Here is a 115,343-nt window from a genome sequence, read left to right on the forward strand (position 1 = left end):
AATTATTCTTCCGAAGGAGATCCATGAGCACCCGGTGATCATCCGTTTACAGACACTGGCCTGTCATCTGGTTACCTTTTTCAATGAAGTACAGTCTGTATTGAAAGATGAAGCAACCGACAGTATTTATTACAATATTGTAAAGGTAATCCAGCATGAACGTCAGATGTCTTTGAAAGAAGCCTGTCTTGAAGATTTGCGCCTTCATAATGAAGATCTGAAAGAATTCATAGAACTACAGGCTTCTTTGCCTGATTTTGGAATATGGCAGGATGCTGTTGTAAACTGGGTACACTATATGAGTATGGTGCTCAGTGGATGGAAAAATATATCTACAAAACTGGACCGTTACAATGCAATGGAGTTTCCAGAAGCGAGAGAACTGAAGGAAAAGCTCAACCATGTTAAATTTAGTAAATAGCAAAGTAGTATAAAATGTACTACAGCAATCTTTAATTGAAATTAAATTAAGTTTATTGTTTACTAAAAATGCTTTCATTTTGACTACTTAACCATCCTATTAAAATAGATTTTAAATATTATGAATAGAGCTCATGTAAACTTTTATTTTAACCACAAATCGAAGATTCAACATAGCCGCAAAGTTTCTTGAACACTTAAGTTTAATAAAGCTCACATAAATTTTAAAAAAATCAAAGATTTTTTGCTTACGTGTATTTTTTATTTTTAATCAGCTTAAACTTAGAATAAACTAAAGTGTTTATAGCGTTTCACCCAGCTTTGTACCTACATTTTTAATTAGTTTAAACAGGCTTATATAGAAGAATTTGACGAAGCAAATTATTCCCAGGAAGTAATTATCTCTGGTCCGACATTATCAATCTACATGCAGAACAGATTAATTATTTTCATAAAAATTTAATATAATAAAAACAACTATGAAAACAGTATATGTCCCTATTCCCAGTTATCCATGGCCGAGAGTTTTCAGCCCTTTTACAGAGTTTCCCGAAGAGGAGAAATGGCTTAAAGAAGATTATGGTTTTTTGGAGGAAAAAACAAGAAACAGATACGGAAAGCAGCAGTTATATGATTTTGTCTTTAACATGTGGCCTGTTACAAGTAATCCTGAAATCATGCGCCCCATATTACGTTGTGGTTACTATCATACCATAATGGATGATTATGTAGGTATTATGCCGCTGGATGAGCTGAAAGCCTTCGCTGATCGCACTTATGAAATCATGCTGGAAAAAGACCCTCAACCAGATGAAATCGGTATTTTCCGTCAAATGGCAGCTGCCCGGAAAGAATGGATTGCAAATGGAATGCCGTTATTCTGGATAGAACGTATGGCAAGGGAGTTTCAAGAATATTTTACCTATGGTGTGATGGAAGAAACCCCATTTAAATTAAGCAATACCTATCCCTCGATTGGCCGTTATTTATTGATCCGAATGTACTCTATCGGACAGAAGGTCTTTGTTAACCTAACAGAGGCTGCAATGGGGCAAGCCCTACCCGTACACATTCACGAGCATCCTGCCATGAACCGGCTAAGAGAGCTTCAATCAATGATCATTGCTATTCAGAATGATTTTGCATCGATAAGAAAAGAACTGGCTACAGATAATGAAACACTGAATATTATTCTGGTTGTAATGCATGAGTATAAAGTTCCATTGGAAGAAGCCATCGTAGAATCGCTCAAAATACATGATGAGATGGTTAGGGAAATTGATTCTATAACGACCTGTTTACCTGATTTTGGATTTTATCAGGAAATGGTAGAAGATTATATATATCATGTAAAGATAATGATCCATGGCCTCAATGCCTTCTATTATGAGTCGGGAACTAAACGCTATACTCAAGAAGGTTTTGCCATTGCCAAATATGGTACTGATGAACAGTCTCTTGATTTAGAGATAAAACATGTTGACCGTGAATATTGGATTAAAAATTTGAAAAACAACAATAAGCTTGTCTGATCTTAATTACCATCTTAAATAAACACGGAGTTCAGGATGTCAAATCAGAAAAACTGAAGACAAAACATAAGATTATCAACTTACTTTATAAAAATAAACCATGAGAGAAGAATTAATAGTTCCCCAATGTCATTATCCCTGGCCAACAGTCAACAGCCCTATTGCCAATGCCTTTGATGAGGAAGAAAAAACCTGGTATGATGAGGATTACACTTTTATTTCTGAAGAAGGAATAAAAAGATGTAAACCTCAATTTCTGTCCCGGGTTGCTACTTATATGAATCCGACTTGTGATTCTATAGAACGTATGCGTCCTTGTGCCAGGTTGATGATCTATATCACACTTTTTGATGACTATTTCGGATTAACACCGGCAAAAGAACTTAAAGCAATGGCCGATAGAGTCTATGAAGTCATGATGGGGGATGAGCCGCATCCGGATGAAATTGGAATTCTGCGGCAGATGGCACAGGCAAGAAAAGAATGGGTGGCGAATGGAATGCCCCAATTCTGGATAGATCGTGTATCTATCAATTTTTATGAATTTATCATGTATGGCATGGCGGAGGAAATACCTTTCAAACAAGCTGAAATCAGAACCTATCCCCTGCTTGCTCATTACCTCAGTTTCCGGAAATATTCAATCGGTATGTGGCCTTATGGTGACCTTATAGATCCTGCCACTAATTTTGCACTGCCAGTTCATATTTATAATCATCCCGTTGTACAGCGCTGCAGAGAGCTCCTTTCCCTGATTATTGTCATCCAGAATGATTTTGCCTCTCTGAAAAAAGAGCTTGAAATAGAAACTGAAAGTCTCAATATCATCTTTATTCTAAGTCATCAGTACAAGCTCTCTTATCAGGAAGCCTGTACAGAGGCTATGAGGCTGCATGATGCGTACGGCCAGGAGCTGGATGATCTTCACCAGTCGCTTCCCGATTTTGGGGAATTTCAGGAAGCAGCATATGATCATATCTATCACATAAAACTACAGATAAGTGGCTGTGCCAACTGGTATTATAATTCCGGTACAAACAGATATGAACCAAAAGGATTTATTGTACCTCAATATGGCAGAGAAGGAGATGATATTCTTATTCCGCACAGTATTTTTGTACAAAAATAAATCTGAATTAACGGATATATCTTTAGAGCTCAAAAACCTGTAAACTACCTTAAAAAGGTAGTTTTTTTATAAATATTATTCATCATATGCATAAGGCTGGCAATCGAACTGAAGTCCGGAAATGCTGATAGCGATAAGAAAATCGCCAATCAACCAATCTTGAAAAATCATCAATAATAAAATGTATCTACCCTCAATAGGAATAAAATTATTTTATATATTTATCAAACCTCTTAAACAAATTTCAGGAAACGAAAACAATGATTGGAGATGAAGAAGAGTTCCATACACTTTGCCCTCATAATTTTTAATACATGAAAAATTTACTTCTTTTTTGTTTTTTTCTACCTTCTATATATTTTTCTCAGAATATTAGATTGACCTATAACTATAAATTTGTGACAGATACTTTAAAAAGAGACATCATCACTGATGAAATTGTAGTTTTAGACTTTAATAACAAAGAAAAGCAGTCTATTTTCACCGGGCTAAAGCATATTATATCTGACTCCACTATGGCAGTAATGTCTAAAAAAGGAGTTATGCTGTTTCCAGACGCCTCAATGAAAATAAAATATGTAGTTGAAAAAAATAACGATGGCATAATATACTTTTATACTCCTAACCATATGGCCAATCCGGTTTTAAAAGTTAAAGATGACAGGAAAATAGATTGGAAGATTTCAAATGAAAAAGAAAAAATATTAGAGTACACAACTCAAAAAGCAACAGCTAATTTTGCCGGAAGAGAATGGACCGCCTGGTTTACTACAGAACTTCCAGTTTCCGATGGACCTTATAAATTTTGTGGTTTACCTGGGCTAATTCTAAAAGTATATGATAAAACAAACACTCATTCATTTGAAATTATATCTTTAGAAAAACAAAAGTCTAATTACGTTGTTTTAAATGATGACACTTATAAAGATGTAAAACCGATTACTTTAAATGAGTATAAAGAAATATCTAAAAAGAGTCCTTTGGAAAGATATAGGGATGAAGCTTTTACTGGCGATATTATTTTTAAAAGCAATGAAGAAAAGCAAAATTTTCTAAAAAATTTAGATGTTAAAATAAAAGAAAGTAAAATACATGATAATAATCCAATTGAATTAAATTAAAAAATAAACATCTCAATTTATTTTTATTTGGATATTGAACTTGTTTACATTTTTTATTTTGACCACAAATCGAAGATTATCTCCTTTCAGTCGATGAATGTTATTTCGACGCAGTCAAAAGTCACAAAGTTTTTTGAACACTTAAGTTTAATAAAATTTTGAAAATAAGCTCACTGAAGTCCACGTAAGCTTTAAAAAAATCAAAGATTTTTTGCTTAAGTGTACTTTTTATTCCAATCAGTTTAAACTTAAAATAAACTAAAGTGTTTATAAACGTTTCACTCAGCTTTTGTTACTAAATTTTTGATAACCTGACCCCCAACTTTTGAGACTAATCCCTGATCCTCCGATCCTCCGTCTTTCAGAGTAACCATTCATTTTCACACATAAAAAAAGAGAAGCAATACGTATTGCTTCTCTCATTGAGTAGCGGGAACCGGACTCGAACCGATGACCTTCGGGTTATGAGCCCGACGAGCTACCTACTGCTCCATCCCGCGGTGTATTTTTAGAGTGCTTACCGAAAGCACTTAACTTAGTAGCGGGAACCGGACTCGAACCGATGACCTTCGGGTTATGAGCCCGACGAGCTACCTACTGCTCCATCCCGCGGTGTATTTTTAGAGTGCCTACCGAAAGCACTTACTTAGTAGCGGGAACCGGACTCGAACCGATGACCTTCGGGTTATGAGCCCGACGAGCTACCTACTGCTCCATCCCGCGGTGTATTTTTAGAGTGCCTACCGAAAGCACTTACTTAGTAGCGGGAACCGGACTCGAACCGATGACCTTCGGGTTATGAGCCCGACGAGCTACCTACTGCTCCATCCCGCGGTGTATTTTTAGAGTGCTTACCGAAAGCACTTAACTTAGTAGCGGGAACCGGACTCGAACCGATGACCTTCGGGTTATGAGCCCGACGAGCTACCTACTGCTCCATCCCGCGATATTGGATTGCAAATGTACGACTTTTTTTTAAAAATCCTAATTTTTCTTTTAAATAAGGGACTTTTATGAAAACTATTTTATTATTTGTATCTTTGTTTTATGGCAAAAATACTAAAAATATACCCGGACAATCCTCAGGAAAATCTTGTAAACGAGGTTATTAAAACACTCAATAACGGAGGGCTTATTATATACCCTTCGGATACAATTTATGCGTTAGGCTGTAACATTTTTGATATAAAAGCCATGGAAAAACTGGCTCAATTGAAAAAAATAAAGCTGGAAAAAGCAAAATTTTCAATTATATGTAACGATCTCAGCCATCTTTCTGACTTTACGAGACCTATCGACACCTCGATATTCAGATTTCTGAAAAGTCATCTGCCGGGACCTTTTACATTTATCCTTGAAGCTAATAAAAGTTTGCCGTTAGCTTATAAAGGACACAAAACAATTGGTATCCGTGTTCCGGATCATCCTATTCCGCAGCTTATCGTTGAAAAACTGGGACATCCAATTGCGTCAACATCCATAAGAGATGATGATGAAATTATTGAGTATTCTACAGATCCTGAACTGATTGCTGAGAAATATGACCATCTTGTAGACATTGTCATTGATTCGGGATATGGTGATAATGTAGCTTCTACCATTGTAGATCTTACTTCGGGAGAACCGGAAATCATCCGCCAGGGAAAAGGAATAATATAATCAGGTTCACCTGAGATATAGCGTTTCAACAGCATAGCCTATAAGCATCCGGCTACATTTGCATTTTTTGCCTTCCAGTTGCTTATGATTTACCTATTCTTTCTCTGCCACTATTGAAAATTTTTGCCCTATTGTAAAAAATAACATTCAAAACTTTAACATCCTGTTCAATGCCATTGCATGCTTACCTTTATTTCTGTGATGGTTCTGAATTTTATGGATTCAAAAAACTTATCTGTATTTTAACATTATGAAAATTGTAACATCGCCTGCCAAATTAATGAATATAGAAAATTCAACAGACCTGTTGAGATCTTCTACTCCAAGATTCATTGAAGATGCAGCACTTATACAGTCTTATTTAAAAGAAAAATCACCAAAATATCTTTCTGAATTAATGGAAATATCAACCAAGCTGGCTGATGAAAACTGGGAAAGAAATCAAAAATGGAAATCAAAGCCTACCGCCAAAGAGTCTGCACCTGCCCTGTTTGCTTTCACAGGTGAAGTATACAGAGGTTTAGATGCTAAAACCCTTGATAAGGCTTCTATAGAGTATCTGCAAAAAAATCACAGAATGCTTTCCGGATTATATGGTCTTTTGAAACCTTCTGATAAGGTAATGCTTTACAGGCTTGAAATGGGGCGCCCTTTTGCGTTCGAAGAGTATAAAAACCTGTATGAATTCTGGAGAGAGAAAATTACAGCGCAGCTGAATTCTGAAATGAAAAAAGGAGAAGTTCTGCTTCATCTTGCCAGCAATGAATATGGAAAGGTGATTGACAGAAAAAAATTAAATCACACCGTGATTGATTTTGATTTCTATGAATTGAAAGACGGTAAGCTCAAAACAATAGTAGTATACACCAAGCATGCAAGAGGTCTTGTTGTGAGGTTCTGCGCAGAAACGAATGCCAAAACGCTCAATGATGTAAAGGCTTTCAATTATGAAGGTTACAGAATTGACGAAGATAAATCTACAGATACAAAACTGGTTTTTACAAGATAGATGACAATTTCAGCTTTTAAAAAATATTTCAAAGAAACACTTTCCAACCTTTATACTGAGTCGGAAAGTGCTTTTTTATCCTCGTTATTTATTCATAAAATTGTAGGCTTTGATCATTTTCAGCAAAGAAGATTTTCTGAACAGGAGCTTTTAATGGAAGATGAAAACCAACTTTCCAGCTTAGTATCTGAGCTGAAGACCGGACGGCCTTATCAGCAGATTTTAGGGGAAACAGAGTTTTACGGAATGAAATTCTTTGTAGACGAAAATGTACTGATTCCCCGCCCTGAAACAGAGGAAATGCTCGAAATTGCTATTCCTGAGATTCAACAATACATTTCCAATGTAAGGTATAGAGATATAAGGTCTGAAGGGTTGGACAGTAAATGGACTGAAGAAACCCGGCATGCCTCCAGTGCTGAAAAAAAGGAAACTACAGCATTAAAAATTCTGGATATCGGAACAGGAAGTGGCGTCATTCCTCTGGTATTAAAAAAGCACTTTCCTGATGCTGAAGTTTCATCGGTAGATTTTTCTGAAAAAGCATTGTCTACTGCTCAAAAAAACGCAGAGTACCATCAGCTGAATATCAATTTTATACACGCTGATTATCTTGGTTTTGAGCCTAATGAATGTTATGATATTATCATCTCCAATCCTCCTTATATAGGAATAGAGGAAGAGGTTGAAATTGCAGATTCAGTAAAAGAATTTGAACCTAAAATGGCCCTTTTCTCTCCTACTTCTGATGCGCTGGTCTTTTACAGAAAAATTGCAGCAGACTGTAAAAAACATTTGAATGATCACGGTCTTTTATTTTTAGAAATCAATCAGAAGCTGGGTCCGGAAACCCTGGCATTATATAGTGACTTTTCCAAGGCAGAGCTATTGAAGGATTTGTCTGACAATGACAGGTTTATCTATGGAAGGAAATAGGTACATTTACTTCCATAAAGTATAACTCATGAAAATTTCCTTATTCATTATCTTTGATATTATAAAGAATAGCTATGTTAATCAAATCCCATACGGTCAACAATATAAAAATAGCGGAAATAATTTCTGATGACATGCTCATTCAATCTGCAGAGGATGGATTGGATCTCATGGGCAATATTTATTATCAGGGATTCGATAAAGTAATTCTGTATGAAAAAAACATTACTCCTGATTTTTTTGATCTGAAAACAAAAATGGCAGGTGAAATACTGCAGAAATTCTCAAACTATCGTATCGGACTGGCCATAATTGGAGATTTCAACCAATACCAAAGCCAGAGTATGAAAGATTTTATTTTTGAAAGCAATAAGACAAAACATATCAATTTTGTTGTCATGCTGGAAGAGGCATTAGAAAATCTCAGCAGATAATATTTTCAAAATTCTCATGAGAGTTCAAATATTCAAAAACAAGGAACTTTATAAAACAGGCTCGATTCCCAAACAATACTCTAATAATCAACCACTTATTTATCTAATATCTAGTATTACATCATCAATAGTCTCCTTTGTGATTAATACCTGCTTTTTTATATTGCAAGAGCAGAGGCTTGTTTTATCTTCAAATTTCCGGATCATTTTGCAAGATGTTTAAGTTTATATTTCCGGAGTGAAATTCCAACCGATAATTTAAAGAAATACTTTGGTTTATTAATTTCTTATAGCAATAAAGACAAAATACAAACAATTGCATAATAATTAAAAAATTAATTAAAAAATAATATTTAAACCAAAAAAATAATTTAATATAATTTTAATCACAATAATTTACTGATGTAAATGAATTATTCGTACTTTTGTAGAAACACAAGCATTATGAATATTATTATTTTACATACCATTAAAAGTCCGACATAGTAGACTTATTGCTAATCCTATTTTCAATTCTCTTAGCAAAATCAACAATAGCAAAAAAAATACATTTAACAATGAAGACTGTAGGTCATTATTGTGGTTAATATCTGTGTTTACATGCTTAACCTTTGACTATAATATATTCTAAGGAATTGTTATACATATTGTCTGCGGAACAATACGTTATCCGAAAACTAAAAAAAACGAAAACCATTTTTAATTTAAAAGTACAGTGATGCTTTTAACAATCCATGTTGTTAACTTAAATATTATTAACATAAATAAATTTACTAATGATGAAACGTTTTTTCTTACAAAGTTCATTTTTTTTACTAAGCTCTTTTACATTCGCCCAGGTAGGGATTAATACTTCTAATCCTGATCAAAGTGCCATTTTAGATGTCTATAGCCAAAATAAAGGAATGTTGATTCCGAGGCTTACTACTGCAAAAAGGGATGCCATTTCCAATCCGGCGAATTCTCTTTTAATTTATGATACCGATAAAAAATGTTTAAGCCAAAATATAGGCACACCTTCCAGTCCTGATTGGTTATGTATCAGCAATAATGCTGTAAAAATGTTTTACATGCCTAGTGTTTCTTTTGATACTTCTACCACAGCAGCTGGTAGAACTAAAGACCTATATACATTATATAAAACTCAGTTCGGATCTCCAAAGGCAAAGAGCACCAGCGCTCCGGTATCTATTCCTTTTTTCCCATCCAGCAAGGATCTTTACTATTATGTAACGGATGCTGATCCTAATGTATTCAGTAATATTAGTATTTCTGATGACGGTGTCATGAAATATGATGTAAAAGCAGCGGCTACAGACTGTTCTTTTATTAATATTGTTTTTGTTGTCAAATAATTGAGCTATGATAAAAAGGACCTCAATTGTACGATACAAAAGATTTTTGCTCACTTTTTCATTGTTCATTTTCTTCCAAAATACTAAGGCGCAGAATGAACAGGGAACCGGATATCCGTATTTTGTTAACTTTACGCAGGGACTACAGCCTCAGGAAGCTTATAAAGTAGCAACAAGCGGTGTCCAGAATGACGCTACTTTTACTACAGACGGATTACGGCTGACACGAAGTGTAAATAATATTTCAGGAGGGGTAATCCTGGCTGATAAAATATTCAAAAGTGATCAGGGAATCAAGTTCGAATTTGAATTTGCCATTTATGGAGGAAATACCAACGGAGGGGATGGCATCTCTATATTCTTAGTAGACGGATCTATCCCTAAAACCCAACTTAATCTCGGATACTTTGGTGGAGGATTGGGATATAGTTTTGTACGTGGAGGTGAGTCTACGGAAGGGCTTAGAGGAGCTTATTTAGGGATAGGCCTGGATGAATACGGAAATTTTAAAACCAGCTTTAATCAGAGAGAAAGAGTTAGAAATGGAATTTTTGGAGTGGGACTGGCGGATGGGCGAAGCAATATTTCTTTAAGAGGTAAACGTGGAAACCAATATCTGTCGTCGGCTGAGCCTGCGGGATATAATGGCTATCCATTACTTTACAGTACAGCTACCAACGCCTCCCCTTCCAGCAGCAACAGATCTGCTTATCTGGATACTACAACAGGAAAGTTTATTGGTATTAAAAACACGGGTCTTCAGCAATTCAGCATTGAAAGTGGTGGAACTTCCTTTCCTCTCAATGAAAATGATGGAAGATTCCGTAAAGCTTATGTCACATTAGTACCCAACCCTTCCGGTGGTTACAATATAACCCTGGAAATACAGCATGGAACTGTGAAAGAAAAAGTGATTGATAATTATTATTATCCAACTTCTCTGAAATATACTGAGACTACCATATCCAACAATACGGTAAGAACGCTGGATACATCACCTCCTTCTACCTTTAGAATTGGTTTTGCCGCTTCTACAGGAGCTGCTAAAAACATCCATTTATTGAGAAACTTAGGGGTTACCAGGCCTTATGCTGCTGAAGTAACAGATGATCTGTTCGCGGGATGTCCTGGGATAAAATCAACGTATTATCCTTTGCTTAATGATGCGGCTTATTCTTCAGCAAATGGGCAAAATCCACCAACCCTTTCATACAACAACCTTGATTTTAATTCATTCCGTTTTTTGGATAGCAATGGCGCTGTAATTCCTAATATAACAGGCGGCGTCCATACTAACAGTCAAGGGACATGGACCTATTCATCCATTACCGGAGCCCTTTCTTTCAGGCCTGCAATTGGATTTACAGGGGTTGCCCAAATACAATATGATATTAAAGGAGGTGGAAGCAATGGTACTGAAGCTCCTTACAATACGGAAGAATACAGATCATTACCGGCACTCGTACAGGTTAATATTTCAAGTGCAAATAACTGCAGCAAAGCCTGTGTTATTTCCAACAAAAATGTAACTCAGAAAATAACAAGATAATTTGATAAAAACCAGCTTTTGAGAGCTGGTTTTTTTATTTTTTACGGAATGAAGGTCAATACGTATTGTTTTTAATAAAATACTGAACAGCATCTTCGATTGCCTTATCAATAGATTGGTATTTGATTCCCAGCTCCTTTACCGATTTTTGGTTAGAATAATAATTACAAATCTGCAGGGCTTTCATATTGGAAGTGCTGATGCTTGTTTTTATGTTTAATTTTCTCAAACCGTCACCAATCAATCCAAGGAGACTCAAAATTCTATTGGGAATGGCTATCATAATTGGGTTTTGATCAGTAATTCGGTTTACTTTCTTAAAAAATTCACTGTAGCTTAGGTTTTCATTGGCTAAAAGGTATTTTTCGCCAGTTCTTCCATTTTCGATAGCATTTAATATGCCGTTGGCTGCATCTTCCACATGTACAAAGTTCTTCCCTCCTTTCGGATAAAAGACCAGTTTCTTTTTCCAGGTCCAGAAGATGATTTTTCCGGAACTAGGCTTGCTATCATAAGCTCCGATCATAAAGGTTGGATTAACAATGATAACCTCTGTATTTTTACGGTTCTGTAAAAGATACTCTTCCGCTGCCAGCTTACTTTGAGCATAGAAAGAATAAGTAAAAGGATAAAGCTGGGGGGCTTTTTCACTTCCCCAGAAGCCTGTATTTCCAAATCCTAATGTATTTGCTGTACTCACAAACAAAAACTTTTTTATCCCCATTACCTCTGCATGGGTAAACAGGTTCACAACGGTGTCATAATTCACGTTCTTATACTCCTCATAGCTGAGGAGGTTCTGCCGTGTTTCTGCCGCAATATGAATGATACAGTCAGTATTGCTGAGATGTGATGAGATATCGGATGAAAGATCTGCTTCCACCAATTTCAGATTTTCGTTTTCTTCGCCCAGCCAGCTGCTTTTCTTGCGCACCAGAGCAGTAACAGAATAACCATTTTGTAATAATTTAATGATAACATTAGTTCCCAGAAGCCCTGTTGCTCCGGTTACACAAATTTTTTTCATGCTTCGATTTCTCTTTTTATTGCCTGGGTCATCAGCGGAAGTTTTATCCATATCGGTAAAATTCTCATGATCAGCCAGCTGATTGGGTTCACCATAATTACGGAATCTTTTTTAAATAACTGGTGAATACAGTAAGAAGCTACTTTATCAGGGTTTAAAAGGGTCAGCCTTCCTAAAAAGCCTTGTTTCTCAATCCGTTTACATACATCCGTATTGGTTTTCATGGCTCCGGGATTCACTACGCTTACAAAAACATTGGTATCTTTCAGCTCTTCATGTAAGCCTCTGGAAAAGGAATGGATAAAGGTTTTAGAAGCCGGATATACTGTTTTAAACCCTATAGGGGAAAAAGCGGCCATGCTTGAAACATTTAAAATATAGGCTTTCGGCTGCCTTAAAAGATTAGGAAGAAGCTGATGGGTAATAAGTGAAGTGGCAGCCACATTCACCTGAAGGATAGTATTGATGTAGTCTGAGCTGGCTTCTGTAAATTTTTTGGTTCCCCCAAGACCTGCATTATTGATCAGGATATGAATTTCAAAGGATTGATTAAGCCATGCTGTAAGTTTCATCACATTATCATGTACGGAAAGGTCTACTTCATAATAATGGGCTTTTATAGGATAGTTTTTTTCGAGTTCTTCTGTAAGCTCTTTTAAATTCTGATTGGGAAGGCTTACCAGAATAACATTGATATTTTTCCTGGCCAGATTTTCGGCAAATGCTTTTCCCAGTCCCTGGCTGGCTCCTGTAATAACTGCGTATGATTCTTTGGTTTCCATAAAACAAAATTTATGGTACAAAGCTAGTATAGATGTAAAATTTTAATGTTCCGACTTATCTTAATGAACTCATTTTATGACAATACTCAAAAAATATTAAAATATTGAATTACAATGGATTACCAATATTAAAAAGGTAAACTTTATAAATCGGAACTTATTTTTTTAAATTCTGAAGGGGTCTGACCGGTGAGTTTTTTGAACGTAGTATTAAAAGAAGTCTTGGAATTGAATCCCGACTCATAGGCAATTCCTAAAATTGAAAATTTACTGTCCGTATCTTTGAGAAGTACTTTTGCATATTCTACTCTGTATCCGTTAACATACTGGAAAAAGTTCTTTCCAAAACCGGTATTGATGGCATAAGACAGCTGATGACTGGAAACTTCAAGTATTTCTGCTAATTTAATCAGGTTCAGCTCACTATCCAAATAAGGCTTACCGGTCTCCATCATGTTTTCCAGCTGAATTTTAATCTTACTTAATTCTTCATCTGAGATCAGCTTTCTTTTCACTTCTTCTTCATCAGCATCTTCATCAATAGAGATCAGCTCCTGGCGCTGTTTTTCTTCTACAGGATAAATCTCCTTTTGCTTCAGAGAATAATAAGCGACCCAGTAAATAACCAGCAAAAAAACCGCATTAATGAAGAAATTTAAAGAGGTGGGATCATAAAACAGGTTGTAGATCACATAAATAATATTGACAATAAAAAGTACAACGATAATATACTCCAGCCAGTTTAGGTTAATTCCTTCTGTATTGGAGGAAAACTGCTGAATTTTTCTTTGATGTTTTCTGATGATAATATAAGAAAGTCCGGTGTAAAACAGGGCCTGAATGAGGATCAAAATAACACTCAGATATTCAAATGGATTACTGAGTCCGGATTTTATCAGGAAAAGGCATACCAGGAAAGCTGCCGGAAGCAGTAGAAATTTAAGATCCGTAATTTTAAAAGTAAAAGAAGGATTGGTATAGAACAATACGCTGAAATAAAAAACAATGGGCGTTAGAAACTGGATAAAACGCACTAAATACAGAGAATGGAACTCAATTACTGATCCGGTAATTAAAAACAGAACCTCATCCATCCAAAAGGTAGACCACAGAAACAGAAAAACCCCGAACCAGAAATTTGCTTTTCTGTTAACTTGTAAAGGGTTGGTGAGTTTCAGCAGAGAAAGCAAAACCAATGAACCATAGATAAGTATCACGATGAAACTGTTTAATTCTGATGTGTTCATTGGTTTTGATATTTTTAGTAAAAATAGTATTTTATCCTATTCTTTTCCTCACAAAGATCTGATATCCCAGATAAATCAACGGCAGTGACATCACCCCCAAGAAAAGCATATTACTCATTGCCAGCTGTGGGTGCATTACAATAGAATAAATAAGCCCAAAAAATGCACCTCCCAAATGAGCGGCATGTCCCAGGTTATCCCATTGTTTAGGATTCAGCATCATGTATACTGAATATCCAAAGTATAATGTTCCGAACAACCATCCCGGAAGGAAGTTAACACTGATTTCATTCGGTGCCATTGCAATAGATGCAAAAATAATTCCTGACACAGCACCAGAGGCACCAATAGCAGAATACCACGGTTGTTTTTTATAGATCTGCAGACTGAATAAATTCCCAAGAATCATTGATCCGAAATACACGATCAAAAATCCTATTTCTCCAAAGAAATGAATAACCACTCCCTGAAAAAAGTAGAGAGAAAGCATATTAAAAAATAAATGCATAAAATCTGCATGCAAAAATGCAGAACTGATAAGCCTGATATATTCTTTCCGATTGGCAATAGCCCCAACATTAAATTTATATTTTTCAAATAAACTTGTATTGTTAAGTCCCATGTAACTAAAAATACATGTAACAGCCATTATAATTAAAACAACTATATTCATCTGATGTCTTTTTTATCTATTTTTTTGATCTGAAATTCTTTATTTATTCAGATTCATTATTCTCTCCATCCTGAAACAGATCACCGATGATCCCTCCATCTTCATCCATATCTCCTGTCTGTTCCGGCTCTTCGTAAACTTCGGGTTCTTCTTCCACAGGTTCTGGAATCGTGATGTTGATTGCTTTCACTTTAAATTTCGTGAACTGATTTCCAATTGCTTTTATTCCTTTTACAGTAATAAACTCATCAATATTGATAGTCTCAGGCTCACGGTCTTTTCCTTTATCTTTTGCAAAAATAATCTCAGCTGTTGCTTCGTTGGCCACGATTACATTTTCAATGAAGGATTTTGGATGTTCTGAAGGCATAAAAGTCTGTACATTAACGGTATTTTCCAATAAGAATCTCTTGATAAAGTACATATCTTTTTCTCCGTCATAGTAAATACAGGTAATAGGCTGTCCGGGCCTCCATTTTTCAAGCACCAGGTATTCATCATCAAAACGGTTGCCCAAGTCGAAAGAAACCAGCTTTACTTCGCCATTGGTATTAATGGTCAGAATCTTGTCATCGCCTTTGAAGCTGCCTAATAAAGTTCCTCTTGCATCCGCATTCAGTCTTCTTACCGTATCGTCGAACCATATCTTTCTCGGGGCCAGTGTAGAAACACCCTCTTCCTTCATATCAACTTTCTTCACTGCATATTTGGTCACAAGATTTCCTTTGGAATCTCTCCCTTTAATAGCAAGTTCGGAGAAGTTGATCTCCATTTTATTTTTCCTGATCCTTGGATTCGGTTTTAAAAGGACGGTCACGGTCTCCGCTTCCCCGTTAGGGTTAGCTGAAAAATACAGCATTTCTGAACCTTTTTTATCTGAAGCCAAAGGATAATCCGTATTTCTTGTTACTCCGGTTACAGAAAAACGTTTCATATAATAAGGACCATCTCTACCTTCGCGGTAAATCATATTATATACAGTCCTTTTATCATTTTTCTTCCAGACTGCCACGTGGAGAAGATCCTTTCCTATAAAAGTTTTAGCTTCCACTTTTACCACTTTCATGCTTCCATCTTTTCTGAAAGTAATGATATCATCAATATCAGAACAATCGAACATATACTGATCTTTTCTCAGGGATGTTCCGATGAATCCTTCTTCAAAATTGGCATAGAATTTTTCGTTTGCTACGGCTACTTTTGTTGCATCAATAGTATCGAAGATTCTAAGTTCTGTTTTTCTCTGCTTATCTTTTCCGTATTTCTTCTGAATATTTAAATAATACTCAATAGCATAAGGAATCAGATTAGCCAGGTTGTGTTTTACCTGTTCTATTTTACCTTCAAGGGAGGCAATATTTTCTTTAAATTTATCTAAATCGAATCTTGAAATTCTCTTGATCCTGATCTCTGTTAATCTTAAAATATCCTCTTCCGTTACTGCTCTTAAAAGATGTTTGGTATGAGGCTTTAATCCTTTATCTATTGTCTTTAGTACATCATCCCAGGTTTTTACCTCTTCAATATCGTGATAGATCCTGTTTTCGATGAATATCCTTTCTAATGAAGAAAAATGCCAGCTTTCCTGAAGTTCGTGAAGCTCAATTTCGAGTTCTTTTTTCAGCAAAGAAACCGTATGATCCGTATTCATCTTCAGGATTTCCGAAACATTCATAAACATAGGCTTATCTCCCACAATTACACAGGCATTGGGAGAAATAGTCACCTGACAGTCTGTAAATGCATAGAGAGCATCAATCGTCTTGTCCGGTGAAACATCATGATGAATATGGATCAGAATTTCCACTTTATCTGAGGTATTGTCCTCAATTTTCTTGATTTTGATCTTCCCTTTCTCGTTGGCTTTTAAGATAGAGTCTATCAGATCACTCGTAGTCTTGGAGTAAGGAAGTTCAGAAATAACCAGAAGATGTTTATCTGTCTGGGTAATTTTTGCTCTCGCTCTTACTTTTCCTCCTCTGTGACCGTCATTATATTCGGAAACATCCAGATAACCGGCCGTCAGGAAGTCAGGAAATATTTCAAATCTTTTTCCTTTTAAATAAGCTACGGAAGCATTGATCAGCTCATTAAAATTGTGCGGAAGTATTTTGGTGGAAAGCCCTACCCCAATTCCTTCCACTCCCTGAGCCAACAGCAAAGGGAATTTTACAGGAAGATCAATAGGTTCATTATTTCTGCCGTCATAGGATTTTGCCCATTCTGTTGTTTTGGGATTAAATACCACTTCCAGAGCAAAAGGAGTCAGCCTGGCTTCAATATACCTTGCAGCAGCTGCAGAATCTCCCGTATAGATATTTCCCCAGTTTCCCTGGGTATCTATCAGGATTTCTTTTTGCCCGATCTGCACCATGGCATCCGTAATGGAAGCATCACCGTGAGGGTGATATTTCATGGTATTTCCTACAATATTAGCTACTTTATTATATCGGCCATCTTCCAGTTCTCTCATAGAGTGCATAATCCTACGCTGAACAGGTTTCAGCCCGTCATACACCGAAGGGATAGCTCTATCAAGAATTACATAGGAAGCATAATCCAGAAACCAGTCTTTATAAAGCCCGGAAACTTTCTTTAAGCTTTCACCCTCATGCGAATATTCTTCTGTCATTTTTATTATTAATCTTTTTTCTCTTTATTAGCTTTCACTACTTTGTTCAGAGAGAGTTTTAAATCATTTACTTCTTTTCCGTTCAGATAAGAGATCTGGTACTTCAGTACTGTAGAGCCGTTATTCTTACTTGAAATGGTAATATATAGTCTTTTGATAAAGAGGATAGTTATTACATCATATTTTATCAGTTTATATTTTGGAAACTCATCATACAGAGGAGTATTCAAAAAAGGAATAATATTTCTGTTTTTAAAATTCAGGGCTTCTCCATCACTGTCATATTCAAAAATCTGTCGTCCGTTAAGATGGAAGGCGATTAACATCAGCACCGGGACGATAATCAGTAAATAGCTTTCATTTCCCAATGCATTAAGCCTATATTCATTAGCTAAAAACCCGACTATTCCCAATACAACCATCATAAGGAGCAACGTATTGATAAAATTGTACAACGATGCTTTGTTACGGTTACTTAGTCTCATTAATTGTCATGTTTATTGTAAGTTTTAAGAGGTGCTTATTTCATCCAAAGCTTCTTTCTTATCAATATCCGTTTCCTCCACCACCAGATTTTCCAGGATAAATGTCTGCCTGTCCGGTGTATTTTTCCCCATATAAAATTCCAGAAGCTGTTCTATGGTCTGATCTTTTCCGATGACCACAGGCTCTAAGCGGATATCTTTTCCGATGAAATGTTTAAATTCATCCGGAGAGATTTCTCCAAGTCCTTTAAATCGGGTAATTTCCGGGTTTTTCCCAAGTTCATTTAAAGCTTTTATTCTTTCTGCTTCGGTATAGCAGTATCTTGTTTCTTTTTTATTCCTCACTCTGAATAACGGGGTCTGAAGAATATAAAGGTGATTGTTCTTGATCAAATCGGGGAAGAACTGCAGGAAGAATGTGATCATCAGTAAACGGATATGCATCCCATCAACATCGGCATCCGTGGCAATGATTACCTGATTATACCTAAGGTCTTCAAGGCTTTCCTCAATATTTAAAGCAGCCTGAAGCAGGTTAAATTCTTCATTTTCATATACTACTTTCTTCGTAAGACCATAGCAGTTCAAGGGTTTTCCTTTCAGTGAAAATACAGCCTGCGTTTCTACATCTCTGGATTTTGTGATAGATCCTGATGCAGAGTCACCCTCGGTAATGAATATTTGGCTATCGCCTTTTCTTTCTGCTTTCTGATCGTTATAATGCTGTCGGCAGTCGCGAAGCTTTTTATTGTGAAGAGACACTTTTTTGGCTCTTTCTCTTGCCAGCTTCTGTATTCCTGAGAGTTCTTTTCTTTCTCTTTCGGAAATCAATATTTTCCTTTGGATCGCTTCTGCAATTTCAGGATTTCTGTGCAGGAAATTATCCAGCTTGCTTTTAAGAAAATCAATGATAAAGGTTCTTACGGTAGGCCCGTTTGGTCCTATATCATTAGACCCTAATTTTGTTTTGGTCTGGGACTCAAAAACAGGTTCTTCTACATTGATGGAGATGGCAGCAATAATAGATTTCCGGATATCGGAAGCATCGAAATTCTTATTGAAAAATTCACGGATAGTCTTCACATATGCTTCACGGAATGCATTGAGGTGCGTTCCTCCCTGAGTTGTATTCTGTCCGTTTACGAATGAAAAATAGGTTTCCGTCTGGGATTTATCTGTATGAGTGATCGCCACTTCAATATCCTCATCTTTCAGATGAACGATAGGATAAAGGGTATCGCTTTCAAGTTCTTCTTCCAATAGGTCTTTCAGACCATTTTCAGAAAAATAGGTTTCTCCGTTGAAAAGGATTTTCAGTCCTGGGTTCAGGTAAGCATAGTTGCGGAGCATTCTTTCGATATACTCTTTTCGGTATTTAAAATGCAGGAATATCTCACCATCAGGAATGAAGGAAATCTCCGTACCGTTTCTGTCTGAAGTTTCTTTTTCCTCAAAGTTTTCCGTGATCATTCCCCGAGAAAATTCAGCTACCTTCATTTTTCCATCACGGAAAGACCGTACTCTGAAATAGTCTGAAAGGGCATTAACGGCTTTGGTACCTACCCCATTCAGTCCGACTGATTTTTTGAACGCCTTACTGTCGTATTTACCCCCGGTATTCATTTTGGAGACGGCATCTACCACTTTCCCCAATGGAATTCCACGGCCAAAGTCACGGATCGTAACTTTACCGTCATCCACTTTTATTTCAATTCTTTTACCGGACCTCATCCTGAACTCGTCTATAGAGTTATCCAGAATTTCTTTAAGTAAAATGTAAATACCATCATCAGCGGAAGAGCCATCGCCGAGCTTCCCGATGTACATGCCGGGGCGCAGACGGATATGTTCCTGCCAATCGAGGGTTCTGATATTATCTTCTGAGTAGGTTGGATTTATTTCTTGTGACATATATGATTTCAGCAAACATACAAAAGTACGAAATTGTACAAAATTATCCGAATTTTTTCAATCTGTTTTTTAGTATTTTCTCTCATATTTTGCATTATTATCCTTCAAACTATATCTTTACATTATTATTCATATCCACGTGAAAAATTTATTTATTTTTCTGGTAATTTCTTATATTTTTCTTTTATCATCAATATTTTTTGCTCAAATCCCCGGATTGGTAAATTATAGTGAAGAGGAAGGACTGAACAGTTCATATACCTATACCTTAAGCCAGGACCTCAATGGTTTTATCTGGATAGGAAGTGATAATGGACTATTTCGCTTTGATGGAAAAGAATTTAAGCAGTATAATAAAGCAGACGGATTAAAAAACATTGAAGTACTGTCCTGCCATCAGTTATCGAATGGAGAAATTTTCATTTTATCTTTTCTTAATGATTTTGCGTATTTGAAAGACGGCAGAATTATTAATTCAGACTCGAATAAGGAGCTCAAAAAAATGCATTTTGAACATAATCCCAGCATTTATATTCATCAAGATGCAATCTATATGTATGCACCCGGTAATCCTAAGAATATGTATATTTACAGGAACGGAAAGGTTAATACAATCCCGTTATTCATTAATGGAGACGGCTCTTCTCATGCAATTTCTTTCGATCTTTCTAACCACCTCCTCTATTTGGCTGATAAAAGTGGAAAAAAGAATATTGAAGCTTATGACATTGTCACCAGAAAGAAAACATCCTGTAATATTCCATTAGGAAAAAAAACAATGGTATACAGGAAGGATAGCTTTTACATTTTTAAAAGCCAGGGAAAGATTGAAATTTATAAACTATACGATAAGTTCACTTTTAAAAAGATCCAGACCTACTTCACGAATGAGAATATCCAGCATGTATTTATAGATAAAAATTACGGAATATGGCTAAGCCTGGAAAATGGAGGTGCACTGCATTTCAAACAGACCTTACTGGACAGCAGGAAGCTTTCTGATCCGGTGAAATTTTTAGACCAATATGTCATCAACAGTATCCTGGCAGATCATGATAATAACATCTGGTTTTCTACCCAAAACAATGGGATTTATTTTATTACTGACAAGTTCCTTAAGAGTTATATGCATCTGCCCATCAAAAATAATTCGGCTTATATAACGGCTATTGCAGGAAATGACAGCGGTATTTTTTTAGGATACAACGAGGCAAAAAGCGGTATATACCGCTCCCATACCATAAAGGATATTGTTTTTGAAAAAAACAGGAAGATAGAGCATAAAGCTATATTTTCAGAAGGCAATACAGTAATATTTGGTTTAAGCAGAAGTCTTATCCAATACAACACAGCCACTAAAAAGAAATATATTTTAAATGCATCGGATTATAATCCTAAAAATGTTCTGCCATATATCCGAGGGTCTGTATTAATCTGTTCGAATGACGGCCTGACTGCTTATAATTACAATGCGCATACATATTCTAAAATTCTGCAGCAGGAAAGGATTTATACAGCGCTGCTCTATGATACGGACAGTCTGTTTGTGGGAAATTTTAAAGACCTCTATAAAATGAACACCCGGACAAAAAAGAAAAGTCTCTTCCTGGAGGGCTATTATTTTACAGATATAAAAAAGCTAAGTCATAATCTATATGTGGGAGCCACCAATTTAAATGGTATTATCCTCTTCAGCAACAGTAAAATTCTAAAAAGGATAACACAAGGCAGCGGTCTTCTGACCAGCCAGATCAAAAAAATAGAAGTAGAAAATGAAAATGTTTTCTGGGCAAGTACCAATTCAGGCTTAAGCAGAGTTGAGATCCGAGGTACTGCTATAAAGATCAATAATTTCACACAGACTGACGGCTTGCCTTCAAATGTTGTAGCGGGATGTGTCATAAAAGGAGATACCCTCTTTGCCGGCACTTCAAAAGGTTTAGGAATACTTTCAATCAGAAATTTATTATCGCAGAAGAAGTTCATTCATAAAAAGGTGATCATGAATTCTATTACGATTGGCAGTCAGGAATTCTTCAATCTGCAACAAAAACTTACAAGCCAGACTCCCAACAATAACATTGTATTTAACCTGAGTTTCCCGGATTATGCTTCACAGGGAAAAATAAGTTATAAGTATAAAATTGAAGGCCTGAATGATACCTGGGAAACCAGCAGTTCTTCTAAGATTATATTAAATTCCCTACCACCAGGAACTTACACTTTTAGGGTATTGGGATTAGGCTATAACGGAAAACAGTCATATACCTCTACAAATGTTAATTTTAAAATTGAACCTAAATTCTGGCAGACCTGGTGGTTTAAGTTCCTGATGATTATTTTGGGAGCTACTGCATTGTTTATACTTATCACATTATATTTTCAGAAAAAAAGAAACAAGAAACTGGAAAACCTTTATTACGAGAAGAAGATTGCAGAACTCGAGCTGCAGGCGATAAAGGCACAGATCAACCCTCATTTTATTTACAACTGCCTCAATTCTATACAGTTTCTGCTGTATAAAAAAGATTATGCAGAAACAGAGAACTATTTGGATATTTTCTCACAAATGATCAGAAAAACACTTCATTATTCTGAAAAAACATTCATGCCTATACAGGAAGAAGTGGAATACCTTTCCCTGTATCTGAACATGGAGAAACTTCGTTTAAAAGAGCAATTTGATTATTCAATACATATATCGGAAACCGTGGACAAAAGCTGGACTATTCCTTCCCTTCTGATACAGCCTTTTGTTGAAAATGCAATAAAACACGGTGTTTCAGCATTAGCAGACCGGAAAGGAAAAATAGATATCAGGTTTGATTACAGCGGTTTGTCACTTTGTATAACAGTTGAGGATAACGGAAACGGAATAAGCAGTAAAGATCAGACGATTATAAAATCCGGTTCTTTTGGGGTAAAATTATCTCAAAAGAGAATTGAAACATTTAAGCAGCTTTTTGAGACTAATATTATTTTAGTTATTAAAAATCTTTCTGAGCAAGGACAGGAACACGAACAAGGAACTCAAATTAAAATTTATATCACCCCCCATGAAAACCAAAATACAAGCCTGCATCATTGATGACGAACAAGACGGAAGAGATTATATTGCTCTCTTGCTGCAAAACGAATTTCCGGAAATTCAGACTGTATTTCAGGCATCAAGCATAGAGGAAGCTTATATTTATCTTTCCAGAAATTCACCGGACATTCTTTTTTTGGATATCCAGCTGAAAGATGGGACGGCCTTTGATCTGCTGTCTCAATTCAAATCGATAGATTCCCAGATTATTTTCATTACAGCATTTGAAAATTTTGCGATCCAGGCCATTAAAAATGGTGCTGCAGATTATCTTTTGAAGCCGATAAAAAAAATGGACTTCATCATTGCGGTTAATAAGACCCTAGAAAATATCAAAAAAAAAAAAATAATTCCTGCAGGTTCTTCGAAGAAAAATAAAATCAGTCTACCTACTCTGCAAGGCTTTAAATTAACAGATATTAATGACATCATACGATGTGAAGCAGATTCAAGCTATACCACATTTTACCTCGCAGACAAAACCAAAATTATTGTTTCCAAAACCTTACACGAGTTTGAAGAATTCCTTTCGGAGTATAATTTTTTCAGAATCCATCATAAGCACCTCATTAATCTTTCTCACCTTAAAGAGTACATCAAAGGAAAAGGAGGCCAGGTAATCATGACAGACAACTCTGTACTGGATGTTTCTGTTCGCAAAAAAAATGATTTTTTGTCGAAAATAGAACATATGGAGTAAAAACAGATCCGCCCGTTTCTATTTTATTCTTTTACTGCTCAAGATGCAGTTCAATGAAACCTTCCAATACACTTATCGTATGACACTTCGGTATGCTTTAGGAACATAATACCCAACCTTCAGCCTGAAGTCAATTCAGTATTTTAAACATCCATGCTTAATTCAACAGACCCTCAAACCAGAGCAGTCAGCATTATTCTGTTAAAGATATCTGTCTCTATTTTCATTTAATCCGTCTTTATATACACTTATTGAAAAACCAATTACACTTACAAAGTGAAGATTGATTTCCATTAAAAATATATTTAATCTTGTATAGACAACAACAGCTCATTATCAATAAGATACGGCGGGGTAAAAACAAAATGAAACTCAAAAAAAAATTAAAAAACGCTGAAGATTACTCCATGGCGGAAAGACAGGAGTAAAAACTAAATTTCAATATCATGAAACTAGAAAGTTTAAAATCAGAAAAATTTAAAAAATTAGACAGTCACGCGATGCATGAAATTAAAGGAGGTCTTGTGGAAAGAACAGGGTCCGGCTCTCTTATTGGAACCCCGGGAGGAGGTATACGGACTGCCAGCTCTGATACATTAATCTGGGATGACAACGGTGGAGGCTTACAGCATGTAAGTTTCGTGGATGCAAAAACAGGGTTGGAAATATCCTATTTTATGTAATACAACCATAATTCTAATTCTTACAGGAACTATCAGGATAACAGTTGAACCTGAAGAATACTGTACGCTGAACAACAGTCTCAAGGCGAAAGACAGAGATAACTAAAAAATTTAATAATGAAACTAGAAAAATTAACATCAGAAAAATTCAGAGCATTACATAATGACCTGATGGGTAAAATTAGAGGCGGTCAGAATGTGGCAACCAACGCCGGGGCATTTATGAATGGCGGTGTTCCCGATATTTCGACTCATGACATCAACGTTTATAATGACAGAGGTACTCTCCTCACTCAAATCTTCTATGCTACCGATGGCAGTAAGCATGTTATATCTGTGTAAAAAAAATACGCTGAACAATTACTTCATGGCGGAAAGACAGAAGTAAAACTAAATCCAAAATTTATGAAAAAATTAGAAAGTTTGACGTCTTTGAAATTCAAAGAAATGACTACAAGCCAAATGAGCACATTCAAAGGAGGAGCTATTATTGCAACACAGGGTGCTTATTCTCCAGACCATGGAACATCATGGGTCCGATGCCCTGATAGAGAAGATACTGTTCTTAAATGCAAGGAATATCTTATTAATGATGTATGGTATGGAGGTACTTACTAGTGATTAGCATAATTGTCATTAGTAATATCTAAGTTATTGCGGGATGCGATAAGTATCCCGCATTTTAATTATAACTGATTGTCATAGAAGTAAATAAATATATGATGCACCTGATCCAAAGTAACAAAAATGACCGATCCACTAATGATGTGCTGGACTGGATTTTTTATCTGGAAAGTAAAAATAAAATCTGCCGTATCAATAATGAAACAGTTATTCAAAGTATCAGTTTTAAAATATCAAATACAGAAGGCCTTTCAGTAGAGTTATCTACCGACCAGGGGAATATTAACAGCAAGGAAATTAAAAAATTCTGGTATAGAAGAGGAAACTTTAAAAGCAATAAGGGATTTACATTATCCATGCACGACACTAAGTTGAAACAAATGATTTTCCGGATTCAGGATAATTTTCAAAGAGAAAATGAAAGAATGATTGACAATGTCTACTCAGCTTTCGAAAAAGGAGGAAGGATAAACAGATTTCAGGAAAATGTTACCAATAAAGTGCATAATCTTAGCCTGGCCAATGATGCAGGATTAAAAATACCGGAAACATTAGTGACCAGCAATATAGATGAATTATTAAGCTTTTCTGCCAGATATGATTCAATTATTACAAAAGATATTGAATTTAATTCATTTCAGTTTACCTATACAGAAGGTTCAGAGGTATATATCCATCAACCCGTTCTCAAACTTTCCAAAAGCGATATTCAAAATCTGAGCATACAAAACAATGGAAAAGAGTTCAGCCATTTTTCCATGTACCAGGAGTATACCGAAAAGAAGTATGAACTACGCATCTTTTATCTGAAAGGTAAGTTTTATACTATGGCCATTTTCTCACAAGCCAACGAAAAAACAAAAACTGATTTCAGAAACTATGATAATGAAAGACCAAATCGGTGTGTCCCTTATCAATTACCTAAAGAAATAGAAAAAAAATTAGTCTCATTCATGCAAAGCATTGATATGAATTCCGGTTCTATTGATATGATCTATACTCCTGAAAAAGAATATGTCTTTCTGGAAGTAAATCCTATAGGGCAGTTTCAATGGTTGTCTAAATGCTGTAATTATGATATTGAGCGACAGATTGCTTTTGATCTATTAAAAGAAGAAATATGAAAAAAGAAGAGCAAGAAAAAATAAAAGAAGAAATACAAACCTGGATGGCAGAAAACAAAAGCCAGCTATCTTTACATTCACACACCTGGAATATAGATGTATTTGAAAGTAAAAAAAATAGTGATTTCCAGGAATCTTTAAAGCTGGGTAAGTACAATGCAGAGCCGGCAGAGGCTGACCCTTTTTACAAACCTTATTCTAAAATGCATATACTATAACTATGGATCACTTGCTGCTTTTATACAGTCACTGTATCATCGTAAATGGAGCTTTCCGCTCGGTAATCTGCGATCTTCAGAGAAGGAAAATTTATCCTGTACCTCATTCTCTGGTGTCATTATTTACAGATGAAAGGTATATTAATGTACCTGAAATCCTGATACAGCTCGATGATGATGAAAAAGAAATATTTCATGAGTATCTGGAGTTCATAGAAGAACATGAATTTGCATTCTACTGTTCTTCTGAAGAAATAGAATTATTCCCTAAAATGGCTGAAGAATGGCTGTTTCCGGCTCATATCTCTCACTGTATTCTGGATGCGGAGTATGAACTTCCATATTTCGACACCCAATTTCTTGAGCAGCTGGAAGCACTCTGCTGTAATTTTATTCAGTTCAGATTTTTTAAGGAAGCATCCTGGAATGAATTAGAAAGAATAATGAGTATGATAACTCCTTCACAAATAAAATCCGTGGAGATTATACTTCCCTGTAAAAATGAAGATCTTTTTTATCAAAGCACCGAATTATTTGTCAGGAAACATAAAAAAATAAGCAGTCTTACCATTACCGGAACCAATGTAACAAAAATTTATAAGGAAGGCAGTCACGGAACTGGTTATATATTGCAGACTGACAGGATTATTGACAGCGAAATTCACTGTGGGGTTATCGATAGCAGTTTATTCTCCATTAATATTACAACCTTTACCGAATCTTTGGCTTTCAACAGTTGTCTTAACCGGAAAATTGGTATCGACACTAAGGGTCATATTAAAAACTGCCCCAGCATGAAAAAAAGTTTTGGCCATATAAAGGATACCTCTTTGGAAGATGCTATAACCCAGCCGGATTTCAAAAAATACTGGACTCTCAGTAAAGATAAAATCTCAAAGTGTAAAGACTGCGAATTCCGTCATGTATGTACCGATTGCCGGGCCTATCTGGATGAACCTGGCAATATATACTCAGCACCACTTAAATGTGGGTATGATCCTTACACATGTACCTGGGAAGAATGGAGTAATAATCCTTTAAAAGAAAAAGCAATACAATATCACCAGATGCAGGAACTGATGATCAATAGATGATACTTCCCAATTTCTATCTGGCTTCCAGCTTGCCGATTACATTTTTCAGCATGGCCGGAACAATCAGTCTGTGAAAAGGGCGAACCGGTAAAAAATATAAGATTCCCAGCCAGTTATGAAATTTTACAGTCGTAGAAATGGTCAGTGCTTTTTCAGTCTTATCATCCTGGATTTTATCAAGCAGCAGGGAAACTCTGAAGTCGAGATGTTTATCATCCTCTCCCAGTATAATTTCATTTTCTGTTTTTTCAAATACTGTAAAAATTCCCATACGTTCCCCTACTTCACACTGAAAGTGATCAGCAGCCTGAGTCTTATCAGGATCTGCTCCTGTTTTTAATCCAAATAATCCAACCACTTTATTCCTGAAGGCAAACATTTTCTTTCCCCATTGCGGACCACTGATAAAAAAAGCTTTCCCAACTTCTGAGATGTCAATATCTGACTTGCTGTTCATTACCTCACCGGCAAAGCTGTCAACATAATCAAAATCCTTTTGGTCTTTAGCTAACACCGATTTTTGCGGAAAGTCAATCTTCTTAATCTTCATTTTCATGGGTTTAATGGGTTATTGGTCTACCAAATGTAGGCATCTTCCAACGAAGTAAAAAGAAAAAAGCATCTTTTTTTAAACAAATGTTTATTTAATTTCTAACCTACAAATCTATCGCCATAAGCTGAGTTTCTATGAGAACAGCGCTTCTTATTAACCCAAATCAAATTCAGATTCAGAGAGAATTCTTGATTTAATTCTCGATCACTTCAAACTGTTTTAAATATTTCATTAAATTCGATACTGAAAAAATCGTTTTATGATACAACTTCCTTTATCAAAACTTTCCAATGTGGGAACTACCATTTTCAGCCAGATGACACAGCTGGCCAATGAGAATGAAGCTATCAACCTCTCTCAGGGATTTCCTGATTTCATGCCTGATATGGAACTCTTAAACCATGTAGACCATTTCATAAAAAAAGGGTTCAACCAGTATGCTCCCTTGGGAGGAATGATTGGATTAAAGGAAGAAATTGCCCGGAAAATTGAAAACAGCCATCAGGCAACCTATCATCCGGACACAGAAATAACCATTACCGCAGGAGGTACTCAGGCCATTTTCACAGCTATTGCCGCTTTTATAAAAAAAGAAGATGAAGTTATTATTTTTGAACCTGCCTATGACTGTTATGAGCCTACGGTAGAACTTTTCGGAGGTGTCGTAAAGCGTTTTGAGATGAAAGCTCCGGACTATGAGATCAACTGGAATGATGTAAAAAAGCTGATCAGCGGGAAAACGAAAATGATCATTCTTAACAACCCTAATAACCCTTCCGGAAAGATCCTGAAAGAAAATGATATTCAGGAACTTATCAACATTGTAAAAGATACTTCCATTCTTATTTTAAGCGATGAAGTCTATGAAAATATTGTTTTCGACGGGAAACAGCACTTAAGCATCTGCCAGCATCCCGAACTTAAGGAAAGAAGCCTGCTGGTAGCCTCATTTGGAAAACTTTTCCATGTTACAGGCTGGAAGGTAGGCTATTGTGCAGCACCCAAAAACTTATCCGATGAGTTCCGAAAAGTTCATCAGTTTAATGTTTTCTGTGTCAACACTCCTATTCAGCTTGCCCTGGCAGAATATATGAAAAATGATGAACATTATACTCACCTTAATCAGTTCTTTCAGGAAAAAAGAGATTTTCTGAGAAAAGGTCTTTCCGGGACTTCTTTTGAATTACTGGATTGTGAAGGAACTTACTTCCAGGCCGTCAAATACAATAAGATTTCTGATAAAAATGATTTTGACTTCGCAACCCTGCTAACGGTGGAACACAAAGTGGCTAGTGTTCCTTTTTCTTCCTTTTACAAAAACAAAATCAATGAAAATGTCATCAGATTATGTTTTGCCAAAAAACAGGAAACACTGGAAAAAGCTATTGAAAACCTTTCAAAAGTCTAGCTGCTTATCCTTTATATTTACCTTATTTTGAACCGCCTGAACACAGTCGGTTCTTTTGTTTTCTCTTATTTTCATTAAGCAGAAAATAACATATAAAAGTAGACAACCTCTCGATTTTATCCACACAATGTGATATATTTCAATTATTTTACATATCTTAGTGAAAATCAAACAAATAAATATACTATGGAAACGAAAATCTTATCGAAAGGAAAAAAACTGAACAAAAAAGAGCTGAAAACGATTGCCGGAGGTATGCTGAACTGTATGCCTGCTCAGGAAATCTGTCCTCCGCATCTTGAACCGTGTGAATCTCATGTTGATGAGAATGGCTGTTCACTGATTTCTCCTTTTTGCGGCCAAAAAATATGCAGACCCCAATAATATTCAGCATACTCATTTAAAATTAAAACCATGAAAAAACAAACAGTAAACAAAGGAAAGAAGTTAAATAAGAAAGAATTGAAAATGATCACCGGAGGGCTTGTAAGATGTATCATTTCCGGTACACGCTGCCAGTACTACGGACCGGGTTGCAAAGAACCCCAGTGCCAGCCACCTACCCCCGTTGATCCAATCGAAATAGTGGATCCTGTATTTCCAATAAACTAGATTCAAACGTTATTACAAATAATAAAGAACCAGCCCTCTCAGGGTTGGTTCTTTATTTATATCATTTCAGAGTGCTTATAAAAACATTCCTCCCGAAGCTTCAATTCTCTGCCCATTGATCCATCCTGCGTCTTCGGTACATAAAAATGCCACTACTCCACCTATATCGTCAGGAAGTCCAACTCTTCCTAAGGCTGTAGCCCCTGCAACTACGGCGTTTATATCTTTATCATCTCTTACTCTTCCTCCTCCAAAATCTGTTTCAATCGCGCCTGGAGCCACTACGTTAGCTTTAATTTTTCTACTTCCCAACTCTTTGGCCATGTACTTTGTCAGCATTTCTACCCCTGCTTTTATAGAACCGTAAACAGATGATCCCGGCGTAGCAAATCTTGCCAGCCCTGAAGAAATATTTACAATTCCTCCTCCATCATTGATAAACGGTAAAAATTTCTGAGTTAGGAAAAATACACCTTTGAAATGAATATCCACAATATCATCAAGCTGTTCTTCAGTAACTTCGGTAATAGGTGAATATAAAGCTGTCCCTGCATTATTGATCAGGTAATCAATAGTTGGACTTCCTGTATTTTGCTGTAAATAATCCGTAACTTCTTTCACGAATCCGTCAAAGCTCCTGATATCTTTTGTATCCAGCTGAAAAGCGGCTGCCTTTCTTCCCAACGCTTTAATTTCCTCTACTACAGCTTCTGCTTCTTCTTTATTGCTTCTATAGGTAATAATGACATCCAATCCTTTTTGAGCAATCTTAAGTGCAGAATTCTTACCCAATCCCCGGCTTCCTCCGGTTACCAGTGCAATATTTGTTTTTGTGTCCATTTTATTTTGATTATTTTGATATTACAAAGTTGGGGTATTTTCAGCGTCAACGGTTTGCTTGAATCAATCTGAAATTTGCAAAATTCAAATCATGAACGAAATTCTAATGGAGCAAATGTTGTTTTTCTTTTAAAAAAGTTTGAAAAGTGGGCAATTTCTTCAAAACCCAAAGCATAAGAAATCTCAGAAACATTCCATTTAGTTTGTTTTAAAAGGATTTTAGCCTCCTGGATAATGCGGTCTGCAATAAATTCGGTAGTTGTTTTCCCTGTATTTTCTTTCAGTTTTTTATTTAAGTAATTAACATGAACAGCCAATCGGTCTGCATAATCTTTGGCCGTCTTCAACTGCAGTCTCTGTTCTGTAGATTCAATAGGAAACTGTCTTTCCAGTAATTCTATAAATAAAGAAACCACCCTCATGGAAGCATCGTTTGAAGTTGAAATATTGGATGCCGGCTGCAGTTTCTGTCCATAATGAATCAGTTCCAGTACATAATTTCTGATCAGGTCATATTTATAGATATAATCTGAAGCGATCTCTTTTTTTATTTTTTTAAAAAGAATTTCAATTTCTTCAGCCATCTCATCATCAATTTCAAAGACAGGCACTCCTCCCGGCTGAAAGATAGGAAGATCTTCCAGACTGTTATAGGATTTATCTTTTATAAAGAAATCTTCGGTAAACACACAAAAGCTTCCTGACTGTTCAGGAGATTCGGGAACCCAGTGGTAAGGAAGTTTAGGGGTTGCAAATAATAAAGCATTCTGGTGTATTGAAATGACTTTATCGGCATATTCAGCCCTGTTTTTGCCTCTTATAAAGCTTATTTTATAATACTTCCTTCTATTGTAAGGCATTTCTGAGGTTGTTTTTATCCTTTCAATAGTTTGGGCAATATCAAAAACATTAAAATGTCCGATGTCTTTATGGAGACCTTTTGGGAAAACACTTTCAAGGTCCTGTCCCAGCTTGGCTGCCATTTCTTTATAAAAATCTTCCAGTGAAGTATGAGCTATCTTTTCCATAGCAGATGATTTGTAAAATTCAAATATACAAAGTTGGATGTATATAAAAGTAAAATAATTATTTCATTCTTTTCTATATAAAGTGATATACTATAATAATTTTTACTACTTTAGTCTTCAGTAACTTACTAAAAATCAAAACTATGAAAAACCAAATTTCACAAGCCGGGAAAAAATTAAACAAGAAAGAGCTAAAAATGATTACCGGTGGTATGCTTGATTGCATGCAGCCTGTATTATGTCCTGAGTGGCCATGTGAGACATATCCACCGGATGATCCCAGAAACTGTACAACGATTTCCGTAGGCTGTGCTCAAAAAATATGCAGACCACAACCTATAGAATAATATATAACAGTTTATTGTGTGAAGTTCATACAACTTCTGAGAATACATTCAACCTATCAACTAAAATTAAATGCTATGAAAAACAGAAACTTAGACAAAGGAAAAAAATTAAACAAAAAAGAGCTGAGAACCATTACTGGCGGTTTACTGCAATGTGTTGATCTTATGACAGGTTTATGCAGAATCGTTGGAGCAAGCTGTGCAGAGAGACAGTGCAGATTTGTTCCAGGTCCAACATTACCATAATACCAATCGTATTTGCAAAAATATACATATCAAGTAACCTATAAAAATCAAGACAATGAAAAATCAAAATTTAAACAACGGTAAAAAATTAAACAAAAGAGAATTAAGAGTTATTACCGGGGGAAAAGAAATGTGCCTGCTTGCCAATCTACAATGTAAGAGAATCTCTCTAAGCTGTGCAGAGCCGCAGTGTCAGCCGGGACCTATAGAACTTGAATAATATAATGATGACGAAACGCTTCCCTATCGGAAGCGTTTTTTAGTAAATAAGTAATCAAAACAATATATCCATGTTTATATTTCCGGTGTTGCAAAAAACGCTCCCAAATTCATGGAAGCGTTTTTTTATTACAAACTAACTTTAATATTTTTTCTCTTATACGTTGAATCTGAAGTGCATGATGTCACCATCCTGAACGATATATTCTTTACCTTCCACAGAAAGCTTTCCGGCTTCTTTAATCTTTACTTCAGAACCATAAGTCATATAATCCTCATACTTGATTACTTCGGCACGGATAAATCCTTTTTCAAAATCTGTATGGATCACTCCTGCTGCCTGAGGAGCTGTCCATCCCTGTCCGATAGTCCAGGCTCTTACTTCTTTTACTCCTGCTGTGAAATACGTTTGAAGTTTTAATAAGTCATAAGCCTTTCTGATCAAACGGTTTACGCCCGGTTCTGTAAGACCTAATTCTTCAAGGAAGATCTCTCTTTCTTCGAAAGTTTCCAATTCGTTAATATCAGCTTCAATCTGAGCCGCTAAAACAACAACTTCAGCACCTTCATTTTTAGCCATTTCTTCAATCTTACCAATCCAGTCGTTTCCGTTCTTAATGGAATTTTCATCAACATTACAAACGTAAAGTACAGGTTTGTTGGTCAAAAGCTGTACTTCTGAAATCACTGATTTTGCGAAATCATCCATAGCAAATTCTCTTGCATTTTTACCGTCTTCAAGGAATTTCTGAAGATTTTGAAGTGTTTCATACGTCAATAAATCTTCTTTCTTTCCGGACTTGATGAATTTTTTTGCTTTTTCAACTGCCTTTCCTACTGTTTCAAGGTCTTTCAGCTGTAATTCGATATCAATAATTTCTTTATCTCTTAGCGGATCTACAGAACCTTCAACATGAATAATGTTTCCGTTATCAAAACATCTTAAAACGTGGATGATTGCTTCACACTCACGGATATTGGCCAGGAACTGGTTTCCCAATCCTTCTCCTTTGCTGGCTCCTTTTACAAGACCCGCAATATCAACGATTTCAACTACAGCCGGTAAAACTCTCTCAGGTTTTACGATTTTCTCCAGTTCAAACAATCTCTGATCCGGTACAGAAACCGTTCCAAGGTTCGGCTCAATAGTACAGAAAGGATAGTTTGCTGATTGAGCTTTTGCATTGCTCAGACAGTTAAAAAGAGTTGATTTACCTACATTCGGCAGGCCTACGATTCCACATTTCATATTGTAAAATTCAAAGTTTAAGGTTCAATTGTAATTCAAGTTTTCTCCAACTTTTACTGTTGAATACCGGACCTTGAATTATGAGTGTGCAAAGATAGTGATTTTAAAGGGAGATTCATAATAAAAAAATCTGCCAGCATTCTGACAGATTTTCAGGTAATTTTATTTTAATAAACAGGGTTCAGGGATTATCTCCCGTGGCATTCTGCGCCAATGGCACATCATTCGGGGTTTCCTGTAACGTTTTATCTAAAGTAAATAAAGATTCGTCGGTTGCTCTGTCACCCCCTGCAATTTTCAATTTATCAATTAAGTTCTGAGCCAGTGTTTCTTCTTCAATCTGTTCCTGTACAAACCACTGCATAAAATTCCATGTCGCCCAGTCCTTTTCTTCCATGGAAAGGTCTACAATCCTGTAGATAGCCGTTGTATTATCCACTTCATGTTTAAAGACTCCGTCAAAGCACGCTGTGAGTGTTTCAGGATCCGCCGGAGGAGCAGGAATGGCATCTACTTTTGGCTTACCTCCTCTGTTTAGAATATATTCCATGAATTTTATTGAATGATTCCGTTCTTCCTGAGCATGTCTGTACAGAAAGTTGGCAATCCCCTGATATCCTTTGTCATCAGCCCAAATTCCATAAGATAAAAAAACGTGTGATGCATGAATTTCTTTATTCATTTGGTCACTAAGTGCTTTTTCCATGTTTGCGGAAAGTCTGTTCGTATTCATAATGCTATATTTTGGTGATTATGGGATTTATAATGCAAAAATGGTTCCGACAATATCTTAAGTTTTTATATATAAAATCAAAATATATTTATATTTAACTGATTTTCATTATTTTAAATTAATAATTTATAGTTATTCTAAAATAAAACCCGGTTTATTTCAGAACCGGGTTTAATATTGTGAGTGAGCACAAAAACGCTGAGATTTTATACATTTTTATTGTTACGGTAGAGTAAAATCAAAAATTTCCGAAAGATAGACCGGCATCAATTGATATAACGATCCTTTATATTTCTCAGCTTCTCACAGCTCTTTTGTATCAAAAAATTTACTTGATTTTTTTTGCAATATAATCACTTTCATTTCCAAGTCTGCCAATAGCTTTGATGGCTAGAGCATTTAATTTTTTTCCATCCTTAAACTTTGGGATATCTTTGGAAAGGGTATCCAGTGTTACAATTTCCGTTTCCCACAGTCCGTTATACTGTGTAAAAAGTACCCATTGAAAAACCTCACCGATATTTTTGGTGCTCCAGTTTACCCGTGCAGAACTTCCATTATCTGTAATGAACAGTGTAGGAGCCTGTAGTGGGGCAGCTTTTATCCATGGTGTTTTAGGGACTAAAGCTTTTTCACTGTAAGGTCCGTTTTTAAGGACCGGAAGCATATTTGGATTTTTTGTGAGCCCGGCAATACTCCAGTGGATTTCTCCGGCATCTTTTTTCAGGATGTTTCTGGAAATTTCAATCTGGTTTTTAATCTCCGCAGGGCGGTCAGAAACTTTGATCTCCACAGTATTTAATCCCGGCCATACATGGCGGTTCATGGTATTTTCTGCCTGCCACCAGCTTAACAGCGCTTCAAAGCCCTGGCCTTTTGAATCTATCGGCCAGTACAGCTGTGGTGAGAAATAATCTACCCATCCTTTATTCAACCATAATTTGGCGTCTGCATACAGTTCATCATATTGTGAAGACCCCACGATTCCTGCCGGATATCCCGGTTTCCAGATTCCAAACGGGCTGATTCCAAATCTTACATAGCTCTTTTCAGCGTGAATTTCTTTATAGATACGTTCTACAAATTTATTTACGTTATCTCTTCTCCAGTCTGCTCTTGACAATATTCCTCCGCTGCTTATATAAGCATTCCAGCTTGCATTATCGGGAAAGTCTGCCCCTCTATTGTAGGTAGCGTAAGGATAAAAATAGTCATCAAAGTGCACTGCATCAATATCATATCTTTTCACAATATCTTTTACAACATTGGAAACGTGGCCCTGTGTTTTAGGATTAGCCGGATCAAACCAATACATTCCATTCTTTAATCTTACTACAATATCGGAAAGTTTATTGGCCATGGACAAGCTGTTTACCGAGCCTCCGTTGGAATGATGGGCACGGTAAGGGTTTAACCAGACATGAAGTTCCAATCCCCTTTTATGAGCTTCTTCAATCCAAAACTGAAGCGGATCGTAGTTTGGATAAGGAGCTGCTCCTGTTTCACCGGTTAAAAAATACGACCAGGGTTCAATATTACTGGTATAAAGAGCATCTGCAGAAGGTCTGATCTGGAAGATCGCGGCATTAAAATTATTATCTTTCAGCATATCAAGCATACTGATGGCTTCTGCTTTCTGCTGATCTACGGTCAGGTTATTTCTTGAAGGCCAGTTGATATTTGCAACACTGGCAATCCATGCTCCCCGGAATTCTCTTTTAATTTCCGGAAGAGTGGTTCTGAACGTTTCTTCTGCTGGAACTCCTGTTTTGGGCTTGGTTACCACTACAGGTTCTTTTGGCTGGGTTGTATTAATGTTCGGTTTTGTTGTGCTGTTTTTAGTGGGAGGTGTCTTTACAACATTGTTTTGAACGGAACATGAGGTGCTGTAAGACGCAAAAATTCCTAGTAAAACGATAAGCTTTAATTTATTTATTCTCATATATTGATCTGAAGAAAGATTCTAAGATATTAAAAATGCAAAACTAATGATATAAAGATGATTATCCGAATTTGAAATATCTTTTTTAATGTTCCAAATAATTTCTGCATTGTTTTAGCTATCAAGCCTGTTTAACCCATTAAAAATTGAGCCCACAAAAGCTGAGTGAAACGTTATAAACAATTTAGTTTATTTTATAAAAAGTACACTAAAGCAAAAAATTTTGATTTTTTTAAACTTACGTGGGCTTTAATAAGCTTATTTTCACAACTTTATTAAACTTAAGTATTCAAGAAATTTGTAACTTTTGACTACGTTGAATCTTCGATTGTAGTTAAAATAAAAAGTGTGAACAAGTTCATCCACAAAAGAATTTAAATCACCGTCAGCAATACCTGTATCGCTTTATTCTTCCACTTTCGTAAGATCAGTCTTATAGGTTTCCGGAATGAATACTATATTAACTATTATGGCTAAAACCACAAGAAATAACGGGTAAACTAATCCTATAAATGGCGAAAGAAATGCGCTTACTACAAAGCTGGTCTTGATAAATTCTGTTACGAATGCTGTAGCACCTCCAATAAAACCGTTTCCCATATTCTGGGCAAACCCCATACTTGTATATCGTATTTTTGTAGGAAAAATTTCCAGCATAAAAGCTCCCAAAGGGCCATAAGTAGCTGCTGCAGCCACTGAAAGCAGAAAGCTCAATCCTACGATTTTCAATGTGGCTTCGGTGCTGACTGAGTGTACTTCATTAATACCCTGAGGATTTCCTATCTTCATAAAAAGATAAAAAGACAGCGGAATCAGAATAAGACTGGAAACCAGGCCTCCGATAAGCACTTTTTTACGTCCAATTTTATCACTCAATGCACCAAAGTACTGATAAAAATATACACTTAAAAACATGGCTATTCCGGTAATCAGTAAAACGGTAGTATTTTCCAGCTTCACCGTATTCTGCAAAAAGAAAAATACAACAAACTGATTGGTCTGCATCACTGAACTTTGTGCGGCATTGCCTCCGAAAATAGCTTTCAGCATTGTTTTCACATTCCCTTTCGTTGTAAACGCTTCTTTAACCGGTGATTTGCTTGTTTTCCCGGATTTTTTAAGCTCTTCAAAAACAGGGCTTTCATGAAGTCTTTTTCGTATAAAATAGCTTAAAATCACCAATACAGCACTTAAAAGAAATGGAATTCTCCAGCCGTAACGGTTAAAATCAGCTTCAGACATTGTACTTTCTGTTATAAAAATAACACCCAGGCAAACCAACAGCCCTATGGGAACTGTAGCCTGAATAAATCCGGTATAAAATCCCCGTTTTTCCATTGGGGCATGTTCCGCTACATAAATGACAGCGCCGGCATATTCGCCGCTGATAGCTAATCCCTGAAACAATCTACACAGCAGTAAGAGAACCGGAGCAGCCCAGCCAATGCTTGAAAAGTTAGGAATACATCCAATTAAGAATGTGGAAGCTCCCATTAAAACCAATGAAATAAGGAAGGAATATTTTCGCCCTATTTTATCTCCGATATTTCCAAAAATAAGGGATCCTATCGGGCGGAACATAAATGATGATCCTACGATGGCAAGGGTCTCCAGAAAGTGAGAACCTTCCGATGGGAATAAATTTACGGAGAGAACTTTTGCAAGAATTACAGCAAGCAGCATATCATACCACTCAATTAATGTTCCTACAGATGATGCAATAATAACAGTTTTTATATCGTTTTTATAGGCAGCTTTTGCAACGTCCATTTATTGTATTATTTTATAATTATACTATGTTTTTATTATCTATGGCAGCCTTTGGTAGTTTCATTGCTGCATGAGCAAACATACAATTATTTCCATACTAAAAATCAATTGCTTATTTATTTCATTAAAAACATTAAAATAAAAAAAAACATTAAAAAGCACCCTAGAATAGCTGAAAAACAAACACAACAATTAGGGATAAATAAAAACGTATTATCTTTAAATACACCACTACAGAAGCAAAAAGCCCCGATAAATCGGGGCTTTAACTTTATATAAGAATATTTGATTACGCTTTCGCTGATCTTTCCATTCTTTTTCTTTCTTCTTCAGAAAGGATTTTCTTTCTCATACGGATGAAGTTTGGAGTTACCTCGATTGCTTCATCACCCTGGATATATTCCATACATTCTTCAAGAGAGAATAAGATTTTTGGAGCAACTCCTGTATCTTTATCTTTTCCTGATGCTCTCATGTTGTTCAGCTGTTTTGCTTCAACAATGTTTACCACAAGATCTCCAGGTTTGTTTTGTTCTCCAATGATCATACCTGCATAGATTTCCTCACCCGGATCCACAAAGAACTTACCTCTGTCCTGTAATTTTGCAATTGAATATTCTGTAGCAGGACCTTGAGTTTTGCTGATCAATACTCCATTATTTCTTCCAGGAATAGCTCCTTTGAAAGGCTTATATTCTGTGAAACGGTGTGCCATAATAGCTTCACCAGCAGTAGCTGTCAACATCTGAGAACGCAATCCGATCAAACCTCTTGAAGGAATTTCGAATTCCATGTGCTGCATTTCCCCTTTAGTTTCCATGATGTGAAGATCTCCCTTTCTCTGAGTTGCCAGGTCGATAACTCTTGAAGCATATTCTTCAGGAACATCAACAACCAAAGATTCATAAGGCTCACATTTTTCACCATCAATTTCTCTAAGGATCACCTGTGGCTGACCAATTGTCATTTCGTAGCCTTCTCTTCTCATTGTTTCGATCAAAACTGACAAGTGAAGAATACCTCTACCGAATACAAGGAATGTATTGGCATCATCAGTCTGCTGAACTCTTAATGCTAAGTTTTTCTCTAATTCCTTCGTTAATCTTTCTTTCAGGTGATTAGAAGTAACATATTTACCATCTTTTCCGAAGAAAGGTGAATTGTTGATAGAGAACGTCATGTTCAAAGTAGGCTCATCGATAGCCGTTCTTTCCAATGGCTCAGGATTTTCAAGATCTACAAATGAATCACCAATCTGGAAAGCATCAAATCCTACTACAGCACAGATATCTCCTGCCTGTACTTCAGTTACTTTTTTCTTTCCTAATCCTTCGAAAACGTAAAGTTCTTTTACTTTTCCTTTTACAATTTTACCGTCTGCCTGAGCAAGCCCAATCCACTGAGATTCTTTAAGCTCACCTCTTGTTACTTTCCCGATCGCAATTCTTCCTAAGAAAGAAGAGAAATCAAGAGAAGTAATCTGCATCTGAAGAGTTCCTTCAGCTACTTTCGGTTCAGGAACATATTGTAAAATCCCGTCTAATAATGGTAAAATATCTTCAGTCTGCTCAAGTGAAGTGTTGAACCAACCTTGCTTAGAAGAACCATAGAATGTTGGGAAATCCAATTGTTCTTCAGTTGCTTCAAGGTTGAAGAATAAGTCGAATACCTGATCGTGAACCTCGTCCGGACGACAGTTTGGCTTATCTACTTTATTGATAACAACTAATGGTCTTAAACCTAGTTCCAATGCTTTCTGAAGTACGAATCTTGTTTGTGGCATCGGTCCTTCGAACGCATCTACCAACAAAATAACTCCATCAGCCATTTTTAATACTCTCTCTACTTCTCCACCGAAATCAGCGTGACCAGGAGTATCAATTACGTTAATTTTTGTGTCTTTATAAGTAACAGAAATATTCTTGGATAAGATCGTGATCCCTCTTTCTCTTTCAAGATCATTGTTATCCATAATTAATTCTCCACTCTCCTGATTTTCTCTGAAAATATTGGTAGCGTGAATGATTTTGTCAACCAAAGTCGTCTTCCCGTGGTCAACGTGTGCGATAATCGCAATATTTCTAATGTTTTGCATATAGGATTTTTACGGGTGCAAAAATAGTGATTTAAAATGAATTAATTAAAAAGTTTATGCAATATTTAACAATTTCATAATGAGAAATTTAGATAATTCCCATTTATAATCACGAAAAAAATATGTTGCGTCAAGTTCTGACGCTGGTCAATTTTACCTTTGTTTCCATAAAACAGCACCCAAATACTCATCTCTTTAAAAAAAACAAAAAAATGACAAATAATTTAAGCATACTGACCATTAATGAATTCATTGATTCTCAGGATCCTGATTTAGATAAAGAAATTGTAACACTGATTGATCAATACAGCGGGGAACTTGTTAATTTCAGAAAACAGACTAAACCGGTTCCTGCCAATGGCCGTTATCTGTACCGTACCAAAATCAATAATGATGAGTCTACCGTGTATTATAAAAGAATTGTTACCCATGATATTTCTATAAGAATTGCGGAAGTATACGGCGATGGCAATACAGATGACTCCCGTGAAATCCAGCAGCTCATCGATGAAATGGAAACAGGACAGGTTTTACGTTTAGACAATAGAAGATATATGCTCCGAAGTCCGCTACAGATCAATAAAGCTATTAAAATTAAAGGTTCTTCTGTGAAAAGTAATATCAGCTTCCCTCCATTTCTGATCACCAACAACAATGACGGCATTATTCTCAATACATCCGGAGTGGTTCTTGAGGGATTTGGAATTTATAATATCATATGGTACACCACATCTCCCAATACCATCACCGGAATTAAAGTGAATGGCACATTGGAAAATCATATCCATGACATTCTTTTAAGAGACCTAACGATCAGAGGATACCAAACCGCGTTAGAAGTCAATGATATGTCTTCCTCACAAATTCAAACCGTAAAAGCCGAAAACTGTAAGGTGGGAATCCATGTTAAAGGGCTATCTGCCCATAATGAAATCTCTAACAACACGTCAATTACGATTAACGGCCATTATGATATCCCGGGCAGCAAAGGCATTTGGTTTGAAGGCACTTCCCCGAAAAAAGGATTGAGAATTACCAATACGATCATCTGCAATGTCTACGAAGGAATCTATGCCGAAAATGCCTCACAGATTAATTTTAAAAACAATATCATTGATTTTTGCAGACATCGTGGAATTACCATAGCAGAAAACTGCAATAACTGGAATATCAACAGCAATTACATCGCTCTTTCCCAACCGGGATACGGAATATATCTGGATAATAATGCGCAGGGTTCAGCACTGACACGTGGAAACAAAATTGTGGATAATGACCTCTTACTCTATGATCATCCTGAAAACGACACCACTTCTATAGGCATTAATATTATGGGAAGAGGATCTCTTTATGATGAAGTAAGAGGAAATTCTTTCAAGAATTTTAAAGCATATGATATTAAAGCAGATACCGGATTAAAAACGACGATAACTCACAATAAATGCTTATCTGAAATGACTCCGAATATCATGGGCAACTTTATAACAAATGATAATCTGGGAACGGTCTGTTATCAAAAACTGAACGATCAACTTTTGCAATAAGAAATCCTATCAGTGTCTTACAAACCTGTAAAGCAATACAAGATCAACAAGAACCACCAAGATAAATTTCATCAGGAATGATTTTTTAGAGGTTTTATGGTTAAATATGATTATTCCGGAGGCCGCTCCTATTATTCCGCCTACAAGTGAGAGTCCTAAAAGGGTATTTTCTGAAATCCTCCGTTGGCTTTTCTTTGCCTTCAGTTTATCAAACCCAAAAACACAGAACGTGACTACATTTACAATCAGCAGGCAGATAATTATTTTCAATATTAATTTTTAGCAAATATAAAAAGATTGCTCCTGATAAATACCATTCTTTTCAACACAAAAAGGCCCGGGCTTTGAAAGTACCGGGTCTTTTATACCGTGCTTCAGTATGGTTACAAACCCTGTCCGGCATGTTGTCCTTCTTTAATCTCTTCTACCATTTTAGCATTAAAGGCTGGTAAATCTTTTGGTGTTCTGCTCGTTACCAATCCATGATCTACAACAACTTCACGGTCTTCCCAATGTGCTCCCGCGTTGATCAGATCTTTACTGATTGAATTCACAGACGTCATATTCCTTCCATTCACAACTTTTGCATTGATTAAGATCTGCGGCCCATGACAGATAGCTGCAACAGGCTTATTTTGTATAAAAAAATCTCTTACAAATGATAGTGCCTGTCCGTTTGTTCTTAGCTGATCAGGATTAATCACTCCGCCAGGCAAAACCAAAGCGTCATAGTCAGAAGCTGCAGCCTCATCCAATGTTTTATCTACCTCATATTCTTTTCCCCAGTCTTTTTCTGCCCATGCTTTAATGGTACCGGGCTTTGGACTTACAATATCGGCAGTCCATCCCTGTTGCTCTAAATATTCTTTCGGTGATTTAAGCTCACTTTCCTCAAAGCCATTGGTGGCAAGAATTGCAATTTTTTTCGACATGATTTTACGATTTTAAGGTTATCCTGATAAAGAGAAAAAATAATGCCGCCTGTATGTTATAGACTGCTAAAAAAAGTTAAAGATATGCATACAAAAAAGCTGCTTTTAGTAAGCAGCTCTGTATTCTATTATTGGTCAATTTATTATTTTTTAGCTTTTACATCAATGCCGATCTCGATGTCTTTGCTGATCATCCATTCTGCAGGATCTGCCTCTGAAGTACCGAATTTAAGTCCCCAATCTGCTCTGTTTACAGTAAATTTAGCCTGAATAGAAGCTGTATTATCTACTACATCTACTTTAGCCGGGAAAGTTACATTCATTGTTTTTCCTGATAAAGTAAGGTTTCCACTTACCGTTTTGTTAGCTCCTGCTACAGCATCTTTTGGGGCTTCTTTTAAATCTGCAACACTTGTAATTTTGAATTCTGAAGTTGGGTTTTTCGCAGCATCAAAGAAATCAGGGGTTTTCAAGTGAGTTTCCAGATCTGCCGGTTTTTTATCCTTCTCTGTTACTGAAGCCGGATCTACTTTAATAGAGTTCATGTCAATCACAAAGTTCCCTGCAGAAACCTGACCTCCATCAACGCTGATATCTCCTGATTTTACACTAAGTGTTCCCCAACGAGGTGCCATACCTCCTTTGTGATAAGCTTTCCAGTTTACTACAGAAGTTGCAGCATCTACTGTCAACACTTCTCCTTTGCTTTCTGCAACCGTCTGCTCCTGAGCTGTAGCCGCAGTATCTGCAGATTTTCCTTTATTACATGATGCCACAAGCAATCCTACTCCTACTAATGCAATTACGCTAATTTTTTTCATATTGAACTGTTTTAAAAAAGTTTGTATTTTAAGATTCCAAAAGTAAAAAAACTTTATTTCTGTTTCCTTAACATACATCAAGAAATGGAAATTTTTCATTTTTATTATGATCTATTAAAAATCTTACCCTTTTATAATCCCTAATTATAACATTTAGCTTTTTGATTTAGTTGGAATTACTATTATAAATCAATCATTTTTGTGCTTATCTGCATTGTCTGATAAATACCGGAATTTTCTCTCTAACCACTTATAATTATTTTTAGCATTTCGAGTTTATTTCTCAATTTTGCATTTTCTTTTTCTAAATGAGATAGGTACCTATAAATATTTTCATCATCAATGCCAGAATCATTTATCTCTTTATGATCATCTTCATAAATTTCTTCAACAGGAACATTTAAAAAATTAGCGATCTTTATCCATTCCTTCTGGATAATTTTTGTAATACCATTCTCTTTCCTGCTGTAGTTTGAGACTTCAGTAGGAAGGATATCAGCAATCTGTTGTTGGGTAATTCCTTTTTGTTTTCTTATGGCCTGTAACTTCTTTTTTTTCATTTTGAGTCTTATAAAATTTGAATTAATAAGTATAAAAATCATAGGTACAAAAGTAAACCATGTCATTATTTTCAATACTCTTTATCCTTATTTTAGTAACAGATATTCATTATAAATTCTTTTATTTTTCGTAAAACTAGAATTATCGGACTGATTTATACTATGGATTCCCGTAGTTATGAATTAAAAAAAATAGTATATTAGATCAATAACCAATCATGGTTAAATCTGACGATTTATGGCGGAATCATCTGGACAAAGGTTATTTCCCCACCATCTTCCCTTATCATATAAAAGAAAGTGCAGACAAAATCGTGTATCAGGATTTTGCTTATCGGTTTTATAAAAATAGATATTAACGAATCTCTTTCAAAATTTACTATCTTCGTGATTAGTCACAGCTAAATATTTGCTCGTTCGAGCATACTTTTCGTCGTGAATTGCTTTCAAAAATTATTATCTTAGTGATTAGTCACAACCCTGTGAAAGAACAGGCACCTGCTTAAGCCGTTGTGAATTGCTCTCAAAAATTATTATCTTCGTGATTAGTCACAGCCGTCGAAGCCGCAGCACTTGCGGTCTTCCTGTTGTGAATTGCTTTCAAAAATTATTATCTTAGTGATTAGTCACAGCTAATGACTTGGTAAGCCAATATATAACTATGTTGTGAATTGCTTTCAAAAATTATTATCTTCGTGATTAGTCACAGCAATTGCTTCAGCGATGTGGTATTACTATTAGTTGTGAATTGCTTTCAAAAATTATTATCTTCGTGATTAGTCACAGCACTTCAGATTGGAATGTTTTTGCTAATGGTGTTGTGAATTGCTTTCAAAAATTATTATCTTCGTGATTAGTCACAGCATTGCGGAGTTTTTAAGGATCATTCACTTAGTTGTGAATTGCTTTCAAAATTATTATCTTAGTGATTAGTCACAGCCGGTTGCTTTTTCCGGAACTGCGTACACTTGTTGTGAATTGCTTTCAAAATTATTATCTTAGTGATTAGTCACAGCGAGAGTTTAAAAGGACCTTTCCTTCAGTTGGTTGTGAATTGCTTTCAAAATTATTATCTTAGTGATTAGTCACAGCAAACCGCCTGTTGGCGCAGACGGTTCTTGAGTTGTGAATTGCTTTCAAAATTATTATCTTAGTGATTAGTCACAGCATATTTCTTATTAGCTGATTAACCGCTACGGTTGTGAATTGCTTTCAAAATTATTATCTTAGTGATTAGTCACAGCAAAGATACTATTTATCAAAATCTCTTCCAAGTTGTGAATTGCTTTCAAAATTATTATCTTAGTGATTAGTCACAGCATGATAAAACAACTATACTTACTACAGCTGGTTGTGAATTGCTTTCAAAATTATTATCTTAGTGATTAGTCACAGCATAATCACCCCTTATGAACATGCAGGAGCAGTTGTGAATTGCTTTCAAAATTATTATCTTAGTGATTAGTCACAGCAAGCTTTCTCATGATATTGTTTGTAATACTGTTGTGAATTGCTTTCAAAATTATTATCTTAGTGATTAGTCACAGCTAGTTTTGTTGGATTTCGGTCTTCTTCTGTGTTGTGAATTGCTTTCAAAATTATTATCTTAGTGATTAGTCACAGCTCGTAACGCAATTAAAGATTGACTTAATATGTTGTGAATTGCTTTCAAAATTATTATCTTAGTGATTAGTCACAGCTGAGCCTTTTCCTCATCGCTTATATCAATAGTTGTGAATTGCTTTCAAAATTATTATCTTAGTGATTAGTCACAGCAAGGGAGACTATTTTAAAAAGACTCAATCAGTTGTGAATTGCTTTCAAAATTATTATCTTAGTGATTAGTCACAGCTATTAGATTTTCTAATACATTTCGTTCACCGTTGTGAATTGCTTTCAAAATTATTATCTTAGTGATTAGTCACAGCGGGAAGGCACTTCACTTAATTTCATGTGTAGTTGTGAATTGCTTTCAAAATTATTATCTTAGTGATTAGTCACAGCGCTTTATTTCTTCTGTTTGTTTTTTCTACAGTTGTGAATTGCTTTCAAAATTATTATCTTAGTGATTAGTCACAGCATTAATTCAGACAGGTTTTCCTCAGTCCCTGTTGTGAATTGCTTTCAAAATTATTATCTTAGTGATTAGTCACAGCGATCGAAATTATTAACTGATAGTAAAGCGTGTTGTGAATTGCTTTCAAAATTATTATCTTAGTGATTAGTCACAGCAAGACCGATTTATTTACCGTCTGGTATTATGTTGTGAATTGCTTTCAAAATTATTATCTTAGTGATTAGTCACAGCAAATTTAAAAAATATAACAATGAACTTACTGTTGTGAATTGCTTTCAAAATTATTATCTTAGTGATTAGTCACAGCGTCATGCTAAGTAGCTTACATCTTTAACTTGTTGTGAATTGCTTTCAAAATTATTATCTTAGTGATTAGTCACAGCGCGCCGTCGTCTTTGACATCAGCGATACCGGTTGTGAATTGCTTTCAAAATTATTATCTTAGTGATTAGTCACAGCTGAAAAGATTTTAAAATTGTGTTTACTGCTGTTGTGAATTGCTTTCAAAATTATTATCTTAGTGATTAGTCACAGCAAAATAATATTTCAACAATTGCAAATAAATGTTGTGAATTGCTTTCAAAATTATTATCTTAGTGATTAGTCACAGCGGGCAAACTTACTTATACTACCGAAGCAGGGTTGTGAATTGCTTTCAAAATTATTATCTTAGTGATTAGTCACAGCATTCCAGAATCAACATTATTGCCTCAGCGTGTTGTGAATTGCTTTCAAAATTATTATCTTAGTGATTAGTCACAGCACCGGAGAAATAAAAGGGAGTGATTACCTTGTTGTGAATTGCTTTCAAAATTATTATCTTAGTGATTAGTCACAGCTTTGCGGTTTTCTAACGCTGGAAACGTTCAGTTGTGAATTGCTTTCAAAATTATTATCTTAGTGATTAGTCACAGCCGCTCCAGTCGTTCGGTGTTTTCGTTTACGGTTGTGAATTGCTTTCAAAATTATTATCTTAGTGATTAGTCACAGCCATATCCACAGTGATCTGTCGAACTGTTCCGTTGTGAATTGCTTTCAAAATTATTATCTTAGTGATTAGTCACAGCCTGCAGTAAAAACTAGAAAAGAAAGAATTTGTTGTGAATTGCTTTCAAAATTATTATCTTAGTGATTAGTCACAGCTCAATGCAAACCCTAACAAGCATGGACGCTGTTGTGAATTGCTTTCAAAATTATTATCTTAGTGATTAGTCACAGCTGGTGGGATAATAGTTTCTCCAGTAATACTGTTGTGAATTGCTTTCAAAATTATTATCTTAGTGATTAGTCACAGCTGGTGGGATAATAGTTTCTCCAGTAATACTGTTGTGAATTGCTTTCAAAATTATTATCTTAGTGATTAGTCACAGCAAGTTGTCTTTAATATTATTGCGTCTCATTGTTGTGAATTGCTTTCAAAATTATTATCTTAGTGATTAGTCACAGCGCGCTCCCGGATATGACTTTCGGAGATCTGGTTGTGAATTGCTTTCAAAATTATTATCTTAGTGATTAGTCACAGCTACATCTCTGAAGAGGTTTATCTTGAGATAGTTGTGAATTGCTTTCAAAATTATTATCTTAGTGATTAGTCACAGCCTCAAAATTTAACCCGTTGAAATTCAACGGGTTTATTAATTAATTAGAATTTAAAATTTAGAATAATTCAAGCTGTTGAAAGGTTGGTGGTGGCTCTTCTTTATTTCTGGCAAAGAATATTTCAATATCTCCGAACTGTTTATCCGTAATACACATAATGGCCACTTTTCCGGCTTTTGGAAGCATAAACTTCACTCTTTTAATATGAACTTCAGCATTTTCACGGCTTGGACAGTGTCTCACATACATTGAAAACTGAAATAAGGTAAAGCCATCATCAAGCAAAGATTTACGAAAGCGGTTGGCGTCTTTCATATTGGCTTTAGTCTCTGTCGGTAAATCGTATAATACTAAAACCCACATAATTCGGTATGCATTAAACCTTTCGGCATTCATATCAGTTCAGGATAAGAGATCAGACGTTTTTCTCCCGTATAGCATTTATACAGTGACATGGCTGTTGTTTTTACGGCAACCAGTAATGGCCTGGTTTTATCGTCTATTTTTACATCTTTGGTCGCAATCTGTAAAATGAAAGCTTTAAATTCTTTAGTTAATTCTTCAGTTTCCGAATTGATTTCAAGCCATTGCATTACTAATAAATCAACGAAAGGACGATAAGGTTCCATCAGGTCATCCGCAAGACAGTAAGGGTTATATTTATTCTTATGGAAAATTCCAAGAACGGGAAGTAATCCGGTCTCAACAATTGATCTTGCGACAATGCTTCTTAGGACTGAGTACCCAAAATTAAAAAACTGATTGGGTGAATCTCCAAAACGCTGTCTTAGAAAATCCAGACTGATGAGGTATTTCCAGTAATGTTGTGCCGCAATACCTTCCATATTGGTCATATCGCCACTTTTAACACTATTCTGATAATCAATCATCGGCTCGTAATAATTTTCTAAGCGTTTTAAAACCTCTTTTTGATTTTCAATTTTACATTCGACAGTCTGTTTCCAAAGTTGCTTTTTGAGCGGTTCGCTGGCTTCCAACTGATCCTTGATCCGGTCAGAATGTTCAGTGTGTCCGTAAAGCGGCAGCATAATTCCGTGTGGTAAATGATGACTGTCGCAACTGACCACAACCACATTATTTCCCATCATTTTCTGAATCAATTGATGCGAAATCGTAATCTGGAAATGATCCAACATCAGCAAGCCCAAATCTTCCAACGGAACTTTACCTTTCATTTCTTTTGTGGAAGGTTCCAAAATATACATCTGCTCATCTTTAAGTTTAAGATAAGCAGGATTGCCGATGTAGATGGAGCGAGTGATCATTAGTCTGAGTTTTCCTGATAAAATTCATAGTAAATACCTGCGACATCATCCGCAAAGCCATAGCCACAATTTGATGCCCACTTTACACATTGCATAGCTCTGTTTTGAAATTGCCTTAATAAATGGTGTTCTTCTAAAAACTCAAGAGCTGATTTATAATTATTAAAAGCCGAGTGGTAAAACTGTTCAGAAAAATCTCCAAATAAAGCACTAAGTTCACAGGCACTTTCGGGCAAGTAAAGCATAACATCTGCAAGTGATTCCGGAGAAGGCTGCAGATTTTTGAAATCAGAAATCGCACGTTTTGCCACTGAAAACTTTTCTGTACTCCGCATGGGATTTTCTACATTAAACTCTTTCCGAATTAGTTTTTTATATTTATCTGCCAATTCTTTCTCATTCGTAGGATTTAGGTAGAACTGATAAAATTCTTTTACGGCTTTATTCTTTTCATACAAATCTAAAAGCTGTTCAATAATCTGATCTTTTGTGAGCTTTTGAAGCTCTTTTTTTAATGCTGCTTTTGACATATTTTTATGCTTTTGAAATGTTTCCTAAACGGTCTATTTTTAATTTGATACAATTCTCTTTAATCATTAAGCCATCAATTGCACGTTCCATTTTATTTAATGTTGAGAACTCTGCTTTATTAACAACTGATGCAGCAATATCATGTCTTACAAAAAACATCTGGCTTCCTGAAAAACTTACAACTTTATAAATTTTTTCATTTTGTTCTTTGGTAAAATTTTTAAAATCGATATTACTTCTATTTTCAAGTTCGTCACTCGAAGGAATATATACTAAATCGTTCGGGCAGAGGAAAAAATCATTTGTTCCTTTTAAATCAACGACAGACAACCCTTGCTTTTGTCTTTCGATCACTTCATTCAAAGGAATGGTTTCGTAGCTTCTTTTTCTATTTCCATCTTCATACACTGCAAAAAACAAGTTAGTTCCTTTTGCAGCTTCCACATATTTATCTTTCTTATTTCCGGTTTGTCCAACTTGAAATTTGCTTCCCAATTCAAAAACTCTGACTTTATTGATGGGTTGATGGAGCTTTCCGTCGTTATATTTTTCGATATTTTTATTCATGTCATCTATTCCTTCAGGCGAAAATGCAAACTCTGAACTTCCTTTATATTCTAAATAATTTTTAAGAATTTTTTGAATTCCTGTATCTGTGATAGAATAGATTGATTTTACATCAAAAGATGTATCAAGACTTTTTCTGGTTGCAGTCAATATTTTTCCTTTCGGAACTTTCACCCAAGGTAAATCAATTTTTCCGGAAACGGTTTCTTTATGTATCGGCTTTCTTATTGCCCAATTGGTTCCGGTCTGCTCTACTCTTTCTTTCATCTTCACACCATCTTTCTCTACATATTTTTCATAATAATTAGTGGCTTTATTAATTACTCTAAGATTTTGTTTAAAACTTACAATAATTTTCTCCAATCTGTCTTTAACATCAACCGTAAAGTTTTCCCACGGTTTTAGAAATTGTTTCGGAACTTCTTTTTCGATTCTATTGCCAGTTTGCGGATGGTTGTAAGCCACTTTCTCAAACTTCATCAGTTTTCTCTTCAAATCATAACGCTTAGTATCAGATTTTGCTGACTGATTATTAAGTAGATTCACATGATCTTTCGTAGCACAAGCTATTATCAAGGCATCTAAAGCATGATGGCGATGGTCAATTCTTTTCTTTGAAAATCCTTTTGAAAACTCAACCGGAACGGTTGGTAAAAATTTCTGATGATTTTCATTCCAGGAAGTAAAGTCTGTTGAATTGGTCAATTGATTCATTCGTTCAAAACGGGGTAAAATCAATTCATTCCATATATCATTCAACCCCCAATCCTGTTTTAGTTGTGTAGTGATTTTTCCATTTCCAGGAATAATATTTTTAGAATTCACGCCTTCATCTGTTCCGTCTTCCTGTCGAACGATATTAGAAAGAACACCTGAGATATATTTACTGATATAACGGGTATCATTCAACTGACGTTCAATCATTTTTTCAGGAATTTCTTCTAAAAGGAGCTTGTTTCTTTTACTCCCATTATTCGCATAATGTTTTTTTACGAAATCTTCATATTCTTCAGCTTCAAAAACTTTTACACTTTTTCCAAAGCCACACTCAACAATCGTTCCTCCAAACTGCTTAATAAATCCTAAACCTATATAATTATCTTTCAATTTATTAACTGCTGATTCACAAATAATTTTATTACTAAAACTGTCATCAAAATACCTACTTTGCGGAATAATATGTTCAATTTCATATTCTGGCGTGAATAGCTTGTTTAGTGGAATTATCTGCCCTGTATAAGGTGATTTATATCTCTGCTCCAGCCAAAGTTTGTATCTCCTTAAATCTGATGAAGAAGGTTGTGCAGTTTTGCTGATTTTCAGAATGTCATCATCAATTTCTATGTTTGATTTTAAAATTCCATCTTCATAAATTTTCAGAATTTCTTGTTGCATTGGAGAATAAGGACGAACATTTTCTACTGAATTATCATCCATCATTTCTGCCAGCAAAGCTTTAATACGGAGATTTGTATTTTCATTTTCCGTAACCATATTAGTAATTTGCTTGCGGTCCTCGGCAGTATTTTTCATTTCCCGACCCAGCTCGATATGAATTTCATTGAAGAAATCTTTAGATCCATTTCCGTATTTCAACCAAATATCTTTTATCACACGAAGCGTTTCTGTAATTATCTGTTCTACAATTGGATTACGAAGCGAATGTTGTTTAAATTCTTTTAAAAACCCTTCCAAATCATCGGTAGAATTCCATTTTCCAATCATTGATGCTTCAGAATGTCTTCCGTAAACAATATATTGAGCCAACCACAACTGCAGACCTTGAAAATCATTTTCCGTCATAAGATGAATTGCTTTTTCTCTCACTTTATCTTTGATGTTTTCATCAAATTCTCCGGTAATAATTTTCTGAATCCTATCTTTTGAATGCCCATTGATATTTTCGTAATTCCAGCATTTACCCAATCTCATCAAAGGCAATAGCTTCTTAATTGCTTTTTCTGAAAAAGAGCCATACTCACTTTTAAAAGGTGGAAATTTTTTGAATGCCTCGAAGAAAGAATTTTCATCCAGATTATTTTTTCCTGCAAAAGTTTTTAATGCTTTTTCGTATTCAATTTTGTCATTTACAGAATAGATAATGTGCCAAATCTTTTGTTCAATTTCTCTTGTCAGAAAATCATCAGAGATATTTTCGACCTTATCCAGTTTCGATAAAATCATTGCTTTGGTTTCGTTGCAAGGATATTTTTTGTCTTCAACGTAATTCCAACGATATGTTTTTTCATTCAATTTAAAATGCTTTAACAATCCTTTTTGGTCAACTTCTTTTCTGCTATTCAAAAAATCAAACAGATTTTCAAAATCTTCAGTTGTATTTAAAAATTCTTTTGTAACATTAGAATCATCATCTCTTTTATAAATATTAAGATTAGAAATCCATTGCCAGATGCGAAACTCCTGGTAATACGGATTGGATTTCGGAATCGTTTTTAAAAATTGTGTATGTTCTACTCCATTTCCATCTTTATACTTTCTGAATTCCAAAGTACAATTAGAAATAGATGATTTTTGGCTTTTCAAAGGTCTTTGGTAAAAAATAATATCCTCCATAAATAGATGGACGAATTCTTTTTTGCTTAAAGTCAATTGATGTGCTTCATTATTTTGATATAACTCTCGAATGCAATCGCTGTAGAAATCATCACTCTGCAATTCACTATGAAATTCTTTTTGCTTTTCTAAAATCTGTTTGAGTTCTTCTTTGTAAAATTTTCTTTCGATAGTGCGAACCAGTTTTCCCTTGATTTTCTGCTTCGGGTTTTGAAGTAATGCTTCATAAATGTATGCTCCGACAGTTTTATGGGATTTGTCTATTTCCTGCTCGGTTTTCTTTTTTACAAGTGACCAATCATTTTCGCCGGGTGCACGGAAGCTTCTTTTTTCATTTCCGTCTTTATCGGTTTTAATACTTCCATCATCATTCAAATCGGTTGTGACAATAAAATCCCTTGTTTTATCTTTCCAGTCAAACAAAGGCAATTTGCTCGATCGTCTGTAAACCCAACCATTTTCTAAACCCAAAGAATACCAAATATCAGATTTTCCTTTTTGTGGTTCATCTGCCAAAACATCTACAATTTTTAAAGAATAAAATTCTACTAATTTATTCGGGTTCTCTTCCTCTTCTTCACCACGCAATTGATAATAACCCCGTTTTTGATTAAAATTCAAAAGAATCCAGGCTAATTCTTCTTTTTCAATTTTTTGAGAAAGCGCTTTTTTACGGAGATAATAAATTGTCCAATCATAAGGAACTTTTTTGTCACTTTCTAAAAGTTGAGGTTGATGATTTTTAAAGTCACTAAGCATTTCATCAAAAGAGTTCCTGAAAATAAATTCTTCTTTATTATAAGCCAATTTCGGCTCAGTTTCCTCTTTGAACTTTCCAAAGCGTTTCACAAAATCAATTTGTGAAGCATAATGTTCCGGGAGAAAATTTAAAACATTTAAAACTCTGTGAAGTCTTTCTCTTCTTAATAAAAATCTTTCACGAAGCCTTCTGACTCCTCTGTATCCTGTACGCGTAGCAGTTTGTGAAACAGAATTTCCTTTACCAAAATCACCCAAAATATCCTGCGACATTGGGATAATCCGGCTTCCCATCCCTAGAATTTCACCTTGTTTATTTTCAAAATCCTGTTTTACCAAAGCCCAACCAATTGAGTTAGTTCCCAAGTCCAATCCGAGTATATTTTTAATCATCATTATTAATTTTTGATACTATATAAAAATAGAAATAAAAAAAATATCCGAATTACGGGTTCCCATAATTATGATAAAGATTTTTTCTTCTATATTTGTATTAATAATTTTGAAAAGCAATTCACAATAAGGATTATTCCGTTGTGAAAACATTCAAGGCGGGGCAACTCGCCTTTTTTTCTTTTTAAAAACCTTATTTTAGCTACCCGAAAACAGAACAATGACGACCGTAGAATTTATACAGAAGCAGCTTAACATCTCTGAAAAGAGCATCAACAATACCCTTCAGTTATTAGCAGAAGACTGCACTATTCCTTTTATTTCCCGTTACCGAAAAGATAAAACCGGGAATTTGGATGAGGTTCAGATTGAGCAGATCTCAAAGATCAGCAAGCAGTTTGAAGAGATTGTCAAAAGAAAGGAATCTATTTTAAAATCTATAGAAGAACAGCATGCTTTAAGCCCTGAGTTTCAGCAAAGAATAGAAGAAAGTTTTGATATTCAGGAGCTGGAAGATTTATATCTGCCTTTCAAAAAGCGTAAAAAAACAAAGGCTGATGCAGCTAAGGAAAAAGGATTGGAACCTTTAGCCAGAATCATTATGAGCCAGAAAAATAACGATATCCGGTTTTTGGCTTCAAAATACCTGAATAATGAAGTTTCATCAGAAGAAGAGGCTCTTCAGGGGGCAAGAGATATCATGGCAGAATGGATCAATGAAAACATGTATGTCCGCAAAAACCTCCGTCGTCTGTTTCAGCGTAAAGCTGTCATAACGTCTAAAGTGGTAAAAGCTAAAAAAGAAGAGGAAGCGGCACAAAAATTCTCTCAGTATTTTGATTGGGAAGAAAGCCTCAGCAGAACTCCTTCCCACAGACTTCTTGCGATGTTAAGAGCTGAAACGGAAGGTTTTGTAAAAACAAATGTAGGTATTGATAAGGAAGAAGCTATTGATTTCATAGAGAAAGCTGTTATCAAGACCAATAATGAATCTTCTGAACAAATTGCCCTGGCCATAAAAGACGGTTATAAAAGACTTCTGGAACCGGCTATTTCCAATGAAAGCCTGCAGGAAGCCAAAGAAAAAGCAGATAAAATAGCCATAGAAATATTTTCCGGGAACTTGAGTCAGTTACTTCTGGCACCGCCTTTAGGTGAAAAAAGGATTTTAGCTATTGACCCCGGCTACCGAAGCGGATGTAAAATTGTCTGCTTAGATGAAAAGGGAGATTTACTTCATAATGAAACCATCTACCCTCACGCACCACAAAATGAAACCGGAATGGCAATGAAGAAAATCCGTTCCATGGTCAATGCCTATGCTATTGAAGCTATTTCTATCGGAAATGGTACCGCAAGCCGTGAAACAGAATTTTTCATTAAAAAAATTGCGTTTGATAAGCCTTTACAGGTTTTTGTAGTTTCTGAAGCCGGAGCCTCGGTATATTCTGCAAGTAAAATTGCAAGGGATGAATTTCCTACATACGATGTCACTGTACGTGGGGCTGTTTCCATTGGAAGAAGGCTTTCTGATCCATTGGCAGAGCTTGTAAAAATTGATGCAAAATCTATTGGTGTAGGACAATATCAGCATGATGTAGACCAAACTCAGCTGAAAAATGAACTGGATTCTACCGTTATGAAGTGTGTGAATTCTGTAGGCATTAACTTAAATACAGCCAGTAAATCATTATTAAGCTATGTTTCCGGAATTGGGGAGAAAATGGCAGAAAATATTGTTAACTACCGTACAGAAAACGGAGCTTTTGAAAACAGAAAACAACTGAAAAAAGTACCGAGACTTGGAGAAAAAGCTTTCCAGCAGGCCGCTGCTTTTGTCAGAATTACCAATGCTGAAAACCCACTGGATAACTCCGCTGTACATCCTGAAGCCTATGGAGTTGTAGAAAAAATGGCCAAAGATCTGGGTATTAAAACCCATGAACTGATTGCCAACAAAGAAAAAATTGCTTTGGTAAAACCAGAAAGCTATATCACAGAAGAAATCGGAATTTTAGGAATCAAAGATATTCTGAAGGAGCTTGAAAAACCGGGATTAGACCCCAGAAAAGCAGTTAAAATATTTGAGTTTGACCCTCATGTAAAAAGCATTAAAGACTTAAAAACAGGAATGATCCTTCCGGGAATCGTCAATAATATTACGGCTTTCGGATGTTTTGTAGACCTGGGAATCAAAGAAAGCGGATTGGTACATATTTCCCAGTTGAAAGACGGATTTGTTTCTGATGTAAATGAAGTGGTAAAACTTCATCAGCATGTCCGTGTGAAAGTAACAGAGGTAGATGAGGCCAGAAAGAGAATTCAGCTGAGTATGATTCTGTAAGCACATATTTTTAATCAACAAACAAAAGACATTTTGAATTATAAGAATTTAATTTTCGATTTAGATGGAACTTTATGGGATTCCAGGGCTTCTATTATCAAAATATGGAATCATGTTCTGAACAAGCATCAGCTCATAAAAAAAGACCTGAAACCTGAAGATATGAATCAGTATATGGGATTACTGGCTCACGATATCGTTAAAGATATTGTTCCCGGAATTTCAGACCTGCAGATTCAGGAAATCCTTTCTGAAATTGTTTCCCAGGAAAATGAAGTACTGCGTATACAGGGCGGAATTTTATATAATGGTGTTGAAGAGACCCTGAAAAGCCTTAGCAATACACACCGTCTTTTTATTGTAAGCAATTGCCAGGATGGATATATTGAAGCATTTTTGGAATACTGTCAGTTCAATGACCTATTTACAGATTTTGAATCTCACGGACGGACTCAAAAGCCCAAGGCTGAAAATATAAAACTGATTATGGAAAGGAATCAGCTAAAGCCTGAAAACACCATTTATATTGGTGACACCCAAACAGATTACGACTCTTCAAGATCCAATGATCTGGAGTTTATTTTTTGTGAATATGGTTTTGGAAAATTAACTGATCCGGCATATGAGCCTTCTGTTTCAAAGTTTTCAGATTTAGAATTTTATATCTGATAGTAAAGCACTGTATTAATAAATCTGCATAAAAAGGCTGCCTATTAAGACAGCCTTTGCTATTTTGAATACTAATATCCTATTATTTATATTCTTTAGAATCTCTTCTTGGCTCTTTAACTTCCGGCCATTTCACCGTTCCTCCTTTTTCATCCTGAGGCATTAGTCTTTTTTCTCTGTTGGTAAATTCAGGATCTTCAGAAGCCATATAAGCTAATGCAGCGGTTAGCACTACATTATTTTTCACTTCATCAAAAACAATCTTGTCATACGTATCTTTTGTAGTATGCCAGGTATATCCAAAATATCCCCAGTTCAGAGAACCTAAGGAGAACCCCGGCACTCCTGCCGCTACAAAGGAAGCATGATCAGAACCACCCCCTCCGGGCATTCCCGGGAAGTCGGTTTTAATGTGTCCTTTTACCGTTTTTGGAACTCCCTCAAGCCATCTTCCGATATAGTCATATGCTTTTACGAATCCCTGACCGCTGATATTTACCACCCGTCCTGTTCCGTTATCCTGATTGAAAGCAGCCTGCACGCCTTTGATGATCTGAGGGTTATCTGCTACAAAACCTCTTGAACCATTCAATCCCTGCTCTTCACTCCCCCAAAGTCCTATAACAATTGTTCTTTTATTGTTTGGATAATATTTTTTCAGGATTCTCATGGTTTCGAGCATCGTAAGAGTACCTGTCCCATTATCGGTAGCTCCCTGAGCTCCATCCCAGGAATCAAGATGAGCAGAAAGGATCACGTATTCTTCAGGTTTTTCCTTTCCTTTGATCATTCCTATGGTATTGAAACTTTTGGCATCAGGAAGGATTTTTGACTGGGCATCAATTTTAATTTTTGGCTTACTTCCTTTTTCGGCCATTCTGTAAAGCATTCCATAATCTTCCACATCAATGTCAATCATTGGAATTTTGGATGTTTTTGCTCCAAAGATTCTGTTGGCTCCCATAATCCCCGTCCAGTTGGAAATAGCAATTCCTGCTGCCCCGGCTTTTTCCAAAGCTTCCGGAAGTGTGCTATTGTCATAGCCTATATTCTTTACATAAGCAGTAAAATCCTTGGCAGCCTGTTCTTTTTCCGCTTTAAGTTTTTCATAAAGCTCAGGAGTTGCAAATTCTTTGATCTGCTCGTCAGAACGCCCTATTTTCTGATATTGAGCCATCAAAACAATTTTCCCTTTTGCAGAAGGCAGCCATTGATCAAATTCTGCTTTAGAAGATACTTTAGGAAGAACAATTACTTCTGCTTCCACAGCTTTTTTGGTTGCCGGGCTCCATGCCAATTGTGTTGCAGACAGTGATTTTACACGTGGATACACCATGTCAACATGCGTAATTCCCCTTTGCCAGCCTTTCCATGTTCCAAATTGCTGGAGGTTTGCCTCTACTCCCCATGAGCGAAGTTTCCCCGCACTCCATTCATTGGCAGCAAGCATTTCAGGAGTTCCCACAAGACGCGGCCCTATGCCGTCTAATAATTCGCCAGCCATATTTTCAAGCTGAGAATTGTTATTTACCTCATCTACAAAACTTTTTACGATAGGATCAAGTTTTTCTTTCGGATCTACTTTTACCTGGGCCCATGAAAATTGGGCAGCCAACACCACTGCCGGTACTGCAAAAAATCTATTTATCTTCATAACATATATTGATTGGTTTAAAGATAAAAGAAATTGCGGAAATGATAAAGGATTAGAAGCAAAAAAGTCTTTACAGAAGAATGTTTTCAAGCTTTTTGTATGAAAACTTTATGTTCATTACAAAGCATACCACAGAATGAGCGGCAATGACTGAAATTTGTAGAGCAATTGAGGATATAAAAAAACCGGCTTTAAAAGCCGGTTTGAGGTAAATTATTTTTTAGCTTCTTCTACAGAAACTTTTCTGAAGTCTTTGAACAGTTTGCTTAGTTCTAAAGCTGCTTTACGAGCTCTTGTACCAGCTGCTTTGTTTCCTTTTTCTGCTTGTTGGTTTGCCTCAGTTGTGAACGCTTCAAATTCTGCGTTGATTTTTTCAATTAGTTCTTTCATTTATTTAAAAATTTAGGCTGCAAATATAGGTTTTATGGTGATTCCAGCCAATACAGCACCCGGAAAATTTATAAAAATCCTGAATTTCAGTAAAATTCTTTTCTATTTAACCTGAGAAATAATCAAATATGAGGTGTTTTTGCATGTTATGGCCAACTGCAAAACGGTTTGTTTCTGTAATTTATCAAGCCCTGTAAAATAAACCATATAGAATGATTGTGGAGATATTCTCCCTGAAGCAATATGTAAACATTTTGTTCGTCTTCCAGACCTCATAGATCAGGTTTTATATGATAAAATCAACTGAGACTTCTGAGTTTTTCTCCTACATTTTTCAGTAAAGCGAGACTCTCTGAGGTTATTCTCTCTGTAAATACTATCCTAAAATGGTGACTGTAGTGCTCTGTAAGAGAAAATGTAGTACCAGGAGTAAATACAATTTTGTTATTTTCACAGTAAAGGTAAAATATATCCATATCAACACTCTCCGGTAGCTGTCCCCAAATGCTGTAGCCACCCTGCGGCCTGTGAAAATATGAGTCTTGTGGAAAGTGTCTTCTTAATGCATCCAATACAATAATTGCCTGCTCGTTCAGCCTTTTTCGAAATGGACGCAGATGCCTTTCATAGCTGTTTCCCTGAAGGAGCTTCAATACCAGCTCCTGATAAATGGGCGATACCGATTTTCCCAATACAAACCTGCTTTTCTCAGCCTTTGAATAAAAACGTCCTGCCGACAGCCAGCCCAGACGAATGCCGGGTGCCAATGTCTTTGAAAAGGAGGAATATGTCATTACCAATCCTGTTTCATCAAAACTTTTGATACAATGCGGTCTTTTTTCTGTAAAATAAAGATCGCCATACATATCGTTTTCAATAACCGGCACCTGATGTATAACAGCTATTTTCAGCAGCTCTTTCTTTATGTTATCACTCATCAAAATACCAGTAGGATTATGAAAGTTGGGAGTTACCACCAATGCACGGATATTATTTTCTACACATACTTTTCTGAAATACTCTGTATCAAAACCACTTCGGTAATGTACAGGAATCTCAATAACCTTAAGACCCAGATTAGCAATCACCTCTAATACTGAAAACACACAGGGACTGTCAACCGCTACCACATCTCCGGTTTCTGTTACAGACCTTAATGCAATAACCAGTGCCTGCAAAGCACCATCAGTAATGATTAATTCATCAGGATTAAATGTACCTCCATATTTTCCCATTTGAACTGCAATATGTTTTCTCAATGATGCTAGCCCATTTGAAGGATAATACCGAAGAAGTGAAGCTCCTTTTTCACGGATCACTTCCTGCATGGTCCGGAGTATTAATTTTTGCGGAATCAGCAAATCTCCCGGCATAGCTGCATTAAAAGAACTGAATTCCGAGGTTCTTTTAGATGTCAGCATCATGTTTTTCATAAAGACCTCATCCCTGGCTACAGGAACAAGCTTTCTTCTTCTTCTTGGAGTATTCTCTTCCATAATGTCTGAAACAAAATACCCTGAACGCGGGCTGCTTTTAACCAGGCCTTTCATCATAAGGTGTTCGAAACCACTCTGAACAGAACTGGTACTCAGCTGATATGCTTTTTTAATTTCCCGGATAGATGGCAGGCGGTCTTTGTACTGTAAGACTCCGTTATAGATATGTTCTTCAATAACCGCTGTAAAAATTTCGTACTTATAGGATTTCATAGAATAGGTAAAACTGTACCGAACAAATTTACAAAATAAACACCTGTACTGATTATATTTTCTCAAACTGTATCCCCTCTGAATGGATTAATCTTATAATTTTGAATAAAAAAACTCATGGATATCATTTCAAAATTTACAGTAGGTTCTGAAGAGGGAATTTCTGATCTTATAACCATCATCGATTCTTCGGTTTACAGTCTGCATAAAGATTTTATTTCTGAAGAAGACATCAAAAGATATATCAGCAGTGAAATAGATCCGAGAAAGATGATCAATGAACTGAATGATCTTTCCAACCAGCTCATCATGACGTATGCAGACCGGCAACCGGTGGGCTACAGTATCATCAAAAGCGGCTCTGTATATCCCGGAATAGCTGAAGGAAAAAGATCTACAGAAATAAGTTTTGTTATTCTTCCTCAATTCAATTCCCCAGAAATAAGACAGTCTCTCTGGAAAAAATGCAGGTCTGCAGTAAGTTTTACAGATATCATATGGATCAATATACTCGCCCATGATCCTCTTCTGGAGTTTTTGAAGGAGTGTGGCTTTACATCAGCTTCCCTGGCACAGGCTGGTCCTTTTCAGCTTCCGTCACATATTTTAAAAATGGAGATTCATAAAATTAGAAATGATCAAAAATAGGGAAGCTTTATATCTCTTTCAATTTCGTATCTTTGATTTTTATAATTTCAACACAATGAGTGATCAGCTGGAAACCATAGAAGATTATTACAGACGTATTCGAAAAAATCAGATCAAACTGTTTGATTCGGAAGATTTTGAAATGGGAAAATCTCATTTCAATATTTCTATGCGAAAGTATTGTAGTTTCAAAAGCCCTTACAACCGGCGTGATTATTATAAAATCAGCTTTATCATAGGAAAAGGTACAATACATTATGGTGCCCATCAACTCTATATTGACCGCCCTGCCCTATTTTTCCCTTCCCCCAGCATTCCTTATACCTGGGAATGTGACGGTGATTTCCAGGAAGGTTATTTTTGTCTCTTCAACCAGGAGTTTTTTAATGGAAATTCTGAGTTTAATTTATTCAAAAAGACCTCTCTTTTCAAGGAATGGAGCAAACCTGTTGTTTTTTTAACGGATGAACAGACCCAGCTGGCAACTCTTTATTTTGAGCAGATGTACCGGATTAATAATTCAGTTTATCCTTACCGCTGCAGCAGTATTAAAAGCAATCTTGCATCTGTTCTGCATCTGGCCCTGGAAAACCGTGTTGAAGATATCAGCCTTAATGAACTCCCCGCTAATGTCCGCCTTTATAAACTGTTTGATGAATTGCTTACCAAACAGTTCCCACTGGATTCACCTGCTTATCCTCTGGCATTAAGAACACCTTCCGATTTCGCTGATCATCTTAATGTACATGTGAATCATTTAAATTCTTCTGTAAAGTCAGTGACCCATCTTACAACCACACAGATCATTAAGGACAAAATGTTTGAAGAATCTAAAAACCTGTTGAAATATACCAACTGGGATATTGCGCAAATAGGCTATACTTTAGGCTTTGAGCAGCCTTCCCATTTTAACAATTTTTTCAAGAAGCATGCACAGACTTCCCCTCTAAAATTTAAAAATGCATTTTAAATATTTGAATTTTGTAATTTTTACTTTGTCTTTTAAAACTGGATTTTAGTTTTCTTGAATTATTTTTGCATGGTAAAAATGAATGAATATGTTGAGAGAAGCATCTGAAAAACGCATAAAGTTAATAACCATTATGGCCTTTGTGTCCATCCCTCTTTCAGGGTTTGTCACAGATATTTACCTGCCGTCATTTCCATCAATGGCCAGAGAACTATCAGTTTCCGAAAAAGATATCCAGATTACGCTAACCTCTTACCTGCTGAGCTATGGAATCTCCCAGCTGTTTGTGGGGGGAATTCTTGACAGTATTGGGCGCTACCGTCCAAAACTGCTTGCTTTATTCCTTCTGGTCGTCAGCAGTATCCTGATTACAATGACTGACAGTATCCTGTTAATATGTCTGCTGCGTATTCTTCAGGGTGTTGCCGTTTCGGTACTTGTTGTGGCTACCCGCGCTATTTTTGTGGATATCTATGATTCAGAAAAAGTAAAACATTACCTGAGTTATTTTACCATTGTCTGGTCCTGCGGACCTATTCTGGCTCCTTTTCTTGGAGGCTATCTTGAAAAACTTTTTAACTGGCACGCCAACTTTCATTTCCTGGCCTTATATGCCGGAATTATCTTTCTGTTTGAATGGTTTTTCAGTGGAGAAAGCCTTCCCCAGAAAAAGAAGCTCGATATTGCCGAAAATATAAGTCTCTATAAAATGATGCTTAAAAACAGGATTTTTATGCTGGGAATTTTCATCTTGGGATTAAGCTATTCTATTGTTATGCTTTTTAATATTACAGGACCTTTTATTATTGAAAACACTTTTCATTTTAGCCCTGTAGTTATTGGATATTGTACTTTGATCTTAGGATTTTCATGGATGATAGGCGGCTTTATAGGAAAACGCAGACTTACGCTGGATTTTAAGCCCCGTATCCTGCAGCCTGTTCTGTTGCAGCTCATCCTGATTATTGCACTGATTATCACCAGCAATTATGCAGAAAGCCTTTTCATCATGGTTCCTTTTGCCTTTTTTATTCATATCTGTTCAGGGATACTGTTTACTTCATTTTTCACAACAAGTATGTTATATTTCCCTAAAAATGCAGGAACAGCAGGTGGATTAATGGGAGGATTGGTCTATGTGATCACCTCTATTTCAAGTTTCATTATTTCTGTAAGCGGAACAGTTACAGAGCAAAAAGGACTGGCATGGCGCTATCTTATTATAGCTTTTTTCCTTCTGGGGATTATCCTTATTATGAACCAGGCTATCAAAAAAGAAAAAGCAGAGAATTAATCTCTGCTTTTTTTATTCATATCAGAAGGTGTCTTTCTTCCCCTATCACCCACTTATTAATGAACTCTTCTCCGGGTTTGAACCATCCTTTCCGAACAATGATACTTTCGGACTACATTTAACTACTTTCAAATAAGCTGATATACTGAGATCAATGATAATTTAGCAGCAATGATTGATTGTTAAATAAATAGCAGTAAAAATAACAGATTTTATATACAATTTATTTTCAGATAACAAGGAAATAAATTGAGCCAAATCTATACATGGGAATTATACATCATTCTTGCTATAGATAAGATTTTCAGCATAATAAAGGTAGAAAACCTATATTTTTATTATCCCAATATTGGGAAATATCACTGATAAAAGCTGGTATTTTAGTCTTTATTAAAATACAGTTTCTCTATTTTTTACAATGATTCATAATCACTTTTAAATTGATAAATTATAAAATAACTGCAATGAAATTATTGATTAAGCTTATCATCCTATTCTCAGGTGTAAATTATTTACATGCCCAATCTGCACTCAGTTTTTCTGAAGCCAGAGATATAATGATGAATAAAAATATTGAAGTAAAAATAAATAATAAAAAGATAGATGCAGCCCATTATAAGATAAAAACTGCCCAAAGTATGCTGTATCCTCAGATTAAAGCATTTGGAACGTTAACTTATACAGATAAAGAATCAAGAATCAATCTTAATGAGAAAAGAGATCAGCTGGCATCCTTATTCCAACTTCCTTCACCTTCCGTGCTGGGCAGCTGGGATTTTGCCCTTCAGAAAAAAGATATGGCATTTGGAGGAATATCACTGAGCTGGCCAATATATACCGGTGGAAAGATAAGATCAGGAGTCAATATCGCTAAAATAAGTGCTGAGGTAGCAAAAGTGGAAAAAAACAATTCTGAACAAAGCCTGGTTTCCGAGCTGGCCAACAGTTATTTCAAAGCAAAACTGGCCGAAGAGGCTGTTACTGTAAAAGAAAATGTGGTAGAGGTAATGAACGTACACCTGTCAAATTCATTAAAAATGGAGCGTAACGGTATCATTGCAGGCGTAGACGTTCTACAGGCGAAGGTAGCCGTTTCTGAAGCGGAAAGACAATTACTTGCTTCTAAAAAAGATTTACAATTGGCAAGAACGGCTCTTTCCGCAACATTAGAGCAGGAAGAAGAATTCACACTTACTACACCGTTTTTCTTGGAAGGACATATGAATTCTTTGGAAGAATACAAAGAGAAGGCAGCGGCCAATTATCCTCAAATACAAAAAATAAAACTTCTAGAAGAGATTGCCCAGCAAGGGATTAATATAGAAAAAGCAAGCTACCTGCCTACTGTTTTATTAACCGGTCAGCAGATCCTTGCCTCACACAACTATCCTTTGGTAAAAAATCCTTTAACTGTAGGTGTTATGGTTACCTATGATATTTTTGACGGATTTGGACGGAAAAATAGAATTCTTGTTGCCAAAAGTGAAAAAGAAACGATTGAAATGTCCAGAGAAAAGCTTCAGCTCGATATTAAAACTTATGTTGAAAAGCTATATAATGAGCTCAAAAAATCGGATGAACAAATTGTTTCTTTAAATGAATCTATACAATTAGCAGAAGAACTTGTAAGAATACGGAAAGCCTCTTTTGCAGAGGGAATATCTACATCTACGGACGTTATTGATGCTGAGTTGGATCTATCCGGGAAAAAAATTGAACAGCTGAAAGCATATACGGACTATGATACCAACCTGGCTAAACTTTTTGAAGTATGCGGAATGAGCAACGATTATATCCAAAATGCCCAATAAAATCTCAAATTATATAACTTAAAATTATTACAATGGCGACAAACCAGAAAAAATCAGTTACATTCATGAATATCCTCATCATTATATTAATATTTGGAGCGATAGCTGCTGTATCCGTTTATTTTCTCACAAGTCCGACAAAAGATTACCTGCAAGGACAAGTTGAAGCTACTGAAATTCATGTTGCCCCTAAAGTAACCGGAAGACTGGAGAAGAAACTGGCTGATGAAGGACAGTCTGTAAAAAAAGGGCAGCTACTGGCTATTTTATCCAGCCCGGAACTCGACGCTAAACTGATTCAGGCACAATCTGCAAAAGACGCTGCAACCGCACAATATGATAAAGCTATAAACGGAACCCGTTATGAACAGGTTCAGGGGGCTTATAATTCCTGGCAACAGGCCAAAGCTTCTGCTGATCTTGCAGAAACTACTTACAAAAGAATGGAAAACCTTTACCAGGAGAAAGTAATTCCTGCGCAGAAAAGAGATGAAGCCAAGGGTCAGAAAAATGCTTCGAGAGAACAGGAAAAAGCAGCATACAATAATTATCTGATGGCAAAAAACGGAGCCAGAACCGAGGATAAAAATGCATCTGCAGCCTCTATGAGACAGGCTGAAGGCGCCGTAAAGGAAGTCAATGTATATAGAAGTGAAATTAATGTCATTGCTCCTGCAGACGGAGAGGTCAATCAATATTTTCCTAACCTTGGGGAACTTGTCAATGCTGGATATCCCATTGTAAATCTTGTGGATCTGAATGATATCTGGGTTGTTATCAATATCAAAGAAGACCAGATGGGAAAATTCAAAATGAACAGCAAATTCGAAGGAGTGGTTCCTGCGTTAGATAATAAAAAAATTGAACTTCAGGTAAAATTCATTGCCCCACTGGGAGATTTTGCTACCTGGACAGCCACCAAAACAAAAGGAGGCTTTGATATGAGAACATTCAAAATTAAAGCCTATCCTACAAAGAAAATTGATGGATTCCGTCCGGGAATGAGTGTACTGATACCCTCTGTAACATTATAACTAACCAAAATGGATACAATGAAAAACGGCTTCTGGAAAGTGTTTTTCTATGAATGGAAAACAATCATAAAGAAACCCAGTATAATACTTTGGACATTAGGAGTTCCTTTAGCCATATTTATCCTTTACGCTGCCATTTTTGGTGACGGTGTACTGCGGGAGCTTCCCATAGCCATTTTGGATGAGGATAAAACATCTGTATCACGGGAGCTTATCAGGCAGATAGATGCCAATTCTACACTGGATTTCACGAAAGAAGTAAATACCGAAAACGAAGGACTTAAACAAATACAGACCAGTCATGTATTTGGCCTGGTTATTATTCCCAGCAACTTTGAAAAAGACATCAGCCGTGGAAGGAATGTCAATGTAGTATTGTATATCAATAATGATTATATGACTCCTGCGGGGCTTATAAATAAAGGATTTAATACAGCTGTAGGAAGTTTCTCCACTTCTGCAAAAGTAAATACAATTATGAAAAAGGGATCATCTTCCCTACAGGCAAAGAACGCCGTTCAACCTGTTATTATGAGAAGCCATACATTATTTAATCCTTTTGTTAACTATGCCTATTACCTTTGTCTTTCTCTTTTTCCTATGGCATTGCAGCTTACGGTAATGATCACTACATTATACATACTGGGCAGTATTTTGAAATATAATAAAGGGAAGGAGTTATACCAATTGAGTGGTAATAATGTTTTTTTCGCATTTTTCGGAAAAATATTGCCTTACACTATTATTTTTTCCCTATTAACTATTTTGATGGTAGCCTACCTCTTTGGCTATCTGGGTATCCCAATCAATACCTCTGTTGTCAATGTATATATATTGACTCTTATTTTAATAGTCGTATATCAGCTCATGGCCGTTTTCTTTGTAACGATCAGCAAGGATTTCAGATCCTTATGTGCCATGGGAGGTGGATATTCTTCTTTAGCATATTCATTCAGCGGGTATACATTTCCGCAGGAAGGGATGCCTACAGCAATTAAAATCCTGGATTCTATCTTTCCTTTTTCTTCATATGCCAGGGCACTTACCAATATTGCCGTCAAAGGAATGCCCGTTATTGAATCTCTTCCCTATTTGATAGGCTTCGGAGTTTTTGCTTTGATAGGCTTACTCTCACTAAAAAAATTCAGTTATCAACTACAAAAAGGAGGATATTATGAAAAATAATTTATTTTACAGAATTATAAAGACCATATTCAATGCCTGCCAGGTAGAATTACTTCATTTTTTTGGTGATAATGCTTTACGGACTACATTTCTTGTATTTACAATTGTTGTTGCTTTCTTAAATGGTTCAGTCTACAATAATGAAATTATTGAAAAAACACCTATAGCAGTAGTAGATTTGGATAAGAGCAGTATGAGCAGAAACTATATAAGAATGCTTGCGGCTACTCAACAGGTAAGTGTTCCTGTGGTTTCTAATGATATGAATGAGGCAAAAAAAGAATTTACTCAGGGAAAAGTCTTTGGAATACTGGTTATCCCTGAAGATTTCGAACAAAAAGTATCTCTAGGACACCAAACCTCGTTATCATTATACAGTGATGCCTCAAATATGTTGCATAACAAAGCTATTTCCGGCGCAACATCTTCCGTTATGGGTACTTTCAATGCCCAAATAGAAATAAATAAATCTTTACACAGCGGGCTAAACTACGAAAACAGTACTATTTCCCGCCGATCAGTTGCCGCTATAACCAAACCTGTTTTCAACCCTTATGCAGGATATGGCACTTTCATCTTACCTGTTGTATTTCTAGTCGTTATGCAGACATTATTACTTACAGCTATTGGGGTTTTGGGAGGAACTTTCCGGGAACAAAACAAATATCTTGAAACGTATAATATTTCAGATTCTCTACATCTTAAAATCATTCCTATACTGTTGGGGCGGGCATTGGCTTACCTATTACTGTGTATTCTGGTATTTTCAGTGATAATCGGGAGTGCTTTCACTATTTTTAAATTACCTTTCAGGGCTGCATTCGGAGATGTCATTATATTTTTAATACCCTTCTTCTTAGCAGTCATATTCTTAGGATTTTCCCTGATGGGAATTTTCAAAAGAAGGGAAGATGCAGCAATGTCCATTACATTTCTGTCTACTCCGGCAGTTTTTCTTACCGGAATTTCATGGCCGGTAGTTGCTTTTCCCCAATGGGTAAAAATATTATCTTACGCTTTTCCTTCAACAGTTGGTGTCAGGGGATTTTTAGCGCTTAGCCAATTTCAGGCAAGTCTGGGAGATATAAAAGATCTATGGGGGCAAATGTGGCTGACAGCAGCCTTTTATTTCGTTATTGCCGTGTTGGTCAATTATCGGTTAAAATTTCATAGTCGTTATAAGTTGAGCAAATAATCCTGAATACTGCTGTTATAACATTCTTAATTTCCGTATTAACAGATCACATCCGTACCAAAATGAGTATAAGCAATTTACCAACATAAATAATTCATCAAAAAGAGAATTTTAAACTATTAAAAGAGAATTACAGATAATAAATTCTAAGCCATTCATTAATAACTTTGTCCCATTGAAAGTAATGATTCATAATAAAACCTAATTTAAAATAAGTCAAACTTTTCAACTTTTATAGCACGTAAATGCCCGTGAATATTATCTATTTATTTGATATTAGATCCAATATACCACGGGTATTTTTTGTTTAAAAGCAGTAAGAATATACTGTTAAACCAAACAATAATTCATTACAGAGAGAATTCCGGACCACTAAAAGAGAATTTAAGACAATATACTATAAAACCCTCATCAATAACTTTGTTTTACTAAGAAATAATAATTCAGGTTCAATAAAATACTCAAATACACAAATCGGATTATTATTAAACTCTAATTATAAATTAACACATGAAATATGAAGAAAATAGTCATCATTGGAGGCGGATTCGCTGGTACCAACCTTGCCAATAAATTAGGGAAAAATCAAGATTTTGATATTACCCTTGTAGATCACAACAATTATAATTTCTTTCCTCCACTGATTTATCAGGTAGCTACAGCATTCATTGAGCCCTCAAATATATGTTATCCTTTCCGCAAAATGTTTCAGGGAAAACCAAATGTGGAATTTCATTTAGGATCTCTGGTCATGATACACCAGCAAGCTAATATCGTGGAAACAGATAAAGGAAGCCTACCCTATGATTACCTGGTTTTAGCCATGGGAACAGAAACTAATTTTTTTGGAAACAAAAATATTGAAGAGAAGGCCTACCCTATGAAAAATATAAATGATGCTGCAGCATTGCGTAATCATATATTAACCAGTCTTGAAAAAGCCACCATCACTAAGAATCCCGAAGAAGAAAAGAAACTGAGAAATATCGTCATTGCCGGTGGCGGCGCTACAGGCGTAGAAGTAGCCGGAATGCTTTCAGATATGTCTCATAATATTATTTCAAAAGATTATCCCAACCTTAAAAAAGGAGGCGGTAAAATATATCTTATAGACGGCTCAAATGCTTTGCTTGGACCTATGAGCCAGAAAGCACAGCAGGAAGCATTAAAGGTTCTGTCAGGAAGAGGGGTCGAAGTTATATTAAACACCTTGGTAAAAGATTATAATGATGATATTGTCACATTAGGCAATGACCAGACAATTCCTACCGCTACTCTGGTATGGGCATCAGGGGTCATAGCAAGACAAGCTCCCGGCCTTCCGGAATCTTCAATTACCAGAGGACGCAGAATTATGGTTGATGAATATAATAAGGTCGCGGGTACTGAAAATATTTTCGCACTTGGTGATCAATGTTTTCAAACAGCAGATGCAGCCTATCCGAACGGACATCCTCAGCTGGCACAAATTGCCATTCAGCAAGGAATTCTATTAGCAGATAATATTCCAAGACTGGTAGAACAGAAAACCCTCAAACCTTTCAAATACAATAATAAAGGAAGCATGGCGGCAATTGCAAAGTTTAAATCTGTCGTAGATTTTCCAAAAGGTGGATTTATGAAAGGGTTTATGGCATGGCTTACCTGGTTACTGATACACCTTGTTCCTATATCGGGATCCCGTAATAAATTTAAACTCGCTACTAACTGGATTGTAAGTTTTATGACCAATGATCCAACTCTAAGACTTATTCTGGAGCCTGAAAAAAAAGATTCTGATCCATCATAAGCGTAACGATAATTCTTTAAATCAAAAATAAAAAATACACAATGGAAAACACCAGTTATTCAATCCTTGCATTGGCTGCATTTGGCCAGAAAATTTTAAAAATCAATCCAGAAACCGGAGCTGCAGAATTATTAATCAATACTCCGGGAAAATCTCCTGACGGTATTGTTGTCGATAATGTTCGCGGACATATTTATGCAACCAATATGGGCGTTCCTACAGGAGGAGAAACACTTTATAATAATGATGGTTCTATTGAACGTATCGACCTGGATGGATCTAATCATAAAATAATCATTCCTGTGGGGGTAACAGTTACCCCAAAGCAGCTTACATTAGACCGTAAAAATGAACGTATTTACTGGGGCGATCGTGAAGGAATGCGTGTAATGAGCGCAAACTTAGACGGCAGTGATGTCCTTACTCTTGTAGAAAGGGGAAAAGGTAAAGAAGACATGATGGATGAAAACAGACATTGCGTAGGTGTTGCTGTTGATCCGGATGCAGGATATTTTTACTGGACACAAAAAGGACCTGCTAAAGGAGGAAACGGACGTATCTTCAGAGCAAAAATTGAAATGCCTACGGGAGAAACAGCCACGAACCGAACCGATATTGAACTACTTTATGAAAAACTTCCTGAATGTATTGACCTGGAATTAGATTTTGTAAACGGATATTTATATTGGACTGACAGAGGAGTGGATGCTGTCGGAGGAAATACTTTAAACCGTGCAAAATTAGAAAATATCGGTAAAAGTAAAGTTGAAATTATTGGATCAGGTCATAAAGAAGCAATTGGCTTAGCCCTTGCTCCAGATCACAATTCTGTATTCACAGCAGATTTAGGTGGCCACATAAGACAGTTTAATGTCAATACCGGAGAACAAAAAATGATTTATGAAGGAGGAAAAGAACTGTTGCTTACAGGTATTACCATCATGAATAATAAATAAGATAGAAGTAATATAATATACGGCTCTTTTTACAATCACTAAAAACACATTTCACATAAATATTCCAACACACTTACCACACATAAAATAGAGCCGTATATTAATAGAAATTGATCATTTTTTAACACAATTAAAAAACACTCAGATGAAATATTACCGTTTCATAAAGAAGTTAATACTACCATTAATTACTTTATGGGCCTTAGATGTCCATGCACAGAAAGCAAAAGAATTTTATGTCACAGCCGGATGGATGTATCTTGCTCCACAATCTAAAAGTTCAACATTACGTATTATAGAAGCGGGATCTACTCCCACCGATGTTGAATTACCCCATACAGCTGTTAGACTTGGTAAATCCAATACAGTTGGATTTTCCGGGGGGTATTTTTTCACAGACCACTGGGGGGTGGAACTTACTGCAGGAATTCCTCCAAAATTTGACATTAAAGGATGGGATGCACTGGAACCTCTTGGAAAAATTGCTGAAACCACTGCATGGACCCCCATATTACAGGTAAAATACCGCCAACCCATTACGCCTAAATTAAGCGCCTCGCTATCAGCAGGTTTTACCTACTGTTGGTTTACAGGCAGTGAAATAACAAATGATCAGTTGGGTGAATTACTAGGCGGTCCTACAGATCTAAAGATAAATGGAGCTTTCAGACCAGCATTTTCTGGTGGTTTGACGTATGCTATAACAGATCAGTGGTTTGTAGGTGGTAATTTTTCTGTAATCCCATTAAGTGTTGATGCAATCCTTACCACCCGACACCAGGAGACAAACCAGATCATCAAATCCAAGATAGATGTGGATCTAAACCCAATAATGACCTATGCAACAATAGGATACGTCTTTAAAAAGCGTAAAAAGAATTAGGTTCTATTAATAACTCAATAAAATTATTTCTTATGGATGATCTAATGGCCGCTCGTTCCCAGATGGCATTTACACTGGGATTTCATATAATTTTTTCCTGCATAGCAATGGTAATGCCCTTTTTTATGGCTATTGCCCATTTCAGATACTTAAAAACCGGAAATATAATCTATAAAAATATTACCCGTGCATGGGCAAGAGGCGTTGCCATTCTGTTCATTACGGGAGCTGTATCCGGAACTGTATTATCTTTTGAATTAGGATTGCTGTGGCCAAAGTTTATGAAACATGCCGGTCCTATTTTTGGGATGCCTTTTTCAATGGAAGGTACCTTTTTCTTCATAGAAGCAATTGCTTTAGGTTTTTATCTCTATGGAGCAAAGGTTTTTAACAAATGGTTCCATTGGTTTACAGGTGTCGTTGTTGGAATAAGCGGGATGGCTTCAGGAATTTTGGTAGTAGCTGCCAATGCCTGGATGAACAGCCCTGCAGGATTCGACTATATAAACGGACAATATCTAAATATTGATCCTGTGGCTGCCATGTTTAATAAAGCATGGCCATTGCAGGCTCTGCATATGGTACTTGCTGCTATTTGTTCTACAGGTTTTGCCGTAGCAGGAGTACATGCTCTCATGGTTTTAAAAAGAAAAAATGTGGAGTTCCATACAAAAGCATTCCGCATTGCAGCCATATTTGCCTCTATTGCAGCATTACTCCAGCCTTTAAGTGGTGATATGTCTGCAAAAGATGTAGCTAAACGCCAGCCTGCAAAGCTTGCAGCAATGGAAGCTCATTTTAAAACAGAGAAAAATGTTCCGCTAATTGTTGGAGGAATTCCTGATGAGAAAACGGAAACTGTAAATTATGCAATAAAAATCCCGGGTGGGCTCAGCTTTCTTGCTTTTTCAGATTTTAATGCTGAAGTAACCGGCTTGGATGCTTTTCCAAAAGACGAACGTCCTCCCGTTGTAGTCACCCATTTTGCCTTTCAGATCATGGTGGGTATGGGAACGTTTATGATGCTTATTGGAGCTCTCTATCTCTTTGCATATTGGCGAAAAGAAGAATGGATGACAAAAAGCTGGCTCCTGAAACTTTTTGTTGCTGCAATTCCTGCAGGCTTTATAGCTCTTGAAGCAGGATGGACAGTTACGGAAGTGGGCAGACAACCATGGATAATATATGGGATTATGAAAACAAAAGATGCAGTAAATCCTATACCGGGATTAGCGTATTCTTTTTATCTATTTTCAGGTATCTATGTACTTTTAGGCATTACGGTGGCTTATTTACTGTACCGTCAGGTAAAAATGGTAGACAAGCTGTATGATGTGGGCAATGCAGAAATAGATGCACATTAAAGTTTATTTATTAATCTTTTAAATTAAAAAACACATGTTTTATATAGTATTAGCATTCCTGTGGATAAGCACCCTTTTATATGTTATTATGGGAGGTGCAGATTTTGGTGCCGGAATTGTAGAGTTTTTCTCCAGAAAGAGGGCTAAAGGCCGGGTAGGTAAAATAATGTATCAGGCAATGGGCCCCATCTGGGAAGCCAATCATATGTGGCTTATTCTGGTCATCGTAATTTTATTTGTGGGATTTCCGGACATATATACTACAGCTGCCACTTATCTTTATATTCCGTTAATTGCTCTCCTATTTGGTATTATAGCCAGAGGTACGGCATTTGGTTTCAGGCATTATGATGCCATACAGGATAATATGCAGACCTTATACTCGAAGATATATGTATATTCCTGCCTTGTTACTCCTTTATTTCTTGGAATTATTGCAGGGAGTGTAGTCTCTGGAAAAATAGATCCTCAAGCCAATAACTTTATGGATGCGTTTATACATCCCTGGCTGGATCTCTTTCCTATTCTGGTAGGTTTTTACACGATTGCCGTTTTTGGGTTTATCGCTTCCATTTTTATCATTAAAGAAACGGGTGAGAACATAGAAGAAAAAAATTATGCTATTTACAAAGCCAAGCAAATGAATATCATGTGTATTCTATTGGCAGGTATACTGTTCATCGTAGCACGTCAGAATCAGATTCCTCTTACAGAATGGCTTATCGGCAATCCTGTAAGCTTAACATGTGTTATACTTTGTACATTATCCCTTATCTGGTTGTGGTACCTGTTAATAAAAAAGCAAACTTATCTTCTGAGGATTATTGCAGGCAGCCAGGTTACCTTATTATTTATAGCCATAACGTACAGTCTTTATCCGGTAATTGTCAGAATTAAGAATAGTGATGGATTATCTTTAGTAGCAAGTGGCAATGAAAAATCTATAAGCTACCTGGGAACAGCTCTTCTTTTGGGTAGTATTTTCATAATGCCTTCTTTTGTTTATTTGGTATACGGATTCAGCAAAAAGAAATTCTGGTAGCAAAATTTTCTATTATTAAACATCTAACTAAAACAAAATACTAAAGAATTAATCTTTATTGTAATTTCATCCGTGAGACCAGTGAGAAATACAACCTACTACACATGTACTACACACCTTTAATCAGTGGTTTTTTATTCTCCAGATTATAGAATAGTCTTTACTTTTACAACATCAAAATAAAATTGGTAGAACCTCTACTCACTTACAGACGGAGATAAATCAGTCTCTTTCACGGTTCTACTTTACTATTTTGATGATCATAATCACATCATTATTTAAAATTTGATTTTTTAATAGGTAAAACAAATGTCATACTGTATTTGTATGGCATTGTACAAATCCCTACCTGAATAAATTATAGATTATAAAGTAAAGAAGAATATATAAACAACGAGAACAAAACGGGAAAACACAATAACGAAAAAAAAATTTAACGACATCCTTTTCTAACTTTTCCAAGGGTAGACTAAATAAATAAGTTCTGAATGTATCATTTCTAAGATATATTCAAAAAAGATAGTTGTCAGGTTTCCGAAAATATTGTCCTCTTTATACAACACTCATGATTATGCGCAATATCAATCCGGTGAAAGCAGACCTCTACATAAGTTCAACAAGTATGATCAATATCTCTGCATACATGGAACAGGATAAACAAATTCCCATACTTACATTATCTGAAATAATAAAAGATATTGAGGACCATGATTGGAATTTTGAAGATTACTATATTTCTTCAGACAATGTTGCTTTTGAACTTAAAAATAAAGACATATTCAAGCCAGATTTTTATGCATTGATTTTAGGGATAAGCGGATGGATGGAAATTAAATTAAATGATGAAATCATCAGAATTGATAAAAAAACTTTTCTGGCTATAGGGCCCAACCATACATTCCAGAAAATGTCACAAAGCAAAGACTTCAAAACGAGGACCATTCTATTTACCAAAGACTTTCTGGTTAACAGCTCAAATAATTATTTCTTTTTAGAATCTTTTAATCACTTTTCGGTCCATTTCCAGAATGATATTAAATTGAATGATGAAGATATGGATAAAGTTATCGACTTATATACTTCACTGCTTTCCAGACGGGACAAAGTAAATTCCAATCTGCATATTGAGGTTATCCGGAATTTGATTATTTCATATGTTTTTGAATCAGCTATTATTTTCTATAAAGAACTAAAAATAACTGCATTACAAGCTCATACGCGAAGCCTTGTCTTTACTGAAAATTTCAAGAAAATGGTTTTTGAAAATTGCCTTAAAGAGAGAAGCCTTCAGTTTTATGCAGACTCTCTTTTTGTATCCCCTAAACATTTAATTAAAATTATCAAAACAACAACAGGTAAAGCTCCAGGCTATTTCATTAATGATGCTATTGCTTCAATTGCCAAAATACAATTGAAAAAGAATAAACTCTCTATTAGTGAGATTGCAAACTCTTTCCCTTTTGCAGATCTACAGTCGTTCAGTAAATTTTTTAAAAGACAGGTAGGGATATCCCCTATGCAATACCGATACAAATTAGGTCTCAAAAATATCTTAGACTGAGCAATATGAAAAGCTGCTTTTTAAGTCACTAAAAAGAGAATATGGAACAATAAAAAGTGACATTGAGATAATAAAAAGCTTTATGAACCACCATAAATTTGTTCAAAACACGGATGAAAAAAGGCTTTAGAAAGTTTCTAACACCCTATCTCCTATATAACAGGGCTACTTAGCCAATAACACTTAGAAAATATCAAGTAAATATTTATAAACAATTCAAATACAAAAAAAATGAAAAAACAACCTCAAAAATTAAATTTAAAAGGTAAAACAATTACTGTAATCGGAGGTGGTCTGATTGGCGCTTCATGGGCTTCATTATTTCTTGCAGCAGGCATGAAAGTCGTTATAAGTGACCCTAAACCGGATATCCAGGATTACTTTAATGGTAAATTGGATGGAAATATTGCTGATTTAAAAAAATTGGGTTATACAATTGATTCAGATTATAAAAGCCATTTGAGCTATGTAGCTGATACTGCTACTGCAGTTAAAAATGCTGATTATGTTCAGGAAAACGGACCGGAAAACCCTGCTTTCAAACAGGATTTATGGCAACTTATTGAGGCTAATGCACCAGAACATTCTTTATTTCTGTCTTCAAGCTCAGGGATCACTATTTCACAGCAGGGTACAAAAATGAAAAATTCATCCCGCCTGTTAATTGGTCACCCGTTTAATCCACCACATTTGATTCCTTTAGTTGAGATTTTAGCAAAAGACAATGATGCCGGAGTAGAAGCAGCCATGGACTTTTATCATTCATTAGGAAAAGTTCCTGTATTACTTCATAAGGAAACTCCAGGATTTGTTGCCAACAGATTACAGGCTGCCATTTTCAGAGAATGTGTATCCCTGGTTGCAGATGGAGTCGTAAATGTAAAAGAATTGGATGATATTATGACCGCTTCACTGGGAATCCGCTGGGCAGTGGGAGGACCATTCGTTTCATTCCACCTGGGTGGTGGAGATGGAGGTTTCCCATTCTTCCTGCACCACCTTGGACCTGGTATGGAGATTATCTGGAAAGATGAAATGTCTAAGCCTGTATCCTATGATGAAAAAACAACTCAACTTTTGGATGAGCAAGTGAAGGAACATTATGGAAATAAAAGCCTTGTACAGCTGGCAGAAGAGCGTGATGTGAAGCAGATTGAATTAATGAATGCTTTCTCTAAACTAGGTTAAAACATTGTTTACACAGCATAAAAAAAAAACAAAAATGGATCAAAATAGCATAAAAGTAGATTTAGAAAAAATAATTCAGGACAATCTCAACAACAGATTGACCACTGATGAATTTGATCTGCATGCGGAGACTGAGTATATTTTAAATACTGTAGGAGCTTCATTAAATGATTTTGGAGGGAAGCTTACTTTTTACGGTAAAGACCCAATAATTCCTAGTGTACTTCGCTATGGTGCACAGTCTGCCATTACACTTGCAGCAAAAGCAGCTCAAATTGCAGATATATGGAGACTTAAAACCGGGGAAACACAGGATATTCATGTGGACCTTAGAAAAGCATTAAGAAGATTTGCAAGCTTCTTTGAAGGAACTTTAGAACAGGTAAACGGAAAACCCGGTAATACCAATTCCGAACTAGGGACCGGGCTTGCTCCCAATATGTTTTATAAAACAAAGGACGATAAGTGGATTCAGTTTACTTGTCTTTATCCAACGTTAAGACATGCCGCAGGAAAACTATTGGGTTGTGCACCAACCCCGGAAAAAATTACAGAAGCTGTGAAGCAATGGAATGCAGCAGATCTTGAAGAGGCAGGAGGTAAAGCAGGAATTCCATTATATATTTTAAGATCTCCTGAAGAATTTATGAAGCTCGACATGTTTCAGCAGGTTGCTAAACATCTCCCGGTTATCAAAATTGAGAAGGTAGCTGATTCAGACCCAATTCCTTTACCTAAGGGAGGAGAGGATGCTTTGAGTGGTATTAAAGCATTGGGATTAGGGCATGTCATTGCAGGATGTGGAATAGGAAGAGCTCTGGCCCTTCATGGGGCGGATGTTCTTAATGTTTGGCGTTCTGGCGATTATGAACATGAACTATTCCATTTTACATCCAATGTGGGAATGCGTTCCACTTGTCTGGATTTTGATAAAAATGAAGAAGACGATAAGGCCTTTCAGGAACTTTTGTCTACAGCAGATATTTTCTTCTCCAATAGAAGAAGTGGATTCTTGAACAAAAAAGGATTAAACCTTAGAGAATTAGGTAAGAAGCATCCGGGACTAATTACTGCTACTGTTTATTTCAATAGTGAAGAAGGACCGGGAAGTGACCGGGTAGGCTTCGATGTTTCTGCAGGAGCTCTTGCAGGCCCATATTGGCTGGAAAGTTTAGGCGGTACGTACAAAAAAACAGATGTTCCGGGGGTAACACCACAAATTGCTGTTATTAATGACTATATGGCTGCATGGCTTGCCGTAGTAGGAATTTTACAGGCTTTGAAACTTCGTGCTACAGTAGGTGGATCTTATAAAGTAAGCGTTTCTTTAAGCAGAACCGTTGCATGGCAACTGGGAATGGGAGTTTTCGACCAAAAATATGCTTATGAAAAAGCCAATTCAGATGACGAGCATGCTTATATTCTGCCAGACTTTATAAAAGAACAGACGCCCATGGGATTCTATCAGGGAGTTGCAGAACAGGTTGAAATGACAAAGACCCCAGGAAAATACAAACATTTGCTGGAACCGTTAAAGTCTTCACAGCCAAAATGGGAGTAACCACAAATTATTCTAACCCATATTTTTGAAGAAGCCCTGATATGGCTGACCTCAAAAAAATTACAGAGGCAAGTATATTGACAGATTTGGTCAGTATATAATCTGCTGTACATCTTTCTTATAGCGTAGTAATAGATATAAACCTATCAGGAAAAATCCTTTTTTTCAAAATTTATAAAAAAGATGTGCAGCCAACTCTGTGATATTAAATCAAGAAAATATGTAAAAAACTCTACCTCTTATCCTCTGACATCAGATTAGATAATAAAAAATTACAGAACCCATATACTGGCAAATGGTTTTGGTAAAATGCCGGTTTTATATTCGTTGTACATCTTCTCTTTTTTAAATTTAGTAAAAGATTAGTTTAATTCTATTCATCTCAATATATCAACAGGAATTTATACTTATAGACATCATTTTAAATGCCTTTTTTTTCCATACTTTATTGAAAGATGTACAACAGGTTCTGTATAAATCCTAAAAAACAACAATGTGAAATTTATAAAAATTAATGTATGCCTCCCAATCACAGCACTATTAATACTTTTAATACCCATAACAGGATTAAAATTATTAAACAATTTATATTCCTTACGGTCATCATTGTAACAAAATACCTGAGGGTATCTATCTTACGGTAACCATCTTGTATTATTCTAAAATAAATATCTGATTAAATAACGGATAAATGAAAACTATTGCGCCTTTATTTACAGATAGAGACTTAAGTTGGCTATCTTTCAATGCCAGAGTTCTATCTGAAGCAGAAAATGATACTGTGCCTTTAATGGAACGGCTTAATTTTCTTTCTATTTTTTCTTCCAATTTAGATGAATTTTACAAAGTCAGAATACCCAAATTATTGGTAGGAAAGAAAAAACCATTATTAAAAACCATCCATAAAGAAATTGTAAATCAGCAGGAATTTTTTGGAAGAATATTGCACAATAAAATACTTCCTCAGCTGCAAAAGGACAATATTGAGCTTATTTATAATAAGCCTATTCCTGTATTTATGGAAGGCAGGCTCATACAATATTTCACCCATTCTGTAGCTCCTGCCATAGAATTATATCCGCTTCCCCTTAAGGATAAGTTTCTTATAAAAAGTAATTCTTTATATCAGGCTATTTTTACTACTTCCGCAGAGGGTAAAGAAAATATGTATATCCTTAAAATTCCAACTAATAAGCTCTCAAGGTTTTATAAAACGGATAGCAACAATCGCAGGCATATTGTTTTTATTGATGATATTTTAAAGAAATTTTTACCGGAAATGTATTTTCCAAATATGGTAGTAAGCATATGGAATTTCAAAGTGACCCGTGATGCCAATATCAATTTTGAAAAAGAAGAGGACATCCTGGAAAACCTGGAGATATATCTTGAAAACAGGGAAAAAGGAAAAACAACAAGATTTCTGTATGAGAAAGATATGCCACTGAAAAAACTTCAAAATCTGCTGCATGCATTAAGTATTCCTTTTAGAGATGCAGTAGCCGGTAGTGCTTATCATCACTTAAAAGATCTGAATTTAATTCCAATTGAAGATAAGGAAGCCTCCTACCCTTCTATGAAGGCAATTGAAAGGCATCCGGGTGAAACCCCTGTATTTGAACTTATCGATAAACAAGATTTCATGATCCATACGCCTTATGAATCTTATGATAAAGTTATCGACTTTTTTATGGAAGCGGCAACCGATGAAAAAGTAACTGAAATTTATATTACCATTTACAGGACAGCCATGAACTCTGTTATTATCGAAGCTCTTATGATCGCTGCCAAACTGGGTAAAAAAGTGACCGTATTTGTAGAGCTTAAAGCAAGATTTGACGAAGAAAACAATCTGAGATGGCTAAGGAAGATGAAAAATGCCGGAGTACATATTATTACCAGTATTCCAAAGCTTAAGGTACATGCAAAAGTGGCGCTGATAAAAAGAGATAAGAAAAAATATGCTCTGATTTCCACAGGAAATTTCAATGAGTCTACAGCGCGTTATTATACAGACCATATTCTATTTACAGCGAATCCTGAAATTTCCAATGAGATTTTTCAATTTTTCAATTTTTTATTAAAGAAAAGAAAACCTTTAAGTACAGACGAATTATCATTTAATCATTTGGCTGTAGGACAGTTTAACCTGATGCCCTATATCCTGGAAATGATCGAAAAGGAAATCCAGAACCACAAGGAAGGTAAACCTTCAGGAATCATTATAAAAGTGAATAACCTTGAGGAAATCATTATCATAAGCAAACTGTATGAAGCCTCACAGGCTGGAGTTAAAGTAGAGCTCATTGTAAGAAGTATCTGCTGTCTTGTACCGGGAGTACCGGGACAAAGTGAAAATATAAAAGTAACCCGAATAGTGGATCGTTATTTGGAACACGGCAGAATTTTTATTTTCAAAAATGATGGCGAAAACAAAATTCTGATAGGCTCTTCAGATATTATGAACCGCAGCATGTATGATAGAATTGAAGTACTCTGCCCTGTCTATTCACCGCAGTTAAAAAATGAGATTCTGGAATTAATAAACATTCAGATGAATGATAATATCAAAGCAACAGAAATTAATTTAGATCTTGATAATAAACCTATTTCCAATAATGGCATCCCTGTCCGTTCTCAATATGATATTTATGATCATATCCATAAGAAATTTACTGAATAACCACTTATTCAGAGGTTATCCAAAGTAATAGCTTTCACGATAAAACCCTGGAGATAACTGATTATGCTTTTGTTACCAGAAAATAATATTCCAATACCTAAGTTTGAAAATGATTTTGAATAAATCTAAAAATAATGCCCTTCATGAAAATTTAGCTGAATTTTCTTTCAGACCCTTTTTAAATTATTTAAAGGGCTCTGTCAGTAAGGAGACTGTACTCAAGAAAGTAATAAAAAGCTCAATAGAAAAGCTCAATAAACATTTCCCGGATTCCAATTGCAGCATTAAGCCTGAAGATACTCCTCAATATGAAGAGCTCTATCTTCTTGTATATCAATTGATGAATTCGGCACTTGTTGATGAGAACACTTTTTCCTGGGGATTATCTTCTCCATTTTCCTATGATCTGATCTTTGGAACGCCGGCAATTTCAGCGCAGCTGGAGTTATTTCAATCTGAAAAGGAGGTAAGTATTATTAATTGGGAAGAGAATAAAACGCTCAATAAAAAAGAGGTCTTTGAATTACTGGCCTATAACTTTATTATAAAACGTATCTACAATATTAACCTTTCTAATGATCTTGGACTGGTTGTCCATATTCATGGTGAAAATGGCTTTGACCAATATTTCCAGGTCGACATTAATGATGATTTTATAGACATTGACTTTAAAGGGGAGTTTCCAGATCTTAGGAATATTACTTCTGAAATCATTTCAAAACATTCTGTTTTAGAGCTTCTGAAGAAACATCTGCCTCTTCAGAAACTTAAGTTTAGTGGTTTCTCCGTACTCCGGGTTGAAGATATTACGTATAAAATAACCAAAGAAAAGCTAAGCAGACTTTTTATTTCCCAGGACATCGAAAATGATTTTCTTCTTCAGGCGACAGAGGCTATGAAAAGGATGATCGGGACAGGCGATCTGGATATTCTTTTCCTTCCTATTTTAGAAATCGACGGGAAGCTTAATACAGAGATCTGGAAAGATTTTGATATCGTACTCAATGCAATCCTTACAAAATACGGAGCATCATTTTCGGACTTCACGGCATTTATAGCCACCTATATTAAAAATCCCGAAATCAGATATGGAAAAGACGATGAAGAAACCTGGTATTCTTTTGACAATACGTCAATCTCCGGCCTTTTCGTACTTCCAATTTTCCATCAGGAAAAAATTATTGGCGTTTCTATTATCTTATATGAAAATTTAGGATTAGAAACAGACTTCATTATATCCAGTTTTCAGGAATTCACATTTCCTTTACAAAACCTCTTCATTTCTATCATTAACAGATATTTAGGAGAGCTTAACCAAACGATTAAGAATCATTTTACAGCCATTCAGCCAGCTGTAGAATGGAAGTTCAATAATGTAGGAATGTCTTATTTAAAAAATGAAAAAAAGGGCGAAAATTCTTCATCTATCGCAATTAACTTTGATAATATACATCCTATTTATGGGGCAATAGATTTCCGGAATTCTACGATTGAAAGAAATAAAGCCCTTACAGAAGATTATACCACCCAGCTGAATGCATTAATCCATACTTTGAATGCGCTTAGGCAAATCAGAAATATAGATCTGTTGGGAGAAATGATTTATCAGGCAGAAGTTTTTATTAAGAGAATAGAAGATAATAATTTAAGTATTAATGATGATGCAGAGATCACCTACTTTTTATCAGTAGAATCCCTGGATTTAATTTTACAGCTAGGTATTCAGGATGTAGAAATACAGAATCTAACAGCTCCTTATCTGAAAGAGCTGGCCGAAGACGGAGCTTTTCACCAACAAAGTATTGCCATTGAAGAAACATTCCTGATATTGAATACCCACATCATTTCAGTACTGGATAAGATGAATGAAGAACTTCAGGATTCCTATCCCTATTATTTTGACCGCTACCGGACAGACGGTGTGGAATTCAATATATATATCGGGCAGTCTATTGCTCCGGACAGACCTTTTAATGATGTTTACCTTAAAAATGTCAGACTTCGTCAGCTTATATCAATGGTAAATATTACCATAATTACAGAGTCATGTCAAAATCTTCTTCCAAAAAAGATTCAGACGACACAGCTGATTTTTGTACAGCCCAATACCATTACCATCAGTTTCCGTCATGATGAAAAAAGATTTGATGTGGAAGGAGCTTATAATGTAAGATATGAAATTATCAAAAAAAGAATTGATAAAGCTGTTATCAAAAATTCTGATGAAAGGCTGACACAGCCCCGTAAAATAGCCATAGTGTACTATAACAAAAAGGATATTGAAGATTATCTTAAACATATTGAATACCTCCAGAAGAATAAAATTCTTGAGCCTTTAATAGAAGATTTGGATCTTGAAGATATGCAGGGCGTATCAGGATTAAAAGCAATAAGAGTGACCATTCAGAATACACCTGGAAAATAGCAAATAACAACAAATGATAAATTATAAAGAACTTAGTCTTCTGGCTGAAAGTGAGGTAACAAATTTTTTTGAATCCACGCCGCATCCGGAATTTACTTACCATAATCTTCAGCATACCGTTTCGGTGGCAGCAGCTTCTGAAATAATGGCGGTACATTATCAGTATGATGAAAGGTCAAAAGCTCTCTTATTTATTGCAGCATGGTTTCACGATACAGGTTATTTTCAAACTAAAGGAGAAAACCATGAAGCTGTAAGTGTAGAAATTGCCCAAGAGTTTTTAAACAAAAATGGAGTCCCGGATGATGATAAAGATTTTGTTACAAGATGTATCCTCTCAACAAAAATGCCTCAGGAGCCTAAAACTGGAGAAGAGAAAATAATATGCGATGCAGATTTACATCATTTTTCCTTACCCGATTTTTTAGTATATAATGACAACCTCAAGAAAGAGAGAGAAAACATATCAGGAAAAAAAATTTCCAAAGAAGAATGGCTGGCTGATACCCTGAAGCTCATGTCTTCTCATTCTTATTTTACAACTTATGCAGATTCCAGTTACACCCCTGGAAAACAAGATAACATTAACCAAGTAAAAGAACTCCTAAAAAAGAATAAAACAGATCATCTTTCATCTCCTAAAAAAGAAAAAGTAGAAAAGCCTAGTAAAGGCGTAGAAACCATGTTTAGAATAGCATCGGGAAACAACCAAAGGATGTCTGATATGGCAGACAAAAAGGCTCAAATTCTCATAACAGTTAATTCTATCATATTATCTATTATTTTCAGTCAGTTGATTAGAAAATTAGATGAAAGTTCCTATTTAACGATACCCACTTATATGATTTTAGCAGTCAATATATTTACCATATTTTTTTCCCTCCTCGCAACGCGTCCCAACCTTTCTTCCGGAAAATTCACTCAAAAAGATTTAGAGGAGAAAAAAGTAAATCTGATATTTTTTGGAAATTATTATAATATGCCTTTCGATAACTATCATAAGGCTATGATCTCTGTAATGGAAGATGACCATTACTTATATCAGACCCTGATTAAGGATATTTATATACAAGGAATCGTCCTTAGTAAAAAATACAGACGTCTTCGGATTTCCTACAACGTCTTTATGTTTGGCATTTTAACCTCAGCCATCAGTTTTATTATTTCACTCATCTTATTAAAATAGATTAAAAATTAAATTTCAGATACAGGAAATTAAATCCAAGAGTCAGAGATTTAAATAAAATGATTGAAAGTTATAACCATATTAATTCGTAAAATTATGTACTTCAATATTAAAAATACAGTTCCCGTTTCCATTAAAATATCTGTTCTTGGAATCATACTTCAATCGTGTGCTACCTATAATGTTCAGAAAGGAAAAAATTTGGCTGAAGTTCCGGCACAGGATTCATCAAAAGTTGCCCATCAGCTTCTTCTTATTGGCAATGTAGGAAATACACAAAACAATCGGGATCAACATACACTTGATCAATTACAAAATAGGCTGAATAATGCTTCAGCCAATTCTACATTGCTTTTTCTTGGCGATAATATCTACCCGCAAGGTATGCCTGATAAAAATGACAAAGACTATAAGGAGGCAAAGCTGCAACTCGAAAACCAACTCAAGATCACTCAAAATTACAAAGGAAAGACAATAGTGATTCCCGGTAATCACGACTGGAAATATGGGGTTAAGGGATTAGAAAATCAGGAAAAAGCAGTTTCCAAATACATGGATAATAAAAAAGCATTCCTTCCCAAAAACGGATGCCCTATTGATAAAGTAAAATTAGAGGATAATATTACTTTAATCACTATTGACAGCCAATGGTTTTTAGAAAACTGGGAAAACAATCCAAAAATCAATGCTGGCTGCACGATAAAATCCCGGGATGACTTTTTTGCAGAATTTGAAGATCTGATCAACAAAAACCAAAATAATCTTATTGTTGTAGCATTACATCACCCCCTGATCAGCAAAGGCATTCATGCAGGATATTTTTCGTGGAAAGACCAGCTGTATCCTCTGGGGAATCAGGTTCCTTTACCTGTGTTGGGAACTCTTATCAATGTATTCCGTTCAACATCAAGTATCAGCCCTCAGGATACTAACAACGCTCATTATGCAGCGCTGACAAGCCGTATCAAATCTATTGTACAAAACAATAATAATGTTATTTTCGTATCCGGGCATGACCATAATCTTCAATATCTGGAAGAAAAAAATGTCCGGCAGATTATCAGCGGAGCAGGATCTGAAAATGGCGCTGCGAAAGTAACCCATTCCCAGGATTTTTCTTTTGGCGGAAACGGATATGCCGTTCTGGATATTAATCAGGACGGCAGTGCCAATGTATCTTACTTTAATACAAAAAACGACTCTGAAAAACTTCTGACAAAGATTCAGGTATTACAAAAGGCTCAGGAACCCACTGTTCAAAAAACATATCCGGAAAAACTTTCAAAAACCATAATGACTTCGGTGTATCCCGAATCTTTAACAAAAAAATCCAAGCTATACACCTGGTTATGGGGTGAGCATTATAGAAAATATTATAGCATACCTATACAGGCCAAAGTAGCGACACTAGACACTTTAAAAGGCGGGCTTTCTCCTGTCCGTGCAGGTGGAGGGCACCAGTCCAATTCATTACGTCTCATAGCTCAAAACAAACAAGAATATGCAATGAGAGGGGTAAAAAAAAGTGCCATACGGTTCCTTAATGCTGTTGCATTTAAAAATTCCAGCTTTGGAAGCGATTTCGAAGGAACTGTTGCAGAAAAATTCCTACTGGATTTTTATACCACGGGACACCCATATACTCCTTTTGCCATTGAAAACCTTGCTGAAAAAATAAATGTTCTTCATTCCAGTTCCCAGCTCTATTATATCCCCAAACAAAAAGCGCTTGGTGAGTTTAATAATGAATATGGAAATGAGCTCTATCAGATTGAAGAACGATTGTCCGGAAGCGATGAAGATCTGAAGCAGCTTAATGGGGCAACCTCCACAATGAATACCCCGGATATGATGAAAAACCTTCAAAAATCCGAAAAATATTCTGTAGACGAGCAAAGCTATATCCGTGCCCGTATTTTCGATATGCTTATTGGCGACTGGGACAGGCATGAAGGGCAATGGCGCTGGGCAGAATACAAAGAAAATGACCGTTACGTTTATAAACCTATTCCAAAAGACCGTGACCAGGCATTTAGTAAATATGACGGGCTAATTTTTCAGCTTATCATGAGAACGCCCCCTTTACGGCATATGCAAAGCTTCAAAGAAGACATCCGCGATGTAAAATGGATGAACCGGGAGCCTTATCCTCTGGACCTTGCTTTTTTAAGAAATGCCACTGAACAGGACTGGAAAAAAGAAGCAGAATATATTCAACAAAACCTTTCAGACAAAGTCATTGATGATGCATTCCGTAATTTACCTAAAGAAATACAGGATGAAACCATACAGCTTATCCAGAAAACCCTTAAAATAAGAAGGGATAAAATGGTACAATATGCTGCCGATTATTATAAAGCTTTACAAAAAACAGTATTGCTCAACGGAACCAACAAACAAGACCGGTTTGTAATTAAAAAAGAAAAAAATAAAATTCATATTTCACAATACCGCGTAAAAAAAGAAGGTGAAGAGCTTGTTTTTCAACGGGAATATCCTAAAAATGACACTAAAGAAATATGGGTTTATGGATTGGATGATGATGATATTTTCGATATCTCAGGAACAGGAAGTACAGGAATAAAAGTAAGAATTATTGGTGGGCAAAACCATGATGTATATAATGTTCAAAATGGAAGAAATATTAAATTATATGATTTTAAATCTCAGAACAACACCTATAATCTTACAGGGCATACCGCTAAAAAAATAACAGATGAGCATGAGATCAATACCTATGATTATAAAAAACCCGTTTATAACTTTTGGGCCGGCTATCCCAGCATAAGCTACAACCCTGATGAGGGAGCCAAAGTTGGTGCGCTTATAAGCTATACCCAAAATGGGTTTGAACGTGATCCTTATACTGCTAAACATACTTTTAATGCCAATTATCTGACCGCTACAAGTGGACTTGAACTTATATATAATGGAAATTTCCCTAATGCTATAGGTAAATGGGCATTTAATTTAAATGCACGTTTTACAACACCCAACTTTGCACAAAATTATTTTGGATTTGGGAATAATACGGTTGACAATAAAGATCAGTTCGATATAGATTATAACAGAGTAAGAATGCAACAGTTACAGGTAACTCCGTCTTTCTCCAAAAAGAGTTTCCTGGGCCTTGTACAGACTATTCAGCTAGGCTATGAAGATTATAAGGTTAAATATACTCCGGAGCGTTTTATTGCTCAATCCAATCAAATTGCCCCTCAAATATTTGACAGTCAAAAATTTGCAGGCGCAAAATATACATTCAGTTATGAGCATAGTGATAATGCTGCTTTTCCTACGATGGGATTTGGATTTGCACTGTCGGCAGCCTGGAAAACAAATCTGGAGGATACCCAGCGCAACTTTATGACTTATGAAGGTCTCCTGAATATTGCCCATCGTATTGACAATAACGGACGCTTTGTACTTGCAACAAAGGTACAGGGAAAATATATCAACAACAGCAATTTTGAATTTTTCCAGGGCGCAGATCTGGGAGGAAACAACGGTTTAAGATCGTTCAGGAATTATAGATTTTTGGGGCGTTCTTCACTATTTCAAAGCAGTGAAATCCGTTGGAACTTTGGACATGTAAAAAACGGGGTCGCTCCTATGGATTTCGGAATATTGGCAGGATACGACTACGGACGTGTATGGATGGATGATGAATATTCACGAAAATGGCACCAGTCTGTGGGTGGAGGAATATGGATCAGTGCTCTGGAAACACTTTCCATACGGGCTACTTATTTTACAGGAAGCGATGGAGGCCGATTTACAGCAGGAGCTGGATTCTGGTTTTAATGTAAAAAAATATTAATAATAAAAATTTAAAAAAAATGAAAGAAACTTCAAATTATCTACCGAGTGTTGTAAGCGATGAAACCCATGAATTATATTATACTTTCTATCAACCTGAAACAACAGTAAAAGCTACTATACTGATTCTTCATGGTATGCAGGAGCATAGTGGCCGTTATGCAGACTTTGCCAGATACCTGGCCCATCAGGGTTTCGCCGTACTCACTTATGACCATTTAGGACATGGAAAAACAGCGAAAAGCAAAGAGGAAATGGGATTTTTCACTTTAAAAGCCCCGGAAAAGCGACTTATACGCGATGCCAGAAATATGGCTGAATTTGTAGAAAAAAGTTACCCGGAAGTTCCTCATTTTATTATAGGACACTCAATGGGATCTTTTATTACGAGATGTTTATTGAGAAAACAATCATCCCGTTTCAAGGGAGCAGCCATCATAGGAACAGGCGGTCCAAACCCGGCTATCGGGCCTGCTAAAGGTCTGCTTTCTCTCCTTAGTTCTGTATCCCCTTATAACCGCAGTGAACTTATTGCCGAATTATTCGGTAAAATAAGCAACAGTCATTTTAAGGATGAAGAATTTGACTACGGTACTAACTGGCTGAGTGTAAATAAAGAAAACAGAAAGGCCTTTATGCTTGACGAACTGTGTGGAGTACCCTTCAGCAATAATGCATTCTATACGCTTTTTTCATTGATGGAAACTGCAACTGCCAGAGATTGGTCAAAATCTATTTCGCAGGAGTTCCCTTTCATTTTTGTAAGTGGTGCTGATGATCCTGTGGGAGAATTTAGTAAGGGTGTACAATCTACGGTAGACAATTTAAAAACTGACGGATTCAAAAACGTACAATTGAATTTGTATGACGGGATGAGACACGAGATATTAAATGAGGATATCAAAGAACAAGTGTATGCCGATATCCTGGAATGGCTCAACAAACAAGTCAGTGAATAATTAATTATTATCAAATAACATTCTTAGCCTGTTAATAGAATATCCTATATACAAAGGAAGTCCCGTTAACAGGCTATTTTTTATCGCATGAAAACTCAAAAAGCATATGTGAACTATTATAAAAACTTTTAATCTTTTAGAGAATCATCCGGATTATAAAATACAGTTCATTACAGGCTCTCCAAATATTGCTTTAAAATAACAGGATGACAATGTTCCTGATCTTTGGCAGCATACACCAGTGTAATTTTTTCCTGGTCCCGATGGCGTTTCAGAAAGTCTTTTCCAAGATTGGTTTCATGGAGCTCTTTCCTATACTTTTCAGAAAAACCTTCCCAGGGGGAAGAAACTTCATATACCCTTTTTAATGCAATGACAGGAATAGCAGACATTCTTATAATTTTAAGATTACACTTCATCATATTTACAACAAAATGTATTCCTATTAAAATTTTTCAGTTAATCTATTTTATTTCAGCAAGAAATTACGACCTTACCCTCAAAAAGATCTTACCAATTTACTAATTCCAATGAGGTTATTTTTATTTATTTTATTAAGTATTTTTTCCATCCAATGTTCGGTAAAAAAGAATATATCTTCTGATACAACTGCAGGTTTCAGACGCGATACTTTAACTTATTTTGATCAATCAAGGCACCGAAAAATCCCCGTTGCGATATACAGCCCCTCAAATCCAGTGAATGCAAACAGAATCCCTGTGATTTTCAGCCATGGCTGGGGCGAAAATAAGGGTGGTGATTATTTTATCTATTCTTACCTTACGGGATTCCTTGCTTCAAAAGGATATTTTGTGGTCAGTATCCAACACGAACTTCCTACCGATGAAATGCTGGCTATGGATGGAAAACTTCAGGTGACAAGAAAACCCAACTGGGAACGTGGTGTCCGGAATATCCTTTTTGTTCTGAATACAATGAAAAAAGAATTCCCTGATCTTAAGTACCGTCAACTTGTTGTAATGGGACATTCTAACGGTGGTGATATGACGTCATTGTTTGCTCATGAATATCCGGAACTCATTCATAAAGTAATTGCCCTGGACAACCGCAGAATGGCATTACCAAGAACAAAAACACCCGAAATTTATACCCTCCGTTCCAATGATTACCCGGCAGATGAAGGAGTTTTACCCTCAGAAAAAGAGAAAGAAAAATATGGAATGGTCGTAGAATTCACGCCCATCCATCACAGCAGTATGGATAATGATGTAACACCCGAAGAAAGAAAAAATATGACCGAGAAAGTATTGGAATTTTTGCAAAAATAAACCTGCAGCCTATGATTGCTACAATAAGAAATAAGACAGGTATCCCTTGCTTTCCAAGGTTAAAAGCTGTAGTTGCTGCAGCGTCAGTTTATTTTTCCTTTTTCTACTAATTTTTTTCTTCCGGATTTCAGATCAGCTCCAACAAATGTATTGATTTTTCACCGTTAGCAGACAAGCTATTTAAGATGTAAAAGTCATAGAAAAATCATCTCTTTTTTTGCGATCAATTAGTTTTAATTAAAACTAATTTTGAGTATATTTGTTATGAAAGTCATGAGAAAATCTTTTCCAGGCTTAGTATAATTATTTACTAAAAAATGATGTCTGCAAAATCAACCCCTATTTCAGAACTGGCCTTAGAACTGGGGCTGGCTATGAATGAGATGAAAAGTCGGCTGCGACAAAAGATTCAGTCTAAAATTAATGAATATGGTTCTGATCTTTCCTTTGAACTGATTGAGATTTTGGGTCTCCTTTCCCGCAATAACGGCATCAACCAGCAGGAAATCGGAACTCTGGTAAGTAAGGACAAGTCAAGTATCACCTATCTTATCAACAGTCTGGTAAAACGGGAATTAGTGGAACGGGTTGAAAATGAAAATGACCGAAGAAATAAACAGATTTTTCTTACGCCCAAAGGGCAGCAGGCCGTAGAAGCTATTTATCCGTGGGCCCTTGAGCTTTATGGAAAGGCAGCTGGTGACCTTCATAAAGATGAGATCAACAGAGCCCTTATTCTGGTCAGAAAAATGACGGCAAACCTCGAATAATCAGGATCTAAATTAATAAAATATGAGAACAATCCTTGTACCCATTGATTTTACATCAACCACAGAAAATGCAGTAAAACTGGCTGCTGATTGGGCAAGCCATTACGAATATGAGCATATTATTCTTTTAAAAACAGCGGGAGAATCTGAATTTGATTTCCTTCATATAGCGGAAGGACATTCATTTGTAAATGGAGAAAACATCAATAATTTACTCGAAAGAACAGAGACACTGCTGGATCAGTTAGCCAGTATTATTACAGAAAAAGCACCTGGTATAAAAGTTTCAAAAGTGCTAAGCGACTGGGCAGTTACCAGAAGTATCAATGAGATTTTAACTAATCATCCTTCTGTAGAACTGATTATTCTGGGAAGTGATGACGCTGCTTCTTCTACCAGCAGCTATGTTTCAGACAACATTATAAGCATTGCAAGAACAAGCCCTGTCAAAACTTTAATTGTTCCCAATAGCTACAGCTATTCTACTATTAAAAACATATTTATTCCCTGCGATGTCAATGGTATTAAAAAATTAGAGCGATTATTTCATCACAAATCTATTATTCAAAAGCAGGATGTCCGTTTACAGTTCTTAAATATAAATACTCATGAAGGCGAGGATACCAGTAATGATAAGAAGAAAGAACTGGAAGAATATATCCGTCAGCATCTTACCGAGATCCCAAGCAGCATTCATTATTCATATGATGAAAACATTATCAAAGGAATTCTGACTTTTGCATCTTCTCATGAAACTGATCTTATCATTGCATTACCGGGAAAGCATAGTTTCCTTTACTATTTGGCAAGCAGAAGTATTTCTGAAGGAATTTACCAAAATACCCATCAGCCTGTTTTAATATTAAAATAATATTCTTCTTACTGAGCCGGAGCCCTACTTTTTAATAGATATGGAAACTGTTCTTTTCAATTAGCTTTGAAAATTAATAGTAGATCTTGGTGTTATCAAGCTTAACAAGGTTTTGCTCCTGCATTTTTTTGACATTCCGAATCACAGTTTCCACTCTCAGGCCGGTTAAAGTTGCAATCTGCTGCCTGGTATAAGGGATCAGAAAAGAATGGAACTCTTCAAATCCGAAATAATTTTTAAGATAATCAAACAGTTTCTCAAGCTTGATCATAGGGTCAGAAATAGCCAAAAAACTCGAGATCATATATCTGAAATGCAGTCTGTCTGCTGTATACCTGTTCAGATCCAGCATTAATGTTGGCTTTTCCAGTAAAATATTTAAAATTTTATTTTTAGAAATCTTAATGATCTCACAATGGGTAACGGCAATGGCATTTACAGCATAATGTTGCGTGGTAAATAAATAGCTTTCCCCAATACAGTGCCCATCAAAAGGCAGCCCATGTACAAACTCTTTTCCATCTTCCAAAAAAGTATTCAGCTTTACAGTACCCGTCTTTATCTGCAAATAATATTTAGCCCCTGTGCCTTCCTCAAAAATATAGTCGTCCACATTGTATTTTTCCATCCGGGCTCCATAAGAAAGCAGGAGATTTTCACATATAACCATCTTGTCATTGATTTAAGTAAAATTAAATATAGAGAATGGTCCCCTTATCAGGCTGTAATTTTCTTTTTATGTTTTACACCCCAGTCTGCTAAAGCAGCAATTACATCTTTTAATGACTGACTGTATTCTGTAGGTATATATTCAACCAAAACAGGCTTATTGTCGGCAAGAACCGATCTTTCTACCAGATGGTTAACCTCCAGCTTTTTCAATTCACTCGACAAAACTCTTGCGGAAATTCCATGTATTGTTCGCTGCAGTTCGTTAAACCGGGTGTGTCCTCCCAAAATGGCGATCATTACGCGTATGGTCCATCTCCCGCCAAGGACGTATAAAGCATCTTCGGTAGCAGACATATGGGTGGTACATTGAGGCTGTGAGTATGTTAGTTTTTCTCCTTCCATTTTACTTAATTTTTGGGGTTACTAACCTAAAAGTTATTACTAACCTTTTGGTAACTGCTATCTTTTTTTTAGTAAATATAGATAATTTTGAAACATCAAATTTTTTAAAAAATAAAAAAATGAAACAAGTACTTCATATTATTTCAAGTCCAAGAACAGAATCATCAGTAAGCAAAAAACTGGGCAATGCAGTGGTAGAAAAAATTAAAGCCAGGTATCCTGATATTATTTTAAAAAAACGTGATCTGGCCAATCCTCTTTTTCCTCATTTGGAAGAGAAGCAAATCAATGCATTTTTTACCCCGGCTGAACACCGTACTCCTGAACAATTAGAAATTATTAAACTTTCGGATACGGTAATTGCGGAACTTCAGGAAGCGGACTTCATTGTTATTGAAACTCCTCTGTATAATTTCAGTATAACCTCCACATTAAAGTCATGGCTCGATCACATCGCCAGAGCGGGTGTAACTTTTCGGTATGATGAAAACGGGCCTGAGGGATTGATCAAAAACAAAAAAGTTTATCTGGCTTTTTCAAGTGGTGGAATTTATTCCGAGGGTGAAAAACAGAGCTATGATTTTGTGGTTCCTTATCTTAAAAAAACACTTGGCTTTATGGGAATGACAGATATTTCTGTAGTCCGGGCCGAGGGCTTATCTGTACCTGTTATTCAGGAAACGGCTCTGCAAAAAGGCATTGAAAGTATTGTCGTAGAATAGGAATTAAAAAAATGCTGCTTTCAATGAGGCAGCATTTTTGTTTTATTTGAGACGTTTGTAATAATAAGCATTAAATACCATACACTTGTTTTTAATCTTGCTGAATATTGTCATAGGTTTGCCCTACTAAAAAAGAGACTGCTTTTTTGATTTTATCACGTCCTTCCGTAGTATTGATGTCTATACCACAAAAAATACTGCCATTCATGGAAGAATAAAGGTTCAAATAATAAAGTCCGGAAACCATAATGGCCATTACGGCGCGAAAATCCTGTGAATGTTCTTTGAAATAAGGGTCACCAACAAGTTTAAACAGAGTTTCTCCGTTTTCTTCCTGCCTCTCAGTGAGTTTTGCTAATGACTTTCTGGGTTCTGATAAACGCCACAATAATAATTTTTGAAACTCTTTGTTGCCGAATACATAATCAAATTGTGACAGTAACAATTGTTCTGTAAGTAACTTTCCTCCGTCTGTTAAATCAGGTATTGTTTTGTCGGTTGTCACATTACTCCAATAATCCTGCGAACGTATATATTCGTCCATCAGGCCATCCATCCCTCCAAAATAGGTATAAATCATTTTTTTATCCACTCCTGCTGTAGCAGCAATATCATTGATTTTCAAGGCTGCATATCCCTTTGTTTTCAGAATTTTTCCAACCGCATCCAAAAATTTCTTTTTACTACGTTCCTTGTTCCGGATACTGCCTGCTGCTGATTTTCTCTCCATGATAAACATTCAATGATACAAGTTTATGAAAAATTTTTATCATTTTAAACACTTTGTAGTGTCTTATTGTGTATATTTGTACAAACTAATACCATTCAATATATTAAAACAATTATTGAAGTTGTAAAAACGATATTCCAAACTTTCGTGAAGGGTCAGTCAGTACCACCTTTTACCACAGCAGTCATCCTAAAAGCTGTATAAAAGGTAAATTAAAAACTGAATGATCCTCACGTTACATGGTTTCTGCAGTTTATTTCTTCATACTAAGATGTTTTACGATGTAATGCAGATGATCATTTGAACACAAATACTGAAAAGTAGATTATTTCGAACACCATTTTACCAAGGTAAAAACATGAACTGTGTACAGCACCATTAGAACTCTAATGATGCTGTTTTTGTTTTATAAAAAGTAGAAGACTGATTCGGTAAGCTAGCTGAAAGGCTCTATATCATCTTAATAGTGAAAATTAATGCTCCGTTTTGCAGGCCGAAATAAATTAATAATGAATAACTTACGGTTTTTTGAATTTATTTCCTTAATTTTGCACCCCGAAAATAAGGATTCAAAATATGAAAAGAGTTGGTGAGCACAGAAAGCTTCTTGGGGTTGACAAAACCGTTACTTTAAAAGAATTAAAGACTATTTACAGGAATACGATGAAAGATTCGCACCCTGATAAGTTTATTGATGATGAAGCCGGAAAACTGGAAGCAGAAGAAAAGAGCAAATCTGTGATTGAAGCCTACCACTTTTTGGTAAGTATCAATCCGGAAACACAGGAAAAATATAAAGAAGAATATACTGAAACGACAACAAAATCAAATATTCAGGATTTCTATCTTGAAAAGCAGATTTTGAAGGTTCAGCATTTGAACGGAAAGATGTATGAATATATTGGTGTTCCAAGAAATACTTATATTAAAATGGTGAATGCTGATTCACCAAGCCGTTTTGCAAGAAGACATATTTATGGAAATTTCATCTACAGAAAATCCGGTGAGGCTATGGAAGATTAATTTTTCATATAAAAATAAACAAAGAGGCTTTCAGAATGACTGAAAGCCTTTTTTATGATCAGAAGGCTGGTTTATTGGTTTTATTTTTTCATAAAGGCAATGGCTTCCACTTCTATCTGCATATCATCCAGTGCCAGCTTAGGAACCGGAATTAAAGTACTTGCCGGAAACTCATGGTTTTTCCATGCTGTATGCATTTCTTCTGTCCAGATTTTAAGCTTTTCCTGATCATGGTTTACAATCAATATGGTAATTTTAAGAACATCTTTGGTTTGCAGTCCATAGTCTGCGAGTACTGTTTCCAGGTTTTTCAGCGCTACCCTTACCTGGGTTCTAAAATCTTTTGAAAGGCTGTGTTTCAAGCCTTCGCCTCCGCTTTGTCCGGATATAAATACATATTTCCCTTCCCCTTCAGGGGTTGTAGAATGAGAAAAAGCAAATGGTGTCGGATCAAAAAGAGCTTTTGGATTTTTGTGAGCAACAGCATTCATAGTATTGGATTTTAACGCCTTATGATCATTAGTATGTTGTGAAAAGGCCAGAAACCCTATGCAAAGAGCGGATAAATTAAATAGTATACATTTCATGATATTTTTTGTATTGAATTATTGAAAGCAAATGTATCACTGAAGATGATTAAAAAACTATACATATGTTGACGTTTCCTATTTTTTTAGGCAGTACATTATCATTTTTAAAGTATCAATTCAATGCTGCAAAATAAAACAGTACCATTAGAAATCCAATGGTACGTACTGTTTTATAGTGTTTGGGGAAGTAACTGTCCTTTCTCCAAACCTGAATCTTAAATGAATCTATAATAGACTAGCCTTTTCTTTTGCTTTTTCATCTGTAAAAATCTGAAAGCCTTCTTTTTTATCAATAAGCTGCAGGGGATATAATTTAGGATTATACTCTCCCTGTAATACTTCATTCAGTGCATGTTTTTTGGATTCTCCGAATGCTACAACCAGTATATTTTCGGCTTTGTTGATCAACGGTGCAGTCAGCGTAATCCTAAACATTTCCTGAGGTTTCAGATAAAAGGCAGAAACCCACTTTTCATGTTCGTTAAGAACTTCTTCACCTGGAAATAATGAAGCGGTATGGCCATCATCTCCCATTCCTAAAAGGATAAAATCAAAAACGCCTTCATTACCAAGAACACTTTTTATCTGTTGCTCATAGTCTTTAGCATAATCTTCCGGCAATATTCCTTCCTGATACATAGGAAAAATGTGGTTTTTAGTAACAGGAACCTGATTAAGCAGTGTCTCAAACGTCATACGTGCATTGCTTTTCTCATCATCAAGAGGAACCCATCGCTCATCCACCCAGAAAAAGTATATCTTATTCCATTCCACCTTTCCGGCATAGTCTTCGGTTGCCAACAATTTAAAAATCGCTTTTGGAGAAGAGCCTCCGCTTAATGCTACTGTAAAACGGTTATTTTTACGGATAGATTCTTTTGAAAGATCAACAAATGTATCTGCTGCCTTTCGGTACAGCTTTTCTAAATCATTAAATACTGTAATATTCATTTTCGTCTGTTTAAATTGATATGGTATTATACCCAGCTGTGGCCCTGTCTTTCCACCAATGCAAAACTCTCTTCCGGTCCCCAGCTTCCCGCGCTATAGTTTGGAAAGGATGAATCTTTATTATTCTCCCAGGCTTCCTGAATTGTTTTTACAACATCCCAGGCTTCTTCTACCTGATCAGAACGCATAAATAGTGTAAGATCGCCTAAAAGAGCATCCAATAGTAACGTTTCATATGCTTCGGGAGTATCTTCCTGGCAGGCAAAGTAATCAAAGATCATTTCTACCGGCTGTAGAACCAGTGACAGCCCCGGCTTTTTGGTCATAAACTGCAGTCTGATATCCATCATTGGCTGAATATTAATAATGAGCCTGTTTGCCGACAAAAGGTGACTTCCTGAAAAAGTAGAATGTGGAAGAGGCTTAAACTGAATGGTAATATAAGAGTGTTTCTCTTTCATTTTTTTTCCGGTACGGACATAGAAAGGAACATCTTGCCATCTTTCATTATCGAGATAAAATTTTATAGCGGCAAAAGTTTCTGTATTGGAATCTGCAGCAATTCCATCTTCCTGGCGATAGCCTTTTGCCTCAGTTCCGTTGATTGTACTTTTTGCATATTGTCCTCTTACTGCATAATGATCTACCTGATCCGGGGAGATCCTGCGTATAGATTTCAAAACATCTACTTTCCGGTCTCTAATCTCACCCGACTGTAAAGAAGCCGGTGGTTCTATGGCCACCATACAGAGAATCTGTAATAAGTGGTTTTGAATCATATCTTTCAGGGCACCGGTCTGCTCATAAAAAGCCCCTCTTGTTTCTACTCCTACTTCTTCAGCCACTGTAATCTGTACAGATTCTATATACTTATGATCCCATAAAGGTTCAAAAATAGAATTTCCAAATCTGAATGCCAATATATTCTGTACGGTTTCTTTTCCTAAATAATGATCGATACGGTAGATCTGCTCTTCTTCGAATGTTTGCGCAAGCAGGCTGTTGAGCTCAATTGCGGATTGTTTATCATGTCCAAAGGGTTTTTCAATAATAATCCGGTCTTTTTTAGCATCAGAAGCTAAAGCTGTATTTTTAATATGGTTAGAAATCGTAGAAATGAAATTCGGGCCAATGGATAAATAAAACAGCCTGTTGGCTCTTATTCCGTAAACAGTATCAAAATCTTTTAATTTCTGATGAAGATCCTGATACGAGCTTTCCTGATCCAGCTGATGCTGAAAGTAAGTAATATGGGCTTGAAAACCTGCCCAATCTTCGGAAGTTATTTTTTTTCTGGAGAATTTCTCCAGATTTTCTTTAACATAGTTTCTAAAATATTCGTCGGTATTATCTGCTCTTCCTAATGCAACAATATTAAAACCTTTAGGCATTCTGCCATCGATATATAAATTATAAAACGCCGGAAAAAGTTTTCTTTTCGCCAGATCTCCTGTAGCACCAAAAATAATGATTGTAGTTGGCTGCAAGATTTTATTTTCATTCATTTTTCCGAATTTTAATTGTTTGCACTGTTCCATACCGTATGAAAAACACCTTCTCTGTCTACTCGCTGGTAGGTATGTGCACCAAAATAATCACGTTGGGCCTGGATAAGATTTACCGGTAAAGAATCTGTGGTATAGGCATCGAAATATCCTAAAGCCGTCTGAATTCCTAAACTTGAAATTCCGTTTTCAGCAGCATATCCTGCTGTTTTTCTTAATGCCTTAAGTTTCGATTTAACAAGAAGAGCAATATCGTGATCTAGTAGAATATTTGAAAGGTTAGGGTCTTTGGTATATGCAGCATAGAATTTCTCCAGCAATACCGAACGGATAATACATCCTCCCCGCCATATTTTTACAACATCCTTCAGCGGAATCTGAAAGCTATACTCTTCGGATGCTTTCACCAGCAAAGCCAAACCTTGTGCATAGCTTATTAATGTGGCCAGGAAAAGAGCATCTCCCACTTCCTGAATGAATACCTTATTATCTTCCGGAGCTGTAATTTCTTTTTCAGTATAGAGTTGGGAAGCCTGGATCCTCTCTTCTTTATAGGCTGATAAAATTCTTGATGTTACTGCGATATCAATGGTTGGGATAGAAACCCCAATTTCCATAGCTTGTTCAGAAGTCCATTTTCCAGTTCCTTTAGCTCCGGCTTTATCTAAAATCTGATCTACAAGAAAGCTGTCGGTTAATGTATCTTTCTGCTTAAAAATATCTCTCGTGATTTCAATCAAAAAAGAATTCATTTCTCCATTATTCCATTCTTTGAAAACTTCGTAGAGCTGATCGTTATTTAATCCCGCTCCTCTTTTTAGAAGATCATATGCTTCGCTGATAAGCTGCATAATGGCATATTCAATTCCGTTGTGCACCATTTTCACATAGTTTCCGGCAGAGCCTTTTCCCATATATGCTGTACAGGCTTCGTTATCCACTTTTGCAGCAATGGCTTCAAGCATGGGCTGAAGATGGGTAAATGCTTCCAGATCTCCTCCCGGCATAATACTGGGGCCTGTTCTGGCGCCCTTTTCTCCACCTGAAACTCCCATTCCCATAAAGTGCAGATTTTTTGAAGCTAAATCTTCCACACGTCTATTGGTATCTTTAAAGTATGAATTCCCTGCATCAATAACAATATCTCCTTTGCTTAAAAGGGGTGTAATATTTTCTAATACTGCATCTACGGGTTTACCTGCAGGAACCATAAGAATAATCTTTCGGGGTATTTCCAGTGAAGCTACAAATTCTTCTAACGTTCCTGTACCTTTTACTTTCATTTGTGAAGAAGCACCCTCCTGTAATTCCTTTATTTTTAAATCATCAAGATCGAATCCTGCGATTGAAAAACCATTATCTGCAATATTATAAAGAAGATTACGACCCATTACTCCAAGGCCGATCATTCCATAATTATATCTCTCCATTGTATTGATATTAATATAAATTCTGTTTTAAAGAGAATAAATTTACGTAAATGCCTATCAGGAAAAAAATAAAAGAATAGAAAAAATTTCCGGGCTTTTTGCTTATCACTTTTTTCTAAAACAATAATTTTATAGGATCATCATACAAAACCTCTGCTTTATTCTTCTCAGGATACTTAGAATCAACTTATTCTATGTTGTATTTGCTGGAAAAAGTCAACACATTGTGAACAAAAACTCCATTCTTCATGAGTCTCTTTATTATAAAATTAATAAAATTCAATCGTTATAATGGGAACGATCTATTAAAATGGTACTGGTTTTTGGCATAATTAACCTTATATTTACCAAAATTTAAATTAATGAATTATAAGCTTGAGCTTAATACGCAGAAGCCTAACTCTAAAATTGTTTTTAATACGATCATATTTGATTCGTTCAAAGTTAATATTGTAGAAAGATATATTGGATCTATGCAATCCCGTCCAACGTTATGTGAAGCTTTATTTAAAGTGAGAACGTTAGATGACGATCTGATTAAAAGAAGAGACGGTAATGTAAGAATAAAAATTAAAGGTGATCAGTTTGAAACTTATCAGCAATTAACAGGAAGGCTGAGCTCTTACGAATATAAAAACAAACTGATCAACAGAAAAGATGCTGAGCAGGATTATGTACATTTTATTTTGAGCTTAGTGATATCTAATTATCAGCTTAATTAAATTCACCTCTCTGGCGCGGGCTTCTCGCTCGTGCCACTCATCACTACCTCATTCCTGGTCTACTTTGCAGACCGTAACCTTTATAAATTATAAAGAAGGAGGATGATCTGTGTCTTTATTTTATAGGGTACTGCTCATCACTCCATATAAATTTCTGCTGAAAGAAAAAAATAGGTTGCATATCTATAAAGAACAAACTAACTTCATACTTTTGAAAATTGTACAGGCTCCCGTTTTTCGGAAGCTTTTCTCCTTTAAGCTATAAAATATAGGATAAGATTAATACATTAGGTTATGAAAAAAACGATAAGTTGTATGAATATTGATGAGAATATTCTTTATTCATTTGGGGGTGAAAGTATAAGATATAAGGCAAAAGAGTTTATTTTCAAAGAAGGAGACCATTCACTGTATTATTTTCAGGTAATAAGCGGCAAGGTAAAGCTGAATACATTTAATGATGACGGAAAAGAATTCATCCAGAATATTCTGGGTAAAAATCAAAGTTTTGGAGATCCGCTTTTATTTATTGACAGGCCCTACCCTACTAATGCGGTAAGCTTAGAGGCTGTAGAGATTATTAGGATGCCCAAGGCCAGTTTCATTGAAATGCTGCAAAAATATCCTGATCTGTCTTTAGAAATGAATGCCTGTCTGTCACAAAGGTTATACTATAACAGTTTAATGGTTCGGAATATGGCTTCTCAAAATCCTATTCACCGTTTACAGGGCTTAATGGAGTATCTGAAGAGTTACTATGACGGAGACTGTCAACATTGTTTTCCGGTAGAGCTTACCCGCCAGCAGATTGCCGATCTGACCGGTCTGCGGGTAGAAACAGTAATAAGGATTATAAAAAAAATGGTAAATCAGGAAATCATAAAGCTTGACGGGCGTAGAATTCTTTATTGATGCATAGTTGCTTTAACTGGATTTCCATAAGTATCTATCACAAAGGTTTATAATTTTTTTCTAATAAGTTCCAGACCGTAGAAGTCCCCATTTTTCAGAATTAATCTGATTTTCATATTAAAAATAAAACGTCTTGAAGAAAATAAAACAACACCAATAAAATTATTAGTGTTGTTTTGTATTTTAATTGTATTTGGTGATAACAGCACTATTTGCTGATTGAATTATGATAAACTGAATATTCTTTTTTATTTGAAAAAACTGCTAGCATTACTTCTGCAATTCTCTTTTTATCATCTTCTGAGAGATTGGATCCGGACGGCAGACATAAGCTCTTTCCGAACAAGTCCTCTGCTACTTTTCCGCCGTAATAAGGTGCATCTTTAAATATAGGCTGTAAATGCATTGGCTTCCAGATTGGACGGGATTCTATATTTTCATTTAGAAATGCAAGACGCAGGTCTTCATAGCTTTTTGAAGTCTTTGTCTCGTCAATGGTGATAACAGACAGCCAATGATTGCTATAAAAATCAGAGTTCGGTTCTGAAAATAATTTTACTCCTTCTATATTTTTACAAATCTCGGAATAAAAATCATGCATTTTTCTACGGCCTTCTATCCTATCGTTTAAAACTTCCATTTGTCCTCTTCCCACTCCTGCACTAATATTACTCATCCTGTAATTATATCCAATTTCAGAGTGCTGATAATGCGGGGCATTATCTCTGGCCTGCGTAGAAAGAAAGACTGTTTTTTCCTTGTCTTCATCATTATGACAGACTAAGGCACCTCCTCCGGAAGTTGTAATAATTTTGTTACCATTGAATGAGAGAATACCAAAACGTCCAAAAGTACCGCAAGCTTTCCCTTTATATTTGGACCCCAATGATTCGGCACCGTCTTCAATTAAAGGAATGTTGTACTCATTAGCTATTGCTGAGATTTCATCCATTTTTGCCGGCATCCCATACAGGTTAACGACAATAATAGCCTTTGGTTTTTTACCTTTTGCAATTCTATCTTCTATGGCTTCCTGTAAAGCCACAGGACACATATTCCAGGTGTCTTTTTCGGAGTCTATAAAAACAGGATTTGCTCCCAGGTAGACAATTGGATTTGCAGAGGCAGAAAATGTCATAGACTGGCATATCACTTCGTCTCCATGGCCAACATTGCATTCTATTAATGCCAAATGTAAAGCAGCTGTTCCTGCAGAAAGTGCAGCTATTTTTACATCTTCGCTCAAGAATATTTCCAAATCTTGCTCAAAACCATCAACATTTGGTCCTAACGGTGCTACCCAGTTTGAATCAAATGCTTCCTTAACGTACTTTAATTCGTTTCCACCCATATGGGGAGATGATAACCATATTTTTGATTTCATATTTTTACTGTTCTGGATTTTTAAACTTCTACTTTTTATAATTTTACCGGGATTGCCTACTACTGTAGACCCGGCTGGGACATCGCTAATAATAACAGCACCGGCACCAATGGTGCACCACTTTCCAATTTCTATACCTTGTATAACACTAGCACCTGTTCCTATATGGGTCCCTTCCCCTACAATTACATTTCCTGCAAGTGCCGCATTAGGTGAGATGTGAACAAAGTCTTCGATAACGCAATCGTGATCAACGGAAGCATTGGTATTGATGATACAGTGTCTACCTATATCTGCAGCCGCATTTATAGTAACACCAGGCATTACAATAGTACCTTCCCCTATCTGTAATCTTTTAGAGATTATAGATTTTGGGTGGATAAGTGTAACGTAATTGAACTGCTCATTTTGACTGACAATTTTTTTTCGTAATTTATTATTGCCTATAGAAATAAATATATCTATATCAAAAGGCGGAATTTCATGAATAACAGGATAATTTAGTATTTTATGCTTAGACAGATTTTCATCAATGTAAGCTTTTATATTATAACCACATTCTTCAGCGACCTCAGCCACTACTTTGCCATGGCCACTTGCTCCGTATAAATACATACTATCTACTTTTTAAAATTAATTACTGCCATTAAAGGCTTCTATTGTTGCTTGTCCTACCTGATTTATCCCTTCTTTTTTTAGTACTTTTTTGAATGTAAGGATAACCACTTTGCAGTCTGTTGCAAATGACAAATGATCGATATACCAAATGTCTAGTTCAAATTTTTTGGTCCAGGAAATAGCATTTCTTCCATTTACCTGTGCCCACCCTGTAATCCCGGGGCGGATATTGTGTCTGCGTTTCTGAGATTCATTATATAGAGACAAATATTGTGGCAGCAGAGGTCTTGGACCTATCAGTGCCATGTCTCCTTTTAATACATTGATCAGCTGTGGAAGCTCATCTAAGGAAGTCTGGCGTATAAAACTTCCCACGGGTGTTAAACGTTCCGAATCAGGCAGATAATTACCTTTTTCATCTTTCTTGTCATTCATTGTCTTAAACTTAATGATGTTGAACATCTTTTCATTCAGACCTGGCCTGGTTTGCACAAAAAAAGGTTTTCCCTGATTTGCGAAATACAGTAAGACCATAACAATAATAAAAACAGGAGACAGCAAAATCAGTGCTATCAATGCAATCATAAAATCTATAATCCTTTTAAAAAAAAATTGATACATGCTATTATTTTTTTTCAATTAGAGTTTTATATTCATTTAATAAGGCATTCCATACTACTGATTGTTCGTAACGGGACTGAATCATAGACCGTGCATTCTTTTTTAAATGCTGGTAATAATCTTTGTCCGTTATCATTCTCTCCATTGCTCCCTTCAGTTTTCCATTATTTTTTACAGGAACTATGATGCCATTCTGATCTTCAATAATAATTTCGTTACATCCATTGATATTGGAAACGATACTTGGCAGTTCCATTGCACCTGCCTGCATCACTACATTGGGGAACCCTTCACGGTAACTTGGAAATGTCAATACATCAGCAATCGCAAAATAAGGGCGCACATCTTTCTGAAAACCGACAGATATAATATCCTTATTATTCTCAATTTCTTTTAAAGTATCCGGATGCAATGGATCGAGTTCCTGCTCCAGTGGACCAACCAATAATAATTTGGCCCGGTACCGGGATCCTGCATTTCTGCTTACACCAGAAAAAGCTGTGATCAACTCATTGATTCCCTTGTCTCCTACCAAACGTCCTACAAATACAAATATGAAATCTGTATCCTCTATATTTAATTCTTTTTTTAAAAGCTCTTTCTGTGTATCACTAATTTGTTCAGGTGAAAAGAATGTGGTATCAATTCCGTTCGAAGAGCCATTTCCTATTACTTTTAATTTGTACTGATCTGTATACTTATTTTGTACGATAAATTCATATAATCCTTTTGAATTGGGATACACCATTGTAGCAGAGGAATAGGTCAGTCTTTCTACAAAGTCCAGCACTTTACGCTTTGTTCCCGTTGCTTCCATCAAAGGCAAACCAGCTACCGTATGTAAACGGTGGGGAACACCTGCCAATTTTGCAGCCAGCATTCCTACAATACCTGCTTTAGGTGTATGAGTATGAACAATATTCGGTTTCTCCTTTTTTAAAAGCTTATAAGTACTCCATAGAGATTTAATATCTTTAATGGGGGTGATCTGACGGGACATATCAATGGCTATTACTTCTATTCCTTCATCATTTTTCACTTCATCCAGTTCCTTTCCGGACGACGAAACTCCTTTTACGTCAAAATATTCTGACATAAATCGATGTTGTCCCTTTAATAAAACCTTTAAAGAAATCGGTACTGTTGTTATGCGTATCAGTTTAGTTTTCAAATTCAGTCAGTATTTTATTTATATTATGTTCCCTGTTATATTTGGACTCAATCAGTACTCTTCCTTTCTTTCCCTGAGTGACTGTTTTATCTTTATGTTCTATATATTTCTTAATACCGGAATACCAATCTTTATCTTTCACCAGCTCCCCATTATAACCCGGAATAACGATATCGGTATTCATCCCTACCGGGGAAGCCAGCACCGCAACGCTACATCCCATATACTGGATCAGTTTGTATGAACATTTACCCAGTTCCCAAGGGGTTTCATGAAGAGGCATAATCCCTAAATCGAATTTATTAATCTCTTCTACTTCAGATTCTTCTGTCCACGGAATAAAGTGTATAAAATCTTTAGTCTCTTCCGTTTGTTTTGCCCCGATGATATTGACGCGAAAATTGGGAAAATCTTTTTTCAGCTTATAAAATACCGGAAATAACTCTTCAATGTATTTATAAGTAGACGGAGAGCCTATCCATCCCAGTGTAAAGTATTGATCATCTTTATTATTGATCTTATAGTATTTTTTAGCATCTATAACAGTAGGCAACATCATTATTCGGGGTGCTTTTGCCATTTCTGCTCTCTTTGCCAGATAAGAATTGCCGGCAAATACACATCTGCTGTTTTTCATTACCCGATCAATCTTATCAGACAAATACTTTTTTATAAATCTGTTACCACTCAGATCGTAGTTATGAAATATAGCATCATCATAATCTACGAAATAATCAACCCCTGCTTTTTTCAATCTTGTTTCAGCCCACGCAGGTAAATAGGGAAACAATTCTTTTTCTATAACAACGATATCATATTTTTTCACGGATAAAAGAGCATACATTCTCTTTAGGTACCCTAGAAATAGATAAATAATCTTGGTCTTTTCATTCCTGTACAGCGCTGATAAATACTTATCTCCCAACAGAGAAGAATGATGTACGGTATATTTCTTTTCCTCTAAAGAGGGGAAAAATTGAAAACTTCTCAGCCTGCTGCTCGCTCCCATAGCGGAGTATTTAGTAAAAAACAGTATTTTTTTCATTGAAAATCTTTATCTCTTTTTACAAAATAAATGAAGGGTAAAACATAAAATATATTAAACTCGAAAGACTCCAGATAGGGGTTTGTAAAAGTGGCTATCAGCATAGAAACAATACCCGCTAACATGTAATGATCATATGGATTTTTAATTTTTATGGATACATATTTATATACTGAGTATAAAAAAGGAATAGAATAAATTAAAAACCCAAATATGCTCACCCGGTATATAATGGCTACCGGTACATTCTCGTAACGCCATGGAAATTTTTTACTTCTTATATAATCTACTCCTACCCCATGTCCTGCTCCAAAAATATTATTATTGACTCCTTTTATCAGTGCCATTGTCTGTTCTGATCTTGCCTTATCTCCGCCTTCAAAAATTTTAACATAAAATCCTTCCAATACATTCAATACGTTTACGCCATAGCTGTTCAAAATAAAAATCAGCACAACGGTAAGCAGCAAACCGATAATAAAATATCTAATCAGCTTTACGGAAGAGTTGGTAACCACATAAAAAAACAGTCCTACAAACACACTGAGCAGCAATGCCGATCTTCCTGATACTATTGCAGCGATTACAACCGTAAGGATGACAACAAAATAAATGGCTTTCCTTTTGAATACTTTTTCTAACTGTAAGAAAGCAGGAATAAAAAATATGAGAGATCCATAAACGAACAGTTTCATTTCAACAATTCCTTTTTTGGTAAATGTCATATTGGGATCTTCAATAATAAGTTCCAGAATCTGTCTCTTTCCATTCATAAATAACCAAATTGCCACAAATACAGAAACAGCTCCCAGTACCATATAGATATTGAGGTACTTTACGATGGTTTCCACCTTAAATTTTTCAAAGCAATAGTTTAAGATAACCACCCATAAAATAGGAGTAAAAATATATACAATTAAGACCTGGCTAAGTGCTTCTGAAGGGTTCAGAGACTGATGGATACCAACCATCAGATAAATAATCGTGACGATCATACTTAAGATCACAGAGAAAATAACCACTTTTTCAATGGTCTGCACCTTAGTGAGCCCTACCAGAAAAATCAACAGTAACAAAACAAGCTTAACGGGTCTAAACGAATTGGGAAACACGAAAAGCAGGAATGCCGTGACAACCATCAATACGCTTAGAGCATTAAAATGTATTTGTTTTTTATAAATCTGCATTAATTATTTAGATTTCAGTTGTTTAAATTGTATTCTCTGGTCTTTCTTATAACTTTGAATACTACTTTCCAGTTTATCATAGCTTTTAGAATCTACCGACAGATTATTGACAGATAGATTAATGGTATTATCATTAGTATCATAATATTTGATAGGTTCTGCAGTATTATTATAAAGACTTACATTATTCAGGACGATATTTCCGCTGATATTTTTCGAGTAATTGTTTTTTCTGTTTAACCAGAAAGACATTCCATATTTTGACTTGCTATCCGAAAAATTATTAATAGTTATTGAGATTTCCTTATTCAGGGAGTTATCTTTTCTGAGATTAACGAGATTAAGCAGTAATCCCCAGTTTTCATTACCTCCTGTAAAAACATTTTCAAGAACAATTCCTTTCAGTTCATCCTTAGCGCTATTAGGCTCTATATCTATTCCGCTGGAAGGTCCTTTACCTGAAGAATTCAGAAACTTACTGTTGGAGATTTTGATATTGGTTCCTGATGTTATAGAGAGACCGTTTCTTCTGCTGTTTGATACCAATGAATTTAGAATCACAATCTGATCTGAAATTTTATTGTTCAGCTGTCCGATATAGATGCCGTCACCGAAACAATCATAAATCTTAGCATTCTCTACTCTGATATTTTTAGCTCCCCGTATGCTTATCCCAAAGCCCCACTCCCCTTTTGTACCTACGTGTGTTTTTTTATCTCCCACCAATACAGGGTTAAGAATGGTAATATTTTCCTTACCGTTACAATCCAGAAGACTGTATCCCGGTTTTGCTGATGTCTTAAGGACCAATTTGGAATTAGCCTGAAATTTATATGTACAGTCACTTTTTAATTTTAGCCCACTATCATTAATCAGTATGGGAAAATCAGGAAATAAAACATCACCGTTGTCATTGATTGCTTTCTGCAGAACCAGTGTGTAGTCTACCGTTGCATTTTTCACATATCCTTTGGGCAAAACCGTCGTTAAGTCCAGGTATTTAGTCTGACCGAAAATAAATAAGGTACATGTAAAAATCAGCGATATTATTAAAAGCTTCTTCATTTCATTTTCTTTTTTATTATGTTAAATAGATAACCCAATGCCCCCAATAATCTTCCAAAATACATTTTGGCAATAATTAAAACCTGTTTATAAGCCTTTTGGCTGAAATAGTCAACCAGAATTAAGGCTACCAGCTTATCCAGATATTTTTTTTCAGAGGTAGTTTTATTTTTATAATCAAACAGATGAAATCTTTTATGCAATGGCATCACATAGTGTGCACTTCTGTTTTCTGCTCCCACAAAGTAGATGGTTGTAATAGTTCTGTTATAGATTAATGCATAATCAGAAAACAGTCTATACCAAAATTCCACATCCTCACCATAGCTAAGATTTTCATCAAACAGGCCTGTCTTAAGAACTTTTGTCTTTTTAACTAATAATGTTGATGAGTTAAAGCGAGAAGCTGGTGAAGACATAAAATCAAAATAATCTTTTATCATCTCAGGCTTTTTCTCTTTAAATTTTGACTCATCAAATTCTTTAACATTCGATTTGTAAAAAGAAGTTCCAACCCCTCCTACTGTCTCATTATCTAACTGAGAAAGGGAAGTGGATAAAATCTCCAGGTGTTCCGGATGCCATATATCATCCCCATCTAAAAAAGCTAAATATTCATTCTTAGCATTCATTATCCCTGCATTTCTTGCAGATGAAACCCCGCCATTAGGTTTGTCTACGATAACCACTCTGGGATCCGATATGCTTTGTACCACTTTCAAACTGTTATCTTTTGAGCCATCATTGATAATAAGCAATTCAAAATCCTTATATGTTTGATTCAAAACTGAATACACGGTATCCAGAATACTTTTCTCCTTGTTATATAATGGTATTATTACACTAATCATGTTAATAAGTTGCCGTAAAATTTAAACGGGCTCTTTGTATTGTTTCTTTAATATTACCCGGTACAAGGATTTGTTTTTTAAATATAATTTTCTCAATTTCGGTAACAATCAATTCTGCATCCGCATTTCCATCCAGTAGCCTGTAGCATTGCGCCTGGCCTACATCATTCAGGAAATCGGTACACTTGCGGTGATATTCCAATAAAAAGAAAGGTGTATTGCTATAGCACGCAAAAATACTTGCATGTAGTCTTGTTGAAATAACTACACTGCATTCGGCAATTCGATCAAAAGTGTCCTGAACTTTTGGCTGATAGGGAACAATCTCGTATTGTAGTTTTCCATCTTTATTAAGATTCCCTATCATTTCCAGGGTGAGCTTTTCGTCACCCATTGAAGAGTTTCCATTAAAAACGAAAAAACGGAACATAATATTGTTATGTTTCTTTAATTGTTGAATTAAATTTAATATAAATTCATTTCTCTTTAATTCTTTACTAATATCTCCATTAGTATACGATTCATAGTTACAAACACTAATTCCTACAATAGGCCGTTCTTCGGAAATTTCTTTTGTACGCGGGTCGAAATTATAAATCTCAGGAAGAAGGGCTGCTAAATCAAAAGCTCTTACAGGCTGATAAGGTAAATTATAGCTCAGCGCCTGCTCATACGATTTATCATCTCTTAATGCCAGGAAATCCAGTGTTTTTAAATATTCTTTAGTATCTTCTTCCGCCCCTTTATTTACAAATGGACCTAAGGAGATTCCTATAGCGCCTGTTTTTCCTTTACATCCCAGGCTTTTCTTCAATTTTGCATAGGTTCTCAGATCTGTTTTTTTCAATGCTGAATGAAAGGTTGATCCTCCAGCTGAAACAAAAACATCACTTAACACAATATCTTTTACGGCCTTGCCAAAGTTTAAGTAATTCTTGTGGGCAAAATAATGTTCCGCCGGCGTTGAGATCTGTGGCAGCTCCCCTGCAAAAAACAACTGTTCTGTAGATTGCCAATACTTTCGGCTTCCCCATGCTGAAACTTCTACAAAAGCATCATCTCCAGAATTTTTCGCCCCGTAATATCCACTAAATATTGCTTTCATAATTTCTGACTACCATCTTTAAGTTCGTTTTCATTTTTTCTCTCAGATAAATCTTATCCTGCTTTTTCAGCATATCATACTTTTCCAGATCTCTATACTTCAAAATCTTTCCCGGATTACCTCCTACAATTGCTCCTTTGGGAACATCTTTTGTAACTACTGTGGAGGCTCCAATAATGGCTCCCTCTTCTATTGTAATTCCCGGTAAAATGGTAACATCACCGCCAATCCACACATTTTCCTGTATGACCACATTTTTTGCAATTGTAACTTCATCATAAGGTATCAGCGTATCGCTATCATAGTTATGGTTACCCGTATAGATTTTTAATCTTGGTCCTATGATGGTACCATCCATTATGGTAACTTTACCATAGGTGGATATCCATGCCTCAGGACCGATATACACATTGTTTCCCAAGTGCAGTTTCTCCGGTTTTGTAATGGTAACAGGATAAGAAACAACGGCATTCTCCCCTCTTTCTTTTATTCCTTTTACCATTTTGGCACAGGTTAACCGCCAGTATAATTTTATAATTTTTGCAAACATTCTTTATAAAGTTTAAAAATTGAGAATAAGATTAAAGCAACTAAGAAGACAGAAGCGATTACTCTGATCAGCAATAAACTATACAACTGAACATTTATAAATACCAGGCCTATCAGCAATAACCATAATAGTATATTCCATTTGCTGTAGAATATGACCGGTGGAGATAATTTTTTGTAAATAAAAAAGGGTACAAAAATGATGTAATTAATGATATAAGAAATCATATATGAAAAAGCAAAACCCAACGCTCCATATTGTCTCAAAAAATAGAAAATAATAAGGTTGGTAACGGCCCACTGCCCCATACTGAATACACTAAGCCACATTTTATTCTTAATGATAAGGTCTCTTGAAATACCGGCTCTATTTGTAATAATAAGTGTAGTGATAATAGACATTCCCAAAATCGGGACAATCTGATGGATATCAAATTTTTTACCTAAAACAGCCGATGCGATCTCCGGAAATAATATAAACGGAATAGAGATTATAATTGAAATAATCCACGATCCGAAATAATTGAAAAATTCTTTTTTAGGGGTTTTGGATTCCGATTTTGATAAAAACATGGGCAGCAAGACATTGCTTATTGCCCCATTAAACATTTGAATGGCTGTAGAGAAAATAATAACGGCACTATACAATCCTAGTTCTTTATATCCATTGGGCTGGTTAACCAGCAGGGTATTTAAAAACCAAATGGTAGGCGCCACAATAATTGTACTGAGGGAAGCCGGTATAGCAAATTTATATATTTTCTTAACACTTTTCTTCCAGTTTTTAAAACTCACTGTAACCTGCTGATTTTTGCTCTCATCGCCCAGCAGTTTCTGTAATACTGCAGATACCAGAAAGATCCCGATCAGATTGCCCAGTAAAGCTCCTGTAACTCCTCCAAAATATCCTCCGATAACTAGACCCAGAAACAGGAACAGCCCTTGAAGTATATTAGCGGTGGAGTTTTTCTTGTAAGCCTGAAAGCCTAATAAGGCTCCCATCTGTGTTCCGTTGAGAGAGATAAAAATCAATGTAAAACCACCAATCATTAAAGGAACCTGCAAATGCTGGTTGTTCAGGAAATTGGTTGCTATAAATCCGGAGAGCAGTACAATGATCAAAGCTACAATAGTACTCAACACCACAACCAATGATAAAGATGCCCCCAGCATGGATGATGCTTCACTTTTATCTTCATCTTTAAGCTCAGAAATATATTTAGTAGCTGTTAAGCCTATTCCCAAAGAAGCAAAAATCAGAAAATTATCTATTGTTGACTTTATCATTCCAAACTCACCATATTCTGAGACGGTTAAAATCCTTGCCAACACAATGGAAGCCAAAGAAAATAATCCCCGTGACATCAGTGATCCGAAGGTCATCCAAAAAGTACCGAAAACCAACTTTTTCAGGAAGTCTGATTTGGATAATTTAGATTTTATGGAAGCTACCAACATATTATTTTTATTTTTCCTAAACTCAACTTCATAGTTTCATTTACAATTGTTTCTATCAAAACGGTTTTCCTCAGATGCCAACGGCATTCAATGATGTTATTTTTTTCAAATGACAGGAATAAACTGTCTTATACAAAAACTGAAGAGCTAACTACAGTTTTGTACTTAGTATTCTATAATCTTGAATCACATTCCTCCAGGATTCCTTTCACATCAAAGATCACCCCGTCCTCTTTCAAGTAATTTTTCAAATTCAGACCTTTGAACTGCTCGTGTGCTACAGTAAGGATAATTCCATCGTATTTTTCCTGTGGAATTTCGTTCACAATGCTTAAACCATATTCGTGCTCCACTTCAGCAGCGCTTGCCCAAGGGTCGTAAGTTGTTACCTGTAACGCGTAATCTTCAAGTCCTTGAATTACATCTACCGCTTTGGTATTACGTACATCCGGACAGTTTTCTTTAAATGTAATTCCCAGGTTTAAAATTCTGGCTCCATTAATATTAAGCTTCTTTTTGATCATAGTTTTCACCAACTGAGAAGCTACATACTGACCCATAGAATCATTGAGACGGCGTCCTGCTAATATAATTTCAGGGTGATATCCATTTTCCTGTGCTTTCTGCGCCAGATAATAGGGATCAACTCCGATGCAGTGACCGCCTACCAATCCCGGTTTGAAGGGTAGAAAGTTCCATTTGGTACCTGCTGCTTCCAATACAGCATGGGTATCAATCTCTAAAAGGTTAAAAATTTTTGCCAGTTCATTGACAAAGGCGATATTAATATCTCTCTGTGAGTTTTCTATAACTTTAGCAGCTTCGGCTATCTTAATGGTAGGAGCCAAATGGGTACCGGCAACGATCACAGATTTATATAAATTATCTACTATTTTTCCAATTTCAGGTGTAGAACCGGAAGTAACCTTTAAAATTTTCTCTACGGTATGTTCTTTATCTCCCGGATTGATACGTTCCGGTGAATACCCTGCGAAGAAGTCATGATTAAATTTCAATCCGGAAAATTTTTCTAACACCGGAATACATTCTTCCTCTGTAACTCCTGGATATACGGTAGATTCATAGATTACAATATCTCCTTTCGACAATACTTTAGCTACAGTTTCCGAAGATTTATATAGCGGTGTAAGGTCGGGACGATTATGCTTATCTACCGGTGTTGGTACCGTCACAATATAGATGTTGGCATCCTGAATATCCTTGATATCTGCAGAGCAGTACAATCCTGTCTCAGCTGTCTGAT

Annotated in this window: 99 protein-coding genes, 5 tRNA genes, 1 pseudogene and 1 CRISPR repeat array (1 of these 106 running past the window's edge); of the genes and pseudogenes, 54 read left to right on the forward strand and 51 right to left on the reverse strand. The window is 35.9% G+C overall.

Translation table 11 applies throughout. The annotated features are described in order from the left end of the window. The 4 genes from MP477_RS02710 to MP477_RS02725 all read left to right on the forward strand — a co-directional run. Positions 1-421, forward strand: a 421-nt coding sequence (locus tag MP477_RS02710) for a terpene synthase family protein (protein ID WP_257189049.1), incomplete at its 5' end; no start/stop codon positions are given. Positions 422-899: 478 nt separating this feature from the next. Beyond that, entirely contained in the window at positions 900-1,952 is a 1,053-nt protein-coding gene (locus tag MP477_RS02715) for a terpene synthase family protein (RefSeq protein ID WP_257189050.1), read from the forward strand. A gap of 100 nt (positions 1,953-2,052) precedes the next feature. Further along, on the forward strand, positions 2,053-3,081 hold the full coding sequence (locus MP477_RS02720; protein ID WP_257189051.1) for a hypothetical protein: 1,029 nt from the start codon (positions 2,053-2,055) through the stop codon (positions 3,079-3,081). Between the two features lie 314 nt (positions 3,082-3,395). Next, positions 3,396-4,202, forward strand: coding sequence for a GLPGLI family protein (locus MP477_RS02725; RefSeq protein ID WP_257189052.1), 807 nt, complete (start codon positions 3,396-3,398; stop codon positions 4,200-4,202). 427 nt (positions 4,203-4,629) lie between these two features. Here MP477_RS02725 and MP477_RS02730 read toward each other — a convergent pair. The 5 genes from MP477_RS02730 to MP477_RS02750 form a co-directional block, all read right to left on the reverse strand. After that, positions 4,630-4,702 (reverse strand) — tRNA-Met (locus MP477_RS02730). A 39-nt stretch (positions 4,703-4,741) separates the two neighbouring features. Then, positions 4,742-4,814, reverse strand: a tRNA-Met gene (locus MP477_RS02735). Positions 4,815-4,852: 38 nt separating this feature from the next. Next, positions 4,853-4,925 (reverse strand) — tRNA-Met (locus tag MP477_RS02740). 38 nt (positions 4,926-4,963) lie between these two features. Further along, a tRNA-Met gene (locus tag MP477_RS02745) sits at positions 4,964-5,036 on the reverse strand. 39 nt (positions 5,037-5,075) lie between these two features. Continuing rightward, positions 5,076-5,148 (reverse strand) — tRNA-Met (locus MP477_RS02750). Positions 5,149-5,249: 101 nt separating this feature from the next. Between MP477_RS02750 and MP477_RS02755 the strand changes: the two genes are divergently transcribed. The 6 genes from MP477_RS02755 to MP477_RS02780 all read left to right on the forward strand — a co-directional run bounded on the left by MP477_RS02755 (position 5,250) and on the right by MP477_RS02780 (position 11,144). Next, complete coding sequence (locus MP477_RS02755; protein WP_230035032.1) at positions 5,250-5,861, forward strand: L-threonylcarbamoyladenylate synthase; 612 nt, start codon at positions 5,250-5,252, stop codon at positions 5,859-5,861. A 250-nt stretch (positions 5,862-6,111) separates the two neighbouring features. Next, complete coding sequence (gene yaaA, locus MP477_RS02760) at positions 6,112-6,870, forward strand: peroxide stress protein YaaA (protein ID WP_257189053.1); 759 nt, start codon at positions 6,112-6,114, stop codon at positions 6,868-6,870. Next, complete coding sequence (prmC, locus tag MP477_RS02765; protein ID WP_257189054.1) at positions 6,871-7,806, forward strand: peptide chain release factor N(5)-glutamine methyltransferase; 936 nt, start codon at positions 6,871-6,873, stop codon at positions 7,804-7,806. 74 nt (positions 7,807-7,880) lie between these two features. After that, the gene (locus MP477_RS02770; RefSeq protein ID WP_257189055.1) at positions 7,881-8,240 is read left to right on the forward strand and encodes a DUF4180 domain-containing protein; all 360 of its coding nucleotides are present in this window, start codon (positions 7,881-7,883) and stop codon (positions 8,238-8,240) included. 776 nt (positions 8,241-9,016) lie between these two features. After that, positions 9,017-9,595 (forward strand): hypothetical protein, encoded by a 579-nt coding sequence (locus tag MP477_RS02775; protein ID WP_230035017.1) that lies wholly within the window; start codon positions 9,017-9,019, stop codon positions 9,593-9,595. Between the two features lie 7 nt (positions 9,596-9,602). Beyond that, positions 9,603-11,144, forward strand: a complete 1,542-nt coding sequence (locus MP477_RS02780) for a hypothetical protein (protein ID WP_257189056.1) — start codon at positions 9,603-9,605, stop codon at positions 11,142-11,144. 55 nt (positions 11,145-11,199) lie between these two features. Here the strand turns inward: MP477_RS02780 and MP477_RS02785 are convergent, their stop codons facing one another. The 7 genes from MP477_RS02785 to MP477_RS02815 all read right to left on the reverse strand — a co-directional run bounded on the left by MP477_RS02785 (position 11,200) and on the right by MP477_RS02815 (position 19,901). Beyond that, positions 11,200-12,171: an NAD-dependent epimerase/dehydratase family protein gene (locus MP477_RS02785; protein ID WP_257189057.1), complete on the reverse strand. Its 972-nt coding sequence runs from the start codon at positions 12,169-12,171 to the stop codon at positions 11,200-11,202. After that, positions 12,168-12,953: an SDR family oxidoreductase gene (locus MP477_RS02790; RefSeq protein WP_257189058.1), complete on the reverse strand. Its 786-nt coding sequence runs from the start codon at positions 12,951-12,953 to the stop codon at positions 12,168-12,170. Before MP477_RS02790 ends, MP477_RS02785 begins: the two co-directional genes overlap by 4 nt. Positions 12,954-13,096: 143 nt before the next feature. Beyond that, positions 13,097-14,200, reverse strand: coding sequence for an AraC family transcriptional regulator (locus tag MP477_RS02795; protein WP_257189059.1), 1,104 nt, complete (start codon positions 14,198-14,200; stop codon positions 13,097-13,099). Positions 14,201-14,231: 31 nt separating this feature from the next. Next, a complete protein-coding gene (locus MP477_RS02800; RefSeq protein ID WP_230035008.1) occupies positions 14,232-14,873 on the reverse strand; it encodes a rhomboid family intramembrane serine protease in 642 nt (213 codons plus the stop codon). 43 nt (positions 14,874-14,916) lie between these two features. Continuing rightward, positions 14,917-17,505, reverse strand: coding sequence for a DNA gyrase/topoisomerase IV subunit A (locus tag MP477_RS02805; RefSeq protein WP_257189060.1), 2,589 nt, complete (start codon positions 17,503-17,505; stop codon positions 14,917-14,919). Positions 17,506-17,513: 8 nt separating this feature from the next. After that, positions 17,514-17,990 (reverse strand): hypothetical protein, encoded by a 477-nt coding sequence (locus MP477_RS02810; RefSeq protein ID WP_257189061.1) that lies wholly within the window; start codon positions 17,988-17,990, stop codon positions 17,514-17,516. A 24-nt stretch (positions 17,991-18,014) separates the two neighbouring features. After that, positions 18,015-19,901: a DNA topoisomerase IV subunit B gene (locus MP477_RS02815; protein ID WP_257189062.1), complete on the reverse strand. Its 1,887-nt coding sequence runs from the start codon at positions 19,899-19,901 to the stop codon at positions 18,015-18,017. A 217-nt stretch (positions 19,902-20,118) separates the two neighbouring features. Between MP477_RS02815 and MP477_RS02820 the strand changes: the two genes are divergently transcribed. The 8 genes from MP477_RS02820 (at position 20,119) to gwsS (ending at position 27,432) form a co-directional block, all read left to right on the forward strand. Next, on the forward strand, positions 20,119-22,989 hold the full coding sequence (locus tag MP477_RS02820; protein WP_257189063.1) for a histidine kinase: 2,871 nt from the start codon (positions 20,119-20,121) through the stop codon (positions 22,987-22,989). Beyond that, the gene (locus tag MP477_RS02825; protein WP_257189064.1) at positions 22,958-23,689 is read left to right on the forward strand and encodes a LytTR family DNA-binding domain-containing protein; all 732 of its coding nucleotides are present in this window, start codon (positions 22,958-22,960) and stop codon (positions 23,687-23,689) included. The genes MP477_RS02820 and MP477_RS02825 overlap by 32 nt, the downstream gene beginning before the upstream one ends. Before the next feature lie 446 nt (positions 23,690-24,135). Next, positions 24,136-24,372 carry a hypothetical protein gene (locus MP477_RS02830; RefSeq protein WP_230034996.1) on the forward strand — a complete coding sequence of 79 codons (237 nt, stop codon included), beginning with the start codon at positions 24,136-24,138 and terminating at the stop codon, positions 24,370-24,372. 117 nt (positions 24,373-24,489) lie between these two features. Further along, positions 24,490-24,714, forward strand: coding sequence for a hypothetical protein (locus tag MP477_RS02835; RefSeq protein ID WP_230034994.1), 225 nt, complete (start codon positions 24,490-24,492; stop codon positions 24,712-24,714). A gap of 105 nt (positions 24,715-24,819) precedes the next feature. Then, positions 24,820-24,990 carry a hypothetical protein gene (locus MP477_RS02840; protein ID WP_257189065.1) on the forward strand — a complete coding sequence of 57 codons (171 nt, stop codon included), beginning with the start codon at positions 24,820-24,822 and terminating at the stop codon, positions 24,988-24,990. Between the two features lie 101 nt (positions 24,991-25,091). Then, on the forward strand, positions 25,092-26,120 hold the full coding sequence (gwsG, locus tag MP477_RS02845) for a grasp-with-spasm system ATP-grasp peptide maturase (RefSeq protein ID WP_257189066.1): 1,029 nt from the start codon (positions 25,092-25,094) through the stop codon (positions 26,118-26,120). Next, complete coding sequence (locus MP477_RS02850) at positions 26,117-26,338, forward strand: hypothetical protein (protein ID WP_257189067.1); 222 nt, start codon at positions 26,117-26,119, stop codon at positions 26,336-26,338. Before gwsG ends, MP477_RS02850 begins: the two co-directional genes overlap by 4 nt. A 2-nt stretch (positions 26,339-26,340) precedes the next feature. Continuing rightward, positions 26,341-27,432, forward strand: a complete 1,092-nt coding sequence (gene gwsS / locus MP477_RS02855; RefSeq protein WP_257189068.1) for a grasp-with-spasm system SPASM domain peptide maturase — start codon at positions 26,341-26,343, stop codon at positions 27,430-27,432. Between the two features lie 13 nt (positions 27,433-27,445). On the opposite strand, the gene MP477_RS02860 is transcribed toward gwsS, so the two are convergent. Next, positions 27,446-27,982, reverse strand: a complete 537-nt coding sequence (locus MP477_RS02860) for a DUF2867 domain-containing protein (protein WP_257189069.1) — start codon at positions 27,980-27,982, stop codon at positions 27,446-27,448. Between the two features lie 262 nt (positions 27,983-28,244). Between MP477_RS02860 and MP477_RS02865 the strand changes: the two genes are divergently transcribed. The 3 genes from MP477_RS02865 (at position 28,245) to MP477_RS02875 (ending at position 30,005) form a co-directional block, all read left to right on the forward strand. After that, on the forward strand, positions 28,245-29,393 hold the full coding sequence (locus tag MP477_RS02865; protein ID WP_257189070.1) for a methionine aminotransferase: 1,149 nt from the start codon (positions 28,245-28,247) through the stop codon (positions 29,391-29,393). Positions 29,394-29,579: 186 nt separating this feature from the next. After that, a complete protein-coding gene (locus MP477_RS02870) occupies positions 29,580-29,777 on the forward strand; it encodes a bacteriocin (protein ID WP_257189071.1) in 198 nt (65 codons plus the stop codon). A gap of 30 nt (positions 29,778-29,807) precedes the next feature. Then, positions 29,808-30,005 (forward strand): hypothetical protein, encoded by a 198-nt coding sequence (locus MP477_RS02875; RefSeq protein ID WP_230034978.1) that lies wholly within the window; start codon positions 29,808-29,810, stop codon positions 30,003-30,005. A 75-nt stretch (positions 30,006-30,080) separates the two neighbouring features. On the opposite strand, the gene MP477_RS02880 is transcribed toward MP477_RS02875, so the two are convergent. Continuing rightward, entirely contained in the window at positions 30,081-30,845 is a 765-nt protein-coding gene (locus MP477_RS02880) for an SDR family NAD(P)-dependent oxidoreductase (protein ID WP_257189072.1), read from the reverse strand. 89 nt (positions 30,846-30,934) lie between these two features. Beyond that, on the reverse strand, positions 30,935-31,873 hold the full coding sequence (locus tag MP477_RS02885) for an AraC family transcriptional regulator (RefSeq protein ID WP_257189073.1): 939 nt from the start codon (positions 31,871-31,873) through the stop codon (positions 30,935-30,937). A gap of 143 nt (positions 31,874-32,016) precedes the next feature. On the opposite strand from MP477_RS02885, the gene MP477_RS02890 reads away from it, so the two are divergent. From MP477_RS02890 to MP477_RS02900, 3 genes are all read left to right on the forward strand, one after another. Next, positions 32,017-32,220 (forward strand): hypothetical protein, encoded by a 204-nt coding sequence (locus MP477_RS02890; RefSeq protein ID WP_257189074.1) that lies wholly within the window; start codon positions 32,017-32,019, stop codon positions 32,218-32,220. Positions 32,221-32,295: 75 nt separating this feature from the next. After that, positions 32,296-32,466, forward strand: a complete 171-nt coding sequence (locus MP477_RS02895; RefSeq protein ID WP_257189075.1) for a bacteriocin — start codon at positions 32,296-32,298, stop codon at positions 32,464-32,466. A gap of 55 nt (positions 32,467-32,521) precedes the next feature. After that, positions 32,522-32,686, forward strand: coding sequence for a hypothetical protein (locus tag MP477_RS02900; protein ID WP_257189076.1), 165 nt, complete (start codon positions 32,522-32,524; stop codon positions 32,684-32,686). Positions 32,687-32,842: 156 nt separating this feature from the next. Here MP477_RS02900 and ychF read toward each other — a convergent pair whose 3' ends face one another. From ychF to typA, 5 genes are all read right to left on the reverse strand, one after another. Further along, positions 32,843-33,934, reverse strand: coding sequence for a redox-regulated ATPase YchF (ychF, locus tag MP477_RS02905; protein ID WP_209802760.1), 1,092 nt, complete (start codon positions 33,932-33,934; stop codon positions 32,843-32,845). A gap of 181 nt (positions 33,935-34,115) precedes the next feature. Continuing rightward, the gene (locus MP477_RS02910; protein ID WP_230034969.1) at positions 34,116-34,667 is read right to left on the reverse strand and encodes a ferritin; all 552 of its coding nucleotides are present in this window, start codon (positions 34,665-34,667) and stop codon (positions 34,116-34,118) included. A 328-nt stretch (positions 34,668-34,995) separates the two neighbouring features. Continuing rightward, positions 34,996-36,609, reverse strand: a complete 1,614-nt coding sequence (locus MP477_RS02915) for a glycoside hydrolase family 10 protein (RefSeq protein WP_257189077.1) — start codon at positions 36,607-36,609, stop codon at positions 34,996-34,998. Between the two features lie 405 nt (positions 36,610-37,014). Then, complete coding sequence (locus tag MP477_RS02920) at positions 37,015-38,379, reverse strand: MFS transporter (protein WP_257189078.1); 1,365 nt, start codon at positions 38,377-38,379, stop codon at positions 37,015-37,017. Positions 38,380-38,668: 289 nt separating this feature from the next. Further along, entirely contained in the window at positions 38,669-40,474 is a 1,806-nt protein-coding gene (gene typA, locus MP477_RS02925; protein ID WP_230034963.1) for a translational GTPase TypA, read from the reverse strand. A gap of 212 nt (positions 40,475-40,686) precedes the next feature. Between typA and MP477_RS02930 the strand changes: the two genes are divergently transcribed. Beyond that, positions 40,687-42,018 carry a NosD domain-containing protein gene (locus MP477_RS02930; protein ID WP_257189079.1) on the forward strand — a complete coding sequence of 444 codons (1,332 nt, stop codon included), beginning with the start codon at positions 40,687-40,689 and terminating at the stop codon, positions 42,016-42,018. A 9-nt stretch (positions 42,019-42,027) separates the two neighbouring features. On the opposite strand, the gene MP477_RS02935 is transcribed toward MP477_RS02930, so the two are convergent. The 8 genes from MP477_RS02935 to cas9 all read right to left on the reverse strand — a co-directional run bounded on the left by MP477_RS02935 (position 42,028) and on the right by cas9 (position 54,120). Continuing rightward, positions 42,028-42,288 (reverse strand): DUF1294 domain-containing protein, encoded by a 261-nt coding sequence (locus MP477_RS02935; protein WP_257189080.1) that lies wholly within the window; start codon positions 42,286-42,288, stop codon positions 42,028-42,030. Between the two features lie 113 nt (positions 42,289-42,401). Beyond that, positions 42,402-42,950: a type 1 glutamine amidotransferase domain-containing protein gene (locus MP477_RS02940; protein WP_257189081.1), complete on the reverse strand. Its 549-nt coding sequence runs from the start codon at positions 42,948-42,950 to the stop codon at positions 42,402-42,404. Between the two features lie 143 nt (positions 42,951-43,093). Beyond that, a complete protein-coding gene (locus tag MP477_RS02945; RefSeq protein ID WP_257189082.1) occupies positions 43,094-43,771 on the reverse strand; it encodes a YceI family protein in 678 nt (225 codons plus the stop codon). Positions 43,772-44,013: 242 nt separating this feature from the next. Continuing rightward, on the reverse strand, positions 44,014-44,331 hold the full coding sequence (locus MP477_RS02950; protein ID WP_257189083.1) for a helix-turn-helix domain-containing protein: 318 nt from the start codon (positions 44,329-44,331) through the stop codon (positions 44,014-44,016). A 1,654-nt stretch (positions 44,332-45,985) separates the two neighbouring features. Continuing rightward, positions 45,986-48,007: direct repeats of the CRISPR family, unit length 46 nt; unit sequence GTTGTGAATTGCTTTCAAAATTATTATCTTAGTGATTAGTCACAGC. A 57-nt stretch (positions 48,008-48,064) separates the two neighbouring features. Beyond that, positions 48,065-48,403, reverse strand: coding sequence for a CRISPR-associated endonuclease Cas2 (gene cas2, locus MP477_RS02955; protein ID WP_034678328.1), 339 nt, complete (start codon positions 48,401-48,403; stop codon positions 48,065-48,067). After that, positions 48,400-49,293 (reverse strand): type II CRISPR-associated endonuclease Cas1, encoded by an 894-nt coding sequence (gene cas1 / locus MP477_RS02960; RefSeq protein ID WP_257189084.1) that lies wholly within the window; start codon positions 49,291-49,293, stop codon positions 48,400-48,402. The genes cas2 and cas1 overlap by 4 nt, the downstream gene beginning before the upstream one ends. Continuing rightward, entirely contained in the window at positions 49,293-49,823 is a 531-nt protein-coding gene (locus tag MP477_RS02965; protein WP_257189085.1) for a DUF6155 family protein, read from the reverse strand. The genes cas1 and MP477_RS02965 overlap by 1 nt, the downstream gene beginning before the upstream one ends. Before the next feature lie 4 nt (positions 49,824-49,827). Next, positions 49,828-54,120 (reverse strand): type II CRISPR RNA-guided endonuclease Cas9, encoded by a 4,293-nt coding sequence (gene cas9 / locus MP477_RS02970; RefSeq protein ID WP_257189086.1) that lies wholly within the window; start codon positions 54,118-54,120, stop codon positions 49,828-49,830. A gap of 217 nt (positions 54,121-54,337) precedes the next feature. On the opposite strand from cas9, the gene MP477_RS02975 reads away from it, so the two are divergent. Both MP477_RS02975 and MP477_RS02980 read left to right on the forward strand, forming a co-directional pair. Next, positions 54,338-56,461 (forward strand): Tex family protein, encoded by a 2,124-nt coding sequence (locus tag MP477_RS02975; protein ID WP_257189087.1) that lies wholly within the window; start codon positions 54,338-54,340, stop codon positions 56,459-56,461. Between the two features lie 33 nt (positions 56,462-56,494). Continuing rightward, the gene (locus MP477_RS02980; protein ID WP_257189088.1) at positions 56,495-57,130 is read left to right on the forward strand and encodes an HAD family hydrolase; all 636 of its coding nucleotides are present in this window, start codon (positions 56,495-56,497) and stop codon (positions 57,128-57,130) included. Positions 57,131-57,212: 82 nt separating this feature from the next. On the opposite strand, the gene MP477_RS02985 is transcribed toward MP477_RS02980, so the two are convergent. From MP477_RS02985 to MP477_RS02995, 3 genes are all read right to left on the reverse strand, one after another. Beyond that, the gene (locus MP477_RS02985; RefSeq protein ID WP_230040076.1) at positions 57,213-58,784 is read right to left on the reverse strand and encodes a M20/M25/M40 family metallo-hydrolase; all 1,572 of its coding nucleotides are present in this window, start codon (positions 58,782-58,784) and stop codon (positions 57,213-57,215) included. Between the two features lie 213 nt (positions 58,785-58,997). Continuing rightward, the gene (locus MP477_RS02990) at positions 58,998-59,174 is read right to left on the reverse strand and encodes a histone H1 (RefSeq protein ID WP_047377485.1); all 177 of its coding nucleotides are present in this window, start codon (positions 59,172-59,174) and stop codon (positions 58,998-59,000) included. Positions 59,175-59,473: 299 nt separating this feature from the next. Beyond that, positions 59,474-60,883 (reverse strand): PLP-dependent aminotransferase family protein, encoded by a 1,410-nt coding sequence (locus MP477_RS02995; RefSeq protein ID WP_257189089.1) that lies wholly within the window; start codon positions 60,881-60,883, stop codon positions 59,474-59,476. A gap of 117 nt (positions 60,884-61,000) precedes the next feature. Between MP477_RS02995 and MP477_RS03000 the strand changes: the two genes are divergently transcribed. The 20 genes from MP477_RS03000 to MP477_RS03095 all read left to right on the forward strand — a co-directional run bounded on the left by MP477_RS03000 (position 61,001) and on the right by MP477_RS03095 (position 90,436). Then, positions 61,001-61,531, forward strand: a complete 531-nt coding sequence (locus MP477_RS03000; RefSeq protein WP_257189090.1) for a hypothetical protein — start codon at positions 61,001-61,003, stop codon at positions 61,529-61,531. 55 nt (positions 61,532-61,586) lie between these two features. Continuing rightward, positions 61,587-62,501 carry an AraC family transcriptional regulator gene (locus MP477_RS03005; RefSeq protein ID WP_257189091.1) on the forward strand — a complete coding sequence of 305 codons (915 nt, stop codon included), beginning with the start codon at positions 61,587-61,589 and terminating at the stop codon, positions 62,499-62,501. An 88-nt stretch (positions 62,502-62,589) separates the two neighbouring features. Next, positions 62,590-63,795 (forward strand): MFS transporter, encoded by a 1,206-nt coding sequence (locus MP477_RS03010; protein ID WP_257189092.1) that lies wholly within the window; start codon positions 62,590-62,592, stop codon positions 63,793-63,795. A 464-nt stretch (positions 63,796-64,259) separates the two neighbouring features. Continuing rightward, a complete protein-coding gene (locus MP477_RS03015) occupies positions 64,260-65,606 on the forward strand; it encodes a TolC family protein (protein WP_257189093.1) in 1,347 nt (448 codons plus the stop codon). Between the two features lie 32 nt (positions 65,607-65,638). Next, on the forward strand, positions 65,639-66,640 hold the full coding sequence (locus MP477_RS03020) for an HlyD family secretion protein (RefSeq protein ID WP_257189094.1): 1,002 nt from the start codon (positions 65,639-65,641) through the stop codon (positions 66,638-66,640). 18 nt (positions 66,641-66,658) lie between these two features. Next, positions 66,659-67,825 (forward strand): ABC transporter permease, encoded by a 1,167-nt coding sequence (locus tag MP477_RS03025; protein ID WP_257189095.1) that lies wholly within the window; start codon positions 66,659-66,661, stop codon positions 67,823-67,825. Further along, positions 67,815-69,020 (forward strand): ABC transporter permease, encoded by a 1,206-nt coding sequence (locus MP477_RS03030; RefSeq protein WP_257189096.1) that lies wholly within the window; start codon positions 67,815-67,817, stop codon positions 69,018-69,020. Before MP477_RS03025 ends, MP477_RS03030 begins: the two co-directional genes overlap by 11 nt. Before the next feature lie 517 nt (positions 69,021-69,537). After that, the gene (locus MP477_RS03035; RefSeq protein WP_257189097.1) at positions 69,538-70,809 is read left to right on the forward strand and encodes an NAD(P)/FAD-dependent oxidoreductase; all 1,272 of its coding nucleotides are present in this window, start codon (positions 69,538-69,540) and stop codon (positions 70,807-70,809) included. A 41-nt stretch (positions 70,810-70,850) separates the two neighbouring features. Further along, the gene (locus MP477_RS03040) at positions 70,851-71,765 is read left to right on the forward strand and encodes an SMP-30/gluconolactonase/LRE family protein (RefSeq protein WP_257189098.1); all 915 of its coding nucleotides are present in this window, start codon (positions 70,851-70,853) and stop codon (positions 71,763-71,765) included. A gap of 145 nt (positions 71,766-71,910) precedes the next feature. After that, complete coding sequence (locus MP477_RS03045) at positions 71,911-72,648, forward strand: OmpW family protein (RefSeq protein ID WP_257189099.1); 738 nt, start codon at positions 71,911-71,913, stop codon at positions 72,646-72,648. Positions 72,649-72,680: 32 nt separating this feature from the next. Next, positions 72,681-74,012, forward strand: a complete 1,332-nt coding sequence (locus tag MP477_RS03050; RefSeq protein ID WP_257189100.1) for a cytochrome ubiquinol oxidase subunit I — start codon at positions 72,681-72,683, stop codon at positions 74,010-74,012. A gap of 34 nt (positions 74,013-74,046) precedes the next feature. Then, the gene (locus MP477_RS03055; protein ID WP_257189101.1) at positions 74,047-75,054 is read left to right on the forward strand and encodes a cytochrome d ubiquinol oxidase subunit II; all 1,008 of its coding nucleotides are present in this window, start codon (positions 74,047-74,049) and stop codon (positions 75,052-75,054) included. A gap of 571 nt (positions 75,055-75,625) precedes the next feature. Continuing rightward, positions 75,626-76,615 carry an AraC family transcriptional regulator gene (locus MP477_RS03060; protein WP_257189102.1) on the forward strand — a complete coding sequence of 330 codons (990 nt, stop codon included), beginning with the start codon at positions 75,626-75,628 and terminating at the stop codon, positions 76,613-76,615. Between the two features lie 231 nt (positions 76,616-76,846). Beyond that, on the forward strand, positions 76,847-77,803 hold the full coding sequence (locus tag MP477_RS03065) for a 3-hydroxyacyl-CoA dehydrogenase NAD-binding domain-containing protein (protein ID WP_257189103.1): 957 nt from the start codon (positions 76,847-76,849) through the stop codon (positions 77,801-77,803). A gap of 34 nt (positions 77,804-77,837) precedes the next feature. Then, positions 77,838-79,364 (forward strand): CoA transferase, encoded by a 1,527-nt coding sequence (locus MP477_RS03070; protein WP_257189104.1) that lies wholly within the window; start codon positions 77,838-77,840, stop codon positions 79,362-79,364. Positions 79,365-80,055: 691 nt separating this feature from the next. Further along, complete coding sequence (gene ppk1 / locus MP477_RS03075; protein ID WP_257189105.1) at positions 80,056-82,047, forward strand: polyphosphate kinase 1; 1,992 nt, start codon at positions 80,056-80,058, stop codon at positions 82,045-82,047. A 109-nt stretch (positions 82,048-82,156) separates the two neighbouring features. After that, positions 82,157-84,472, forward strand: coding sequence for a hypothetical protein (locus tag MP477_RS03080; RefSeq protein WP_257189106.1), 2,316 nt, complete (start codon positions 82,157-82,159; stop codon positions 84,470-84,472). Between the two features lie 13 nt (positions 84,473-84,485). Further along, complete coding sequence (locus MP477_RS03085) at positions 84,486-85,658, forward strand: Pycsar system effector family protein (protein ID WP_257189107.1); 1,173 nt, start codon at positions 84,486-84,488, stop codon at positions 85,656-85,658. A gap of 96 nt (positions 85,659-85,754) precedes the next feature. After that, on the forward strand, positions 85,755-89,462 hold the full coding sequence (locus tag MP477_RS03090; protein ID WP_257189108.1) for a metallophosphoesterase: 3,708 nt from the start codon (positions 85,755-85,757) through the stop codon (positions 89,460-89,462). Positions 89,463-89,497: 35 nt separating this feature from the next. Then, positions 89,498-90,436, forward strand: coding sequence for an alpha/beta fold hydrolase (locus MP477_RS03095; RefSeq protein WP_257189109.1), 939 nt, complete (start codon positions 89,498-89,500; stop codon positions 90,434-90,436). Between the two features lie 170 nt (positions 90,437-90,606). Here MP477_RS03095 and MP477_RS03100 read toward each other — a convergent pair whose 3' ends face one another. Continuing rightward, complete coding sequence (locus MP477_RS03100; protein WP_257189110.1) at positions 90,607-90,858, reverse strand: DUF488 domain-containing protein; 252 nt, start codon at positions 90,856-90,858, stop codon at positions 90,607-90,609. Between the two features lie 276 nt (positions 90,859-91,134). Here MP477_RS03100 and MP477_RS03105 point away from each other — a divergent pair, with 276 nt between their 5' ends. From MP477_RS03105 to MP477_RS03115, 3 genes are all read left to right on the forward strand, one after another. After that, complete coding sequence (locus tag MP477_RS03105) at positions 91,135-91,725, forward strand: alpha/beta hydrolase (protein WP_257189111.1); 591 nt, start codon at positions 91,135-91,137, stop codon at positions 91,723-91,725. Positions 91,726-92,042: 317 nt separating this feature from the next. Continuing rightward, positions 92,043-92,495, forward strand: coding sequence for a MarR family winged helix-turn-helix transcriptional regulator (locus MP477_RS03110; RefSeq protein WP_257189112.1), 453 nt, complete (start codon positions 92,043-92,045; stop codon positions 92,493-92,495). Between the two features lie 22 nt (positions 92,496-92,517). Further along, positions 92,518-93,366 (forward strand): universal stress protein, encoded by an 849-nt coding sequence (locus tag MP477_RS03115; RefSeq protein ID WP_230040126.1) that lies wholly within the window; start codon positions 92,518-92,520, stop codon positions 93,364-93,366. A 73-nt stretch (positions 93,367-93,439) separates the two neighbouring features. On the opposite strand, the gene MP477_RS03120 is transcribed toward MP477_RS03115, so the two are convergent. Further along, entirely contained in the window at positions 93,440-94,036 is a 597-nt protein-coding gene (locus tag MP477_RS03120; RefSeq protein WP_257189113.1) for a Crp/Fnr family transcriptional regulator, read from the reverse strand. A gap of 47 nt (positions 94,037-94,083) precedes the next feature. Then, positions 94,084-94,440 carry a helix-turn-helix domain-containing protein gene (locus MP477_RS03125; RefSeq protein ID WP_230040130.1) on the reverse strand — a complete coding sequence of 119 codons (357 nt, stop codon included), beginning with the start codon at positions 94,438-94,440 and terminating at the stop codon, positions 94,084-94,086. Positions 94,441-94,559: 119 nt separating this feature from the next. On the opposite strand from MP477_RS03125, the gene MP477_RS03130 reads away from it, so the two are divergent. Further along, on the forward strand, positions 94,560-95,162 hold the full coding sequence (locus tag MP477_RS03130) for an FMN-dependent NADH-azoreductase (protein ID WP_257189114.1): 603 nt from the start codon (positions 94,560-94,562) through the stop codon (positions 95,160-95,162). Positions 95,163-95,253: 91 nt separating this feature from the next. Here MP477_RS03130 and MP477_RS03135 read toward each other — a convergent pair whose 3' ends face one another. Next, a complete protein-coding gene (locus MP477_RS03135) occupies positions 95,254-95,892 on the reverse strand; it encodes a TetR/AcrR family transcriptional regulator (RefSeq protein WP_230040136.1) in 639 nt (212 codons plus the stop codon). A 576-nt stretch (positions 95,893-96,468) separates the two neighbouring features. Between MP477_RS03135 and MP477_RS03140 the strand changes: the two genes are divergently transcribed. Continuing rightward, positions 96,469-96,915, forward strand: coding sequence for a KTSC domain-containing protein (locus tag MP477_RS03140; RefSeq protein WP_230040138.1), 447 nt, complete (start codon positions 96,469-96,471; stop codon positions 96,913-96,915). 80 nt (positions 96,916-96,995) lie between these two features. Here MP477_RS03140 and MP477_RS03145 read toward each other — a convergent pair whose 3' ends face one another. From MP477_RS03145 to gndA, 4 genes are all read right to left on the reverse strand, one after another. Further along, positions 96,996-97,502 carry a RidA family protein gene (locus tag MP477_RS03145; RefSeq protein ID WP_257189115.1) on the reverse strand — a complete coding sequence of 169 codons (507 nt, stop codon included), beginning with the start codon at positions 97,500-97,502 and terminating at the stop codon, positions 96,996-96,998. 228 nt (positions 97,503-97,730) lie between these two features. After that, the gene (pgl, locus tag MP477_RS03150) at positions 97,731-98,456 is read right to left on the reverse strand and encodes a 6-phosphogluconolactonase (RefSeq protein WP_257189116.1); all 726 of its coding nucleotides are present in this window, start codon (positions 98,454-98,456) and stop codon (positions 97,731-97,733) included. Positions 98,457-98,482: 26 nt separating this feature from the next. Further along, positions 98,483-99,961, reverse strand: a complete 1,479-nt coding sequence (gene zwf / locus MP477_RS03155) for a glucose-6-phosphate dehydrogenase (RefSeq protein WP_257189117.1) — start codon at positions 99,959-99,961, stop codon at positions 98,483-98,485. Between the two features lie 11 nt (positions 99,962-99,972). Then, a complete protein-coding gene (gndA, locus tag MP477_RS03160; protein ID WP_257189118.1) occupies positions 99,973-101,391 on the reverse strand; it encodes an NADP-dependent phosphogluconate dehydrogenase in 1,419 nt (472 codons plus the stop codon). A gap of 362 nt (positions 101,392-101,753) precedes the next feature. Between gndA and MP477_RS03165 the strand changes: the two genes are divergently transcribed. Beyond that, on the forward strand, positions 101,754-102,113 hold the full coding sequence (locus MP477_RS03165; protein WP_230040154.1) for a prevent-host-death protein: 360 nt from the start codon (positions 101,754-101,756) through the stop codon (positions 102,111-102,113). A gap of 294 nt (positions 102,114-102,407) precedes the next feature. After that, positions 102,408-103,025, forward strand: a complete 618-nt coding sequence (locus tag MP477_RS03170) for a Crp/Fnr family transcriptional regulator (RefSeq protein WP_257189119.1) — start codon at positions 102,408-102,410, stop codon at positions 103,023-103,025. A 208-nt stretch (positions 103,026-103,233) separates the two neighbouring features. Here the strand turns inward: MP477_RS03170 and MP477_RS03175 are convergent, their stop codons facing one another. From MP477_RS03175 to MP477_RS03230, 12 genes and pseudogenes are all read right to left on the reverse strand, one after another. Continuing rightward, on the reverse strand, positions 103,234-104,409 hold the full coding sequence (locus tag MP477_RS03175; RefSeq protein ID WP_230040328.1) for an aminotransferase class I/II-fold pyridoxal phosphate-dependent enzyme: 1,176 nt from the start codon (positions 104,407-104,409) through the stop codon (positions 103,234-103,236). 54 nt (positions 104,410-104,463) lie between these two features. After that, positions 104,464-105,024 (reverse strand): annotated as a pseudogene (locus MP477_RS03180) (acetyltransferase); the annotation flags it as partial. Positions 105,025-105,042: 18 nt separating this feature from the next. Further along, positions 105,043-105,648: a sugar transferase gene (locus MP477_RS03185; RefSeq protein WP_230040159.1), complete on the reverse strand. Its 606-nt coding sequence runs from the start codon at positions 105,646-105,648 to the stop codon at positions 105,043-105,045. Between the two features lie 4 nt (positions 105,649-105,652). Continuing rightward, a complete protein-coding gene (locus tag MP477_RS03190; RefSeq protein WP_257189120.1) occupies positions 105,653-106,744 on the reverse strand; it encodes a glycosyltransferase family 4 protein in 1,092 nt (363 codons plus the stop codon). 64 nt (positions 106,745-106,808) lie between these two features. Further along, positions 106,809-107,864: a glycosyltransferase family 4 protein gene (locus tag MP477_RS03195; protein ID WP_230040163.1), complete on the reverse strand. Its 1,056-nt coding sequence runs from the start codon at positions 107,862-107,864 to the stop codon at positions 106,809-106,811. Continuing rightward, the gene (locus MP477_RS03200; RefSeq protein WP_257189121.1) at positions 107,861-109,051 is read right to left on the reverse strand and encodes a hypothetical protein; all 1,191 of its coding nucleotides are present in this window, start codon (positions 109,049-109,051) and stop codon (positions 107,861-107,863) included. The genes MP477_RS03195 and MP477_RS03200 overlap by 4 nt, the downstream gene beginning before the upstream one ends. Before the next feature lie 3 nt (positions 109,052-109,054). Beyond that, positions 109,055-110,116 carry a right-handed parallel beta-helix repeat-containing protein gene (locus MP477_RS03205; protein WP_257189122.1) on the reverse strand — a complete coding sequence of 354 codons (1,062 nt, stop codon included), beginning with the start codon at positions 110,114-110,116 and terminating at the stop codon, positions 109,055-109,057. Next, the gene (locus MP477_RS03210; RefSeq protein WP_257189123.1) at positions 110,113-110,967 is read right to left on the reverse strand and encodes a glycosyltransferase family A protein; all 855 of its coding nucleotides are present in this window, start codon (positions 110,965-110,967) and stop codon (positions 110,113-110,115) included. Before MP477_RS03210 ends, MP477_RS03205 begins: the two co-directional genes overlap by 4 nt. 1 nt (position 110,968) lies before the next feature. Continuing rightward, on the reverse strand, positions 110,969-112,072 hold the full coding sequence (locus MP477_RS03215; RefSeq protein WP_257189124.1) for a polysaccharide pyruvyl transferase family protein: 1,104 nt from the start codon (positions 112,070-112,072) through the stop codon (positions 110,969-110,971). Further along, positions 112,056-112,622, reverse strand: coding sequence for an acyltransferase (locus MP477_RS03220; protein WP_257189125.1), 567 nt, complete (start codon positions 112,620-112,622; stop codon positions 112,056-112,058). Before MP477_RS03220 ends, MP477_RS03215 begins: the two co-directional genes overlap by 17 nt. Then, complete coding sequence (locus MP477_RS03225; protein ID WP_257189126.1) at positions 112,604-114,079, reverse strand: oligosaccharide flippase family protein; 1,476 nt, start codon at positions 114,077-114,079, stop codon at positions 112,604-112,606. The genes MP477_RS03220 and MP477_RS03225 overlap by 19 nt, the downstream gene beginning before the upstream one ends. A 173-nt stretch (positions 114,080-114,252) precedes the next feature. After that, positions 114,253-115,343, reverse strand: partial view of a nucleotide sugar dehydrogenase gene (locus tag MP477_RS03230; RefSeq protein WP_257189127.1) — the 3' portion only. The gene runs 202 nt beyond the window's last position; 1,091 of the gene's 1,293 nt are visible here — the last part of the coding sequence; its start codon lies beyond the right edge, outside the window; its stop codon occupies positions 114,253-114,255.

This window comes from Chryseobacterium sp. WG23, assembly GCF_024586575.1.
Classification (GTDB): Bacteria; Bacteroidota; Bacteroidia; order Flavobacteriales; family Weeksellaceae; genus Chryseobacterium.

What these genes read in the sequence shown, in the direction of transcription:
- MP477_RS02715 (WP_257189050.1), top strand. Translation starts at nt 900, where the DNA reads ATGAAAACAGTATATGTCCCTATTCCCAGTTATCCATGGCCGAGAGTT.
- MP477_RS02720 (WP_257189051.1), top strand. Translation starts at nt 2,053, where the DNA reads ATGAGAGAAGAATTAATAGTTCCCCAATGTCATTATCCCTGGCCAACA.
- MP477_RS02725 (WP_257189052.1), top strand. Translation starts at nt 3,396, where the DNA reads ATGAAAAATTTACTTCTTTTTTGTTTTTTTCTACCTTCTATATATTTT.
- MP477_RS02755 (WP_230035032.1), top strand. Translation starts at nt 5,250, where the DNA reads ATGGCAAAAATACTAAAAATATACCCGGACAATCCTCAGGAAAATCTT.
- yaaA (WP_257189053.1), top strand. Translation starts at nt 6,112, where the DNA reads ATGAAAATTGTAACATCGCCTGCCAAATTAATGAATATAGAAAATTCA.
- prmC (WP_257189054.1), top strand. Translation starts at nt 6,871, where the DNA reads ATGACAATTTCAGCTTTTAAAAAATATTTCAAAGAAACACTTTCCAAC.
- MP477_RS02770 (WP_257189055.1), top strand. Translation starts at nt 7,881, where the DNA reads ATGTTAATCAAATCCCATACGGTCAACAATATAAAAATAGCGGAAATA.
- MP477_RS02775 (WP_230035017.1), top strand. Translation starts at nt 9,017, where the DNA reads ATGATGAAACGTTTTTTCTTACAAAGTTCATTTTTTTTACTAAGCTCT.
- MP477_RS02780 (WP_257189056.1), top strand. Translation starts at nt 9,603, where the DNA reads ATGATAAAAAGGACCTCAATTGTACGATACAAAAGATTTTTGCTCACT.
- MP477_RS02785 (WP_257189057.1), bottom strand. Translation starts at nt 12,171, where the DNA reads ATGAAAAAAATTTGTGTAACCGGAGCAACAGGGCTTCTGGGAACTAAT.
- MP477_RS02790 (WP_257189058.1), bottom strand. Translation starts at nt 12,953, where the DNA reads ATGGAAACCAAAGAATCATACGCAGTTATTACAGGAGCCAGCCAGGGA.
- MP477_RS02795 (WP_257189059.1), bottom strand. Translation starts at nt 14,200, where the DNA reads ATGAACACATCAGAATTAAACAGTTTCATCGTGATACTTATCTATGGT.
- MP477_RS02800 (WP_230035008.1), bottom strand. Translation starts at nt 14,873, where the DNA reads ATGAATATAGTTGTTTTAATTATAATGGCTGTTACATGTATTTTTAGT.
- MP477_RS02805 (WP_257189060.1), bottom strand. Translation starts at nt 17,505, where the DNA reads ATGACAGAAGAATATTCGCATGAGGGTGAAAGCTTAAAGAAAGTTTCC.
- MP477_RS02810 (WP_257189061.1), bottom strand. Translation starts at nt 17,990, where the DNA reads ATGAGACTAAGTAACCGTAACAAAGCATCGTTGTACAATTTTATCAAT.
- MP477_RS02815 (WP_257189062.1), bottom strand. Translation starts at nt 19,901, where the DNA reads ATGTCACAAGAAATAAATCCAACCTACTCAGAAGATAATATCAGAACC.
- MP477_RS02825 (WP_257189064.1), top strand. Translation starts at nt 22,958, where the DNA reads ATGAAAACCAAAATACAAGCCTGCATCATTGATGACGAACAAGACGGA.
- MP477_RS02830 (WP_230034996.1), top strand. Translation starts at nt 24,136, where the DNA reads ATGAAACTAGAAAGTTTAAAATCAGAAAAATTTAAAAAATTAGACAGT.
- MP477_RS02835 (WP_230034994.1), top strand. Translation starts at nt 24,490, where the DNA reads ATGAAACTAGAAAAATTAACATCAGAAAAATTCAGAGCATTACATAAT.
- MP477_RS02840 (WP_257189065.1), top strand. Translation starts at nt 24,820, where the DNA reads ATGACTACAAGCCAAATGAGCACATTCAAAGGAGGAGCTATTATTGCA.
- gwsG (WP_257189066.1), top strand. Translation starts at nt 25,092, where the DNA reads ATGATGCACCTGATCCAAAGTAACAAAAATGACCGATCCACTAATGAT.
- MP477_RS02850 (WP_257189067.1), top strand. Translation starts at nt 26,117, where the DNA reads ATGAAAAAAGAAGAGCAAGAAAAAATAAAAGAAGAAATACAAACCTGG.
- gwsS (WP_257189068.1), top strand. Translation starts at nt 26,341, where the DNA reads ATGGATCACTTGCTGCTTTTATACAGTCACTGTATCATCGTAAATGGA.
- MP477_RS02860 (WP_257189069.1), bottom strand. Translation starts at nt 27,982, where the DNA reads ATGAAGATTAAGAAGATTGACTTTCCGCAAAAATCGGTGTTAGCTAAA.
- MP477_RS02865 (WP_257189070.1), top strand. Translation starts at nt 28,245, where the DNA reads ATGATACAACTTCCTTTATCAAAACTTTCCAATGTGGGAACTACCATT.
- MP477_RS02870 (WP_257189071.1), top strand. Translation starts at nt 29,580, where the DNA reads ATGGAAACGAAAATCTTATCGAAAGGAAAAAAACTGAACAAAAAAGAG.
- MP477_RS02875 (WP_230034978.1), top strand. Translation starts at nt 29,808, where the DNA reads ATGAAAAAACAAACAGTAAACAAAGGAAAGAAGTTAAATAAGAAAGAA.
- MP477_RS02880 (WP_257189072.1), bottom strand. Translation starts at nt 30,845, where the DNA reads ATGGACACAAAAACAAATATTGCACTGGTAACCGGAGGAAGCCGGGGA.
- MP477_RS02885 (WP_257189073.1), bottom strand. Translation starts at nt 31,873, where the DNA reads ATGGAAAAGATAGCTCATACTTCACTGGAAGATTTTTATAAAGAAATG.
- MP477_RS02890 (WP_257189074.1), top strand. Translation starts at nt 32,017, where the DNA reads ATGAAAAACCAAATTTCACAAGCCGGGAAAAAATTAAACAAGAAAGAG.
- MP477_RS02895 (WP_257189075.1), top strand. Translation starts at nt 32,296, where the DNA reads ATGAAAAACAGAAACTTAGACAAAGGAAAAAAATTAAACAAAAAAGAG.
- MP477_RS02900 (WP_257189076.1), top strand. Translation starts at nt 32,522, where the DNA reads ATGAAAAATCAAAATTTAAACAACGGTAAAAAATTAAACAAAAGAGAA.
- ychF (WP_209802760.1), bottom strand. Translation starts at nt 33,934, where the DNA reads ATGAAATGTGGAATCGTAGGCCTGCCGAATGTAGGTAAATCAACTCTT.
- MP477_RS02910 (WP_230034969.1), bottom strand. Translation starts at nt 34,667, where the DNA reads ATGAATACGAACAGACTTTCCGCAAACATGGAAAAAGCACTTAGTGAC.
- MP477_RS02915 (WP_257189077.1), bottom strand. Translation starts at nt 36,609, where the DNA reads ATGAGAATAAATAAATTAAAGCTTATCGTTTTACTAGGAATTTTTGCG.
- MP477_RS02920 (WP_257189078.1), bottom strand. Translation starts at nt 38,379, where the DNA reads ATGGACGTTGCAAAAGCTGCCTATAAAAACGATATAAAAACTGTTATT.
- typA (WP_230034963.1), bottom strand. Translation starts at nt 40,474, where the DNA reads ATGCAAAACATTAGAAATATTGCGATTATCGCACACGTTGACCACGGG.
- MP477_RS02930 (WP_257189079.1), top strand. Translation starts at nt 40,687, where the DNA reads ATGACAAATAATTTAAGCATACTGACCATTAATGAATTCATTGATTCT.
- MP477_RS02940 (WP_257189081.1), bottom strand. Translation starts at nt 42,950, where the DNA reads ATGTCGAAAAAAATTGCAATTCTTGCCACCAATGGCTTTGAGGAAAGT.
- MP477_RS02945 (WP_257189082.1), bottom strand. Translation starts at nt 43,771, where the DNA reads ATGAAAAAAATTAGCGTAATTGCATTAGTAGGAGTAGGATTGCTTGTG.
- MP477_RS02950 (WP_257189083.1), bottom strand. Translation starts at nt 44,331, where the DNA reads ATGAAAAAAAAGAAGTTACAGGCCATAAGAAAACAAAAAGGAATTACC.
- cas2 (WP_034678328.1), bottom strand. Translation starts at nt 48,403, where the DNA reads ATGAATGCCGAAAGGTTTAATGCATACCGAATTATGTGGGTTTTAGTA.
- cas1 (WP_257189084.1), bottom strand. Translation starts at nt 49,293, where the DNA reads ATGATCACTCGCTCCATCTACATCGGCAATCCTGCTTATCTTAAACTT.
- MP477_RS02965 (WP_257189085.1), bottom strand. Translation starts at nt 49,823, where the DNA reads ATGTCAAAAGCAGCATTAAAAAAAGAGCTTCAAAAGCTCACAAAAGAT.
- cas9 (WP_257189086.1), bottom strand. Translation starts at nt 54,120, where the DNA reads ATGATGATTAAAAATATACTCGGATTGGACTTGGGAACTAACTCAATT.
- MP477_RS02975 (WP_257189087.1), top strand. Translation starts at nt 54,338, where the DNA reads ATGACGACCGTAGAATTTATACAGAAGCAGCTTAACATCTCTGAAAAG.
- MP477_RS02985 (WP_230040076.1), bottom strand. Translation starts at nt 58,784, where the DNA reads ATGAAGATAAATAGATTTTTTGCAGTACCGGCAGTGGTGTTGGCTGCC.
- MP477_RS02990 (WP_047377485.1), bottom strand. Translation starts at nt 59,174, where the DNA reads ATGAAAGAACTAATTGAAAAAATCAACGCAGAATTTGAAGCGTTCACA.
- MP477_RS02995 (WP_257189089.1), bottom strand. Translation starts at nt 60,883, where the DNA reads ATGAAATCCTATAAGTACGAAATTTTTACAGCGGTTATTGAAGAACAT.
- MP477_RS03000 (WP_257189090.1), top strand. Translation starts at nt 61,001, where the DNA reads ATGGATATCATTTCAAAATTTACAGTAGGTTCTGAAGAGGGAATTTCT.
- MP477_RS03005 (WP_257189091.1), top strand. Translation starts at nt 61,587, where the DNA reads ATGAGTGATCAGCTGGAAACCATAGAAGATTATTACAGACGTATTCGA.
- MP477_RS03010 (WP_257189092.1), top strand. Translation starts at nt 62,590, where the DNA reads ATGTTGAGAGAAGCATCTGAAAAACGCATAAAGTTAATAACCATTATG.
- MP477_RS03015 (WP_257189093.1), top strand. Translation starts at nt 64,260, where the DNA reads ATGAAATTATTGATTAAGCTTATCATCCTATTCTCAGGTGTAAATTAT.
- MP477_RS03020 (WP_257189094.1), top strand. Translation starts at nt 65,639, where the DNA reads ATGGCGACAAACCAGAAAAAATCAGTTACATTCATGAATATCCTCATC.
- MP477_RS03025 (WP_257189095.1), top strand. Translation starts at nt 66,659, where the DNA reads ATGAAAAACGGCTTCTGGAAAGTGTTTTTCTATGAATGGAAAACAATC.
- MP477_RS03030 (WP_257189096.1), top strand. Translation starts at nt 67,815, where the DNA reads ATGAAAAATAATTTATTTTACAGAATTATAAAGACCATATTCAATGCC.
- MP477_RS03035 (WP_257189097.1), top strand. Translation starts at nt 69,538, where the DNA reads ATGAAGAAAATAGTCATCATTGGAGGCGGATTCGCTGGTACCAACCTT.
- MP477_RS03040 (WP_257189098.1), top strand. Translation starts at nt 70,851, where the DNA reads ATGGAAAACACCAGTTATTCAATCCTTGCATTGGCTGCATTTGGCCAG.
- MP477_RS03045 (WP_257189099.1), top strand. Translation starts at nt 71,911, where the DNA reads ATGAAATATTACCGTTTCATAAAGAAGTTAATACTACCATTAATTACT.
- MP477_RS03050 (WP_257189100.1), top strand. Translation starts at nt 72,681, where the DNA reads ATGGATGATCTAATGGCCGCTCGTTCCCAGATGGCATTTACACTGGGA.
- MP477_RS03055 (WP_257189101.1), top strand. Translation starts at nt 74,047, where the DNA reads ATGTTTTATATAGTATTAGCATTCCTGTGGATAAGCACCCTTTTATAT.
- MP477_RS03060 (WP_257189102.1), top strand. Translation starts at nt 75,626, where the DNA reads ATGCGCAATATCAATCCGGTGAAAGCAGACCTCTACATAAGTTCAACA.
- MP477_RS03065 (WP_257189103.1), top strand. Translation starts at nt 76,847, where the DNA reads ATGAAAAAACAACCTCAAAAATTAAATTTAAAAGGTAAAACAATTACT.
- MP477_RS03070 (WP_257189104.1), top strand. Translation starts at nt 77,838, where the DNA reads ATGGATCAAAATAGCATAAAAGTAGATTTAGAAAAAATAATTCAGGAC.
- ppk1 (WP_257189105.1), top strand. Translation starts at nt 80,056, where the DNA reads ATGAAAACTATTGCGCCTTTATTTACAGATAGAGACTTAAGTTGGCTA.
- MP477_RS03080 (WP_257189106.1), top strand. Translation starts at nt 82,157, where the DNA reads ATGATTTTGAATAAATCTAAAAATAATGCCCTTCATGAAAATTTAGCT.
- MP477_RS03085 (WP_257189107.1), top strand. Translation starts at nt 84,486, where the DNA reads ATGATAAATTATAAAGAACTTAGTCTTCTGGCTGAAAGTGAGGTAACA.
- MP477_RS03090 (WP_257189108.1), top strand. Translation starts at nt 85,755, where the DNA reads ATGTACTTCAATATTAAAAATACAGTTCCCGTTTCCATTAAAATATCT.
- MP477_RS03095 (WP_257189109.1), top strand. Translation starts at nt 89,498, where the DNA reads ATGAAAGAAACTTCAAATTATCTACCGAGTGTTGTAAGCGATGAAACC.
- MP477_RS03100 (WP_257189110.1), bottom strand. Translation starts at nt 90,858, where the DNA reads ATGATGAAGTGTAATCTTAAAATTATAAGAATGTCTGCTATTCCTGTC.
- MP477_RS03110 (WP_257189112.1), top strand. Translation starts at nt 92,043, where the DNA reads ATGATGTCTGCAAAATCAACCCCTATTTCAGAACTGGCCTTAGAACTG.
- MP477_RS03115 (WP_230040126.1), top strand. Translation starts at nt 92,518, where the DNA reads ATGAGAACAATCCTTGTACCCATTGATTTTACATCAACCACAGAAAAT.
- MP477_RS03120 (WP_257189113.1), bottom strand. Translation starts at nt 94,036, where the DNA reads ATGGTTATATGTGAAAATCTCCTGCTTTCTTATGGAGCCCGGATGGAA.
- MP477_RS03125 (WP_230040130.1), bottom strand. Translation starts at nt 94,440, where the DNA reads ATGGAAGGAGAAAAACTAACATACTCACAGCCTCAATGTACCACCCAT.
- MP477_RS03130 (WP_257189114.1), top strand. Translation starts at nt 94,560, where the DNA reads ATGAAACAAGTACTTCATATTATTTCAAGTCCAAGAACAGAATCATCA.
- MP477_RS03135 (WP_230040136.1), bottom strand. Translation starts at nt 95,892, where the DNA reads ATGGAGAGAAAATCAGCAGCAGGCAGTATCCGGAACAAGGAACGTAGT.
- MP477_RS03140 (WP_230040138.1), top strand. Translation starts at nt 96,469, where the DNA reads ATGAAAAGAGTTGGTGAGCACAGAAAGCTTCTTGGGGTTGACAAAACC.
- MP477_RS03145 (WP_257189115.1), bottom strand. Translation starts at nt 97,502, where the DNA reads ATGAAATGTATACTATTTAATTTATCCGCTCTTTGCATAGGGTTTCTG.
- pgl (WP_257189116.1), bottom strand. Translation starts at nt 98,456, where the DNA reads ATGAATATTACAGTATTTAATGATTTAGAAAAGCTGTACCGAAAGGCA.
- zwf (WP_257189117.1), bottom strand. Translation starts at nt 99,961, where the DNA reads ATGAATGAAAATAAAATCTTGCAGCCAACTACAATCATTATTTTTGGT.
- gndA (WP_257189118.1), bottom strand. Translation starts at nt 101,391, where the DNA reads ATGGAGAGATATAATTATGGAATGATCGGCCTTGGAGTAATGGGTCGT.
- MP477_RS03165 (WP_230040154.1), top strand. Translation starts at nt 101,754, where the DNA reads ATGAATTATAAGCTTGAGCTTAATACGCAGAAGCCTAACTCTAAAATT.
- MP477_RS03170 (WP_257189119.1), top strand. Translation starts at nt 102,408, where the DNA reads ATGAAAAAAACGATAAGTTGTATGAATATTGATGAGAATATTCTTTAT.
- MP477_RS03175 (WP_230040328.1), bottom strand. Translation starts at nt 104,409, where the DNA reads ATGAAATCAAAAATATGGTTATCATCTCCCCATATGGGTGGAAACGAA.
- MP477_RS03185 (WP_230040159.1), bottom strand. Translation starts at nt 105,648, where the DNA reads ATGTATCAATTTTTTTTTAAAAGGATTATAGATTTTATGATTGCATTG.
- MP477_RS03190 (WP_257189120.1), bottom strand. Translation starts at nt 106,744, where the DNA reads ATGTCAGAATATTTTGACGTAAAAGGAGTTTCGTCGTCCGGAAAGGAA.
- MP477_RS03195 (WP_230040163.1), bottom strand. Translation starts at nt 107,864, where the DNA reads ATGAAAAAAATACTGTTTTTTACTAAATACTCCGCTATGGGAGCGAGC.
- MP477_RS03200 (WP_257189121.1), bottom strand. Translation starts at nt 109,051, where the DNA reads ATGCAGATTTATAAAAAACAAATACATTTTAATGCTCTAAGCGTATTG.
- MP477_RS03205 (WP_257189122.1), bottom strand. Translation starts at nt 110,116, where the DNA reads ATGAAGAAGCTTTTAATAATATCGCTGATTTTTACATGTACCTTATTT.
- MP477_RS03210 (WP_257189123.1), bottom strand. Translation starts at nt 110,967, where the DNA reads ATGATTAGTGTAATAATACCATTATATAACAAGGAGAAAAGTATTCTG.
- MP477_RS03215 (WP_257189124.1), bottom strand. Translation starts at nt 112,072, where the DNA reads ATGAAAGCAATATTTAGTGGATATTACGGGGCGAAAAATTCTGGAGAT.
- MP477_RS03220 (WP_257189125.1), bottom strand. Translation starts at nt 112,622, where the DNA reads ATGTTTGCAAAAATTATAAAATTATACTGGCGGTTAACCTGTGCCAAA.
- MP477_RS03225 (WP_257189126.1), bottom strand. Translation starts at nt 114,079, where the DNA reads ATGTTGGTAGCTTCCATAAAATCTAAATTATCCAAATCAGACTTCCTG.